Annotated in this window: 90 protein-coding genes and 1 pseudogene; 36 read left to right on the top strand and 55 right to left on the bottom strand. The window is 68.0% G+C overall.

What is annotated here, in order from left to right:
* Nucleotides 1–247: 247 nt before the first annotated feature.
* Nucleotides 248–691 carry a hypothetical protein gene (locus tag ABEA07_RS11075; protein WP_345537830.1) on the top strand — a complete coding sequence of 148 codons (444 nt, stop codon included), beginning with the start codon at nt 248–250 and terminating at the stop codon, nt 689–691.
* A 22-nt stretch (nt 692–713) separates the two neighbouring features.
* Here ABEA07_RS11075 and trmB read toward each other — a convergent pair whose 3' ends face one another.
* Genes trmB through ABEA07_RS11055 form a run of 4 tightly spaced genes read right to left on the bottom strand, consistent with a single transcriptional unit; the run spans nt 714 to nt 4,448 of the window.
* Complete coding sequence (trmB, locus tag ABEA07_RS11070; RefSeq protein ID WP_345537834.1) at nt 714–1,451, bottom strand: tRNA (guanosine(46)-N7)-methyltransferase TrmB; 738 nt, start codon at nt 1,449–1,451, stop codon at nt 714–716.
* A complete protein-coding gene (gene gluQRS, locus ABEA07_RS11065) occupies nt 1,451–2,368 on the bottom strand; it encodes a tRNA glutamyl-Q(34) synthetase GluQRS (RefSeq protein ID WP_345537829.1) in 918 nt (305 codons plus the stop codon). The genes trmB and gluQRS overlap by 1 nt, the downstream gene beginning before the upstream one ends.
* A 1-nt stretch (nt 2,369) precedes the next feature.
* The gene (locus ABEA07_RS11060) at nt 2,370–3,434 is read right to left on the bottom strand and encodes an NAD(P)/FAD-dependent oxidoreductase (RefSeq protein WP_345537828.1); all 1,065 of its coding nucleotides are present in this window, start codon (nt 3,432–3,434) and stop codon (nt 2,370–2,372) included.
* A gap of 60 nt (nt 3,435–3,494) precedes the next feature.
* Complete coding sequence (locus ABEA07_RS11055) at nt 3,495–4,448, bottom strand: LysR family transcriptional regulator (RefSeq protein ID WP_345537826.1); 954 nt, start codon at nt 4,446–4,448, stop codon at nt 3,495–3,497.
* Between the two features lie 150 nt (nt 4,449–4,598).
* Here ABEA07_RS11055 and ABEA07_RS11050 point away from each other — a divergent pair, with 150 nt between their 5' ends.
* The 4 genes from ABEA07_RS11050 to ABEA07_RS11035 all read left to right on the top strand — a co-directional run bounded on the left by ABEA07_RS11050 (nt 4,599) and on the right by ABEA07_RS11035 (nt 7,581).
* On the top strand, nt 4,599–5,300 hold the full coding sequence (locus ABEA07_RS11050) for a pirin family protein (RefSeq protein ID WP_345537832.1): 702 nt from the start codon (nt 4,599–4,601) through the stop codon (nt 5,298–5,300).
* A 257-nt stretch (nt 5,301–5,557) separates the two neighbouring features.
* Nucleotides 5,558–5,998: a DoxX family protein gene (locus ABEA07_RS11045; protein ID WP_345537825.1), complete on the top strand. Its 441-nt coding sequence runs from the start codon at nt 5,558–5,560 to the stop codon at nt 5,996–5,998.
* A gap of 71 nt (nt 5,999–6,069) precedes the next feature.
* Entirely contained in the window at nt 6,070–6,621 is a 552-nt protein-coding gene (locus ABEA07_RS11040; RefSeq protein WP_345537824.1) for a flavodoxin family protein, read from the top strand.
* Nucleotides 6,622–6,663: 42 nt separating this feature from the next.
* On the top strand, nt 6,664–7,581 hold the full coding sequence (locus ABEA07_RS11035; protein WP_345537823.1) for a pirin family protein: 918 nt from the start codon (nt 6,664–6,666) through the stop codon (nt 7,579–7,581).
* A 3-nt stretch (nt 7,582–7,584) separates the two neighbouring features.
* Here the strand turns inward: ABEA07_RS11035 and ABEA07_RS11030 are convergent, their stop codons facing one another.
* Nucleotides 7,585–8,370, bottom strand: coding sequence for a sulfurtransferase (locus ABEA07_RS11030; protein ID WP_345537821.1), 786 nt, complete (start codon nt 8,368–8,370; stop codon nt 7,585–7,587).
* A 63-nt stretch (nt 8,371–8,433) separates the two neighbouring features.
* On the opposite strand from ABEA07_RS11030, the gene dnaE reads away from it, so the two are divergent.
* Both dnaE and ABEA07_RS11020 read left to right on the top strand, forming a co-directional pair.
* Nucleotides 8,434–11,934: a DNA polymerase III subunit alpha gene (gene dnaE, locus ABEA07_RS11025; RefSeq protein WP_345537819.1), complete on the top strand. Its 3,501-nt coding sequence runs from the start codon at nt 8,434–8,436 to the stop codon at nt 11,932–11,934.
* A 140-nt stretch (nt 11,935–12,074) separates the two neighbouring features.
* On the top strand, nt 12,075–13,133 hold the full coding sequence (locus ABEA07_RS11020) for an adenosine deaminase (RefSeq protein ID WP_345537818.1): 1,059 nt from the start codon (nt 12,075–12,077) through the stop codon (nt 13,131–13,133).
* A gap of 83 nt (nt 13,134–13,216) precedes the next feature.
* Here ABEA07_RS11020 and ABEA07_RS11015 read toward each other — a convergent pair.
* Nucleotides 13,217–13,488 (bottom strand): annotated as a pseudogene (locus ABEA07_RS11015) (MFS transporter); the annotation flags it as partial.
* Nucleotides 13,489–13,599: 111 nt separating this feature from the next.
* Nucleotides 13,600–14,760, bottom strand: coding sequence for an MFS transporter (locus tag ABEA07_RS11010; RefSeq protein WP_345537816.1), 1,161 nt, complete (start codon nt 14,758–14,760; stop codon nt 13,600–13,602).
* An 80-nt stretch (nt 14,761–14,840) separates the two neighbouring features.
* Here ABEA07_RS11010 and ABEA07_RS11005 point away from each other — a divergent pair, with 80 nt between their 5' ends.
* A complete protein-coding gene (locus tag ABEA07_RS11005) occupies nt 14,841–15,749 on the top strand; it encodes a LysR substrate-binding domain-containing protein (protein WP_345537814.1) in 909 nt (302 codons plus the stop codon).
* Here ABEA07_RS11005 and ABEA07_RS11000 read toward each other — a convergent pair.
* Nucleotides 15,746–16,150 carry a hypothetical protein gene (locus tag ABEA07_RS11000; protein ID WP_345537813.1) on the bottom strand — a complete coding sequence of 135 codons (405 nt, stop codon included), beginning with the start codon at nt 16,148–16,150 and terminating at the stop codon, nt 15,746–15,748. The genes ABEA07_RS11005 and ABEA07_RS11000 overlap by 4 nt on opposite strands.
* A 186-nt stretch (nt 16,151–16,336) precedes the next feature.
* On the opposite strand from ABEA07_RS11000, the gene ABEA07_RS10995 reads away from it, so the two are divergent.
* Both ABEA07_RS10995 and ABEA07_RS10990 read left to right on the top strand, forming a co-directional pair.
* Nucleotides 16,337–17,173 carry an EamA family transporter gene (locus tag ABEA07_RS10995; RefSeq protein WP_345537811.1) on the top strand — a complete coding sequence of 279 codons (837 nt, stop codon included), beginning with the start codon at nt 16,337–16,339 and terminating at the stop codon, nt 17,171–17,173.
* Nucleotides 17,174–17,256: 83 nt separating this feature from the next.
* Nucleotides 17,257–18,357, top strand: a complete 1,101-nt coding sequence (locus tag ABEA07_RS10990) for a BMP family ABC transporter substrate-binding protein (RefSeq protein ID WP_345537809.1) — start codon at nt 17,257–17,259, stop codon at nt 18,355–18,357.
* Nucleotides 18,358–18,388: 31 nt separating this feature from the next.
* Here the strand turns inward: ABEA07_RS10990 and ABEA07_RS10985 are convergent, their stop codons facing one another.
* Nucleotides 18,389–19,051 carry an acyltransferase gene (locus ABEA07_RS10985; protein ID WP_345537807.1) on the bottom strand — a complete coding sequence of 221 codons (663 nt, stop codon included), beginning with the start codon at nt 19,049–19,051 and terminating at the stop codon, nt 18,389–18,391.
* Nucleotides 19,048–20,193 (bottom strand): glycosyltransferase family 4 protein, encoded by a 1,146-nt coding sequence (locus ABEA07_RS10980; protein ID WP_345537806.1) that lies wholly within the window; start codon nt 20,191–20,193, stop codon nt 19,048–19,050. Before ABEA07_RS10980 ends, ABEA07_RS10985 begins: the two co-directional genes overlap by 4 nt.
* A 185-nt stretch (nt 20,194–20,378) precedes the next feature.
* Between ABEA07_RS10980 and guaD the strand changes: the two genes are divergently transcribed.
* From guaD to ABEA07_RS10955, 5 genes are all read left to right on the top strand, one after another.
* Nucleotides 20,379–21,668 (top strand): guanine deaminase, encoded by a 1,290-nt coding sequence (gene guaD / locus ABEA07_RS10975; RefSeq protein ID WP_345537804.1) that lies wholly within the window; start codon nt 20,379–20,381, stop codon nt 21,666–21,668.
* A gap of 138 nt (nt 21,669–21,806) precedes the next feature.
* Entirely contained in the window at nt 21,807–22,373 is a 567-nt protein-coding gene (gene dcd / locus ABEA07_RS10970; RefSeq protein ID WP_345537803.1) for a dCTP deaminase, read from the top strand.
* 123 nt (nt 22,374–22,496) lie between these two features.
* Entirely contained in the window at nt 22,497–22,763 is a 267-nt protein-coding gene (locus ABEA07_RS10965; RefSeq protein WP_345537802.1) for a hypothetical protein, read from the top strand.
* Between the two features lie 49 nt (nt 22,764–22,812).
* Complete coding sequence (gene ypfJ / locus ABEA07_RS10960) at nt 22,813–23,691, top strand: KPN_02809 family neutral zinc metallopeptidase (protein WP_345537801.1); 879 nt, start codon at nt 22,813–22,815, stop codon at nt 23,689–23,691.
* 93 nt (nt 23,692–23,784) lie between these two features.
* A complete protein-coding gene (locus ABEA07_RS10955; protein WP_345537800.1) occupies nt 23,785–25,248 on the top strand; it encodes a DEAD/DEAH box helicase in 1,464 nt (487 codons plus the stop codon).
* Between the two features lie 6 nt (nt 25,249–25,254).
* On the opposite strand, the gene ABEA07_RS10950 is transcribed toward ABEA07_RS10955, so the two are convergent.
* Nucleotides 25,255–26,097, bottom strand: a complete 843-nt coding sequence (locus tag ABEA07_RS10950) for a symmetrical bis(5'-nucleosyl)-tetraphosphatase (RefSeq protein WP_345537799.1) — start codon at nt 26,095–26,097, stop codon at nt 25,255–25,257.
* A 23-nt stretch (nt 26,098–26,120) separates the two neighbouring features.
* Here ABEA07_RS10950 and ABEA07_RS10945 point away from each other — a divergent pair, with 23 nt between their 5' ends.
* Nucleotides 26,121–27,437 carry a hemolysin family protein gene (locus ABEA07_RS10945; RefSeq protein WP_345537797.1) on the top strand — a complete coding sequence of 439 codons (1,317 nt, stop codon included), beginning with the start codon at nt 26,121–26,123 and terminating at the stop codon, nt 27,435–27,437.
* 50 nt (nt 27,438–27,487) lie between these two features.
* On the opposite strand, the gene ABEA07_RS10940 is transcribed toward ABEA07_RS10945, so the two are convergent.
* Nucleotides 27,488–27,976 carry a thermonuclease family protein gene (locus ABEA07_RS10940; RefSeq protein ID WP_345537795.1) on the bottom strand — a complete coding sequence of 163 codons (489 nt, stop codon included), beginning with the start codon at nt 27,974–27,976 and terminating at the stop codon, nt 27,488–27,490.
* A 227-nt stretch (nt 27,977–28,203) separates the two neighbouring features.
* Between ABEA07_RS10940 and ABEA07_RS10935 the strand changes: the two genes are divergently transcribed.
* Nucleotides 28,204–28,848 (top strand): hypothetical protein, encoded by a 645-nt coding sequence (locus ABEA07_RS10935; protein ID WP_345537794.1) that lies wholly within the window; start codon nt 28,204–28,206, stop codon nt 28,846–28,848.
* 38 nt (nt 28,849–28,886) lie between these two features.
* Here ABEA07_RS10935 and ABEA07_RS10930 read toward each other — a convergent pair whose 3' ends face one another.
* From ABEA07_RS10930 to ABEA07_RS10905, 6 genes are all read right to left on the bottom strand, one after another.
* A complete protein-coding gene (locus tag ABEA07_RS10930) occupies nt 28,887–29,303 on the bottom strand; it encodes a hypothetical protein (RefSeq protein WP_345537793.1) in 417 nt (138 codons plus the stop codon).
* Between the two features lie 255 nt (nt 29,304–29,558).
* Nucleotides 29,559–29,735, bottom strand: coding sequence for a hypothetical protein (locus ABEA07_RS10925; protein ID WP_345537792.1), 177 nt, complete (start codon nt 29,733–29,735; stop codon nt 29,559–29,561).
* A 107-nt stretch (nt 29,736–29,842) separates the two neighbouring features.
* A complete protein-coding gene (locus ABEA07_RS10920) occupies nt 29,843–30,649 on the bottom strand; it encodes a PPK2 family polyphosphate kinase (RefSeq protein WP_345537790.1) in 807 nt (268 codons plus the stop codon).
* A 43-nt stretch (nt 30,650–30,692) separates the two neighbouring features.
* On the bottom strand, nt 30,693–31,124 hold the full coding sequence (locus ABEA07_RS10915) for an RNA-binding S4 domain-containing protein (RefSeq protein WP_345537788.1): 432 nt from the start codon (nt 31,122–31,124) through the stop codon (nt 30,693–30,695).
* 18 nt (nt 31,125–31,142) lie between these two features.
* Entirely contained in the window at nt 31,143–32,558 is a 1,416-nt protein-coding gene (locus ABEA07_RS10910) for a sensor histidine kinase (protein ID WP_345537787.1), read from the bottom strand.
* Between the two features lie 46 nt (nt 32,559–32,604).
* The gene (locus ABEA07_RS10905) at nt 32,605–33,285 is read right to left on the bottom strand and encodes a response regulator (RefSeq protein WP_345537785.1); all 681 of its coding nucleotides are present in this window, start codon (nt 33,283–33,285) and stop codon (nt 32,605–32,607) included.
* Between the two features lie 106 nt (nt 33,286–33,391).
* On the opposite strand from ABEA07_RS10905, the gene ABEA07_RS10900 reads away from it, so the two are divergent.
* From ABEA07_RS10900 to ABEA07_RS10890, 3 genes are all read left to right on the top strand, one after another.
* A complete protein-coding gene (locus tag ABEA07_RS10900) occupies nt 33,392–34,351 on the top strand; it encodes a Bug family tripartite tricarboxylate transporter substrate binding protein (RefSeq protein ID WP_345537783.1) in 960 nt (319 codons plus the stop codon).
* A gap of 124 nt (nt 34,352–34,475) precedes the next feature.
* Nucleotides 34,476–35,033: a tripartite tricarboxylate transporter TctB family protein gene (locus ABEA07_RS10895; protein ID WP_345537781.1), complete on the top strand. Its 558-nt coding sequence runs from the start codon at nt 34,476–34,478 to the stop codon at nt 35,031–35,033.
* Nucleotides 35,034–35,049: 16 nt separating this feature from the next.
* Nucleotides 35,050–36,567, top strand: coding sequence for a tripartite tricarboxylate transporter permease (locus ABEA07_RS10890; protein ID WP_345537780.1), 1,518 nt, complete (start codon nt 35,050–35,052; stop codon nt 36,565–36,567).
* A gap of 28 nt (nt 36,568–36,595) precedes the next feature.
* On the opposite strand, the gene ABEA07_RS10885 is transcribed toward ABEA07_RS10890, so the two are convergent.
* Nucleotides 36,596–37,051, bottom strand: a complete 456-nt coding sequence (locus tag ABEA07_RS10885; RefSeq protein WP_345537779.1) for a hypothetical protein — start codon at nt 37,049–37,051, stop codon at nt 36,596–36,598.
* Nucleotides 37,052–37,312: 261 nt separating this feature from the next.
* On the opposite strand from ABEA07_RS10885, the gene ABEA07_RS10880 reads away from it, so the two are divergent.
* Nucleotides 37,313–37,621 carry an acylphosphatase gene (locus tag ABEA07_RS10880; RefSeq protein ID WP_345537778.1) on the top strand — a complete coding sequence of 103 codons (309 nt, stop codon included), beginning with the start codon at nt 37,313–37,315 and terminating at the stop codon, nt 37,619–37,621.
* 13 nt (nt 37,622–37,634) lie between these two features.
* Here the strand turns inward: ABEA07_RS10880 and ABEA07_RS10875 are convergent, their stop codons facing one another.
* The 9 genes from ABEA07_RS10875 to ABEA07_RS10835 all read right to left on the bottom strand — a co-directional run bounded on the left by ABEA07_RS10875 (nt 37,635) and on the right by ABEA07_RS10835 (nt 49,041).
* The gene (locus tag ABEA07_RS10875; protein WP_345537776.1) at nt 37,635–39,086 is read right to left on the bottom strand and encodes a flavin-containing monooxygenase; all 1,452 of its coding nucleotides are present in this window, start codon (nt 39,084–39,086) and stop codon (nt 37,635–37,637) included.
* Nucleotides 39,087–39,109: 23 nt separating this feature from the next.
* Complete coding sequence (locus tag ABEA07_RS10870; protein ID WP_345537774.1) at nt 39,110–40,141, bottom strand: methionine synthase; 1,032 nt, start codon at nt 40,139–40,141, stop codon at nt 39,110–39,112.
* Between the two features lie 98 nt (nt 40,142–40,239).
* Entirely contained in the window at nt 40,240–40,689 is a 450-nt protein-coding gene (locus ABEA07_RS10865) for a type III secretion system chaperone family protein (protein WP_345537773.1), read from the bottom strand.
* Between the two features lie 13 nt (nt 40,690–40,702).
* Nucleotides 40,703–42,457, bottom strand: coding sequence for a hypothetical protein (locus tag ABEA07_RS10860; RefSeq protein ID WP_345537772.1), 1,755 nt, complete (start codon nt 42,455–42,457; stop codon nt 40,703–40,705).
* A gap of 197 nt (nt 42,458–42,654) precedes the next feature.
* Nucleotides 42,655–44,121 (bottom strand): hypothetical protein, encoded by a 1,467-nt coding sequence (locus ABEA07_RS10855; protein WP_345537771.1) that lies wholly within the window; start codon nt 44,119–44,121, stop codon nt 42,655–42,657.
* Between the two features lie 228 nt (nt 44,122–44,349).
* Nucleotides 44,350–45,585 (bottom strand): M20 family metallopeptidase, encoded by a 1,236-nt coding sequence (locus ABEA07_RS10850; RefSeq protein WP_345537770.1) that lies wholly within the window; start codon nt 45,583–45,585, stop codon nt 44,350–44,352.
* A gap of 1 nt (nt 45,586) precedes the next feature.
* Nucleotides 45,587–47,389 carry a 2-oxo-4-hydroxy-4-carboxy-5-ureidoimidazoline decarboxylase gene (gene uraD, locus ABEA07_RS10845; RefSeq protein ID WP_345537769.1) on the bottom strand — a complete coding sequence of 601 codons (1,803 nt, stop codon included), beginning with the start codon at nt 47,387–47,389 and terminating at the stop codon, nt 45,587–45,589.
* Nucleotide 47,390: 1 nt separating this feature from the next.
* The gene (puuE, locus tag ABEA07_RS10840; RefSeq protein ID WP_345537767.1) at nt 47,391–48,344 is read right to left on the bottom strand and encodes an allantoinase PuuE; all 954 of its coding nucleotides are present in this window, start codon (nt 48,342–48,344) and stop codon (nt 47,391–47,393) included.
* Nucleotides 48,345–48,363: 19 nt separating this feature from the next.
* The gene (locus ABEA07_RS10835) at nt 48,364–49,041 is read right to left on the bottom strand and encodes a GntR family transcriptional regulator (RefSeq protein WP_345537765.1); all 678 of its coding nucleotides are present in this window, start codon (nt 49,039–49,041) and stop codon (nt 48,364–48,366) included.
* A 78-nt stretch (nt 49,042–49,119) separates the two neighbouring features.
* Between ABEA07_RS10835 and uraH the strand changes: the two genes are divergently transcribed.
* Entirely contained in the window at nt 49,120–49,482 is a 363-nt protein-coding gene (gene uraH, locus ABEA07_RS10830; protein WP_345537764.1) for a hydroxyisourate hydrolase, read from the top strand.
* Between the two features lie 17 nt (nt 49,483–49,499).
* Here uraH and ABEA07_RS10825 read toward each other — a convergent pair whose 3' ends face one another.
* A complete protein-coding gene (locus tag ABEA07_RS10825) occupies nt 49,500–50,012 on the bottom strand; it encodes a hypothetical protein (RefSeq protein ID WP_345537763.1) in 513 nt (170 codons plus the stop codon).
* Nucleotides 50,013–50,065: 53 nt separating this feature from the next.
* Here ABEA07_RS10825 and xdhC point away from each other — a divergent pair, with 53 nt between their 5' ends.
* The 5 genes from xdhC (at nt 50,066) to ABEA07_RS10800 (ending at nt 55,666) form a co-directional block, all read left to right on the top strand.
* On the top strand, nt 50,066–50,893 hold the full coding sequence (gene xdhC / locus ABEA07_RS10820) for a xanthine dehydrogenase accessory protein XdhC (RefSeq protein ID WP_345537762.1): 828 nt from the start codon (nt 50,066–50,068) through the stop codon (nt 50,891–50,893).
* A gap of 179 nt (nt 50,894–51,072) precedes the next feature.
* A complete protein-coding gene (locus tag ABEA07_RS10815; RefSeq protein WP_345537761.1) occupies nt 51,073–52,281 on the top strand; it encodes a urate hydroxylase PuuD in 1,209 nt (402 codons plus the stop codon).
* Between the two features lie 56 nt (nt 52,282–52,337).
* Entirely contained in the window at nt 52,338–53,666 is a 1,329-nt protein-coding gene (locus tag ABEA07_RS10810) for a glycerate kinase type-2 family protein (RefSeq protein WP_345537760.1), read from the top strand.
* A 122-nt stretch (nt 53,667–53,788) separates the two neighbouring features.
* The gene (locus tag ABEA07_RS10805) at nt 53,789–54,781 is read left to right on the top strand and encodes a substrate-binding domain-containing protein (RefSeq protein ID WP_345537759.1); all 993 of its coding nucleotides are present in this window, start codon (nt 53,789–53,791) and stop codon (nt 54,779–54,781) included.
* A gap of 111 nt (nt 54,782–54,892) precedes the next feature.
* The gene (locus ABEA07_RS10800; RefSeq protein ID WP_345537758.1) at nt 54,893–55,666 is read left to right on the top strand and encodes an SDR family oxidoreductase; all 774 of its coding nucleotides are present in this window, start codon (nt 54,893–54,895) and stop codon (nt 55,664–55,666) included.
* 127 nt (nt 55,667–55,793) lie between these two features.
* Here ABEA07_RS10800 and ABEA07_RS10795 read toward each other — a convergent pair whose 3' ends face one another.
* On the bottom strand, nt 55,794–56,714 hold the full coding sequence (locus ABEA07_RS10795) for an NAD-dependent epimerase/dehydratase family protein (protein WP_345537757.1): 921 nt from the start codon (nt 56,712–56,714) through the stop codon (nt 55,794–55,796).
* Nucleotides 56,715–56,832: 118 nt separating this feature from the next.
* On the opposite strand from ABEA07_RS10795, the gene ABEA07_RS10790 reads away from it, so the two are divergent.
* Nucleotides 56,833–57,927 carry a PA0069 family radical SAM protein gene (locus ABEA07_RS10790; RefSeq protein WP_345537756.1) on the top strand — a complete coding sequence of 365 codons (1,095 nt, stop codon included), beginning with the start codon at nt 56,833–56,835 and terminating at the stop codon, nt 57,925–57,927.
* On the opposite strand, the gene ABEA07_RS10785 is transcribed toward ABEA07_RS10790, so the two are convergent.
* Genes ABEA07_RS10785 through ABEA07_RS10775 form a run of 3 tightly spaced genes read right to left on the bottom strand, consistent with a single transcriptional unit; the run spans nt 57,878 to nt 63,787 of the window.
* Nucleotides 57,878–59,356, bottom strand: coding sequence for an efflux transporter outer membrane subunit (locus ABEA07_RS10785; RefSeq protein WP_345537831.1), 1,479 nt, complete (start codon nt 59,354–59,356; stop codon nt 57,878–57,880). The two genes, ABEA07_RS10790 and ABEA07_RS10785, sit on opposite strands and share 50 nt — an antisense overlap.
* A gap of 2 nt (nt 59,357–59,358) precedes the next feature.
* Nucleotides 59,359–60,564 carry an efflux RND transporter periplasmic adaptor subunit gene (locus tag ABEA07_RS10780; protein WP_345537755.1) on the bottom strand — a complete coding sequence of 402 codons (1,206 nt, stop codon included), beginning with the start codon at nt 60,562–60,564 and terminating at the stop codon, nt 59,359–59,361.
* A gap of 4 nt (nt 60,565–60,568) precedes the next feature.
* Entirely contained in the window at nt 60,569–63,787 is a 3,219-nt protein-coding gene (locus tag ABEA07_RS10775) for an efflux RND transporter permease subunit (RefSeq protein ID WP_345537754.1), read from the bottom strand.
* A 59-nt stretch (nt 63,788–63,846) separates the two neighbouring features.
* Here ABEA07_RS10775 and ABEA07_RS10770 point away from each other — a divergent pair, with 59 nt between their 5' ends.
* Nucleotides 63,847–64,392, top strand: a complete 546-nt coding sequence (locus ABEA07_RS10770; protein ID WP_345537752.1) for a gluconokinase — start codon at nt 63,847–63,849, stop codon at nt 64,390–64,392.
* 110 nt (nt 64,393–64,502) lie between these two features.
* On the opposite strand, the gene fghA is transcribed toward ABEA07_RS10770, so the two are convergent.
* From fghA to ABEA07_RS10755, 3 genes are read right to left on the bottom strand one after another with little or no spacing between them, the layout of a single operon-like run.
* A complete protein-coding gene (fghA, locus tag ABEA07_RS10765; protein WP_345537751.1) occupies nt 64,503–65,360 on the bottom strand; it encodes an S-formylglutathione hydrolase in 858 nt (285 codons plus the stop codon).
* Nucleotides 65,357–65,509, bottom strand: a complete 153-nt coding sequence (locus ABEA07_RS10760; protein ID WP_345537749.1) for a hypothetical protein — start codon at nt 65,507–65,509, stop codon at nt 65,357–65,359. Before ABEA07_RS10760 ends, fghA begins: the two co-directional genes overlap by 4 nt.
* Nucleotides 65,510–65,532: 23 nt before the next feature.
* A complete protein-coding gene (locus ABEA07_RS10755; protein ID WP_345537748.1) occupies nt 65,533–66,639 on the bottom strand; it encodes an S-(hydroxymethyl)glutathione dehydrogenase/class III alcohol dehydrogenase in 1,107 nt (368 codons plus the stop codon).
* 130 nt (nt 66,640–66,769) lie between these two features.
* On the opposite strand from ABEA07_RS10755, the gene aroQ reads away from it, so the two are divergent.
* Both aroQ and ABEA07_RS10745 read left to right on the top strand, forming a co-directional pair.
* Nucleotides 66,770–67,225 (top strand): type II 3-dehydroquinate dehydratase, encoded by a 456-nt coding sequence (gene aroQ, locus ABEA07_RS10750; RefSeq protein ID WP_345537747.1) that lies wholly within the window; start codon nt 66,770–66,772, stop codon nt 67,223–67,225.
* A complete protein-coding gene (locus tag ABEA07_RS10745; RefSeq protein WP_345537746.1) occupies nt 67,222–67,887 on the top strand; it encodes a DNA-3-methyladenine glycosylase I in 666 nt (221 codons plus the stop codon). Before aroQ ends, ABEA07_RS10745 begins: the two co-directional genes overlap by 4 nt.
* Here the strand turns inward: ABEA07_RS10745 and ABEA07_RS10740 are convergent.
* From ABEA07_RS10740 to ABEA07_RS10660, 17 genes are all read right to left on the bottom strand, one after another.
* Nucleotides 67,865–69,250, bottom strand: a complete 1,386-nt coding sequence (locus ABEA07_RS10740) for an oxidoreductase (RefSeq protein ID WP_345537745.1) — start codon at nt 69,248–69,250, stop codon at nt 67,865–67,867. The two genes, ABEA07_RS10745 and ABEA07_RS10740, sit on opposite strands and share 23 nt — an antisense overlap.
* Nucleotides 69,243–72,314, bottom strand: a complete 3,072-nt coding sequence (locus ABEA07_RS10735; protein WP_345537744.1) for an ATP-binding protein — start codon at nt 72,312–72,314, stop codon at nt 69,243–69,245. Before ABEA07_RS10735 ends, ABEA07_RS10740 begins: the two co-directional genes overlap by 8 nt.
* Nucleotides 72,315–72,470: 156 nt before the next feature.
* Nucleotides 72,471–74,099 (bottom strand): SpoVR family protein, encoded by a 1,629-nt coding sequence (locus ABEA07_RS10730; protein ID WP_425584116.1) that lies wholly within the window; start codon nt 74,097–74,099, stop codon nt 72,471–72,473.
* On the bottom strand, nt 73,985–75,271 hold the full coding sequence (locus ABEA07_RS10725) for a YeaH/YhbH family protein (RefSeq protein WP_425584115.1): 1,287 nt from the start codon (nt 75,269–75,271) through the stop codon (nt 73,985–73,987). The genes ABEA07_RS10730 and ABEA07_RS10725 overlap by 115 nt, the downstream gene beginning before the upstream one ends.
* Nucleotides 75,272–75,302: 31 nt before the next feature.
* The gene (locus ABEA07_RS10720) at nt 75,303–77,225 is read right to left on the bottom strand and encodes a PrkA family serine protein kinase (RefSeq protein ID WP_345537741.1); all 1,923 of its coding nucleotides are present in this window, start codon (nt 77,223–77,225) and stop codon (nt 75,303–75,305) included.
* A 709-nt stretch (nt 77,226–77,934) separates the two neighbouring features.
* Entirely contained in the window at nt 77,935–79,065 is a 1,131-nt protein-coding gene (gene dnaJ, locus ABEA07_RS10715; protein ID WP_345537740.1) for a molecular chaperone DnaJ, read from the bottom strand.
* A gap of 115 nt (nt 79,066–79,180) precedes the next feature.
* Entirely contained in the window at nt 79,181–81,127 is a 1,947-nt protein-coding gene (gene dnaK / locus ABEA07_RS10710) for a molecular chaperone DnaK (RefSeq protein WP_345537739.1), read from the bottom strand.
* Nucleotides 81,128–81,237: 110 nt separating this feature from the next.
* A complete protein-coding gene (gene grpE, locus ABEA07_RS10705) occupies nt 81,238–81,801 on the bottom strand; it encodes a nucleotide exchange factor GrpE (RefSeq protein WP_345537738.1) in 564 nt (187 codons plus the stop codon).
* Nucleotides 81,802–81,951: 150 nt separating this feature from the next.
* Nucleotides 81,952–82,302, bottom strand: a complete 351-nt coding sequence (locus tag ABEA07_RS10700) for an FKBP-type peptidyl-prolyl cis-trans isomerase (RefSeq protein ID WP_345537737.1) — start codon at nt 82,300–82,302, stop codon at nt 81,952–81,954.
* 99 nt (nt 82,303–82,401) lie between these two features.
* Complete coding sequence (locus ABEA07_RS10695; RefSeq protein WP_345537735.1) at nt 82,402–82,782, bottom strand: winged helix-turn-helix transcriptional regulator; 381 nt, start codon at nt 82,780–82,782, stop codon at nt 82,402–82,404.
* Nucleotides 82,783–82,965: 183 nt separating this feature from the next.
* Nucleotides 82,966–83,817 (bottom strand): archaetidylserine decarboxylase, encoded by an 852-nt coding sequence (asd, locus tag ABEA07_RS10690; RefSeq protein ID WP_345537734.1) that lies wholly within the window; start codon nt 83,815–83,817, stop codon nt 82,966–82,968.
* 67 nt (nt 83,818–83,884) lie between these two features.
* Nucleotides 83,885–84,877, bottom strand: coding sequence for a Bug family tripartite tricarboxylate transporter substrate binding protein (locus ABEA07_RS10685; RefSeq protein ID WP_345537733.1), 993 nt, complete (start codon nt 84,875–84,877; stop codon nt 83,885–83,887).
* Nucleotides 84,878–84,917: 40 nt separating this feature from the next.
* Nucleotides 84,918–86,216: a TRAP transporter large permease gene (locus ABEA07_RS10680; protein ID WP_345537732.1), complete on the bottom strand. Its 1,299-nt coding sequence runs from the start codon at nt 86,214–86,216 to the stop codon at nt 84,918–84,920.
* Nucleotides 86,207–86,746, bottom strand: a complete 540-nt coding sequence (locus ABEA07_RS10675; RefSeq protein WP_345537730.1) for a TRAP transporter small permease — start codon at nt 86,744–86,746, stop codon at nt 86,207–86,209. Before ABEA07_RS10675 ends, ABEA07_RS10680 begins: the two co-directional genes overlap by 10 nt.
* Nucleotides 86,743–87,711, bottom strand: coding sequence for a TRAP transporter substrate-binding protein (locus ABEA07_RS10670; RefSeq protein WP_345537728.1), 969 nt, complete (start codon nt 87,709–87,711; stop codon nt 86,743–86,745). Before ABEA07_RS10670 ends, ABEA07_RS10675 begins: the two co-directional genes overlap by 4 nt.
* Nucleotides 87,712–87,767: 56 nt before the next feature.
* Nucleotides 87,768–88,667, bottom strand: a complete 900-nt coding sequence (locus tag ABEA07_RS10665) for an SMP-30/gluconolactonase/LRE family protein (RefSeq protein ID WP_345537727.1) — start codon at nt 88,665–88,667, stop codon at nt 87,768–87,770.
* Between the two features lie 29 nt (nt 88,668–88,696).
* Nucleotides 88,697–89,521 carry an NAD-dependent epimerase/dehydratase family protein gene (locus ABEA07_RS10660; protein WP_345537726.1) on the bottom strand — a complete coding sequence of 275 codons (825 nt, stop codon included), beginning with the start codon at nt 89,519–89,521 and terminating at the stop codon, nt 88,697–88,699.
* Nucleotides 89,522–89,609: 88 nt separating this feature from the next.
* Between ABEA07_RS10660 and ABEA07_RS10655 the strand changes: the two genes are divergently transcribed.
* The 4 genes from ABEA07_RS10655 (at nt 89,610) to ABEA07_RS10640 (ending at nt 94,061) form a co-directional block, all read left to right on the top strand.
* Complete coding sequence (locus ABEA07_RS10655) at nt 89,610–90,425, top strand: FadR/GntR family transcriptional regulator (protein ID WP_345537725.1); 816 nt, start codon at nt 89,610–89,612, stop codon at nt 90,423–90,425.
* A 133-nt stretch (nt 90,426–90,558) separates the two neighbouring features.
* The gene (locus ABEA07_RS10650; RefSeq protein ID WP_345537724.1) at nt 90,559–91,533 is read left to right on the top strand and encodes a Bug family tripartite tricarboxylate transporter substrate binding protein; all 975 of its coding nucleotides are present in this window, start codon (nt 90,559–90,561) and stop codon (nt 91,531–91,533) included.
* Between the two features lie 74 nt (nt 91,534–91,607).
* A complete protein-coding gene (kdgD, locus tag ABEA07_RS10645; protein ID WP_345537723.1) occupies nt 91,608–92,519 on the top strand; it encodes a 5-dehydro-4-deoxyglucarate dehydratase in 912 nt (303 codons plus the stop codon).
* Between the two features lie 105 nt (nt 92,520–92,624).
* Nucleotides 92,625–94,061, top strand: a complete 1,437-nt coding sequence (locus ABEA07_RS10640; protein ID WP_345537722.1) for an aldehyde dehydrogenase family protein — start codon at nt 92,625–92,627, stop codon at nt 94,059–94,061.
* Here the strand turns inward: ABEA07_RS10640 and ABEA07_RS10635 are convergent.
* Both ABEA07_RS10635 and ABEA07_RS10630 read right to left on the bottom strand, forming a co-directional pair.
* Nucleotides 94,046–95,695: an alpha-amylase family glycosyl hydrolase gene (locus ABEA07_RS10635; RefSeq protein WP_345537721.1), complete on the bottom strand. Its 1,650-nt coding sequence runs from the start codon at nt 95,693–95,695 to the stop codon at nt 94,046–94,048. The two genes, ABEA07_RS10640 and ABEA07_RS10635, sit on opposite strands and share 16 nt — an antisense overlap.
* A 19-nt stretch (nt 95,696–95,714) precedes the next feature.
* Nucleotides 95,715–97,859 carry a glycoside hydrolase family 3 N-terminal domain-containing protein gene (locus ABEA07_RS10630; RefSeq protein ID WP_345537720.1) on the bottom strand — a complete coding sequence of 715 codons (2,145 nt, stop codon included), beginning with the start codon at nt 97,857–97,859 and terminating at the stop codon, nt 95,715–95,717.
* Nucleotides 97,860–97,987: 128 nt separating this feature from the next.
* Between ABEA07_RS10630 and ABEA07_RS10625 the strand changes: the two genes are divergently transcribed.
* Nucleotides 97,988–99,274: a glucoamylase family protein gene (locus ABEA07_RS10625; RefSeq protein WP_345537718.1), complete on the top strand. Its 1,287-nt coding sequence runs from the start codon at nt 97,988–97,990 to the stop codon at nt 99,272–99,274.
* Nucleotides 99,275–99,512 lie beyond the last annotated feature (238 nt).

Below are 99,512 nucleotides of genomic sequence, written 5' to 3'. Positions count from 1 at the left end.
CCTTGGCATATGCAACCCCTGGTGAAGGATCGCCACAAGATGCCATACGAGGCCAAACTTATCAAGACTATACGTGGCCGTATTTATGAAGCTGCCTACTAAGTCACGGTGCCAACGTGGGGCGTGGTGCCGTTGCATCGTCAACTGTTAACTTTTGTTTTTGGATTGTGGTTTTTTGCACAGGGAGATTTCTTCGCCCGATGGCACCATTTGCGCTGAACTCCGGTTCGCCCTCGCGGCGATCGACATGAACAAAAAGCCCTCCGATCACAGCCTTCTGGAAAGTGCCCTCTCGACCATCGAGCAGGTGCTCGCCCATGCCGACCAAGAGATGCGCGGCGAGCCCTACCTGGGCCCCACGCTCAACGTGCCGCTGGAGGCGCTGTCGGGGACGGACGCCGACGAGCAGCGCTTGCGCATCAGCGCCGCACAGTCGGCCATCAATCTCTGCCTGGGCTCGGCCGCCGCGCTGATCGACGTGAGCCAGGCGCTGATGAACCGCAGCGTGGACCGTTCACCGGAGACGCTGGAACGCGAGTGGCATGCGATCGTCGCCCACACCAAGATCGCGAGCCGTTCGGCCTATCGCGCGGCGCTCATCATGGCGGCGCAGAAGAACGTGCTCGCGGCCCAGGGTGAGCCGCAGTCCGAGGACGTCTACGGCGGGCTCACGCACGGGCTGACCCACTGACCCACCGACGGCGCGATGCGCGTCAGAGGCGCCGGAACACGAGGTCCCACACGCCGTGGCCGAGCTTCAGGCCCCGGTTCTCGAACTTGGTGAGCGGGCGGTAGTCCGGCCGGGGCGCATAGTCTGCGGCGGTGTTGCGCAGCAGCGGCTCGCCTTGCAGCACTTCCAGCATCTGCTCGGCATAGGGCTGCCAGTCGGTGGCGCAGTGCAGGTAGCCGTCGGGCGCGAGGCGCTGCGCCAGCTTGTGGACGAAGGGCGGCTGGATCAGCCTGCGCTTGTTGTGCCGCTTCTTGTGCCAGGGGTCGGGAAAGAAGATGTGGATGCCGGCCAGCGTGCCGGGCGGCAGCATGTGGTCGATGACGTCGACCGCGTCGTGCGCGCAGATGCGGATGTTGGCGAGTTGCTGTTCGCCGATGCGCTTGAGAAGCGCGCCGACGCCGGGCTCGTGCACCTCGCAGCACAGGAAGTTGTTCTCGGGCATCAGCGCTGCGATGTGCGCGGTGGCTTCGCCCATGCCGAAGCCGATCTCGAGGACGGTGGGCGCCTGGCGACCGAAGGCCGCCTCGATGTCCAGCGGCTCGGTGCGGTAGGGCAGCAGGAACAGCGGTCCCAGCTCAGCGAAGGCGCGGGCCTGTCCCTCGGTGGTGCGGCCGGCGCGGCGCACGAAGCTCTTGAGCCGGCGATGCAGGGGATGGGGCGAGGTCTCGTCGGCGGAAGGCTCCCCGTCGTCGTGCGCGGGGTTGTTGGCAGGCAGGGTCATCACGGGCGCGGATTGTAGAGAGCGCGCCAGGCCTCGATCCATCCGGGCAGGGCCTCGGCGGGCCTCGCGGCCTGAGACAGGGGCAGGCCCAGCACGCGTGCGGCGGCATTCAGTGCCGCGAGCGCGGCAGCCGGTGTGCGGGTGTCGATGGGGGCGGCGCCGTTCTGCTTCGACAGCTTTTCGCCGTCGGCGCCCAGCACCAGGGGTGTGTGCAGGTAGCGCAGCGTGGGCAGGCCCAGTGCGCGCTGCAGCAGGATCTGGCGCGCGGTGTTGTCGACCAGGTCGGCGCCGCGCACCACGTCGGTCACGCCCTGGTCGGCATCGTCGACCACCACCGCGAGCTGGTAGGCCCAGGGGCCGTCGGCGCGCTGGAGCACGAAATCGCCGACCTCGTGGGCGACGTCCTGGTACTGGCAGCCCAGGCGCCGATCGGTCCAGCACAGCCGCCTGGACGTGCGCGCCGCCTCGTACTGCTCGGTCGCGAAGCGCCAGGCGCGGGGTGTCCTGCCGTGCAGGCCCTCGCGGCAGGTGCCCGGGTAGACGCGTTCGCCGCCTCGCTGATGCAGCACGCCGCGCTCGGCCAGCAGTTCGTCGATCTCCTTGCGCGAGCAGGCGCAGGGGTAGGCCAGGTGCAGGGCCTTGAGGTGTTCCAGGGCCCGGGCATAGAGCGCGCCACGGCGGCTCTGCCACACCGGCGTCGCATCGGGCAGCAGGGCGCAGTCGGCGAGCTGGGAGAGGATGTGCTCGCCCATGCCGGGCAGGCAGCGTTCGGTGTCCGTGTCCTCGATGCGCACCAGCCAGCGTGCCTGCGGGCCGCGTGCGCGCACATCCAGCCAGCTCGCCAGCGCGGCGACCAGGGAGCCGGCATGCAACGGGCCGGTGGGCGACGGTGCGAAGCGGCCGGTGGGTGTCGTCATGTCAGGCGAGCTTCAGCGCCAGCGTGAGACCGGAGAGGAAGGCGTCCTCCACCCGGTGCCCGGTGCACCAGTCGCCAGCCACGCCGATGCGGGCCTTGGCGTCCCACAGGTGCGGCGCGCCCGCCGGCTGCTCGGTCTTGGCCTCCTGCCAGCAGCGCGTCTGCACGTGCGAGGGCGTGGCGCGGATGCCGGTGATCTCCGAAAAGGCGCGCAGCAGCTTGGCCTGGATGCGCGCGGGCTCGTCGCGCAGGTGCTCCTGCGACCAGTCCGCGCTGGCCTGTATGGTCCAGCGTTCGATGCGTTCGCGCCCCGGCTTGGAGGATTCGCGCGCCAGCCAGGCCACGCGGTGGTGGTTGCTGCGCGCGGCGTTCCATTGCGGGCCGAGGTAGGAGAGCTCGGGCTGATTGGCCTGCGGGAAGGCGATCATGAGCGTCCAGCAGGGCGCGATGCGCACGCCGTCGATTTGCTGACGCACCGGCGGCGACACGCCGTCGAGCAGGGCGCGCGCCGGGCCGGGCGGCACGGCCAGCAGCACGGCGTCGAATCCCGAATACACGTGCTGGGCATCGTCCTCGCCGGTGGTGCGCAGCTGCCAGCGCCTGGCATCGAGCGCATCGGGCTGGATGGCCGTGACGCGGGTGCGGGTGAGCAGCGCATCGCCCAGCGGTGCCGCCCAGTGCGCGACCAGGGCATCCATGCCCGGCTGCGCCACCCAGTGCTGCTCGCGCCCGGGCAGGGCGGCCTCGGCCACGCGGCCGAGCGGGTCGAGCACCCGCACCAGGTTGGCGCTCCAGGGGCGGCAGATGGCGGGCGCGGTTTCCAGGGCGCGCGCGAAGCGGGGATCGCGCACCGTGAAGTACTGGGTGCCGCTGTCGAAGCGGCCGAAGGGCGTCGCCTCGCTGGCCATGCGTCCCCCTGGCGCCGCTTCGCGTTCGAACACGCTCACGCGGTGGCCGGCCTGGGCCAGCGTACGGGCGCAGGCCACGCCGGCGATGCCCGCGCCGACGATGGCATAGTGGCGCGGGGCTTGGGTTCGGTGGCGGTCGGCAGGCGGGCGAAGGGTCATGGTGCTGTCTCGCAGTCGATGATGGGACGGGCTGGTCGGACTCTAACCCGGCGCGCGCCTTCAACGGCCGCGGTGACGTTCGAGCAGCGCGCGGCGCGTGCCCGCGTGCTCGAACTGCGCCAGCCACCACGTGAGGGCGCGCCCCGGTTGACCCGCCGTGGGTTCGCGCCAGGCGCAGTGCATGGTGGCCAGCGGCGGCGCCCGCTCGGTCGCGCGCTCGACCAGGTGGCCGGCTTCGATGTAGGGCCGGGCCATCGGCTCCGGCAGGAAGCCGCCGCCCAGGCCGTGCAGCTGGGCGGCGAGCTTGGCCTGCATGGTGGGGACGGTCAACACGTCCTGTCCGCTGACCAGGTTGACCGTCATGCTCGGGCCGGCGCGCGAGGAGTCGGCCGCCGCCACGGCGCGGTGCTGACGCAGCACGGCATCGGACAGCGGCCCCTCGATGCGCGCAAGCGGATGGTGCGGCGCGACCGCGTAGACGAAGCGCAGTTGCCCCAGCGGACGGCTGCGGATGCCGGTGGCGCCGAAGGCCAGGCTGGAGGCATCGAGCACCGCGCCGACGGCGAGGTCGGCTTCGCCGGTGCGCAGTGCCTCGATGGTGCCGAGCAGGGTCTCGTCGCGCAGCTTGAGGCGGGTGGGCGGCTCGAGCGCGAAGAAGGCGGTGGCGAGGTCGAGCATCGGGTCGCGCGCGATGACGCTGTCGATGGCGATGGTGAGCATCGGCTCCCAGCCGGTGGCGACGCGCTTGACGCGGTTGGCGACCGCGTCGATCTCGCTCAGCAGCCAGGCCGCCTCGCGCAGCAGTTCCGCGCCGGCCTCGGTCAGGCGGGCCTGGCGGGCGCTGCGATCGAACAGCAGCACGTCCAGCGCGTCTTCGATCTGGCGCACGCGATAGCTCAGGGCACTGGGCACCAGGTCCAACCGGCGCGCCGCGGCGGCGAAGCTGCCGGTGTCGGCCACGGTCTGGAGCATGGCCAGGGCATCGGGCGTGAGGACGTCGCGGGGGCTGGGCATGGCCGATCAGCATTCAAATAAATTGAATGATGCCATCAAATCCGAGCGCTTTCGATTCAAGGGTCACAGCCTAAAGTCAGGGTCATCCGCTGCGCATGCGGCGCGGCATACCAAGGCTCCCGGGCGAATGCCGGAGCAGGAGATTCGATGATGTTGAAGGTTCGCAAGTCCCAGGAACGCGGTTACGCCGATCACGGCTGGCTGCGCTCGTTTCACAGCTTTTCCTTCGCGGGCTACTACGACCCGGCCCACATGGGCTGGGGCAACTTGCGGGTGATCAACGAAGACCGCGTGGCGGCCGGTGCCGGTTTCGGCACGCATGGCCACAAGGACATGGAGATCATCAGCTACGTGCTCTCGGGCGAGCTGGCGCACAAGGACAGCATGGGCAACGTGGAATCCATTCCGCCGGGCGACGTGCAGCGCATGAGCGCCGGCCGCGGCGTGATGCACAGCGAGTTCAACCACAAGCCCGACCAGACCACGCACTTCCTGCAGATCTGGATCGAGCCGAACGTGCGCGGCATCGCGCCGAGCTACGAGCAGAAGAGCTTTACCGAGGCCGACAAGCGCGGCCGCCTGCGCCTGGTGGCCTCGCCAGACGGCGCCGACGGCTCGGTGCGGGTGCATGCCGATGCGCGCCTGTATGCCGGCCTGCTGGACGGGCAGGAGCAGGCCGAGCTTGCGCTGGACCCGGCGCGCAAAAGCTACGTGCACCTGGTCAAGGGCGAGCTCGAGGTCAATGGCACGCGCCTTGCAACCGGCGACGCGGCCCTGATCGAGGGCGAGTCGCAGCTCAAGCTGGCCGACGGCAAGTCTGCCGAGGTCCTGGTGTTCGATCTCGCAGCCTGACTGTTGCTCTCCCCCAGGCTCTCCCACTTGGTGGGGTCCGCCAACCCCCTCACCGGGGGCAACACCAGCGGCCCGGCAAAGCCGGTTCTGCGAAAAATGTTGCTCTCCCCCAGGCTCCCCCACTTCGTGTGGTCCGCCAACCCCCTCACCGGGGGCAACACCAGCGGCCCGGCAAAGCCGGTTCCGCGGTGTTCCCTGAATGAGGGGTCTGCTTTGTTGCTTTGCTGATTTTTTCGTCAACCATAGGAGTTCGTTTCATGTCCACCACTACCGCGTCGGCCTACGCCGCCCCCGCAAACGCCAGCGCTTCGCAGGATGTCCTGGCTCTCGTCGGCCGCGTGCTGATCGCATTGCTGTTCGTGCCCGCCGGCTTCGGCAAGCTCACCGGCTTCGCCGGCACCGTCGGCTACATCGGCTCGGTCGGGCTGCCGCTGCCGGAAGTCGGCGCCGCGATCGCGATCATCGTGGAGCTGGGCCTCGGCCTGGCCCTCCTGGTCGGCTACAAGACGCGCATCGCGGCCATCGCGCTGGCGGTGTTCACCGTCGCGGCCAGCGTGTTCTTCCACAACTATTGGGCGCTGCCGGCCGACAAGGCCTTCGTGAACCAGCTGATGTTCTTCAAGAACATCGCGGTGGCGGGCGGCCTGCTGGCCATCGCCGCCTTCGGCGCCGGCCGCTTCAGCATCGATCGCCGCTGAGCCGGATCGAAGAGAATGAGCGCCGCCGGGCCCGTGCCCGCGCGGCGCTTTTTTCTTGCGCAGGAGACTCCATGACCGACATCGTCGTCGTCTTTCATTCGGGCTACGGCCACACCCAGCGCGTCGCCCAGTCGGTGGCCGACGGCGCCGATGCCCCCTTGCTGCAGATCGACGCGGACGGCAACCTGCCCTCCGGCGGCTGGGAGTTACTCGCCGCGGCCGACGCCATCATCATGGGCTCGCCCACCTACATGGGCGGCGTGAGCTGGCAGTTCAAGAAATTCGCCGATGCGTCCTCCAAGGTCTGGTTCGTGCAGGGCTGGCGTGGCAAGCTGTTCGCGGGCTTCACCAACAGTTCGGGCATGAACGGCGACAAGGACGCGACGCTCACCTACCTGTGGCACTTCGCGAGCCAGCATGGCGGTCTGTGGGTGCCGCTGGGCATCCCGCCCAGCCACGACAAGGCCGCGCGCCGCGATTCGCTCAATTACGTCGGCGGCTATGCCGGCCTTCTCACCACCTCGCCCACCGATGCCAGCCCGGCCGAGATGGCCAAGGGCGACCTCGAGACGGCCTTCGCCTTCGGCGAGGAGGTGGCCCGGGTCGCAGCCCTGCGCCGCTGACCGGGTACGTCGGCGCCTCGAACTTTCCCACGGAGATCCACCATGAACGAACCCTCGTTGCAGCTTCAGCCGCACGACAAAGACCTGGGCGGCGGCTTCAAGGTCCGGCGCCTGCTGCCCGCCGCCAGGCGCCGCTCGGTCGGCCCCTTCGTGTTCTTCGACCATTTCGGCCCGGCCACCGAGACGCCGGGCAACGGGCATGACGTGCGGCCCCATCCGCACATCGGCCTGGCCACGGTGACCTACTTGTTCGAGGGCGCGATGATGCACCGTGACAGCCTGGGCGTGGTGCAGGAGATCCGCCCCGGCGCGATCAACTGGATGACGGCGGGCCGCGGCATCGTGCACTCCGAGCGCAAGCCGGAGCACCTGCTGGATGCGACCTACGTCAACCATGGCCTGCAGCTGTGGGCGGCGCTGCCGGTGGCGCACGAGGAGGTCGAGCCCAGCTTCACGCATACCGCGGCGGAAGAGATTCCGTCCGTCGAGCGCGAGGGCGCGGCGGTGCGGGTGCTGGTGGGCGAAGCCTTCGGCGCGCGCTCGCCGGTCAAGACCTTCTCGAACACGCTCTACCTCGACCTGGCCTTGCCGGCCGGCGCGCGCTTCGAGCTGCCGGCGCTGGCCGAGGAGATGGCGCTCTATTCGGTCGACGGCGCGCTGCGGCTCGACGGCGTGCCGGTGGCGCAGCACACGATGGCGACGCTGCCCGCGGGTCGGGGCGGCGTGATCGGAACCGACGGCGCCGTGCGCGCGGTGGTCATCGGCGGCGAGCCCCTGGACGGGCCGCGCTACATCACCTGGAACTTCGTCTCCAGCCGGCGCGAGCGCATCCTGCAGGCCGGCGAGGACTGGGCCGCGCAGCGCATGGGACATGTGCCAGGCGAGACCGAGTTCATCCCGCTGCCGGGCCATCCCTTCCAGGTGCAGGTGCCGCCCGATACCGGCAGCACGCCGAAGTGATCCTTAGCGCTTGATTGCGAGGTCGGGGTCTTCCGCGGCCCGGGCGCTGATGCCGTTGGCGCGCGGGCGCAGGTCCGGTGCCAGCGTCTCGCGGCCGTCGAACACGAAGCACTCACCGCGGTAGTGGGCGCCGCCGACTTCCTCGAAGTACTTGAGGATGCCGCCTTCGAGCTGCAGCACGTCGGCGATGCCTTCTTCGCGCATCAGGATGGCAGCCTTCTCGCAACGGATGCCGCCGGTGCAGAAGCTCACCACCGTCTTGCCGGCCAGCTGAGCGCGGTGCGCCCGCAGCGCCTGCGGGAACTCGGTGAATTTCCTGATGCGCCAGTCGATCGCGTTCTCGAAGCTGCCGTGGTCGACCTCGAAGGCGTTGCGGGTGTCGAGCAGCACGACGGGTTGCCCGCCGTCGTCATGGCCCTGATCCAGCCAGCGCTTGAGCGTGGGCGCGTCGACGCTGGGGGCGCGGCCGGCCGCCGGCTGGATGGCGGGGTGGTCCATGCGGATGATCTCGCGCTTGAGCTTGACCAGCATGCGGCGGAAGGGCTGGGCCTCGGACCAGCTTTCCTTGGCTTCGAGCGCGGCGAAGCGCGCGTCGGCGCGCAGCTCTTCGAGGAAGGTCCGCACGGTGGCCTCGGCGCCGGCGACGAACAGGTTGATGCCCTCCGGCGCGAGAAGGATGGTGCCCCTCAATGCCAGGGCATGCGAGCGTGCGCGCAGCGTCTCGCGCAGGGCCGGTCCGTCCTCGATGGGCACGAACCGGTAGGCCGCGATATTCAGAATCTCTTGCACGGGGGCGGATTGTAGGGATCCCCAACTCACAGGGTGGAAGGGCGGCTTCCTACAATCGAGCCCATGTTCGTTCACCTGCGCCTGCACACCGAGTTTTCCGTCGTCGACGGCACCAACCGCATCGACGAAGTCGTCAAGGCCGCCGCCGCCGACAAGCAGCCCGCGCTGGCGATCACCGACCTCAACAACATCTTCGGCGGCGTCAAGTTCTACAAGGAGGCGCGGGGCAAGGGCGTGAAGCCGGTGTTGGGCGCGGAGGTGTTCGTGGACGGCCTGGGCAGCGAACCCGGCGTGTTCACCCGCATCGTGCTGCTGGTGCAGAACTTCCAGGGCTACCTGAACCTGTCCGAGCTGCTCGCGCGTGCCTGGACCCAGAACGTGGGCCGCGGCCAGGCCCAGGCCGCGTGCAAGCTGGCCTGGCTCGAAGAACTGCAGGGCGGGCTGATCGCGCTCTCCGGCGCGCAGGCCGGCCCGTTGGGCGCGCCGCTGCTGCAGGGCCAGGCCGAGCGCGCGGCCGAACTCGCGCTGCAACTGGCGGGGCTGTTCCCGCATCGCTTCTACATCGAGCTGCAGCGGGCCGGGCGCCCCGAGGACGAGCCGCACGTGGTCGCCGCGGTGCAGCTGGCCGCGCGGCTGAACCTTCCGGTGGTGGCGACCCATCCGGTGCAGTTCCCTGCCGCCGACGACTTCGAGGCGCACGAGGCGCGCGTGTGCATCGCCGAGGGCGAGATCCTCGGCAACCCGCGCCGGGTGCGCCGCTTCACGCGGGAGCAGTACTTCAAGTCCTCGGCCGAGATGGAGCAGCTCTTCGCCGATGTGCCGAGCGCGATCGCCAACACGGTGGAGATCGCCAAGCGCTGCAACCTCACGCTGACGCTGGGCAAGCCGCAACTGCCGAATTTCCCGACGCCCAACGGCATGCCGATGGAGGAGTACTTCCGCCATGCCTCCTTCGAGGGCCTGGAAGAGCGGCTCGCGCATCTGTACCCCGACCCCGCGAAGCGCGATGCCGAGCGGCCACGCTACGTCGAGCGGCTGGAGTTCGAGATCAACACCATCCTCAAGATGGGCTTCCCCGGCTACTTCCTGATCGTGGGCGACTTCATCAACTGGGCCAAGAAGAACGGCTGCCCGGTGGGCCCGGGCCGGGGCTCGGGGGCCGGCTCGCTGGTGGCCTACGCGCTGAAGATCACCGACCTGGACCCGCTCGAATACAAGCTGCTCTTCGAACGTTTCCTGAACCCGGAGCGGGTGTCGATGCCCGACTTCGACATCGACTTCTGCCAGGGCAACCGCGATCGCGTGATCGACTACGTCAAGCAGAAGTACGGCCGCGAGGCGGTGAGCCAGATCGCGACCTTCGGCACCATGGCGGCGCGCGCCGCCATCCGCGACGTGGGCCGCGTGCTGGACATGAGCTACACCTTCTGCGACGGCATCAGCAAGCTGATCCCGAACAAACCGGGCATGTCGGTGACGCTGCAGTACCCGCCGGTGCCGAAGGTCGAGGGCGACAAGAACAATTACGCGATCGAGATGGAGCCGCAGCTGGCGGCGCGCATCGAGAAGGAGGAGGAGGTCCGGACGGTCGTCGAGCTGGCGCAGAAGCTCGAGGGCATGACGCGCAACATCGGCATGCATGCCGGCGGCGTGCTGATCGCGCCGGGCAAGCTCACCGACTTCTGCCCGCTTTACCAGCAGCCGGGCAGCGACTCGGCGGTGAGCCAGTACGACAAGGACGACGTCGAGGCCATCGGCCTGGTGAAGTTCGACTTTCTGGGCCTGGCGACGCTGACCATCCTGGAGATCGCCAAGGAGTTCATCGTCAAGCGCCACAAGGGCCAGGAGAACTTCGCCTTCGAGAACATCCGGCTGGATGACGCCGCGACCTACCGGCTCTTCGCCGACGGCAAGACGGAGGCGGTGTTCCAGTTCGAATCGCGCGGCATGCAGGGCATGCTGAAGGACGCGCGGCCGACCCGGCTGGAGGACCTGATCGCCCTGAACGCGCTGTACCGCCCGGGCCCGATGGACCTGATCCCCAGCTTCGTGGCGCGCAAGCACGGCCGCGAACCGGTGGAGTACCCGCACCCGATGGTGGAGGAGATGCTCTCCGAGACCTACGGGATCATGGTCTACCAGGAGCAGGTGATGCAGACCGCCCAGATCCTGGGCGGCTACTCGCTCGGCGGCGCCGACCTGCTGCGCCGGGCGATGGGCAAGAAGAAGGCCGAGGAGATGGCCGAGCACCGCAAGATCTTCCGTGCGGGCGCGGCCAAGAACGGCATCAGCGAGGAGAAGGCCGACGAGATCTTCGACTTGATGGAGAAGTTCGCGGGCTACGGCTTCAACAAGTCGCACGCGGCGGCCTACTCGCTGCTGGCCTACCACACGGGCTGGCTCAAGGTCCACTACACGGCCGAGTTCTTCTGCGCCAACATGACGGTGGAAATGGACGACACCGACAAGCTCAAGGTGTTGTTCGAGGACGCGCAGAAAAACTTCGGCATGACCTTCGAGCCGCCGGACGTGAACCGCGGCAACTACCGCTTCGAGCCGGTGACCGACAAGGTAATCCGCTACGGGCTGGGCGCGGTCAAGGGCACCGGCCAACTGGCGGTGGAGGCGGTGGTGCGTGCGCGGGAGGAGGGCGGCCCGTTCAAGAGCCTGTTCGACTTCTGCGTGCGGGTGGACCGGCAGCGCATCAACAAGCGCACGGTCGAGGCGCTGATCAAGGCCGGAGCCTTCGATTCGCTGCAGCAGAACCGTGCCGCGCTGGTGGCCTCCATCGACCGCGCCTTCGAGTTCGCCAGCGCCACCGAGGCCAATGCGGCGCAGGCCGACATCTTCGGCGACTGCGAACACGGTTCGGCCACGCAGGAGCCCGACCTGGTCGACGCCACGCCCTGGGGCGTGAAGGAGCGGCTGACGCTGGAGAAGACGGCGATCGGCTTCTATCTCTCAGGCCACCTGTTCGACGAGGTGGAGCACGAGGTGCGGCGCTTCTGCAAGCGCGAGATCGCCGATTTGATCGACAGCCGCGAGCAGCAGGTGATCGCCGGCATCGTGAGCGACATGCGCGTGATCAACGGCCAGCGCGGCCGGCTCGCGATCTTCAAGCTCGACGACAAGTCCGCCTCGATCGAGGCCACGGCCGACGAGGCCCTGATCAACAACAACCGCAACACGCTGAAGGACGACGAACTGGTCATCGTCAGCGGCCGCCTTCAGCCCGCCCGCGGCGGCTTCGAGGCACGCTTCCAGGTTCAGCAGGTGTGGGACCTGGCGACCGCGCGCTGCCGCTTCGGCAAGTTCCTGCGGGTGGCAGTCAACGGCAAGGCGCCCGACATCGCACGCATGGTGCGGGAGTTTCCGCCGCGTACCGAACAGAGTGAGCATGGTGAGCTGCTGCAGGGTCTCGGCGTGCGGCTGTCGATGGCGCGCAATGGGGCGCAGGTGGAACTGCAGCTGGGTGAGCGGGCCAGGTTTTTCCCTAGCGATGCGGCGCTGGCCAGCTGGATGGCGCAGGCGGAGGCGGGGAAGGCGACTGTCGTGTACGAATAGGGCTCTTCGATGCGGACCTCGGGGTCTGCGCTCGTCGGGCCGGCGCGCCGCGGGATGCGGTCGGTCTTCAAGCATCGCATCAGTGGCCGAGCCGTTCGGCAGCGCTTATCCTGTGCGCGAACTCCACCGACGACCGCCCCATGACCGACCTCAGCTCCATGCAACACGACATTCCCGCCGACCGCCTGCCCGCGTTGCTCGCCGCCATGCCCAAGGCCGAGCTCCACATGCACATCGAGGGCTCGCTGGAGCCCGAGCTGATCTTCGCCCTGGCGCAGCGCAACGGCGTGAGCATTCCCTACGCCAGCGTGGAAGAACTGCGCCGTGCCTACGCCTTCACCAATCTGCAGAGCTTTCTGGACATCTACTACGCCGGCGCCAGCGTGCTGCTGAAGGAGCAGGATTTCTACGACATGGCCTGGGCGTACCTCGAGCGCGCGGCCGCCGACAACGTGGTCCACACCGAGATGTTCTTCGACCCGCAGACCCACACCGCGCGCGGCGTCGCGATGCAGACGGTGATCGACGGGCTGCACCGCGCCTGTATCGATGCGCAAGCCAGGCTGGGGGTGAGCGCCGCGCTGATCCTGTGCTTCCTGCGCCACCTGAGCGAAGAGGATGCCTTCGCGACGCTGGAGCAGGCACTGCCGTTGCGCGACAAGTTCATCGGCATCGGCCTCGACTCCAGCGAGCTCGGCCATCCGCCCGAGAAGTTCGCGCGCGTCTTCGCACGCTGCCGCGAACTGGGTTTCCACCTCGTGGCCCACGCGGGCGAGGAGGGGCCTCCGGCGTACGTGTGGAGCGCGCTCGACGTGCTGAAGGTGGAGCGCATCGACCATGGTGTGCAGAGCACCAAGGACGCGGAGCTGATGAAGCGCCTGGCGCAGGAGCGCATTCCACTGACCGTGTGCCCGCTGTCCAACCTCAAGCTCTGCGTCTTCCCCGAACTCGCGCAGCACAACCTGGGACAACTGCTCGACGCGGGGCTGTGCGCCACCGTGAACTCGGACGACCCGGCCTATTTCGGCGGCTATATGAACGAGAACTTCCTTCAGACCTTCGCGGCGACGGGGCTGACGGCGAAGCAGGCCTGGCAGCTGGCAGCGAACAGCTTCGAGGGCAGCTTCGTCGACGCGGCGACCAAGGCGCGCTGGATGGAGCGGTTGAACGAATGCTTCGCCCAGTTCGGGAAGGCTTGACGCTGCTCACTGGCAGTGTGGACCCAATGAAGTTCGTTCTTGTTGGGTAACTTCGGAGATGGCTGCGAGCGGCGTGGTCGTGCCACGCAGGAGCAGCCCACGCCCAAGCCGATGCCAGGTCGTAGGCCAGGTGGATCCCGCCCAGGCTCTGCGCCTGCCCGGCCAGGCTCAGGCCCAGGGCCAGGGCCACCAGCAGCATTCCGCCAATGGCCAGCGGGCGGGCGCCCCAGCGGTCCGCCAGCGGGCCACTTGCGATGCCGAGTCCGAAATACAGGCAACCTGCCAGCGAGAACACCGGCGACACCGAACCGCGCGAGGCACCGAAATCCTGCTGCAGCGGTTCGAAGAAGGCGCTGAGAAGGGGCGCGAAGGCGCGGAGGCTGCCGCCGGACCGCGGGGTGGGCTCATGGTGTCCCCAGGTCGACGCCCATTCAGCCGGCGGCCCTCATGCGGGCGGCCGTGTCCATCAATGCGCGCGCGTCGCCGCCGTCGGGGCGGGCGGGGTGTGTGTCCGGGCACAGGCCATCGCCGCCAGCGCCAGCAGCAGGGCCGGCACCCCGTAGAGCCACGTCGTGGGTGCCACCGGTAGCAGCAGGCCCGCCAGCAGCGGCCCGGTGCCCGCGCCGATGTCGCGCCACACGGCGCGGGCCGCCAGGGCCTGCACGCGCCCCGGGCCCGGGGTGCGCTGCATCACGATCGGGGCCAGCAGCGGCAACTGCAGCGCGCGCAGCACCACGATCAATGCCGCGCAGGACCACAGCCAGCCCGCGCCGAAGCCGATCAGCGCCAGTGCCGTCAGCAGCGACAGCAGCAGTAGCAGGCGCACGGGGCCGAGCTTCTCGGCCATGCGGCCGCCGGCCGGACTCAGGAGGATCTCGGCCAGGTAGCGCAGCGCCATCAGCAGGCCGGCCACCACCACCGCGCCGCCCGGGAGCAGATCGCGACCGAGGTACGACAGGCCGACGATGAACAGCCCATCAAGCGTGAGTCCTTCCATGAAGGACCACGCATCGAGGCTGGTGGGCCGCTGGAAGCGGCGCATGGATGCCGTCACCGGATGCGGCAGCGCCGGCAACTTGCGCGCGACAGCCAGGCCCGGCAGCGCGACTGCGGCCAGCACGAGGAAGATGGGCCGCGGCCCAGCCCATTGCGCGAGCAGCGCGCCCAGCGGCAGCGCGAGCACCGGCCCCATCGCGATGAAGGCGCGCGAGCGGCCGCTGCGGTGCGATGCGCCGATCGGGTCGGCGGTGGCGAGCGCCTGCGTCGACAGATTGAGCGCCGCGAAGCACAGGCCCCACAGCAGCCGCAGCGGCAGCAGCGCCCAGAAGCCGGACAGCGTGGCGTAGCCCAGCGCGCAGACCGCGGCCATCGCCACCGCGAGCAGGTTGGTGGGACGGTCGCCACGGCGGGCATAGAAGCGCGCCACCTGGCCGTAGCCCGCGATGCGCACCAGCCGGTTGGCGGCGAGCAGCATCCCGGCTTCCGCCAGCGTGATGCCGAACTGGTCGGCATACATCGGCAGCAGCAGGTAGAGCAGCGTGTCTGCGGGCAGGGCCAGGGCCAGGACAATGGCGGCGCGGCGGGAGTCGCGGTCGGTGGTGACAGTGGGGCAGGGGTTGGGCGGCATCGGTAGCCCCATGGTGCGCTGGCCATCTTGCCTTCGACAAGCGACATTCCTGCGCCGGCATGCGTGAGAAAATCGCACGCATGCCGTCCCGCGAGCCGCCCCTGAATGCTGTCCGTGTCTTCGTGGCGGCGGGCCGGCAACTGAGCTTCACGCGGGCCGCGGCCGAACTGCACGTCACGCACGGCGCGGTGAGCCGGCAGATCCGCTCGCTCGAGAAATTTCTCGGCGTGGCCCTGTTCGAGCGGCGCATCCGGCAAGTCGCATTGACGGCCGAGGGGCAACAGTTCTATGCCGAGGTCGAACCGGCGCTCGCGCAGATCAACGCCGCAGCACGCGCCCTGGCCCGGCCGGCCGCGGGACGGGCGGCGGTGCGCATCAACGTGCGGCCTTCCTTCGCGCTGCGCTGGTTGATCCCGCGCCTGCCGGATTTCGTCGAGCGCTACCCGGACATCGAACCGCAGGTCGTCACCAGCACCCGCCCGCCCGGGCAGGAGGCCGAGGGCTTCGACGTCGCTGTGCGTCGCGGCCTGGAGGGCTGGCACCCGGCGATGCAGGTGCATCCCTTCCTGGAGGACGAGGTGCTGGTGGTCGGTGCCCCCGCGCTCTTCGCAATGCAGCCGCTGGAGGACGTGCGTGGGCTCGCGTCCCATGTGCTGCTCTCCGCGAAGACGCGCAAAAGCGACTGGGACGACTGGCGCCGGCACTTCGGCGCGCCGCGTGCCCGGCCAGCCGGTCGGCTGCAGTTCGACCACCTGCATTTCGTGATGCAGGCGGCGGTGGACGGGCTGGGTCTGGCGTTGGCGCCGGCTTCGCTGCTGGCACACGACCTGGAGTCGAAGCGGCTTCAAGCGGGACTGCCGGAGATGCGCATGCCGCTCACGCGCTACTACTACGGCCTGGCGCCGGGCGCGTCGCCGGAAGCGCGCTGCGTGACCGAGTGGTTCGAGGAAATGCGGCGGGCGCAGCGACGAGCCGGGTCAGTGGACTAGCGCCGTTGTTGTGTACGCCCGGTACGCACCACCTTGCGGGTTTTCTGGAGCTCTCTCAGTTGTGCCAGTTGATTCGGGCAGTCCGCGTTGCTGGCCACCAGCACGAAGGGGCTGCGCCGCAGTGCCTCGACGGTCTTCTCGACCTCGGCTGGCGGGCGGTTCTTGTTGACGAGCCCGGCCGCGACGGCTGCGCGGGATTCCTTGTAGAAGCCTTTTTCGAAGGCCGGGGTGCCGCAGCGCGCCGCGATCACGCGCCAGTCGGCCTCCTGCTGCTCTGCCACGGTCGGCGGGGCCGAAGACTGCCTCGTCTGCGCCTCCGCCGGCACGCAGATGCCGATGACGGATGCCGACAACAGTGCTCCCAATTCGATACGCGCTTTCATGACCTGCCCGAATTCCAACGAACGCCGATGGACGTTGCGAAATTCGATCCTACTGCGGCGCCCTTGCGCACGCATGCCGGGCCGTGAACTATTGCACCGGGGGCAGCGCGAAGTTGCGGATTCGCATCGCCGTGTGGCGATTGCGCTGCACGGTCGCAGGCAGGGGCTGCAACAGCGTCGATGCGTTGCCCCTATGCTGGCGCCATGGACAACCTGCTGGTCGGTGCGGCACTGCTGAGCGCCGTGTTGCACGCGGCCTGGAATGCGGCGGTGAAGGCCAGCCCGCATCCGGCGCAGGCGATGCTGGGCCAGATGCTGGTGTCGGCGGTGCTCGCCTTGCCCTTGCTCGCGTGGGCGGGGCTGCCGCCCCCGGCTGCCTGGCCCTGGCTCGCGGCGTCGTTGCTGCTGAACGTGGGGGCGGTCGCCGCGTTGCTGCGTGGCTATGTGCATGCGGGCTTGGGCATCGTCTATCCGATGGCGCGCGCCTCCTCGGTGCTGCTGGTGCTGCCGCTGGCCGCGGCCGTGGCGGGTGAGCGGCCTGCGCCGCTGGGGATGCTCGGCATTGCACTGGTCAGCACGGCGATGCTGATCCTCGCGTTGGGCACAGGCCGTGAAGGCAAGCTGAAAGGGCCGGCCCTGGGCTGGATCCTGGCGGCTGGCGTCTTCGGGGCGGGCTATGCGGTCTGCGATGCGCAGGGCGTGCGGCAGTCGCAGTCGCCGCTGGCCTACGGCGCGGCCCTGACCATCGTCAACGCGGCAACCTGGGCCTGGCTGCAGCAGCGTGCGGGCGTGTCGATGGCCGGCGTGGCGGCCCAGTGGCGGCGCGCGCTGCCGGCCGGCGTGGCGGCGATGCTTTCCTATCTGCTGATCCTGTGGGCGTTCCAGCACGGCCCCATCGCCCTGGGCGCCGCGCTGCGCGACACCAGCGCGGTCTTCGCCGCCCTGATCGCGGTGACGATCCTGAAGGAGCCGCTGGACCGCCGCGTGCCGCTCGCGGTGCTGCTTGCGACAGTGGGGTCGATGCTGATCCGCCTGGGTTGACCTTCACGCGCCGACTAAAATACCGCCGGCGCTGCTGCCCCGCAGCGCCAATTTTTTTATCAGGGGCCATGTAGAGGAACACCATGTACAAAAACCTCGCTGCCGCGATCGCGGCCGCCTGCTTTTTCGTCTCGCCTTCTTTTTCCCAACCTGCCAAAGCTGCGCCTGCCGCCGATCCGCTGAAGATCGGCTTCGTGTATGTCGCACCCATCACCGATGCCGGCTGGGTGCGCCAGCACGAGGAGGGCCGCAAGGCCGTCGAGGCCGCGCTCGGCGACAAGGTAAAGACCACCTTCGTCGAGAACGTGCCCGAGGGCGCCGATGCCGAGCGCGTGATCCGTGACCTCGCGCAGCAGGGCAACAGGCTCATCTTCACGCCCAGCTTCGGCTACATGGAGCCCACGCTCAAGGTGGCGCGCGACTTCCCCGACGTGAAGTTCGAGTCCATCACCGGCTACAAGAACGCGCCCAACGTCGCGACCGCGAACGCGCGCTACTACCAGGGGCGCTACCTGGCGGGCATCGCGGCCGGGCGCATGACCAAGACCAACGTGGCCGGTTTCGTCGCGGGCTTTCCCATTCCCGAGGTGCTGCAGGGCATCAACGCGTTCGCCCTGGGCATGCGTTCGGTGAACCCGAAGGCGCAGGTCAAGGTGGTGTGGCTGGACGCCTGGTTCGATCCGCCGAAGGAGCGCGATGCGGCCATGACCTTGTTCAACCAGGACGTGGACGTGATCGCCTTTCACACGGGCTCGACCGCCGTGATGACCGCCGCGCAGGAGCGCGGCAAGATGGCCATCGCCTACCACTCCGACATGCGCAAGGCCGCGCCCGATGCCCAGATCGTCGCCGTGACGCACCAGTGGGGCGGCTACTACACGCAGCGCGCGAAGGCGGTGCTGGGCGGGAACTGGAAGCCCACCAGCGTCTGGGGCGGCGTCAAGGAGGGCATGATCCGCGTCGGCGATTTCGGCCCCAAGGTGCCCAAGGCCGTGCAGGAGGAAGTGCTGGCGCGCCAGCAGGACATCGCCAGCGGCAAGCTGATGGTCTTCCGCGCCGCCGACCAGGACGTGCACGACAACGAGGGCCGTGTGGTCATCGCCAAGGGCCTGAGCCTCGCCGACGACCAGATCCTCTCGATGAACTGGCTGGCCGAGGGCGTGCAGGGCCGCATCCCCCGCTGATCGCCGAAAGGCTTCGCAGCAGCAGGCCTGTTCAGTGCACGAAGCCGCGATCGCGGTGGAAGTAGGCGGCCTCGGGATCGATCTGCTTCACGGCCACCGCCGGAGAGCCGGCATACACCCGGTGCTCTTCGACGTGCGCCTTGTTCAGCACCGAGCCCGCTCCCAGCATCGAGCGGTCGGGCAACGCGGCCCCGCCGAGCACGGTGACGCGGGTGCCCACCAGGCAGTAGGCCCCGATGCGGATCGGCTTGCAGTCCTGCCGGTTGTCCACCACGTTGATGCCGTGCGTGATGATCTGCGAGTGGTAGCCGGCAATGGTGGTGAAGGCGCCGATGTCCACGCGGTCGGTGCAATCGATGATGTGCTGCTTGGTGACGGCCGCATGCTCGCCCAGTGAGAGGGTGGGGTCGCGGTCCTTGCGGTGCGTGAAGTGCGCGCCGGCCGGTGGATGGCCGGTGATCCAGTTCGAGCGGTCGATCACCGAGTGCGCACCGCACTCGAGCCGGCCCAGGTGGATGGCGACGTTGAAGTGGCCGATGTAGGCCCCTTGGCCCATCACCAGGTGCCCGGGGAACACATAGGACAGGCCGATGCGCGCGCCGTCCGCGATCTCGTAGCCCCAGAAGCGCCGCAGCACGGCGCGCTTCAGGGACCACGGCAGCAGCACCACCAGGAGGCCCAGCAGCCGCTTCACCGGGCAGCCTTTCGCTCTTCGAGCACGCGGCGGTAGGTCGCCACGTAGTTCGATGCCATGCGGTGCGCCGTGTAGTGCGAGGCGTTCTCCAGCCCGAGGCGCCGCATCTCGGCGAAGCGGGGCGTGGCCTGTTCGATGGCGGCGGCGATGGCCTCGGGATCGTTCGGGTCGATGTAGACCGCCCCTTCGCCGCCGATCTCGTTCATCGGCGCCAGGTCGGAGGTGAAGACCGGGCAGCCGCAGGCCTGGGCTTCGATCACCGGCCAGCCGAAGCCTTCCTGCAGCGAGGGAAAGAGCAGGGCGGTCGCGCACGCGTACACCGCGCGCAGTTCCTCGTGGGAGACGCCTTGCACCGTCTTGACGCGGTCGGCCACGCCGTGCTGTTGTGCCAGCTCGGCCATTTCCGGCACCAGTTCCGGCCCGACGAAGAGCAACTGGTCGACTGGTGCGGGAGTGCCGCTTCTGGCCGCGCGCGCCTGCAGGGCGATGAAAGCTTCGAGCACCGTGCGGCGGTTCTTGCGGGCCAGGTCCCAGCCCACGTGCATCAGGTATCTGTCCTGCGGCGAGATGCCCAGGCGCTCGATCAGGGGATGCGCTTCCTCCGGCGGCACCGGCCGGAAGTCGTCATTCAGGCCGTTGAGCACCACCGTGACCCGCGATTCGTCGGCCAGGCCGAGCTTGAGCAGTTCGCGGCGGGTCAGGTGCGAGACGCAGGCGACCAGGTCGGCTGCCCGAAGCCCCTTGGCGATCAAGCGCTGGAACAGCCGGCCGGTCCAGCCGACGTTCCAGCCGTCGACCATGCCCTTGGCGGCCTGGACCGCGATCACGTCGTGGCAGGTGATGACGTTGGGCTTGCTCTTGACCCACGGGATGTACATGCCATTGGAGTGGTCGGCCACGTGCACGACATCGGCCCAGCGCAGCTCGCGCGCGAGGGTGGGCAGGAAAAGGATGAACTTGTCGACGTAGCCCAGCCACTTCCAGAGGCGCGAGCTGGTCGGAACCCGGAGCACGCGCCGCGGCGGCGTGAGCACGCGCAGCTCACAGCCCTCGTGGGGCAGTTCGCGTTCCAGGATGCGCTTGAAGGCCAGCATGCTGGTCTGGCCGTCGGGGACGTAGTTCCCGATGAGAAGCACTTTCATGTTGGACGGGGCGCTGCGGTTGGCGTCTCGGAAGACATCTTTGTAGGTATTGGCGTAAAAAGGAATTATGTTCGACCGGCAGGTCCGTCCCGCGTAGGCGAAGGGCGGGACGCCGGCTTCGTCATATAGCGTCCATACGCGCGCGCACATTCCATACCTGCCGCGCGGCCTTACCCTCCCAGCCCATGCAAGCCTACCGTGCCTCCCTTTTGCGTTTCGATGAGGCCGGCCAGCCGGTGTTCGACGAAGACGGCCTGCTCGTGGTCGGCGCCGACGCCGCCGGCCGGCAGCGGGTGGTCGACGCAGGTGCCCATGGCGCCGTGGCGGCCCGCCATCCGGGACTGGCCGTGACCCACTGGCCGGGGCGCATCATCGCACCCGGCTTCGTTGACATGCACATCCATTTCCCGCAGACCGACATCATCGGTGCCCCTTCGGAAGGCCTGTTGCCCTGGCTCGAAAACTACACCTTCCCGGCGGAGAGCCGCTTCGCCGAGCCGGGGCATGCGGCCGAGGTGGCCGAGGTCTTCCTCGACGAGTTGATGCGCAACGGCGTCACCACCGCCCTGACCTTCGCGACCTCGCATCCCCAGTCGGTGCAGGCCTTTTTCGAGACGGCGCAGCGCCGCGGCCTGCGCATGATCACCGGCAAGGTCCTGCAGGACCGCCATTCGCCCGACGGTGTACGCGACCAAACTGAACAGAGCCTGATCGACACCGAGGCGCTGATCCGCCGCTGGCACAACGTGGACCGGCTGGGCTATGCGATCACCCCGCGCTTCGCGCCCACCAGCACCGACGCGCAGCTGCGTGGCGCCGGTGAGCTGGCGGCCAAATACCCGGACACCTGGATCCATTCGCACGTGGCGGAGAACAAGGACGAGGTGAAATGGGCGCGCGAGCTGTTCCCGGCCGCCCGCTCCTACCTCGATGTCTACACCGGCTTCGGCCTGATGCGCGAGCGGGCCGTCTACGCGCACTGCATCCACTTCGACGACGCCGACCGCCGCCTGATGCGCGAGACCGGCACCGCCGCGGCCGTCAGTCCGACCAGCAACCTGTTCCTGGGCAGCGGCTTCTTCGACTTCGAGGGGGCGAACCGCATCGGCTGCGCCTACGGTCTGGCCAGCGACGTGGGCGGCGGCACCAGCTTCAGTCCCTTCTCGACCATGCTCGCGGCCTACTACGTGGGCCGCGAGGGCCAGACCAAGCCGGGCCTGAGCATTGCGCCCTCGCAGCTGTGGTGGCGCCACACGGGCGGTGCGGCGCGGGCGTTGGGGCTGGACGGCGTGATCGGCAACCTGCAGCCGGGCTGCGAGGCCGACTTCCTGGTGCTGAACCCGGAGGCCACGCCGCTGCTGGCGCGCAAGACGGCGCGTGCGAACAGCCTGGAGGAACTGCTCTTCTCGATGATCGTGCTGGGCGACGACCGGCTGGTCGAACGGACGGTCATCTCACAGGCCCAGGCCGCCTGACCGGTGAAGGGGGGGCAGGATGGGCTGCCTAGAATAGCGGCCCCAAGGAAGGACCCCCCGTATGACACCCCCACGCTTATCACTTCGTGTATCGCTGCCCCCCAAGGGGGCTTCAGCGCCCGTCGGGCGGGCGCTGACATGAGCATCAAGAGCGACAAGTGGATCCGGCGCATGGCCGAGAAGAACGGCATGATCGAGCCCTTCGAGCCGGGCCAGATCCGCGAGCGGGACGGGCACCGCATCATCAGCTACGGCACCTCCAGCTACGGCTACGACATCCGCTGCGCGCCCGAGTTCAAGGTCTTCACCAACATCCACAGCACGGTGGTGGACCCGAAGGCCTTCGACGAGAAGAGCTTCGTCGACTTCCACGGGGACTACTGCATCATCCCGCCCAACAGCTTCGCGCTGGCGCGCACGGTGGAGTACTTCCGCATCCCGCGCAACGTGCTGACCATCTGCCTGGGCAAGAGCACTTACGCGCGCTGCGGCATCATCGTCAACGTCACGCCCTTCGAGCCCGAATGGGAAGGCTACGTGACCCTCGAATTCAGCAACACCACCCCGCTGCCCGCGAAGATCTACGCCGGCGAAGGCTGCGCTCAGGTGCTCTTCTTCGAAAGCGACGAGGTCTGCGAGACCAGCTACAAGGACCGCGGCGGCAAGTACCAGGGCCAGCGCGGAGTGACACTGCCGAAGACCTGATCCCGCATTCCGGCGCGATCCTACACGCGCTCGGGACGGCGCCGCCTGCCGCTTCGCGGAGAGGGCGGCACGCTTCGTTACACCTGCGGCGCATGTCGCTGCCGCGGCTTTCGGGAGCGGAGCATGTCCATCATTCAATCGGTGCGCGAGACGCATCCCTATCGTTTGCTTCTCATGGGCACACTGATCGCGGTCGTGCTGGTGCAAATGGTCGCGCTGGCGTGGATCGTCCGGGGACAGGTCCGCCAGGCCGAGCTGCGGGAACTACAGGCACGCTCGGCGGCCCATGCGACGACGGCGACGGCCTCCTCCCGCGCCGTGCCGGCGAGCCAGGGGCAGGGCGGCCGGCGCGACGGGCTCGTTCAGGCCGTGTACGTGCGCCATCCTTGAGGGCGTACCATCAGATCACAGCCGTCACGCGAGTCGGCAGGAGCGAGTCATGAGATGGGAAGGCAACGAACAATCGGACAACGTCGAAGACCGTCGCGCCGGCGGCGGCGGCTTTGGCGGCTTGCCCATCGGCGGGCGCGGCATCGGGCTGGGCACCATCGCGGTGGCGCTCGTCGCGGGCTGGATCTTCGGCATCAACCCGCTCACCTTGCTCGGCATTCTCAGCGGCGGTGGCGAGCCGACGGCGCAGGTGCAACAGGCGCCGGCGCAACGGCCTCCGGCCGACGACCGCGAGGCCGCCTTCGTCTCGACCGTGCTGCGCAATACCGAAGTGGTGTGGGGCCAGGTCTTCCAGCAGAACGGCAGCAGCTACCGGCCCACCCGCCTGGTGCTCTTCCGCGGCGCCACGCCCACCGCCTGCGGAACGGGCCAGTCGGCGATGGGCCCCTTTTACTGCCCCGGCGACAAGAAGGTCTACATCGACCTCGGTTTCTACGACACCCTTTCGCGCCAGCTCGGGGCGCCCGGCGAGTTCGCGCGGGCCTATGTGATCGCCCACGAGGTGGGCCACCATGTGCAGGACGAGCTGGGCATCACGGGCAAGGTCGACCAGATGCGCGGGCGGCTCAGCGAATCGCAGAACAACGCGCTGAGCGTGCGCGTGGAGTTGCAGGCCGACTGCTTCGCGGGCGTCTGGGCGCACCATTCGCAGGAATCCAAGAAGTGGCTGGACCCGGGCGACATCGAGGCGGCCATGAATGCCGCCGCCAAAATCGGCGACGACGCCCTGCAGCGCTCGGCCGGTCGGGCGGTGGTGCCGGACAGCTTCACCCATGGCTCCAGCGCGCAGCGCCAGCGCTGGTTCGGCGCAGGCTACAAGAGCGGGAAGATCCAGGACTGCGATACCTTCGCCGCGCGAAGCCTGTGAGGGGGTGTTCGGGTGCTATTGAAAAAATAGCGAAACATCCAGTCACCGCACTGTCATCCTCGAATTTTGCGGCGGTGCGACAATAGAAGGTTCATGACCAGTTCCTTCTCCAATCTTTCTCTGGCCGAGCCCCTGGCGCGTGCCGTGGCCGACATGGGCTACGAGAGCATGACGCCGATCCAGGCGCAGGCCATCCCGGTGGTGCTCGCAGGCCAGGACGTGATGGGCGCGGCGCAGACCGGCACCGGCAAGACGGCGGCCTTCTCGCTGCCCCTGCTGCAGCGCATGCTCAAGCACGAGAACAGCTCGACCTCGCCCGCCCGACACCCGGTGCGCGCGCTGGTGCTGCTGCCCACGCGCGAGCTGGCGGACCAGGTGGCACAGCAGATCAAGCTTTACGCAAAGTACACGCAGCTGCGCAGCGCCGTGGTGTTCGGCGGCATCGACATGAAGCCGCAGACGCTGGAACTGAAGAAGGGCGTCGAGGTGCTGGTGGCCACGCCGGGCCGGCTGCTGGACCACATCGAGGCCAAGAACGCGGTGCTCAACCAGGTCGAGTACGTGGTGCTCGACGAGGCCGACCGCATGCTGGACATCGGCTTCTTGCCCGATCTGCAGCGCATCCTGTCGTACCTGCCCAAACAACGCACGACGCTGCTCTTCTCCGCCACCTTCTCGCCGGAAATCAGGCGCCTGGCCAACAGCTACCTGCAGAACCCGGTGACGGTCGAGGTGGCCCGGCCCAACGAGACGGCCTCCACGGTCGAGCAGCATTTCTACAGCGTGAGCGACGACGACAAGCGCCGCGCGCTCAGGCAGATCGTCCGCCAGCGCGGCATCACCCAGGCCTTCGTCTTCGTCAACAGCAAGCTGGGCTGCGCCCGGCTGGCGCGCTCGCTGGAGCGCGAGGGCCTGAAGACCACCGCCCTTCACGGCGACAAGAGCCAGGACGAGCGCCTCAAGGCCCTCGCGGCCTTCAAAGCCGGCGAGGTGGACCTGCTGGTGGCCACCGACGTCGCGGCCCGCGGCCTGGACATCAAGGACGTGCCGGCGGTCTTCAACTTCGACATCCCCTTCAACGCCGAAGACTACGTGCACCGCATCGGCCGCACCGGCCGCGCCGGCGCCTCCGGCCTGGCCGTGAGCTTCGCCAGCGGCGGCAACGACGTGCGGCTGGTGGCCGACATCGAGAAGCTGATCAAGAAAAAAATCGAGCTGGAACCGGTGGAGTTCGACGAGGACCGCCCGCGCGGCCGCATCAACGACGGGCGCCGCCACTGGCGCGACGAGGGCGAGGCAGGCGATGCACGCGATGTGCTCGACCAGCCGCGCGAGCGTGGGGGCGAGGCCCGCTTCGGCCGCGGCAGCCGGCCCCACCGTGCGCCGGCGGCGCCGCGCGATCCCTTCTTCGAGAAGCCCTACGAGGCACCTGAGCGCGAAGCCGCGCCCGCCTGGGAAGCAACGCCCAAGACCGCGTCGCGCAGCATTTCCAGCAACATCAAGAGCAAGCGCAAGGTGCCGGCCCTCTTCAAGGCCGCGGCTCCAGCCACCAACTGAGCGGCTTCAGACGGGCTTCTGCGCCTGCCTGCAGCGCACCTGGATTCGTTCGCGCGCATGGGCCGTGGCCCCCAGGCGAACCGCGCTGAGGCAGCCACCCCAGACGCAGCCCGTGTCGGTCGAGATCAGATCCGGCCGCGAGACCCACCCCAGTGTCGACCAGTGCCCGCAGGCGACCGTGACGTTCGCGCTGCGCCGGCCCGGCACGTCGAACCAGGGCATGTAGCCCTCGGGCGCGGCGGCGGACCCGTCCTTGGTTTCGAACTCCATCTCGCCCTCCGCGCTGCAGAAGCGCAGGCGAGTGAGGGCATTGACGATCACGCGCAGCCGCGCCGTGCCCTTGAGCGCATCGTCCCAGCGTGCCGGCTCGTTGCCGTACATCTCCTGCAGGAACCCGCTCCAGGCCGGGCCGCGCAGCACTGATTCGAGTTCGGCCGCCAGCGCCAGCGTGTCGGACAGCGTCCACTGCGGCAGCACGCCCGCATGCACCATCAGCAGGTCGCTGTCGCCCAGGCGGCGGTGCAGCGCCATCGGCTGCCCGCGCAGCCAGTCGAGCAGGGCTTCGCGGTCCGGGGCGGTGAGGATGTCTGTCAGCGTATCATTGCGCCCGAGCCTGCGGGCGCCCTGCGAAACGCCCAGCAGGTGCAGGTCGTGGTTGCCCAGCACCGTCTGCGCCGCGCCGTCGAGGCGTTGGACGCGCCGCAGCACACCCAATGAATCGGGGCCGCGGTTGACCAGGTCGCCCAGGAGCACCAGGTGGTCGCGGCTGGGGGAAAAAGCGATGTCGTCGAGCAGGCGCGCCAGGGCCTCGTCGCAGCCCTGCACGTCACCGATCAGGTAGAGTGCCATGGTTCTCATTCTCCCCTGCGTACATGGATGTTTTCCTGCTGGCCTTGCTGACCACGCTCAACGCGGCGTTCGCAATGTCCGAAATGGCCCTCTCCACCAGCCGCCGCGCCCGCCTGGCGGCGCTGGCCGAAACGGGAGACGCGGGGGCCGCCGCGGCGCTGGCGCTGATGGAGTCGCCCACGCAGTTCCTGTCCACCGTGCAGATCGGCATCACCTCCATCGGCATGCTCAGCGGCATCGTCGGCGAGGCTGCCTTCGCCGCGCCGCTGGCCGCGTGGATGGAGCACCGGGGCATGGGCGAGGGCACGGCCAGCTTCGCGTCCACGGCGGTGGTGGTGACCTGCATCACCTTCTTCACCATCATCTTCGGCGAGCTGGTTCCCAAGCGCATCGGGCAGCTCTATCCCGAGCCGGTGGCGCGCTACGTCTCGCGCCCCATGCACATGCTGGCCGCGGCCGCCAAGCCCTTTGTGCTGCTGCTTTCGGGCGCCACGGCGGCCGCGCTCAAGCTGCTGCGCATCGACATGAATGCGGCGCGCATGGTGACCGAGGAGGAAATCTCCGCCAGCCTGGAAGAGGGCGTGGACGCCGGCGTGATCGAGATGCACGAGCACCAGATGGTGCGCAACGTGTTCCACCTGGACGACCGTCGCCTGAGTTCGCTGATGGTGCCGCGCGCCGACATCGACTGGCTGGAGGCGTCGGACAGTGTGGCGCAGGCGTTGCAGCGCGTGTCCGCCGATGCGGCCAGCGAGCAGATCCACTCCTGGTACCCGGTCTGCCGCCAGTCCCTCGACGACGTGGTGGGCATGATCAGCGTGGCCCGCCTGCTGGCGCTGGGCGCCGGGCACGGCGGGCGCCTCGAGGACGAGGTGCAGCCCGCCGTCTTCGTGCCCGAGACGCTGACCGGCATGGAGCTGCTGGAGCAGTTCCGCGCGCGCGCCACGCGCATGGTTTTCGTGGTCGACGAATATGGCGTGGTGCAGGGCCTGATGACGCCGGGCGACCTGCTCGAAGCCATCACCGGCGAACTGCAGACCGCCACCCAGGCCGATGCCTGGGCCCACAAGCGGGCCGATGGCCACTGGGACATCGATGGCCTGATGCCGGTGGCCGAGCTGCGCGCGCGCCTGGGCATCCGCGAGTTGCCGGAGGAGGAGCGCGGGCGCTACAACACGGTGGCCGGCCTCTTGATCTTCGTGGCGGGCCACCTGCCGGAAGTGGGCGAGGAGATCGACTGCGCCGGCTGGCACTTCGAGGTGGTGGCGCTGGACGGCAAGCGCATCGACCGGGTGGTGGCGCGCGCCGTCGCCGCCACGGCGCAGGACAGGCCGGCCTGATCCCGAAAGGCCGGCGAGGGGGCCCGGGCCCGGCAACGCCGGCACGCGGTTCAGCGCGGGTGCGGATGCTCGGCGCGCCAGCGCCACGGCGGCACCGGGGCGCGGTCCGCCCACAGCCCGGCGCGCTTGCCCTTGGCTTCGTGCTCGGCGAAGGCGTACTGGCTGCGCTCGCCGGGCGGTTGCTCGTCCGCATAGCCGCGCGCCCACCAGGCCAGGCCCAGTGTGAGCATGCCCAGGCCCGCATCCAGCGTCTTGGGGCAGCGCGCCTCGGCACAGCCCTCCGGTGCCACGCGAACACGGCAGACGAGGCGCTGATACCGATCGACCTCGCCGCAGTCCAGCCGCGCCTCCTTCCGATAGGCGATGCGCGACAGCGCCTGCTTCGCGCGGCGGCCCCAGGGCTGGTTCAGCTCCGGCGCGTCGACCGCATGCAGACGCACGGTGAGCTGGCGGAAGGCGCCGGGCTCGCCACACCGGACCTTGAGGGTGTCCCCGTCGCTGATGGCGACGACCAGGCAGATGAGGGCAGCAGAAAGCATCGGAGCAAAGCCCTTGATCCTAGTCCACCTGAAACGCTGAAATCGGCTGGTGCTGTCCACCCGATACGGGCGCGCTGCGGCCCAGCTCAAGAACGCCTGGCGCAAGGTCCGGACCCGAACGTCGGGGTCCCGCTCTGCCGCGGGGGGCGAGGCAAAAGTCGCTTGGGAAAGTAACCATTTGTGTGATTCAATCGGCGGCGGAGTTAGAGGACTGCCGAGGACATCCCATGAATAGACTGCTGAGCTTCGTCTGCATTGCCACCCTCCTGGCCGGCTGCGCGACCCGCCCCAACCACGGCCCCGGATCCGGTTCCGGCGCGGACTACGTCCCGGTCGTTCAAGCGCCCACCAACGACCCGGCCGCCTACGATGCCGACCTCGCCCGCTGCCGCGCCTCGGCAGCCAGCATTCCTTTCCGCGCAAGCCAGCATGACGACGCGCTCTTCGTGCTGGACACCGGCGTCGTCGGCGCCGGGTGGATGGCCGGCATCCCCACGATCAGCGGCGTGGCCGTGGTCGGTGGGTTGTATGCCTTCCAGCGCGCCGTCTACACCCCCGAACGCCGCGCCTGGCACGCGAAGCAGGAAAGCGCCATGGTCAACTGCCTGGCCCAGCGTGGCTACGTCAACCAGGACCCGAGCGTCCGCGTGACCTGGGTGCCCCCAGGGCAGCGCAGGGCCGAGACAGCGCTGCGCGTGACCGGTGTGGACACCTACAACGCCGAGCAGTTCGCCAAGGCCCGCCGCTGCAGCGCACTGCCCATGGCCACCCTGATCGAGAAGGGGCCGGGCTACGAGCGCCACAGCATTCCCTGCAGCAATGGCCAGGCCCTGGCCGTGCGTTGCGAGTTCGGGAACTGCCGGGCCGGGTAGGGCCCGCAGTCAGAAGCACTGCCTGCCTCCCGAGGCTCTCACGTGCTGCCCGGCCAGCGCCCGAAGCGCTCGTGAATCGCTTCCTTCAGTTTCCTGATTTCCATCAGCGCATCGAGCTTCGGCGCCTCCTTGCCCGCCAGCAGCGCGACCACGTGGCCTGCCACGTCGCGGCAGGACTGCGCGTCGCGGGCGCATTGCGCCAGGTTCTGCTGGCGTTCCCGCAGGTCGAGTTGGGAGTCGTCGCGCATCATCGATTCGGCCAGGCGCAATGAGGCGGCGGCTGCGGCGAGGCTCATCTGAATGGCGGCTCGCACACGGTTGCCGTAGTCGTTCTCTTCCTTGATGCGCGATTCGCTCAACTGCTTCGCGGGGGTCAGGTCGGCGATGTCCGTGGGGGCGAAGTAGGGGACGGAGACGGCCAGATGGCTGCGATAGGCGATCAGTTCCTCGATCACTGCGCGCACTCTCTCCACCGTCTCGAGATCCGGCGATTCCATTTGATTCCTCCACCCAGCCAATGTGTGTTGATCTGACCAAGTGTCGTTGCTGCAGGCAAAGCCGATGTCAGACAGCGCCGACAAACTCATTGGCGCTGTTAAATCTTCGACGCTTCGACGGGGCGCTTGCGCAACGGAGGAGATGGCCGGCGGATCGGGTTTGTACTTTCGACTTCGGCGCCATCGTGGGCTGCACCGCTGTGGATCGACGGATCAGCGAGTGTGCCGGTCTTCGCAGGCGTGGATCGCGGCGATGGAGCGCTCCACGCGCAGTGCGATCTCGTCGTGCAGCGCCTTGGGTGCCCGGCTGGTGGCCAGCATGAACAGCAGGCCCGTGCCGATGATCGCCAGCATGCCGGTCATGAGTTCGGAGACGATCAAGACGTCCATCAGCATTCCTTCGAGATGAGGAGACGGTGCGTCTCGCTTGGCGCAAAGTCTCCCACCGGCTTCCGGGACCTCCAATACGCCATATGGTGGACAGACGAAGGTGCAGGCTACTTGACGACCAGGCCCTTCAGCGAGGGATCGGCCGGCGGCAGCGCAAGCTTCATGTCGCGCAGCGTGCTCACCAGGAGTTGCGCGATCATCAGGTTGCGATGGCGCTTGCTGTCGGCCGGGATCACATGCCACGGCGCGTGGCTGCTGGAAGTGCTGCACAGGGCCTGCTCGTAGGCACGCTGGTAGGCGTCCCACTTCTCGCGGACCTGGAGATCGTCCATCTGGAACTTCCAGCGCTTGTCGGGCTCGTCGATGCGTGCCTGCAGGCGTTCGCGCTGCTCCTTCTTGCTGATGTGCAACATGCACTTGACGACCGTCGTCCCCGTTTCGACCAACAGCCGCTCGAAATCCTGGATCTGCGCATAACGTCGCCGGACTTCGTCCTCGTCGATCCAACCCTCGACCCAGGGCACCAGCACGTCCTCGTAATGGCTGCGGTTCCACACCATGATCTCGCCGCTGCGCGGCACGACGGCATGGCAGCGCCACAGGTAGTCGTGGGCGCGCTCGTTGTCGTTCGGCGCCTTGAAGGCGTTGACCCGCACGCCCAGGGGCGAGGTGCGCGAGAACACCCAGCGGATGGTGCCGTCCTTGCCGCTGGTGTCCATGCCCTGCAGCACCAGCAGCAGCTTGCGCCGGCCTTCGGCGTGCAGCAGGTTCTGCAGTTCATCGAGTTCTTCGGCCAGCGCGTCGAGTTGCGCGCCTTGCGACGCCTCGTCGCCTTCGAGGAAAGGGGATTCGCCGGGATCGACGTCCGCCAGCTTGAACTTCTTGCCGACGCGGTACTTCTTGAAGCTGGGCATGCAGTGCTCCTGGCTGATGGCACAGCGAAGAGGGTACGCGAGTTCAGTCGGTGTCGTTGTCGTCGAGCGACGCGCTCCAGCGGTCGCCCCAGTCGGAGCGCCGGGCCTGGTCCAGGTCGCGGCGGTCGCGCTTGGTGGGCCGGCCCTGCTCGATGCTCAGGGCCGGCTCGCTGCCCATGCGGCGCCGCTCGCGCGCGGCGGCCTGCGCGGCCAGGCTTTCGGGTGTCTCTTCATAGAGCTGCTGCGCCAGCGGGGCGGGCCCTCGCTGGGCGCTCAGGCCACGCACGTTGACGATGCGCTCCAGCCCGCCCCCGAGGCGGATCGCGACCCGGTCGCCGGCCTTCACCTCGCGCGAGGCCTTGGCCACCTCGCCGTTGATCTGGATGCGGTTCTTGCCGATCTCCTCCGCGGCCAGCGTGCGCGTCTTGTAGAAGCGCGCGGCCCAGAGCCATTTGTCGATGCGCAGTCGGTCCATGGAAGCTTGTTCAGTCGATCAGCGATTGTCCTTCGCCAGCGGCAGGTGCACCACGGCATCGAGCCCTTGCCTTCGTCCGCCGGCTTCCCGGTTGTCGAGCGCGATGCGGCCGCCCAGGGCGAGCACGATCTCGCGGCAGATGGCCAGCCCCAGGCCGGAGCCGCTGCCGGGGTCGCCGGCGGCAAAGGGGGCGAACAGGCGCTGGCGCAGTTCTTCCGAGATGCCGGGCCCGTCGTCGCTGACGACGAAGAGGGCCTGGCCGTCTTCGACCACCACGCGCACTGCCAGCGCGCCGCCCTGCGGGCTGTGCTTGATGGCGTTGTGCAGCAGGTTGCGTGCGAGCTCCTGGAGCATCCATTGATGCGCGCGCACCGGGACCGGCACGCCCGCCACCGAGAGCTCCACGTCCAGCGCCTTGTCCGCCATCAGCGGGGACAGGTCGAGCGCGATGCGGCGCACCGCCTCGCCCAGGTCCAGCGTCTGCGATTCGGGCTGCTGCCGCAACTGCTCGACCTTGGCCAGCGACAGCATCTGGTTGGCGAGCGTGGTGGCCCGTTCCACCGTGGCGCTGATCTCCGTGAGCGCCTCCTCGTGCGGCACGTCGCCGCGGCGCGCGGATTGCACCTGGGCTTTGAGCACCGCCAGCGGCGTGCGCAGCTGGTGGGCGCTGTCGCGCACGAAGCGCTTCTGGTGGTCCAGCAGGCGCTGCAGCCGGCCCATGACGCGGGTGGTGGCATCGACCAGCGGGCGCAGCTCGCGGGGTGCGTCCGGCGCGTCGATGGGAGAGAGGTCGTCGGCCGCGCGCCCCTCGATCAGCTCGCCCAGCCGGCGCACCGGCTGGGTCGCACGCTGCACCACGAACACCGTGACGCCGCCGATCACGCCCAGCAGCACCAGTTGCCGCCAGAGCATGTCCACGAGCAGCTTGCGCACCAGCGTCTCGCGCAGCTCCAGGGTCTCGGCCACCTGCACCACCGCCATGCCGCGCCCGCGTGCACTGGCGACCGGCTGCAGCAATACAGCCACCCGCACCGGCTCCCCGCGGAAGCGGGCGTCGTAGAAATCGACCAGCGCGGCGTAGGGCGGCCGGTCGGGCAGCTTGCCGCGCCAGAAGGGCAGCTCGGCGAAGCCGGAGATCATCTCCCCGTCGAGCGCCGAGACGCGGTAGTAGATGCGGCTCTGGTTGTCGGCCTCGAAAGCCTCCAGCGCGGAGTAAGGCACGATCGCGCGCAGCGTGGCCAGCTCGTCGTAGCCTTCCACGTCGAGCTGTTCACCGATGGTCTTGGCCGAGGCCAGCAGGGTGCGGTCGTAGGCCGTGGTCGCCGCCGACAGGCTCTGGCGGTACAGGCTCACGCTGTTGATCACGATGAACAGCGCGACCGGCGCGAGGATGCCGACCAGCAGCCGGGCCCGCAACGAGGCGGCACGGATCATCGGCCACCTTCGCCAGCGCTCGTGCACCGCGCAGCGGCCTCGCGGATCATGCTTCCTCGCGCAGCAGATAGCCCAGGCCGCGCAGCGTCATCAGTGCCGCGCCGGTGCCGGCGAGCTTCTTGCGCAGCCGGTACACCACCACTTCGATCGCCTCGTACTGCACCTCGGTCTCGCCGGGAAAGACCAGCTCGAACAAACGCTCCTTGGCCACCGCGTGGCCGGGCTTCATCATCAGCGCCTTCAGCAGCGCGAGCTCGCGCGGCGTGAGCTCCATCACCTCGCTGCGGTGGTAGATGGCGCCGCTGTGGGGCTCGTAGCGCAGGCCACCCACCTGCTGCGGGCTGTGGGCCGACTCCGGAGCCGCGTTCTGGTTGCGGCGGTGCAGGGCGCGGATGCGCGCCTCCAGTTCGTCCAGGTCGAAGGGCTTGGGCAGGTAGTCGTCGGCGCCGGTGTTGAGGCCGATCACGCGGTCGCCGACCGTGCCGCGCGCGGTCAGCAGCAGCACCGGCGTGCGCAGGCCTTCGGCGCGCGCGCGGGCCAGCACCTGCAGACCGTCCAGGTTCGGCAGGCTGAGGTCGAGCGCCACCACGTCGGGTTCGAGAGCGCGCCACAGCGCCAGCGCCTCGGCCCCGTCGCCGCACAGGCGCACGTCGATCATGCGGCGGCCCAGGGTGCGTTGCAGGGTGGTTTGCATGGAGGGGTCGTCTTCGACCAGCAACAGCTTCATCGCCGGAATTTCGGTGTTTACCCCAGTGTGCCGGACAGCCAACTGACAGCGGGGCGGCGCATCATAGCGGCGTTCCGCTTCCAATGATCCCCAAAAGGAGACACGCATGCGTCGAGATACCTTCCTGAAGTCCATGGCCGCGCTGGCCGCTACCGGTGCCCTGCCGCTGTCGGCCTGGGCGGCCCCCAACATCAAGATGATGATCCCGGCCAACCCGGGCGGAGGCTGGGACACCACCGGGCGGGCGCTGGGCAAGGCCATGACCGACGGCAAGCTCGCCGACACCGTGACCTACGACAACAAGGGCGGCGCCGCCGGCGCGCTGGGCCTGGCGCAGTTCGTCAACGGTTCCAAGGGCGACCCCAACGCGATGATGGTGATGGGCGCCGTGATGCTGGGCGGCATCATCACCGGCAAGCCGCCGGTGGACCTGTCCAAGGCCACGCCCCTGGCGCGCCTGACCAGCGAGTACAACGTCTTCGTGCTGCCGGCGAGCTCGCCCCTGAAGAGCATGGCCGACGTGGTCGAGCAGCTCAAGAAGGACCCGGGCAGCGTCAAGTGGGGCGGCGGCTCGCGCGGCTCCACCGAGCACATCGCCGCGGCCATGATCGCGCAGAAGGTCGGCGTCGATCCCTCCAAGATCAACTACGTCGCCTTCCGCGGAGGCGGCGAGGCCACGGCGGCCATCCTGGGCGGCAACGTCACGGTCGGCGGCAGCGGCTACAGCGAGTTCGCCGAGTACATCAAGACCGGCAAGATGAAGGCCATCGCCGTCACCTCGGCGCAGCGTCTGCCCGGCATCGACGTGCCCACGCTCAAGGAGCAGAAGATCGACGTCGAGATCGGCAACTGGCGCGGCGTGTACGGCGCGCCCGGCATCACGCCCGAGCAGCGCAAGGCGCTGATCGACCTGGTCCTGGCCGCCATCAAGACCCCGGCGTGGACAGAGGCCATGAAGAAGAACGACTGGACGCCCGCCGTGCTGTCGGGCGATGCCTTCTCCAAGTTCGTCGACGAGGAATTCGCGAGCCTGCGCGCGACCATGCACAAGTCCGGCATGGTCTGACCGGGGCACGACACGCCGGAGCGGCGGTGCGCCGGGATGAGGCGCGCGCCGTTCCTTTCGCCAACCATCACGTCCACGCGCCTCCCCGTGCCTGGACATGCGAGCACACGCGAGGTCCAGAACAATGACCAACACCGACCCCACGCAGAGTGGGTTTGCGCAACTCGATCCCGAGCCGCTCAAGGCCGCCGTGTGGCCGCAGACGCTGGTGGGCGTCGGCGTGCTGTTCACCGGGCTGGCGCTGGCCTATGGCGCGACCTTCATCTCCTCCGAGGCCGGCTACGGCGGCGTCGGCCCCAACTTCCTGCCCTGGGTGGTCTCGATCGCGCTGACCATCTGCGGCGCCTGGATCATCTGGGAATCCCGCACCGGGGGCTTTCGAGAAATGGAAGCCTCCGATGGCGAACCCTGCTATTGGAGCGGCTTCGTGTGGGTTTCGGCCGGGCTGCTGCTCAATGCGGCGCTGATCACCATCATCGGCTTCATCCTCAGCTGCACCCTGTGCTACCTGCTCGCGGTGCAGGGCCTGCGGCGCTCCAAGGGGCAGGCCGGCGTCAATGCGCCGCGCACCTGGGTGACGGACATCATCACCGGCTTGCTGATCTCGGCGCCCGTGTACTGGATGTTCACCAAGTTCCTGGCCATCAACCTGCCGGGCCTCACCGGCTCCGGATGGATCTGAAGCAGGAGCGAGTGACATGGAAATTTTTCAAGCATTGATCCAGGGCTTCGCGGCGGCCATCACGCCTGCGAACCTGATGTGGTGCCTGGTGGGCTGCGCCCTTGGCACGGCGGTGGGCGTGCTGCCCGGTATCGGACCGGCGGTTGCGGTGGCGATGCTGCTGCCCATCACCGGCAAGGTGGACATCACTGCCTCGATGATCTTCTTTTCCGGCATCTACTACGGTGCGATGTACGGCGGCTCCACCACCTCCATCCTGCTGAACACGCCGGGCGAGACGGCCAGCATGGTGACGGCGATGGAAGGCAACAAGATGGCCAAGAGCGGGCGCGCCGGCGCCGCGCTGGCCACCGCGGCGATCGGCTCCTTCGTTGCCGGCAGCATCGCCACCGTGGTCGTCACGCTGTTCGCGCCTTTCGTCGCCGACTTCGCCGTCAAGCTGGGGCCGCCGGAGTACTTCCTGCTGATGCTGCTGGCCTTCACGACCGTGAGCGCGGTGCTCGGCAAGAGCACCCTGCGCGGGCTGACGGCGCTGTTCATCGGCCTGGCGGTCGGTTGCATCGGGCTGGACCAGATCTCGGGCCAGGGCCGCTACACCGGCGGCATCTCGGAACTGCTCGACGGCATCGAGATCGTGTTGGTCGCGGTCGGCCTGTTCGCCGTGTCGGAGGTGCTTTACGCGGTGTTGTATGAGGGCCGCGTGGTCGAAACACAGAACAAGCTCAGCCGCGTGCACATGACGGCGCGCGACTGGAGGCGCTCCATCCCCGCCTGGTTGCGCGGCACGGCCATCGGCACGCCCTTCGGCTGCATCCCGGCCGGCGGCACCGAGATCCCCACTTTCCTGAGCTACGCCATGGAAAAGAAGCTGGTCAAGGAGCCGGCCGAACGGGCCGAGTTCGGCACCAAGGGCGCGATCGAGGGCGTGGCGGGTCCGGAGGCGGCCAACAACGCCACCGTCACCGCCGCGCTGATCCCGCTGCTGACACTGGGCATCCCGACCTCCAACACCACCGCCATCCTGCTGGGCGCCTTCCAGAACTACGGCATCCAGCCGGGGCCGCAGTTGTTCACCACCTCGGCCGCGCTGGTCTGGGCGCTGATCGCTTCGCTGTACATCGGCAATGTCATGCTGCTGGTGCTCAACCTGCCGATGGTGGGCCTGTGGGTCAAGCTGCTGAAGATCCCGAAGCCGCAGCTCTATGCCGGCATCCTGATCTTCTCCACCGTGGGCGCCTACGGCATGCGCCAGAGTTCCTTCGACCTGGTGCTGCTCTACGTGATCGGCGTGCTGGGCGTGATCATGCGCCGCTTCGACTTCCCCACCGCACCGGTGGTGGTGGGCATGATCCTGGGGCCGCTGGCCGAGGCGCAACTGCGCAACGCGATGTCGATCGGCGAGGGCAGCGCGGCGGTGTTCTTCCAGCGGCCGATGTCGGTGGTGCTCATCCTCGTCGTGCTGGCGGTGTTGGTGCTGCCGCGCCTGGCCAGGCGCATGAGCGAGCGGAAGCTGCGCGCTGCCGCGGCGGGTTGAGCCTTCCGCGGCGGCGGCGCCTGCATCCTCATTCGCTGGCCGGCGTGCCCGACATGCTCGCCGTGTGCGCGGCCTCGCGGCCGCCGCGTTCGATGCGCGCGACTTCCGCCGGGTACTCCGGCCCGTTGCGCATGCGCTGGTACATCGCCATCCGTGCGCGGTTGTCGGCGCGCATCGGGTCATAGCCTTCGCGATACGCGGTCTGTCCGAGGCCGGCGCGCAGCCACAGGTTCAGGTCGGCCAGCGTCTCGGCGCGGCTCACCGCTCCGGTCGGCGCATCGGCCGGGCCGACGCGCAGTTCCTGCGGCGTCCTGGCGTTCATTGCGGCCGACGCCACGTAGCCGGCCATCACGTCGGAGCGGCTGGCCATGCCGGCGGTGGTGGGAAGCGGTGCGCCGACCCAGGCTTCCGCGGGCACCGTCTGGGCCGATGCGAAGCCGGCCCATGCGACCAGCGAGACAGCAAGAACTTGCTTGGCATTCATGATGATTTCTCCTGAGCGGGTGGTGTCGTCGTGGGCACTGCGAGGATTGCCGTTCCCACGGATGCCAATGTCTCGCAAGCAGTGCCGCGAGGCTGTGCGTTTGCGCACGCCTTTCCCCAAGAGGCGCAAGTCGAGGGCGTTGGCGACCCGGGCGCTCAGAGTTCGACCGTGGTCATCGCCGTGCCTTTCGCGCACCTTCGGTACGACGCAGGACAGGCGGCGGACGCACGTATGGCACCCCGCTTGATCAACAATCGCGCCATGGACGACAGCAACGACAACGCCGCCCCGGAGGCCCGCCTCGTGCGGGCGCACGGCCGGGTGCAAGGCGTGGGCTTTCGCGAGAACTGCGTGCGCTACGCGCGCCGCAACGGCGTCGCGGGCTGGGTGCGCAATCGCCATGACGGCTCGGTCGAGGCGCTGCTGCAGGGGTCGGTGCTGCAACTCGAGCGGATGTGCGTCTGGCTGCGCAGCGGCGTGCCGGGCGCGCGGGTCGATGCGCTGGAGGTGGAGGCGGCGGCGGTGCCGTCGCCGCAGCTGGAAGGCTTCGAGCGGCTGCCGACGATGTAGGCGACGCAGTGCCTCAGGCCGAAAAGTGCATCACCCCGTCTTCCAGCGCCCCGAAGCGAAGGCTCAGCAAGTCGGCCACGTAGTTCTGGTTCAGCTTCCAGGGCTTGTGCAGGCCCTGCCTGGGCAGCATGTCCAGCGCCCGCTGTAAATACCCGGAGGAAAAATCGGTCCAGGCCGCCGTGGGCATGGACGGATCGCTCGCCTGCGGCACGCAGCGGCGTGCGCCGGTGCGCCGCATGTGCCGCAGCAGGCGGCAAACGAAGACGGCGGCCAGGTCCGCCTTCAGGGTCCAGGAGGCATTGGTATAGCCGAAGATCGACACCAGGTTCGGAACGCCTGCGTACATCAGGCCCTTGTAGCTGATCAATTGGCCCGAGACCAGGCGGCGGCCGTCGACGCGGACCTCGAGCGAATCCATCGACTTCAGCTTCAGGCCGGTGGCGGTGACCACCAGGTCCGCCGGCAGTGCCGTGCCGCCCGCCAGCTTCAGGCCCTTCTCGGTGAAGCGCTCGATCCGGTCGGTCACGATGCTGACGCGCCCCGCGCGGATGGCCTTGAAGAGGTCGCCGTCGGGCACCAGGCACAGGCGCTGCTCCCAGGGGTCATAGCGCGGCGTGAAGTGCGTGGCGACGTCGTAGCCGGGGCCGAGCTGGCGCTGCACCATGCGCGTGATCATCGAGCGTGCAAACTTCGGACGGCGCCGGCATAGGCGGAAGACGAACATGGCGAGCAGCACGTTCTTCCAGCGGGCCATCGCATGGCCCGCGCGGCTGCCCGCCACGCGCTGCAGCCAGCGCGCGAGCGTATCCGTAGTTGGGCTGGACACCATGTAGCTCGGAGAGCGCTGCAGCATGGTGACGTGCGCGGCCCGCTCGGCCAGCGCAGGCACCAGCGTCACGGCAGTGGCCCCACTGCCGATCACGACCACTCGCTTGCCGGCGTAGTCGATGTCTTCATCCCAGTGCTGCGGATGCACGATCCGGCCTTGAAAGTCGGCGCGGCCCACGAATTCGGGCGTATAGCCCTCGGCATCGTCGTAGTAGCCGACGCACATCAGCAGAAAAGTGCAGCGCATGCGCAGCGGGTCCTGGGCTTCGCGCTCGATTTCCACCGTCCATGCGGCCTCCTCGGAAGACCAGTCCGCGCGGCGCAGGCGGTGCCCGTAACGAATCAGCTTGTCGATGCCATGCTCGCGCGCGGTGTCGCGGAGGTACTGGAGGATGGTGGGGCCAGCGGCCACGGATTTCTCGTCGGTCCAGGGGCGGAAGGAATAGCCCAGCGTGTACATGTCCGAATCGGAGCGCACGCCGGGGTAGCGGAACAGGTTCCAGGTGCCGCCGAGCGACTGGCGTGCCTCGACGATGGCGAAGCTGCGATCCGGGCACCGCCGTTTCAGATGGCAGGCGGCGCCGATGCCGGACAGGCCGGCGCCCACGATCAGCACGTCGACGAACTCTTCGTTCATTCGCTGTCTCCCTGCCGCCGCGCCTAGCGGTAGCGCTCGCGTGCGAGGCGCGCGCCTTCAGCCAGCGCCTGCAGCTTCTTCAGCGCAAGCTCGCGGTCCATCGGCGCCAGTCCGCAGTTGGTGCAGGGCAGGAGCCGGTCCTTGGGCACGTAGCGCAGCGCTTCGCCGATGGTGTCGGCGATCTGCTCGGGCGTTTCCACCACGTCGCTGGCGACATCGATCACGCCGACCATGACGTCCTTGCCCTCCAGCAAGGCCATCAACTGCGCCGGCACGTGCGAGTGGAAGCATTCGAGGCTGACTTGGTCGATGCGGCTCTTGGCGAGGGCCGGGAACACGGCTTCGTACTGCCGCCACTCCTCGCCGAGCGACGCCTTCCAGTCGATGTTGGCCTGGATGCCGTAGCCGTAGCAGATGTGGACCGCGGTGGTGCAGCGAAGCCCTTGCGCGGCGCGCTCCAGCGCGCGCACGCCCCAGTCGGCCGCGTCCTTCATGTAGACGTTGAAGGCCGGCTCGTCGAACTGGATGACGTCGATGCCGTCGCTCTCGAGCGCCAGCGCCTCCTGGTTCAGCAGTTCGGCGAAGGCCATGGCGAGGGTGACGCGTTCGCCGTAGTGCTGGTCGGCCACCGTATCCACGATGGTCATCGGCCCAGGCAATGTGAACTTGGTGCGGCGCTGCGTGTGGGCGCGCAGCAGGCGCGCCTCGGCCTCGTGCACCCGCCCCTTGAGTCGCAGCGGCCCGACGACCTGCGGCACCATCGCGTCGTAGCGGTTGTCGCGGATGCCCATCCTCACCCGGTGCTCGAAGTCGATGCCCTCGACCTGTTCCAGGAAGCCGTGAACGAAATGCTGGCGCGACTGCTCGCCGTCGCCGATCACGTCGAGGCCGGCATCTTCCTGGGCCTTGATCCACAGCAGGGTCGCATCGGCCTTCGCCTGCGCGAGGTCGGCGCCTTCGGCCTTCCAGGCCGGCCAGAGCTTGCGGGTTTCGGCGAGCCATGCGGGCTTCGGAAGGCTGCCGGCGATGGCGGTGCTGAAGAGGGGAGCGGACATGGAAGAACCTCGCGGGGATGAGGTCGCGAGGGTAAGCCATTTCCGGATGTGCGGCATCGGGAGGCCGATGGCACGGGAAAGTCGCAAGGTGCGTGGCCTCAGGCCAGTTCGTGTATGGAAACGTCGGGCTCGGCGTCTTCAGCCATCGCCGCCTTCATCAGCCCGAGGGCAGCCTGTGCCCGTTGCGCGTGTTCGCGCAACGCATGCGCCACGGCGCGTGCCGGACTGCGGTTCGGCTCGAAGAAATGGACGGCGTACATCAGCCGGGCAGTCGCGGGGTCCAGCGCGAAGACACCCGTGGTCTTGCTGCCGCTGAGCAGGTTCAGGTGCATCAGGCCCAGCAGCGCGAGGAGCGGCTCGTCCTCGGGCAGCGCGCCCATGTCGAAATGCAGGATCAGGCGATTGGGGTCGCGTTGCGCATCGTGGATGAAGCTCACGGGCACATCGTCGATCACCGTGTGGCGCAGGTCGGCGAGCAGATACTCGTCGGTGTGGCCCAACTCGGCGGCGATGGCGACCAGCAGGGTGCGGAGTTCGAATTCGTTCATGGGCGGCGCCGATTCACAGCCTATCTTCCGAAGGGTGGTGGGCCGAGCCTGGCGATGCCGATCTCACCCGCGCTCTCAGTTCACGCAAGAGGACTTCGCGCAGTTCCGCCAGGATGCCGGCTTCGCCCGTCTCCATGTACTGGGTCGTCGCCAATCGCTGCAGCAGGTCGTTCGCAAGAAGCAATCGACGATGGAGGGGGATGGCGTGGTCCGCCAGGGCGCTCTCGATCAGCGGCATCACGATCTTCAAGTCCCGGTAGAAGGCCTTGTGGCCATTGGGCCGAAAGGGCATGAAGAGAATGTCGACGATCTTGAGCTTGTCGTCCGCCTCCAACTGGCTGAAGGCCGAAAGGAGCCAGCTTGCGCGAATCCGGGACATGTCCAGGCGTGCGGTGCTCATACCGGCGTGGAGGCGCTGTGCATTGAGTGCTCGCATGTACCGGACCAGCAATCGCTCGAGCCTGATGCTCGGATTCTCGAATGGCATCTCGACCTGGGGGGGCTGCAGGCTGCGTTGCAGCCCCTCCAGCAGATCGACGTTCGACGGCCACAAGAGTGAGTCGCTGCCTTCCAGGCGGGACACCACCGCCTCGACCAGTTCGGGCGATGCCGTTTCGGGAGCGTTCAGAAAGGCTGCGGCTTGGTTCACGAAAGGCAGAAAGTCTTCGAGCTTGGCATCCTGGCGCGTCATCTCGTCCAGGGCTTTCAACGCGGCGACCTGTAGCTCAGAGCTGGTCGGAAAGCCTATCGCCAGTTCTGCCCAGAACGAGGCGCGCAGTCGCGTCGGCAGGGACTCGACCGAATCGAGTGCCGAGATGAGTTGCCTGATGAATGGGGGGATGTGGTTGTCGGTGAATCCGAAGCGGCGAATGATGGCGCTCAGTGCAGACAACGCAATGTAGTGAGGATCGATGAACATCCCATGGTGGGAGTCCAGCGTTTGCCCCTTGGTGAGCTTGAACAGCTCCCTGACCATGGTCATGAATTTGTCTGTGCCAGTGCTCCAGAACAGGCGTTGAATGAGAAGGTCCGTGCGCGCCTTCTGTGCAAGGGGCCAGCACTGCAGCCTGACGTCCGAGGGGCCATGGACCAGCGCCGTGAGGGCACCGGGATCCCACGTGTCGCGAAGCTGATTGCCCAGGCAATTCAGGTTGCGCAACCATCTGATCGAGGCTGCGCTCGCGACATAGGCGGGATGGTCGCGCATTCGGCCCTGCAGCGCCATGCTGGCGCACGTCAGACCGAAGCACCGGCGAGCGGCTTCACTGAGCGTCTTGTCGTCTTGCCTGGCCTCTGGACTGACCGGCGATCTGACGAGGCGATCGATGATCAGGTTGCCGACGTCATGGCAGAGCAACTGCTCGAAGGGAGCGTGGGTCTGTCCCTGGGCAACGGCGATGATCTGGCCGCTTCTCAATGGGGGGGGTCTGTCGTTGATGAGGATGATCTGCTGCCCGGGGCGGTCAGGAATATTGCTCGCATTCGGTTGCGACGCGGGTCCTGACAGGCTCGTGCCGTCAGGCACTGTCGGCATTTCGACGTCGCTGTCGGTCGTGCCGGCGGCGACCCGCGAAGCAGTTGCATCCGTAGAGTGCAAGGGGGGCGTCGGCGCCAGGAGCGGGGTGGGCAAGGGTGTATCCAGCCGACGCTCTGGCGCGTCGGGAAGCTGAGCATCTTGGCCGGCGGTCCTGGGCTTTTTGGAAGTGCTCTCGGTATCGGAACGTGTGAATCGCTTGCCAGGGAGGCGCGCTGAGGTGGTGAACTGCATGTTGGACGACGTCTCTGACGGATTTGTGCAGCACTGGGTAACTCCGTCAGGACCCTGGTTCCTTCATGCGGGTGTGCCGACTCAGAGCTGTTGCAGGGGTCAGCCACAGATCGCAGGAGGCGAGCGTGTCACGGATCTCATCGCCGACGTGATTGCGCGTTCGCAGCCATCTGATTGAGGCTCTTCGGAGGGTCGGTTCATCGAACCGGACCGAAGTCATTGGCTGCATTCGGTTCGCCGGAAAGACTCGCGTGCAATACATGAAGCTCGTAGGTCTCCAGTGCCTTCTCGTTCGATGTCTCTTTCAATCGATCCAGAAGCTTCCTTGCAAGTGCCAATCGCATCTGGAGAGGCAAGGCATTGTCCGTCAGGGCGCTCCTGATCATGGGCAGGAAGGTTTGCACGTCCAGGTAGAAGAAGTCCTCGCCGTCTTCATCGGAGGTGTCCACGGGGACGTCGACGATCTTGAGCTTGTCATCCATGTCCAGTTGGCTGAATGGCAGCAGGAGAAGGCGGACGGGAATTCGGCGCATCTGTTCGCGCGCTTTGTGCAACAGACGGGTGTGCAGCGCATTGAAGGCTTGCATGTACTGCGACAGCAATGGTTGAAGCCGAGTGCGCTGAACCTCGGACAGCCCTTGGCCTTCACGCGCATGGACGAGCCCGGCGAGCGCGACCAGCAGCTCGACGCTCAAGGGGCTCAATGGTGTGCCGCTTTCCAGCAGATAAGTGATCATCGCTTCTCTGTGTTCATGCGGTGCCTCCTGTGGCTTCATCAAAAAGGCCATCGCTTGCTCGAAGAACTCCCCGAAGTGGGAGAGCTCGGCGTGCTCGTCGATCAACTTGCGAAGAACGTTCGACGCGTCCTGCCGTCGCCGAGGTTCACGGTGGCTGACTGTCAGTTCTGCCCAGAACTTCGCGCGGTGCCGAGGTGATGGCGAGAAGAGTGAATCGAACTCCTCGACGATCCGATCGATGATCTGGAAGGTGGGCAGACTGGCGAATCCGAGGGGGCGCACGATGGTGCCGAGCGCAGACGATGCGATGCACCGAGGATCGATGAACATGCGCGCGTTGGTGTCCGGTGTGTCGCCGCCGCTCAGCTTGAACAACTCGCTCAGCAAGGTCTTGAATTCGTCTGCGCTGGCGTGGTGGTAGAGCCGCTCAACAAGCATGGCGGTGCGCGTCTCCGGTGCGCTGGGCCAGTCCCGCAGCCTCACGTCGAAATGCGCGTGGATCAGCCTCCCGAGGGCGCTGGCACGATGTTCCGGGTCGCGGATCCGAGCGGCGATGTGATTCAGCGCACGCAGCCATTGGATCGAGGCATGGTGCGGATGAACGAGCACTTTCCCGCGCAGCGCCCGGCTGACGCACGCCAAAGAGGCGTACAGGCGAGCAGCCCGGTCGAGGGGTGCATCATCATGGGAACACACGGGATGGAGCGCCCCTGCAGCGTGATCCATGATCCGGCTGGCGACGTCATGGCTCAGCAGATCTTCCAGGGACTTCGTCCGCGGCAGGGCCGCGGCGACCGGCGGAATGTCCAATGGAAGAGATGACGCGTCCGGATGTTCGGCGCCTTTGTCGGCGGTCCTGGGCTTCTTGGTCGGTGGCTCGACAGCAGATCTCGTGAACGGGTGAAAGCTCGCTGCGGTGGGCTGCATGTGGGACGAAGTCTCTGGCGAATTTGCGCCGCTTTGTGTAACTCCGTCAGTTCCCAGGTTCCACCGCCGCGAAGTGCGACCTCAGCCCCGGCTCTTCGACGCCGGCCAGGCCTGCTGACAGAACAGGCATTCCGTCCGCAGCCCTTGTGCAGCAAGGCCTGCCGGGCTTGTTCAGGCAGTTGTCCACAAGCTTGTCCCCCTTTGCCGGGGACAGTTTGCAGGCCCGCATCAACTCAGCAGGTCATGCAGCGTGCGCGCCACCACCTTGGTCGCACGGCGCAGGTCTTCCAGCACCACGCGCTCGTCGCTGCGCTTGGCATGCGATTCGAGCACGGTGCGCGGCCCGGCGCCGTAGATCACGCCGGGGATGCCGGCCTCGACGTACAGCCGCACGTCGGTGTAGAGCGGCGTGCCCATGGCCCTGATCGGCTCGCCGAAGATCTGCTGGCCATGCTTCTGGATCGCGTCGACCAGCGGCTTGTTGCCGGGCAGCGGCCTCATCGAGTTGGCCAGCAGGATGCGGCGGATCTCGACCGAGATGCCTGGGCATTGCTCGGCCGCATCGGTGATCACCTTTCGGATGGTGGCCTCGACCTCGGCCGGGTTCTCCTCCGGGATCATGCGGCGGTCGAGCTTGAAGCTGACCTTGCCGGGCACGACGTTGGTGTTGGTGCCGCCCTCGATGCGGCCGACGTTCAGGTAAGGGTGCGTGATGCCCTCGACCTTGGACCTGACCTGCTGGTAGAGCGTGTTCTGCGCGTAGAGCGCATTGAGGATGTGCACCGCGCCCTGCAGCGCATCGACGCCGGTGCTGGGCACGGCGGCATGGGCCATCTTGCCGTGCACCGTCACTTCCATCTGCAGGCAGCCGTTGTGGGCCGTCACGACCTCGTAGCTGAAGCCGGCGGCGATCATGAGGTCGGGCTTCGTCAGCCCGTTCTTCAGCAGCCAGCCCGGGCCCAGGATGCCGCCGAACTCCTCGTCGTAGGTGAAGTGCAGCTCGATGCCGCCCCGGGTCGGCCTCGCCACTTCTTCCAATGCGCGCAGGGCGAAGGTGAAGGTCGCGAAGTCACTCTTGCTGACCGCGGCGGCGCGGCCGTAGAGGCGGCCGTCCTCGATCTCGCCGCCGTAGGGATCGTGCGTCCAGCCCTCGCCCGGGGGCACCACGTCGCCGTGCGCGTTCAGCGCGACGGTGCGGCCGCCGTCGCCGTACTTGCGGCGCACGATCAGGTTGGTGATCGACTCCAGGCCGTAGTCCTTCACTTCCTGCGCGGGCACGGCGTGTTTCTCGGCCTCGAAGCCGAAGGCTTCCAGCAGCTCGGCCGTGCGCTCGGCGTGGGGCGCGTTGTTGCCGGGCGGCGTGTCGGTGGGCACGCGAACCAACTGCTGGAGGAAGCGCACCTCCTCGTCGAAGTGGGCATCGATCCAGGCGTCGATCCGGTCGTAGTCGGTGCTCGTGGTCATGTCAGTGCGCCTTCTCGTTGGCCAGGTTGTCGAGCAGCAGTTGAAGGGCTTCCACCGCCAGCTGCATGTCGTTGTTGGTGCTCGATTCGAGCGGGTTGTGGCTGATGCCGGAATTGATGCCGCGCACGAAGAGCATGGCCTGCGGCATCACCTCGTGCAGCTTCATCGCGTCGTGGCCGGCGCCGCTGGGCATGCGCAAGAGCGGCACGCCCAACGCGTCGACCGCTTTCTCCCAGCGCTGCTGCCAGTCGGGCGCGCTCGGCGCGGCCGAGGCGCGCATGCTTTCCTCCAGCGTGTAGCGCAGGCCGCGCCGCTCGCAGATGGCCTTGAGCTCGGCGATCACGTCGGCGGCCAGCGCGTCGCGCTGCGGGTTGTCGGGGGCACGCAGGTCCAGGCTGAACTTGCACAGGCCGGGGACGACGTTGATGGAGCCGCTCGGCACTTCGAGCATGCCCACCGTGCCGACGGAGTCGCCGTCCTTCGCCGCGCGCTTTTCGACGAAGAGGATCAGCTCGGCCACGGCCGCGGCGGCGTCGCGCCGGCGGTCCATCGGGGTGGTGCCGGCGTGGCTGGCCATGCCGATCACCTCGCCGACGTAGCGCACGCCGCCGTTGATGGAGGTGACGATGCCCAGCGGGAGGTCGAGTTCGTTGAGCACCGGGCCCTGCTCGATGTGGACCTCGACGAAGCCCAGGTACTTCGACGGGTCGCGCTGCAGTTTGGGAATGTCCTCTTCCTTGAGGCCGGCGGCGGCGCGCGCCTCGCGCATGGTGATGCCGTCGGCGTCCTTCTGGTCCAGCCACTTCGGGTCGAAGTGGCCGGTCAGCGCGCCCGAACCCAGGAAGGTGGCCTTGTAGCGCTGGCCTTCCTCCTCGGCGAAGCCCACCACCTCGAAGGCGTAGGGCAGGCGGCGGTTCTGGCGCTTGAGTTCGCGCACGCAGGCGATGGGCACGAAGATGCCCAGGCGCCCGTCGTACTTGCCGCCGTTGCGCACGGTGTCGTAGTGCGAGCCGGTCAGCAGGGTCTTCGCATCGGGCCTGGCGCCCTTGCCGGGCAAGAAGCCTTCGGCCTCGTAGCGGCCGACCACGTTGCCCACCGCATCGATCTCGACGCTGTCGAAGCCGGCCTCGCGCATCCAGTTGGCGATCATCTGCGCGCAGGCGCGGTGCGCATCGGTCAGGTAGGTCACGGTGAGCTGGCCCTTCTCGGCATAGCCGGGGTCGGTGTGCGTCGCGAGCTGCTCCTGCCAGTCCCACACGTCGTTGCCCAGCTTGGGCGTGAGGCCGAACTTGTCGTCCAGCCGGATCTCGGCGATGCGGTGGATGTTGCGCAGCGCCTCGGCGCGCTCAAAGACCGGATGGTGCTGCACCCGGCGCTCGAAGGTGTCGATGATCTCGCGCTTGGACAGGCCCGTGCCGCGCGGCCCGCGCACCGCGAGGATGAAGGGGAATCCGAACTTCGCGTTGTAGTCGGCGTTGAGCTGCTGGATGCGGGCGAACTCCTCGGGCGTGCAGTCGGTCAGGCCGGCCTTGCCTTGCTCGTTGGTGGACTCCGCTGTCAGCGTCTTGCTGACCATGGCCTTGCCGGCGAGTTCGGGGTGGGCGCGGATCAGGCCCAGCTGTTCCTCGGCCGAGGCCTGCGCCACGGTCCGCACCAGCACGTGCTTGAGATGCGCCAGCGTGCGGAAGGGGCGCGCGGCGGCGGCGCGCTGCGCGATCCAGGGCGAGTGCTCATAGGTGCCGTCGAGCAGGGTGGCGACCTCGTCGGCCGAGGCTGCGTTCAGTTCTTCGATGCTGAGTGGCATGTCAGGCTCCCTTCGTCTCGGAGTAAGGATGGACTGCTTTCCAGTGGCGCGCGATGTCGAGCCGGCGGCAGACCCACACGCGGTCGTGCCTGGCGATGTGGTCCAGGAAGCGCTGCAGCGCCGTGATGCGGCCGGGGCGCCCGAGCAGGCGGCAGTGCATGCCGATGCTCATCATCTTGGGCGCCTCGTCGCCCTCGGCATAGAGCGCGTCGAAGCTGTCCTTCATGTACTGGAAGAAGGGGTCGGCATGCGAGTAGCCCTGGGGCAGGGCGAAGCGCATGTCGTTGCAGTCCAGCGTGTAGGGCACGATGAGCTGGGGTACCACGCTGCCGTCGGTCTTTTGCACTTTCATCCAGAAGGGCAGGTCGTCGCCGTAGTAGTCGCTGTCGTACTCGAAGCCGCCGTAATCAGCCACCAGGCGGCGGGTGCGGGGGCTGTCGCGGCCGGTGTACCAGCCCAGCGCGCGTTCGCCGGTGAGCTTCTCGATGGCTTCCATGCCCAGGCGCATGTGCTCGCGCTCGGCCGCTTCGTCCATGTTCTGGTAGTGAATCCAGCGCCAGCCGTGGCAGGCGATTTCGTGGCCCAGTTCCTTGAAGGCGGCGGTCAGCTCGGGATGGCGCTCCAGCGCCATGCCCACGCCGAAGACGGTGAGCGGCAGGCCGCGCTTCTCGAACTCCCGCAGGATGCGCCAGACGCCGGCGCGCGAGCCGTATTCGTAGATGCCCTCCATGCTGATGTGCCGCTCGGGGTAGCTCGCCGGATTGAACATCTCGGAGAGGAACTGCTCGGAGCCCGCGTCGCCGTGCAGCACGCAGTTCTCGCCGCCTTCCTCGTAATTGAGGACGAACTGCACCGCGATGCGAGCGCGGCCGGGCCATTGGGCATGGGGAGGGTTGCGCCCATAGCCGACCAGGTCGCGCGGATAGGGCTGGGTGGAGTCGTAGATGGTGCTCATGGAAGGATGGGGTTCAGGGTCAGGCGGCCAGTGCGACCGAGATGTCGTGCGTGGGAACCTTGCGGTCGAAAACGAGGTTGGCTTCGACGTTGAGCAGGTGTTGCGTCATCAGCTTCACCGCGCGCTCCTCGTCCTTGGCGGCCAGGGCCTTGACGATGTCGGCATGCTCGTCGTTGGAGTGCTCCGCGGCGCTGGCGCTCTGGTACATCAGGGTGATCAGCGCGCAGCGCGAGATGAGCTCGCCGAGGATCTGCGCCAGCACCTTGTTGCCCATCAGCTCGGCCATGCGGACGTGGAAGTCGCCCAGCAGCTCGGTGCGGTCGGAGACGTCTTCGCCCGAGACCGCGGCCTTCTCCAGCGCCACGTGCTCCTTGAGCGCCTTGATCTTGGCGGGCGTGACGGTGCGGACGAATTCGCGCGTCATCTCCGCCTCCAGCATGCGGCGCACCGCGAAGACCTGCTTGGCCTCGTCCACCGCCGGCGCCGCGACGAAGGCGCCGCGGGCGGGCTCCAGGCGGATCAGCTTGTTCTGCGAGAGCTGGAACAGCGCCTGCCGCACCAGCGTGCGCGAGACCCCGAAGTGATCGGCCAGCTTCTGCTCGGCCAGCTTGCTGCCAGGCTGGAGCCGGTGCTCGACGATGGCCTTGGTGAGTGCGTCCACGATGGCGCGGGTGGTGGTCGAATCCATGGTTTCCATGATAGACCCAAAGCCAGGAAGTGTATACACTTTTGTCGACCGGAATTTCCCCATTGCCTTGATCGAAGGAGCAACACCATGGGCTTGAGCACCCACGTCCTGGACACCATGCACGGCGGCCCCGCGGCCGGAATGGAGGTCGCGCTTTACACCACCGACGGCACCGGCGAGGACGCGCGCGCCACGCTGGTGAAGCGTTTCGCCCTCAACGCCGACGGCCGCAGCGACGGCCCGCTCTACAGCGACGGCCTGCTGAAGGCCGGCACCTATCGCCTCGTGTTCGACGTGGCGGGTTATTTCAAGTCACGCGGCGTGAAGCTGCCGGAGCCGAATTTCCTCAACCGCGTGTCGCTGGACTTCGGCGTGGCGAATGCCGACCAGCACTACCACGTGCCGCTGCTGGTCAGCCCCTGGAGCTATTCGACCTACCGCGGGTCCTGAATCTGCCAGGGCGGGCCCTAGAACTGTCCCTCGCTCAGCGTGTCCAGCTGGAAATGCCCGCCCTTGTCCCACAGCCAGGTCTCGGTCCAGGTCAGCTTGCCGATGCGGGTGGCGGCCGGATAGGGCGCGGCGTTGAGCACGGTGCGCTCGATCTCGGCGATCACCTCGGGTGCATGCTTCGGCGCGCGCATCCAGTGCATGGCGGTCACGCGGCCTTGCGCATCGAGCTCGACCTGCAGCGTGCCGATCGCGTAGAGCAGCGGCGGGAGCTTGCCGGCATAGATGCGCTGCGCGTTGCGCGCGTAGATGTGGCGCGCGGCGTCCTGCCTGTATTCGCGCGGGGTGCCGGCGGCCGAGGGCCGCGGCGTGGCTTGCGCGCTCTGCCCCGGCTCGACCGTGGCGCTGCTCAACTGGCCGGGCACGTGGCCCTTCTGTCCGCCCGGGCCGACCGCGACGCAGCCGGCAAGCCCGAGGGCCGTGGTCAGGATGGCCGCCAGGGCGCGGCGCAGGGTCGTCAGCGTGAATGTCATGCCGGGATTTATACCGTGGGCCCATGGCCCTCGCACCATGGAAGGTATCGCCGATGAATGGTCTGGTCGATGAACTGCTCGCGCACCTGGCGCGCGGCGATGAAGGCGTGCTGGTGCGGGTCGAGAGCACGCAGGGCTCCGCCCCGCGCGAAGCCGGCACCTGGATGGCCGTGTGGCAGGACGGCCTCACGGCCACCATCGGTGGCGGGCAGCTGGAGTTCCAGGCGATCGCCGAGGCGCGCGACTTTCTCGCGGGCCACGCGCAGATCGAAGGCGTGCGCCGCTACCCGCTCGGCCCCAGCCTCGGCCAATGCTGCGGCGGCGTGGTCTTCCTCTCGTACCGGCGCATCGGACCGGCGGATGCCAAGGCGCTGCAGGCGGAGCTGCTGGCGCACCTGGAGCCGGTGGCGCTGTTCGGCGGTGGCCACGTGGGCGCGGCGCTGGCGCGCCTGCTCTCCACGCTGCCCTTCAAGGTGCGCTGGGTCGACAGCCGCGACGGCGTGTTCCCCGACGCGCTGCCCGCGCAGATCGAGACCGAGCATTCCGACCCGGTGCAGGACGCGGTGGCCCAGCTTGCCCCCGGTTCGCGCGTGTTGATCATGAGCTTCAGCCATGCCGAGGATCTGGACATCGTGATCGCCTGCCTCAAGCGCCTGCGCGCGCGCGGCGACCTGCCCTACGTGGGCCTGATCGGCAGCAAGACCAAGTGGGCCACCTTCAGCCACCGGCTGGAGGCGCGCGGTTTCACCGCCGAGGAACTGACGCGCGTCACCTGCCCGATCGGCGTGCCCGGCATCACCGGCAAGGAGCCGGAGGTGATCGCCGTGGCGGTGGCGGCACAGCTGTTGCAGGGCCTCTACCGGGACGCGAGCGCCGGGTGAGCGAAGCCAGGGTTTTCCAGCACGCGCCGCACGAAAAAACTTTCGAACTCGAAGCGAAAAGTGTATACACTTCAGTCCACAGCCGCAGCGGAGCGAGGCACCCACGACAGCCTGCGTTCGCGGCCATTTCCCTGCTTACAGCGCCCGCGGTGGTGAGCAGTCCAAACCAGGGTTAGCACATGGAAAGCTACTACCTCGACTGGGCCAATCTGCTGCTGCGCTGGGTCCACGTCATCACGGCCATCGCGTGGATCGGCGCCTCCTTCTACTTCGTGATGCTGGACAACAGCCTCGAGAAGCCCCAGGACCAGGAATCGCTGGACAAGGGCGTCGGCGGCGAGCAGTGGGCGGTGCACGGCGGCGGCTTCTACAACATGCAGAAGTACGCGCTGGCGCCCAAGAAGATTCCGGACCACCTGCACTGGTCCTTCTGGGAAAGCTACTCCACCTGGATCAGCGGCTTCGCGCTGTTCACGATGTCCTACCTGTGGAACGCGAGCACCTACCTGATCGACAAGTCCAAGATGGACTGGCAGCCCGGCGCGGCGATCGGCGTGGCGCTGGCCTTTTTCGTCGTGTTCTGGATGGTGTACGACGCCATCTGCCAGATCTTCGGCCGCCGCAAGAACGGCGACACCATCGTCGGCGTGCTCGTCGCCGTCTTCATCGCCTTCGCGACCTGGCTGGCCTGCCAGTGGTTCGCCGGCCGCGCCGCCTTCCTGCTGGTGGGCGCGATGATGGCCACCACGATGAGCGCGAACGTGTTCTTCTGGATCATCCCGGGCCAGCGCAAGAGCGTGAAGGCACTGCGCGAGGGCAGGCCGGTCGACCCGATCCACGGCCAGCGCGGCAAGCAGCGCAGCGTGCACAACACCTACTTCACGCTGCCGGTGCTGTTCGCGATGCTGAGCAACCACTACAGCTTCACCTACACGCACAAGTACAACTGGATCGTGCTGCTGCTGATCATGCTCGGCGGCGCGGCGATCCGGCAGTTCTTCGTGGTGCGGCACCGCTTCAAGCTGGGCAATGCGGGCAACCCGCTGCCCTATGCGATGGTCGGCGTGGTCGTGCTGGGCCTGTCGATCGTCTGGATGCGCCCCGAGCCGGCGGCTGCCCCGGTGGCCAGCGCGGCCGCCGCGCAGAAGGTGGCCTTCGGCGACGTCAAGAAGGTGCTGGAGCAGCGCTGCTACATGTGCCACGGCGCGCAGGTGCAGATGAAGAACGTGCGGCTGGACACGCCCGAGCAGGTGGCTGCGCACGCGCAAGCCGTCTACCAGCAGGCGGTGGTCACGAAGATCATGCCGATGAACAACTCGACCGGCATGACGGATGCCGAGCGGGCGCTGCTCTCGAAGTGGTTCCAAGAGGGCGCCAAGACCAACTAGCGGGACCGGCGGCACGCGGCGCGTGGACAATCGGGCCCCCCGGAGACTGAAAGCACATGAACGCATCCCAAGTCCTGCCCGATCCGCGCACCGCACCCCGCGACTTCCTTCGGTATCTGTATGGCGTCGCCGTCGAACGCGCGCTGCCCCTGGCCAGCATGGGGCCGCACCTGCCCGAACCGCCCAAGGGCCGCACGCTGGTGCTGGGTGCCGGCAAGGCTGGCGGCTCGATGGCGCAGGCGCTCGAAGCCCTGTGGCCGGCCGACGCGCCGCTGTCGGGCCTGGTGGTCACGCGCTACGACCACATCCCGCCGCGGCCCGAGGGCCTGGCGAAGCGCATCGAGATCGTGGAAGCCGCCCACCCGGTGCCGGACGCAGCGGGCCTGAAGGCCGCCGAGCGCATCCTCGCACTCACGCAAGGCCTGACAGCGGACGACCTGGTGCTGTGCCTGATCTCCGGCGGCGGCTCGGCGCTGCTCACGCTGCCCGCGGAAGGCCTGACGCTGGCCGACAAGCAGCGCATCAACAAGCAACTGCTCGAATCGGGCGCGCACATCGGGGAGATGAACTGCGTGCGCAAGCACCTGTCGCGCATCAAGGGCGGCCGGCTTGCGGCCGCCTGCGGGCCCGCGAAGGTGGTGACGCTGACCATCAGCGACGTGCCGGGCGACGACCCCGCCGTGATCGCCAGCGGCCCCACGGTGCCCGATGCGAGCACCTGCGCCGATGCGCTGGCGATCCTCGACCGCTACGGCATCGAGGTGCCGGCGCCGGTGCGCGCAGGCCTGGAGAACGGCGCGCTGGAAACACCCAAGCCCGAAGACCCGGTGTTCAAGGGCCACGAGGTGCATCTCATCGCCACGCCGCAGCAGTCGCTCGAGGCCGCGGCCGCGGCCGCGCGCGCGTCGGGCATCGAGGCCCATGTTCTGAGCGACGAGATGGAAGGCGAGTCGCGCGAAGTGGGCAAGGTCCACGGCGCGCTGGCCCGTGCGGTCGCGCTGCGCGGTGCGCCCTTCGCGAAGCCCTGCGTGATTCTTTCGGGCGGCGAGACCACCGTCACCATCCGCCCGCGGCAGCCCGGCCAGGCCAAGGGGCGGGGCGGGCGCGCCGGTGAATTCTGCCTGGGGCTGGCCGGTGCGCTGGCCGGGCAGGCCAAGGTGTGGGCGCTCGCGGCCGACACCGACGGCATCGACGGCGTGGAAGACAACGCGGGCGCCTTCGTCACGCCCGACACTCTGGCGCGGGCAGAGGCGGCGGGACGCAAGCTGGCTGATCACCTGGATCGCAATGATGCGTATGGCTACTTCGATGCGATCGGGGATCTTTGCGTGACCGGCCCGACGCACACCAACGTCAACGATTTCAGGGCGCTGCTGGTGCTGTAGCTGCGGCCTTGTCTCTCCATCCCGCGGCGGCGGGGGGTGCGTAGCTCGATGCTCCATTGGCATGGAGAACCATGAATCGGTGGAATAGACTTCGGCGCCTTCAACCATGGGAGAGATCAACGATGCGAATACTCCATCGCGCCGGCCTGGCGCTGGCATTCATGGCGGCCGCCGCTGCCGCGCCCGCGCAACAACAACAGACCATCGTCACGATCGTCAAGGTCAGCGGCATCCCCTGGTTCGAGCGAATGGAGGAGGGCGTCAAGGCCTTCGAAGAATCCTCGCCGGGCGTGAGCACCCGCCAGGTGGGACCGGCGGAAGCTGTGGCAGCGCCACAAGTCAAGCTGATCGAGGAAGTGATGGCGCGCCGGGCCGATGCCATCGCCATCGTGCCGACGGATCCGGCGGCCATCGAAGAAGTCGCCGGGCGCGCCCTGCGCAGCGGCATCGTCGTGGTGACCCACGAGGCTGACAACCAGAAAAACACCTTGGCCGACATCGAGGCTTTCGACAACGCCGCCTTCGGTGCCAGCTTGAACGAACGCATGGCCCAGTGCATGGGCCGCACGGGCAAATGGACGTCCTTCGTGGGTACGCGCGGCAGCCGGACCCACGTGCAGTGGGCCGAGGGCGGCGCCGCCAATGCCCGCAAGCACGCCGGCATGGTGCTGGTGGATGCCCTGAACGAATCCCACGACGACGCGGACAAGGCCTATGAAAGGGCCAAGGCCGTCCTGAAGAAGCACCCCGACATCAAGGGCTTCCAGGGCTCGGCGTCGAGCGACGTCATCGGTATCGGCCGCGCCATCGAAGAGGCCGGGCTGCAGGGAAAGACCTGCGTCTACGGCACGGGCCTGCCCAGCCGCACCGCCAAGCTGCTCGAATCCGGCGCCGTGAAGGGGATCGGTTTCTGGGACCCGAAGAACGCCGGCCTGGCGATGAACAGGGTCGCGAAGCTGCTGCTGGACAAGAAGCCCATCACCGACGGGATGGATCTCGGCGTGCCGGGCTACGGCAAGGTGACCGTCACGAAAGGCGCCGGCCTTGGCGTGGTGATCACCGGCAAGGCCGATGTGATCGCCGACAAGGCCACCTACAGGGCCTATCCCTTCTGAGAAGAATTTCGTCGTCGCTGTCACATCCGGCGTTCACGGTACGTCTTCAAGGTGATGGGCAGCCGGGTGAAGATGCCGCTGTCCTCGATCCCAACGAACCAAAGGACCGTCATGAAAGTCGTGATCATCGGGGGCAGCGGCCTCATCGGAAAAAAGTTGTCGGCCCTGCTCCGGCTGGCCGGCCATGAAGTGGTATCGGCCTCGCCATCGTCCGGCGTCAATGCCGTGACGGGGGAGGGCCTGGACCAGGCGCTGGCGGGGGCGCAGGTGGTGGTCGACGTCAGCAACTCGCCTTCCTTCGAGGACGAGGCGGTGATGCGCTTCTTCCAGGACTCGACCCGCAACCTGCTGGCTTCAGCCGCCCGGGCCGGCGTGGGTCACCTGGTGGCGCTGTCGGTCGTGGGCGCCGACCGGCATCCGGACAACGGCTACCTGAGCGCCAAGGCCGCGCAGGAATCGCTGATCCGGGGCGGCGGCGTGCCCTACACGCTGCTGCGGGCGACGCAGTTCTTCGAGTTCCTGCTGCCCATCGCCGATGCGGGCACCCGCGGGTCGACCGTGCGCGTGTCTTCGGCCGTGTTCCAGCCCGTGGCGGCCGACGACGTCGCGGCGGCGCTCGCCGACATCGTGGGGCAGGCGCCGCTGAATGGCACGTGCGAAGTGGGCGGCCCTGAGCGCGCCGGGCTGGACGTGCTGGTGCGGCGGGTGCTCCAGGCCCGCAAGGATGCGCGGACGGTGGAAGGCGATGCCGACGAACCCTATTTCGGCTCGCGGATCGGCGACGATTCGCTGGCGGCGGGCGACAAGGCCAGGATCGGCCGCATCTCCCTCGGCAGTTGGCTGGCGGCGCAGGCGGTGGGGGACACGATGGCGATCGGCGAATAGCGTTGCCGATGAACATCAAGGCCCACGAGCTGCCCGCGATGCAGGGATGATCGCGGCGGCGAAGCTGGAGCCCGACGAGATCGACCGGCTCGACGCGGAGTTCTGAAGCGCTGCCGAGGGTCGGCGCTCAGAGCTCGGCGGCGAAGTCGCGCAACTCGCGCGGCGGCCGGCCCAGCCACGCGGCCAGCGGCGCGCTGTCCGCGACGTTGTCCTGCTCCAGCATGACGCGGGTGTCGGTGCACCAGGGCAGGCCGGGAGCGAAGTCGCCGATGCGTGCGCTCAGCACGCCCATCCACGCTGGCAGGCGCAGCAGGCGTGCCGGGTGCGCACCGCTTGAGCGGCCCGCGCGGCGCGCGTTGCGCAGCGTGGCGATCAGTTCGGCCAGCGTCATCGCGCGTGCGCCGCCGAATTCGATGACGCCACGGTAGGGCGAGGCCGGATCGGCCAGCGCCGCCACGGCACGGGCCAGGTCCTCGACGTACACCGGCTGAAGCCGGGCGTCGAGGGCCGAGCCCGGCATCGCCAGGACCGGCAGCATGGCCAGGGTGCGGAACAACCGGGCCGCGTCGCCGCCCGCGCCCAGCACCACCGACGGCCGCAGCGCGATCCAGGAAGGGCCGTCGGCGGGCAGCGCCTGCAGCACGGCCTCGGCGGCGCGCTTGGTGCGCGCGTACTGCGTGGGGTTGTCCTGCTCGCTGCGGCCGATGCCCAGGGCCGAAATCTGCACGATGCGGCGCACGCCAACCTGGGCGCAGGCCTGGAAGAGCGCGGCCGGCGTCGCGGTGTGCACGGCCTCCATCGGTCGGCGTGCGCTGTCGCGCAGCACGCCGACCGCGTTGACGACCACGTCGACGCCAGTCAGCCGCGGTGCCCAGGCCGCGACGTCGGTGTCGCGCGAGAAGTCGATGGGCACGTGGGGGAGGTCGGTTCGCAGCCGCTTGGCGCTGCCACAGCTCACGCGGTAGCCGGCCATCAGCAGGGCGGCGGCGATGCGGCTGCCGATGAAGCCGTTGGCGCCGCAGACCAGGGCGTGCAGGGGCGTGCTCATGGGTCGTCTGCCCTTCTCGATGTTTCACGGTCACTTTCCCCCTGGAGTATGGGAGTCCGTGCAGACTTTGGCGATCGGTGAAATACTGTATATTCATACAGATGCAAGAGGCGCGCCCATGACCGATGCCTTCATTCCCCTCCACGTCATCAAGGGCCGCGGCGCGGCCACGCGGCTCGCGCACCGCTTCGAGCGCGAAGTGCGCGACGCCTACGACGACGGCTGGGGCACGCTCGAAGAAGGCGTTGCCGAGGCCGAAGGCCTGCAGCCGCTGCAGACCGAGGTCCGCTTCGAGGACGTCAAGTCGGTGCTCGGCGGCAACGAGTCGCCCGACATCTACTTCGATCGCTCCATCAACCCCTACCGCGGCTGCGAGCATGGCTGCATCTACTGCTTCGCGCGGCCCACGCACAGCTACCTCAACCTCTCGCCTGGGCTGGACTTCGAGACCAGGCTCATCGCCAAGCGCAACATCGTCGAGGTGCTGCGCGCGGAACTCGGGCGCCGCAACTACCGGCCCAACCAGATCGCGATCGGCACCGCGACCGACTGCTACCAGCCGATCGAACGCGAGCTGCGCCTCACCCGCTCGGTGATCGAGCTGCTGAGCGAGGTGCGACACCCCTTCGGCCTGGTCACCAAGTCCAGCGCCGTGGAGCGCGACCTGGACCTGATCGCGCCCATGGCAGCCGCGAAGCTGGCCGCGGTGTACGTGACCATCACCACGCTCGATGGCGAACTCGCGCGCAAGCTGGAGCCGCGCGCCGCCGCGCCGCATCGGCGGCTGCGTACGGTGCGCACGCTGGCGGAGGCGGGCGTGCCGGTGGGCGTCAGCGTGGCGCCGCAGATCCCCTTCGTCACGGAAGACATGGAGCAGGTGCTCGAAGCCGCCTGGGAGGCCGGCGCGCGCAGCGCCTTCTACACCGTGATCCGCCTGCCCTGGGAAGTGGCGCCGCTCTTCAAGCAGTGGCTGGCGCTGCATTACCCGCAGCGGGCCGACCGGATCATGGCGCGCATTCGCGAGATGCGCGGCGGCAAGGACTACGACGCCGACTTCGGCACGCGCATGACCGGCACCGGCCTGTGGGCCGAGCTGATCCGCCAGCGCTTCGAGAAGGCGACGCGGCGCATCGGCTTCAACCGCGAGCGCATCGCGCTCGACCTCAGCGCATTCCGGCCACCCGGCGCAGCGGGGCAGGGCAGTCTGTTCTGACGTCCGCGCCGGCGCTTCGGGATTCGACGCCGCACCAGTCCCCGCCCAGCGCCTTGACCAGGAACACCGCGACCAGCAGGCGCTGGCCCTGCAACTGCGCGGCCTGGCGCTCGACCGTGAGCAGCGACTGCTGGGCGCTGATCACGTCCAGGTAGGTCGAGGCGCCGCCCTCGTAGCGCGCGGTCGCCATGTCGAGCACGCGGCGGGCCGAGGCGACGGCGGCCTGCGACTGGGACACCGCCCGGTCCAATGCGGCCAGGCCGCTGATGCCGTCCTCGGCCTCCTGCATGGCAGTGAGCACCACGCGGCGGTAGCTGGCCACCGAGGCGGCGTGGCCGGCCTGCGCGAAATCCACGTTGGCGCGGATGCGACCGCCGTCGAACAGGACCTGCGTGGCCGACACGCCGACGGACCACAGCAGGCTGGGCGCATCGAACAGGCTCTCGATCATGCGGCTGTCGACGCCGATGACGGGCGCCAGCATGACGCTGGGGTAAAAAGCCGCGCGTGCCACGCCGATCTGCGCGTTGGCCGCGGCCATGGCGCGCTCGGCGGCCGCGACGTCGGGGCGCCGCTCCAGCACCTCGGACGGCACGCCCAGCGGAATCGGCGGTGGCGTGATCGGCCGCAGATCCGGCGCCAGCGTGAAGCTGGGCGCGGGGGTGCCGGTGAGCGTGGCGATCGCATGCTCGTATTGCGCGCGCTGCCGTCGCACCACGTCGACTTGTGCCAGGGTGCTGTCCAGCAGCGCCTGCTGCTGCGCAACGTCCAGGCCGGAGACGGCGCCGAGCTCGTGGCGCGCGCTCACCAGTTCCAGCGCACGGCGCTGCAGCGCGATGGAGCGCGACAGGACGTCCAGCTCGGTATCCGTGGCGCGCAGGTTGAAGTAGGCCGAGGCCAGGTCGGCCGTCAGCAACAGCCGCGTGTTCTCCAGGTCGGCCGCCGCCTGTGCGGCGCTGGCGGTCGCGCCTTCGACCGAGCGCTGCACGCGGCCCGCGAGATCGATCTCGTAGCTGGCGTTGAGCGAAAGCGCGAAGTCGTTCTGAACCGTCGAGAAGTTCTGCGCCGCGTAGTTGGTGAGCGGGCGGTTGGCGGAGATCTTCAGCCGCGAGGCGCGCGCCCCCAGCCCGAGCTGCGGATAGCGGGCGGCATCGGCCGCGGCCAGCGTAGCGCGCGCCTGGGCGAGCCGCGCACCGGCCAGTTCGAGCGTGGGGCTGTTGGCGAGGGCCTGCTGCTGCAGCCGGTCGAGCCCCGCGTCGCCGAAGCGCCGCCACCACGGGCCCTTGGCCTCGGCATCGGCGGGGGTGGCCTCGCGCCAGGGTTGTTCGACCTGCCAGCTCACCGGCACGTCGACCGTCGGCTTCTGGTAGTCGGGGCCGGCCGCGCAGGCTGCGAGCAACAGCAGCGCGGCAGCTGCCGCGCCACGCATGCTCACGCGGGCTCCTTGGCGACCGACACGATGTCGCCCTCGGCCAGCGAGTCCGAGGGATTGAGCACCAGCCGGTCGGTGGGCCCGATGCCCTCGAGCACCTCCACGGTCTCACCGTAGTTGCGCCCCAAGCGCACCGTGCGCAGCCGCACGCGGCCCTCGGCGTCCACCATCGCCACCCGGGTGCCGTCGCCGCGGAACAGCAGTGCATTGGCCGGGATGCTCAGCGCGCCGGTGGCCGCCAGGGGCAGCGAGACCTGCACGTAGGCGCCCGGCAGCAGCAGGCCCTCGCGGTTCGGCAGGGTCACCTCGACCTGCATCATCCGCGTCGCGGTGTCGATGGCGCCCGAGGTGCGCGCCACCTCGCCGCTGAAGCGCTGGCCGCGCAGCTCGGCCTGCGTGACCACCACCGGCTGCCCGGCCTTGACCAGCTGCGCATAGGCCTGCGGCACGTTGATGTACACGCGCAGAGGATCCGTCTGCGCGAGCAGGAAGAGGGGGCGGCTGCCGCCGGCGTCGATCAGGTCGCCCACGTCCACGTTGCGCCGGGTGATCACGCCGTCGAAGGGCGCGACGATGCGCTTGAAGCCCTCGGTCTGGCGCAGCCGCTGCACGTTGGCATCGGCCGCCGCCAGGTTGGCGGTGGCCTGGGCCAGGCTGCTGCGGCGCTCGTCCAGGTCCTGCTGCGACACCACGTCCTTCTTGCGCAGGTTCTCCCAGCGCGCCACCGTGCTCTTCGCCAGCTCCAGGCTGGATGCCGTCTGCTGGCGCGCGGCGATGGCCTGCGAGAGCTGCTGGTCGATTTCCGGCGTTTCGATCTCGGCCAGCAGTTCTCCCTTCTTGACCCGGCTGCCGATGTCGCGGGTCCAGCGCTTGAGGTAGCCGCTGGCGCGCGCCGAGATCGGCGCCTGCACGAAGCCCTGCAGCGTGCCCGGCAGCGCCAGCGTCTGGCCGGCAGCCGCCGCCTGGGGCAGGGCGGTCTTCACGTACTGTCTGGCGAGTTCGGTCGACGAGGCCTGGAGCTCCCGCGCATTGGCCATGCGCACGGCCACCGTGCGTGCCGCACCCACGGCCAGCAGCACGGCGACCACGATCACGCCGATGCGCGCGCGGCGCACGATCTGGCGCCGCCGCAGCAGCTCGTGGTGCTCGCCGCCTTCGTCCTCGATCGGGTGGATGGCCAGTCCCGCGTGGCGTTGTTCCGTCATGTCGTCAACTCTCCTGCGGCGCGGCGCCTCCCGGCGGGGAGGGCGGCACCGGCGATGCGGTGGCGCGCGCGGCCCTGCGATGGGCCAGGCGGCCGTGGATGCCGGCATACACGGCCGGCACGAAGAACAGGGTGGACACGGTCGCGAACAGCAGCCCGCCGATGACCGCGCGGCCCAGCGGCGCGTTCTGCTCGGCGCCTTCGCCCAGGCCCAGCGCCATCGGGATCATGCCGATGATCATCGCCAGGGCCGTCATGAGCACCGGCCGGATGCGGGTGGCCCCGGCTTCCAGCGCGGCAGACAACGGCGGCACGCCGGCCGCCAGCCGCTCGCGCGCGAAGGCGACCAGCAGGATGCTGTTGGCGGTGGCCACGCCCATCGTCATGATCGCGCCGGTGAGCGCCGGCACGCTGAGCGTGGTGCCGGTGAGGAACAGCATCCAGGCGATGCCGGCCAGCGCCGCCGGCAGGGCGGTGATGATGATCGCGGCGTCCAGCCAGGACTGGAAGGTCACCACGATCAGCAGGTAGACCAGCACGATCGCCATCGCCAGCCCCACGCCGAGACCGACGAAGGAGGTCTGCATGGTCTCCACCTGGCCGCGGATGGCGACCTGGCTGCCGCGCGAGAGCTTGGGCCGCATCTCGTCCACCAGGGTCTTCACCTTCGCCGCCACGCTGGCGAGGTCGGTGCCCTGCACGCTGACGTACACGTCGATCACCGGCGCGATGTTGTAGCGCGAGAACACCGCCGGCGCGCGCCCGGGCTGCGCCTCCACCAGGTTGCCCAGAAGCTGCGGCGGCGCGGCCGCGGGGCCGGGTGCGCCGACCGGGATGTTGAGCAGCGAATCCAGCGAATCGACCTTGTACTGCGGTGTCTGCACCGCGACGTTGTAAACCACCCCGTTCTGTGGGTTCAGCCAGAAGGCCGGCTGGGTCTGCGAACTGCCCGACAGCGCGATGAGCACGTTCTGCCCCACGTTCTGTGCGGTGAGGCCGACCTGCTGCAGCCGCGTGCGGTCCATCTGCAGGTTGAGGCCGGGGCCGTCCAGGCGCTGGTGCACGTGCGCATCGACCGCACCCGGGATCTTGCGGATTTCCTTGACCAGCTCGGCCGCCCGCGCCGCGTTGCCCGCCACGTCGTTGCCGCTGAACTGCACGTCGATGGCGGCGGGCAGGCCGAAGTTCAGGATCTGGGTGACGATGTCCGCCGGCTGGAAAAAGAACTCGACGCCGGGGAAGCGCCTGGGCAGCTCGGCGCGCAGCAGCGAGACGAATTCCTCGGTCGGGCGGTGGCCATCGCGCAGCGACAGCAGGATCTCGCCGTCCAGCGTGCCGATGGTGCCGGCGTTGCTGTACGACAGGTTGATGCCGCTGTTGGGCACGCCCAGGTTGTCGAGGATGGTCTCCAGCTGGTCCTTGGGGATCAGGGTGCGGATGGCGGCCTCCACCTCGTCGGCCAGCCGCGCCGTCTCCTCGATGCGGGTGCCGGTGGGGGCGCGCATGTGCAGGCGGATCTGGCCCGCGTCCACGGTCGGGAAGAAGTCGCGGCCCAGCGCGGGGTAAAGCAGGCAGGACAGCAGACAGAAGCCGAGGAACATGGCGATGAAGCCCGCGCGCTTGGACAGCAGGGCCGACAGGACCAGCGTGTAGGCGCGGCGCACGCGTTCGAAGCGGCGGTCGAAGGCGCGGTACAGCCGCTGAAGCGGGCTGGGCCGGGCCTCGGCCGCGGCGGCGTTCGCGTGCGCCCCGCCCATCAGCAGCATCACCAGGGTCGGCACCAGCGTGCGCGACAGGATGTAGGAGGCCAGCATCGCGAACACCACCGCCTCGGCCAGCGGCACGAAGAGGAAGCGCGCCACGCCGGACAGGAAGAACATGGGCACGAACACGATGCAGATGCACAGCGTCGAGACGAAGGCGGCGGGGCCGATCTCACCGGCGCCGACGAGGATGGCGTCTTCGTGCGGCGTGCCCATGTGCAGGTGGCGCTCGATGTTCTCGATGGTGACGATCGCCTGGTCGACCAGGATGCCGACCGAGAGGGCCAGGCCGCCCAGCGTCATCAGGTTGAGCGTCTCGCCCAGCGCGTAGAGGGCCAGGATGGAAGCGAGGATCGACAGCGGGATGGTCAGCCCGATGATCAGCGTGCTGCGCCAGTTGCCCAGGAAGAGCAGCACCATCGCCGCGGTGAGCGCGGCCGCGATCACCGCCTCGGCCACCACCCCCTGCACGGCCGCCTTGACGAACAGCGACTGGTCGAACAGCGGGGTGACCTTGATGTCCGCCGGCATGCCCTGCTGCGCCACCGGCAGCAGGTTGCGCAGGTTGTCCACGATGTCCAGCGTGGAGGCGCCGCCGTTCTTGATCACCGACAGCAGCACGCCGCGCACGCCGTCCTGCCGCACGATGTTGGTCTGGGGCTGAAACCCGTCGCGCACGTAGGCCACGTCGCGCAGGTAGGTGGTGGCGCCGCCCGCGGTGCGCACCGGCAGGTCGTTCAGGCCGGCCAGCACCTCGGGCGAGCCGTTCATGCGCACGCTGTACTCGGTGGCGCCGAACTTGGCGGTGCCCGAGGGCAGGATCAGGTTCTGCGCATTGACCGCGTTCACCACGTCCGCCGGCGTGAGGCCGCGCGCCTGCAGCGCCTGGGTGTCGAGGTCGACCGAGATCACCCGGTTCTTCCCGCCGTAGGGGAAGGGGATGGCCACGCCGGGAATGGTGATCAGCTGCGGCCGCAACTGGTTGATGGCCGAGTCGAACAGCGAATTCTCCGGCCGCTCGGTGCTCGACAGCGCCAGCTGGATGACGGGGATGCTGGAGGCCGAGTACTTGATCACCAGCGGCGGCGTGATGCCCGGCGGCAGCTGCCGCACCTGGGTCTGCACCGAGGCCACGGTCTGGGCGATCGCGGTCTCGATGTTGGCGTTGGGCTGGAAGAAGATCTTGATCACGCTCACCCCGGCCAGCGACTGCGACTCGATGTGCTCGATGTCGCTGACCGTGGTGGTCAGGCCCCGCTCGGTCTGGCCGGCGATGCGCTGGCCCATCTCCTGGGCCGGCAGGCCGCCGTAGTTCCAGATGATGCTGAGCACCGGGATGTCGATCTCCGGGAAGATGTCGGTGGCCATGCGCTTGAGCACCAGGGGCGTCGCCAGCACGATCAGCATCGCCATCACGATGAAGGTGTAGGGGCGGCGCAGCGCGAGGGAGACCATGGACACGGCTTGTTACTTCCCGGGGAGGGGCCATCATAAAGAGCAAAGGCTAGACAATAGTTTCAATGCAGGAGATTTACCTTTCTTCACCGAAGCCCGGCCCTTGGCGGCTGGTGGTCATGGGCGTCTCGGGTTGCGGCAAGTCCAGCATGGGGGCGGCGCTGGCCCGGGCGCTGGGCCTGCCGCTGGTCGAAGGCGACGACTTTCATTCGCCCGAGAGCGTGAGCAAGATGCGCGCCGGCACGCCCTTGACCGACGCCGACCGGGCCGGCTGGCTGGACCGGCTGGGGCAGGAACTGGCCGCCCACGCCGGCGACGGAGTGGTGCTGAGCTGCTCCGCACTCAAGCGCGATTACCGCGACCGGTTGCGCGTGGCGGCACCGGGGCTGCGCTTCATCTTCATGGAGCTCACGCGCGAGGAGGCCGAGCGCCGCGTGGCCGGGCGCTCCGCGCACTTCTTCGCGACCAGCCTGGTCGAGAACCAGTTCGCCACCCTCGAATCGCCGGTCGGCGAGCCGGGCGTGCTGGCGGTCGATGCGACTGCGCCCATCGAGCCACTGGTGGCGCAGGTCCAGGCCTGGCTGAACGCCGAGACGCCGGCCGGCCGGTAGCGACTTCAAGGCCGGCCACTTCTTCCTCGATTCGATGCCGACGCCCGCGCCCTGAGCTTGGCCTCGCAGCTCGGCAAGCACAGGAAGGCAGGCGCAGCGGGCCTGCGCGTTCAGCGTTGCAGGATCGCGGCGTGGTGCGCTACGTGGTCCGCCATGAAGGTCTGGATGAAGTAGTAGCCGTGGTTGTAGCCCTTGTGGCGGCGCAGCGTCAGCGGCTGGCCCGCTGCGCGGCAGGCGGCTTCGAGCCGGTGCGGGTGCAATTGTTCGGCCAGGAAGTTGTCGGCCAGCCCCTGGTCCACCAGGATGCCCTCGGGGTAGGGCGGGGCGGTCTGCGACTGCATCAGCGCGCTGGCGTCGTGGGCCAGCCAAGCGGCACGGTCCGGGCCGAGGTAGCCGCCGAAGGCCTTCTCGCCCCACGGACATTCGGTGGGCGCGCAGATGGGTGCGAAGGCCGACAGCGATCGGAAGCGGCCCGGATGACGCAGCGCCAGCGTGAGCGCGCCGTGGCCCCCCATCGAGTGGCCGAAGATGCCCACCCGATGCAGGTCGATGGGGAAGTGATGGCCCAGCAGGGGCAGCAGCTCGTTGACGATCCAGCTTTCCATGCGCCAGTGCGTGGCCCAGGGCGATTGCGTGGCATCGAGGTAGAAGCCGGCACCGACGCCGAAGTCCCAGTTGTCGCTCTCGCCCGGCACCCGTGCGTCGCGCGGGCTGGTGTCGGGCGCGATCAGCGCCAGGCCACGCTCGGCCGCCAGCCGCTGGGCACCGGCCTTGACCATGAAGGTCTCCTCGTTGCAGGTGAGGCCTGCGAGGTACACCAGGGCCGGGACCGGACCCTGCACGGCCTGCGGCGGGAGGTAGACCGAGAAGCGCATCGGCAGCCCGATCTCGCGCGATGCATGTTCGAAGAAGCCTTGGGTGCCGCCGAAGCAGCGGTGGTCGGACAGGGTCTTGATGTCGGAGCTCATGTTCGGGAAAGTGGCGCCAGTTCGAGTACGGCCTCGGCGAAAGCCTGCGGCTTGTCCTGGGGCAGATTGTGGCCGGCGCCGGCCACCAGGGCGTCAACGTGGTAGCCGATGTCCAGCACACCGGCGTGCACCTGGCGCAGCGGCGTCATGGTCGGCGCCACGGCTCGCGTCCTCAGTAGATGACCACGCCGCGGATCGACTCGCCGCGCTTCATCAGCTCGAAGCCCTCGTTGATCTTCTCCAGCGGCATGGTGTGGGTGATCAGGTCGTCGATGTTGATCTTGTTCTCCATGTACCAGTCGACGATCCTGGGCACGTCGGTGCGCCCGCGCGCGCCGCCGAAGGCCGAGCCTTCCCACTTGCGGCCCGTCACCAGCTGGAAGGGGCGCGTGCTGATCTCGGCGCCGGCCTCGGCCACGCCGATGATGATGCTGCGGCCCCAGCCCTTGTGCGTGCATTCGAGGGCCTGGCGCATCACCTGCGTGTTGCCGATGCACTCGAAGCTGTAGTCGGCGCCTCCGTCCGTGAGCTGCACGATGGCGTCGACGATGTTGGCGTGCTCCTTGGGGTTGAGGAAGTGTGTCATGCCGAACTTGCGCGCCATGGCCTCGCGCGCCGGGTTGATGTCCACCCCGATGATCTTGTCGGCGCCCACCATCTTCGCGCCCTGGATCACGTTCAGCCCGATGCCGCCCAGGCCGAACACGACCACGTTGGCGCCAGCCTCCACCTTGGCGGTGAAGATCACCGCGCCGATGCCGGTGGTTACGCCGCAGCCGATGTAGCAGACCTTGTCGAAGGGCGCGTCCTCGCGGATCTTGGCCATCGAGATCTCGGGCGCCACCGTGTAGTTGCTGAAGGTGGAGGTGCCCATGTAGTGGAAGATGGGCGCACCACGAAGGCTGAAGCGGCTGGTGGCGTCGGGCATCAGGCCCTTGCCCTGGGTGCCGCGGATCAGCTGGCACAGGTTGGTCTTGCGCGAGAGGCAGAACTTGCACTGGCGGCACTCGGGCGTGTAGAGCGGGATGACGTGGTCGCCCTTCTTGAGCGAGGTGACGCCCGGCCCGACGTCGACCACGATGCCGGCGCCCTCGTGGCCCAGGATCGCGGGGAAGATACCTTCGGGGTCCGCGCCCGAGAGGGTGTAGTAGTCGGTATGGCAGATGCCGGTGGCCTTGATCTCCACCAGCACCTCGCCGTGCTTCGGACCTTCGAGGTCGACGGTTTCGATGGTGAGCGGTTGGCCTGCTTTCCAGGCGACGGCGGCTTTGGTTTTCATGTCGGCAGAAGTGAGTGGACGCGGGGGGTGGGTCCGCACATGACTTTATGCCATAGAAGTCGGGGCCTTCCGCGCCACCGGCGGCTTGCATGAGCTCCCCGAGGGCTGCCGCACCTGCTACAAACGCGTCATGAAAAAGATCCTTGTCCTCAACGGCCCCAATCTCAACCTGCTCGGCACCCGCGAGCCCGCGCAATACGGGCACGAGACGCTCGCCGACGTCGAGCGCCTGTGCGGGGAGGCCGGCACCCGGCTGGGCGTGGCCATCGAATGCCGGCAGTCGAACCACGAAGGCCATCTGATCGACTGGATCCACGAAGCCGGCCGCGAAGTGGCCGCCGGCCGCATGCTGGGGGTGGTGATGAACCCGGGCGCCTACACCCATACCTCCATTGCCCTGCACGACGCCATCAAGGGCGCGAGCGTGCCGCTGGTGGAACTGCACATCTCGAACGTCCACGCGCGCGAGGAGTTCCGCCACCACTCGTACATCTCGCCGGCGGCGCGCGGCATCATCGTCGGCTTCGGCGTCAAGGGCTACGCGCTGGCGATCGAGGCGCTGGTGCGCGTGAGCGAGAGCGCGTGAGCGGCGTCGATGAGGCGGGGCTGTTCGCCGGCGCGGACGGCGTGCTGCGCTGCCGCTGGTGCAAGGCGTCGAAGGTCTACCAGCACTACCACGACCACGAATGGGGCTTTCCGGTCACGGATGAACAGCGCCTTTTCGAAAAGCTGTGCCTGGAAGGCTTTCAGGCCGGTTTGAACTGGCTCACCATCCTCAACAAGCGCGAGGCCTTCCGGCGTGCCTTTGCGGACTTCGATGCGCAGCAGCTGGTGCGCTTCGGGCCGAAGGACGTGGAACGCCTGCTGGCGGATGCCAGCATCGTGCGCCACCGCGGCAAGATCGAATCGGTCATCCACAACGCGCACCGGATGCTGGCGCTGCGCGAGGAATTCGGCTCGCTGACGGCCTATGTCTGGCGTTTCGAGCCCGACGCGGCTTCGCGGCCTCGGCGGCTGACCGACAAAGTTCTGCAGACCCTGACCACCTCGCCCGAGTCGATCGCGATGTCAAGGGATCTGAAGAAGCGGGGGTGGAGCTTCGTCGGGCCGACGACCATCTACTCCTTCATGCAGGCCATGGGCCTGGTGAACGACCATGTCGAGAACTGCCATGCGCGCGCACTGGCACTCGAGGCGCGCGCCAGGCTGGGCTGCCCGACCCGGGTCAAGCGCCGTCAGACCGATTGAAGCGGAAGATCTCGTCGAGCATGTCCTGCGGACTGTCGAAGCGGTCGGGCTCGTAGCAGCCGAGCGGACTCGTCGTGGTCCGGCCGACGCAGCGGTTGCATTGCGTGCACTGCTTCTTCTCCGGCGGATCGGTCCTGTTGCGAAAGTATCGAGGCAGCAGGTCGGTGGTGGCGATGAGCGCGCGCGCCATCGAAACGCCCTCGCACGCGCCTGTCGCGAGGGCGTCGTGGATATCCGCGTACTTCTGGAAGCCGCCGTTCGCGATGACGGGGACCCTGACTGCCGATCGGATCTGCCTGGCCAGTTCGAGATTCACGGGCTTGCATCTCACGAAGGGTGCCGACAACAGGCGCCCGACAAGCGGCGCGGGTATGGCATGTGCAACCGCCGCCCGCACGGCGGCTTTGCCGCTGAGGTGCCGCACCGAATCGAAGAACATGCGGATCTCCGGCACCGGAAATTCGCCCGGCACGTCGTGCGGATTGGGAAAGCCGTAGCCCGAGGTCACGTGGAAGTAGCCGGCGCCGAGCCTTTCCAGCTGCTGGGCGTAGTCGCGCATGCGTTCGATGCCGTTGCCCACACGGACCTCGCGTGACACGACGACAGGCGGCCACCGCAGCAGGGCGAGCGCCAGAGGACTGGTGTTGTAGTCGGTGCCCGAGAGGCGGATACCGACGAGGAAATCATCACCGACCGCCTGGCGCACGGCGCGCATGATCTCTTCGAGGAAGCGAAAGCGCTTCTGCGCATCTCCACCCCAGTCGTCGTCGCGCCGGTTGATCGCCGGGTTGAGGAACTGGTGGATCAGGTAGCCCTTGGCGATGGTGATCTCGATGCCGTCGACGCCGGCCTCGCGCGCGCGCCGGGCCGCCTCGGCGTGTTCGGCGATGGAGCGCCTGATCTGGGTCTCGGTCATGGCACGCCGGCGATTCCCGTAGCCGAACGCGAAGTCGAAGCCATCCGAGGAGCTGAGCGAATCGTCCGGCTCCGGCAGCAAGCTGCTGTAGGTGGCGTAGCCCGGATCGCCGATCTGCATGATGTAGCGGGCGCCGCTCTCCTGGATCTGGGCGATGTACTTGCGAAGCAAGGGCACGTAGCGGTCCTGTGCGATGGAGGGGTACTGCAAGGGCGAGAGCCGCTGCGCATTGACGTGGAAGGTGGTGGAGATGATGGCGCCCACGCCGCCATCGGCGAAGCGCTTCTCGAAGTTCTTCCACACGTCCGTGACGCTGCCGTCGTAGTTGCAGGTGCGCCCGCCGATGGACGAGCGAAGAACGCGGTTGCGCAACGCGATGCCATGAAGGCGCAGGGGCTGGAAGATGGCGTCGGATGCCGCGGGCGGGGCGGCATGTACCTCAGGCATGGCGAACCTCCGGCTTCGGCTCCCGCAAGCTGTCGGCGGCGTGGGGCACGGTCAGGCTCACCCCGCGCGCCTGCGCGATGCGTCCGGCGCAGGCCAGGGCCTCGGCCGCCTCCTGCGCCGCGCCGCTTTCGCCCAGCAGGACCGCTTTCGCGAGCCAGATCTGGATTTCCCACTGCCGCTCGCCGTCTCGCGCCATGGCCGCGAGCGCCTCGTCGATCGCCGCGAGCGCGCGATCGCGGTCGCCCGCTGCCGCGTGCCCGCGCGCGAGGATCGACAGGGTCCATGGCAACCCGAGGTGGGCCCGCTGCTGCTCGAATTCGCGCAGCGCGCACGCCACCATCGCGACGCCGGCGCGCGGATCGCCGGCGTCGATGAGTTGATGCCCGCGCAGCACCTTCGCGCAACTGGCGAAGTAGCCGAGGCGGTGCTCGTCGGTCACCGCGAACAGTTCGTCCAGCGGCGCGGCCAGTGCGGAGGTATCGCCGGCGCTCGCCGCGCAAGCGCAGCTGTAGAAAAGCGCCATGGCCAGCGCGAGCGGCTGCGACAGATGGCGCGCGTCGGCGAGCGCGCGGGCGGCGGTGGCCCGGGCCTGCTCGGGACGGCCGAGCAGCCACAGATTCCATGCCATGTGCGAGCGCGCGTTGACCGCCGGGTCGATCTGCGATCCGAGCGTGGTCGCCTGGTGGCCGCCCGCTTCGTACAACGCGACAGCGCGTTCGAGATCGCGCTGCGCCGCGACGTAGTCGCCTTTCCAGAACGACAGGACCCCCAGCATCCAGGCGCCGATCATCCGGATGCCTTCGTGGCCGGTGGCCTCCGCCAACTGCGCAATCCGGTGCGCGTGGCCCTCGGCCTGCAACAGTTCGCCGCGCGAGTAATGGAAGGCGTAGAGGCCGCGATGCGCATCCAGCAGGCACACCGGGTCGCCCAGTCGGTTGCAGATCGACAGCGCGGCGGCGAAGCTGGCCCGCACCTTGTCCGAGGCGAAGCCTTCGACCGCCCGGAACGCCGTGCCCTGCAGGATGGCGAGCGCGAGCTCGGCGCGGTCGCGGGCATCGCCTTCGGGCAACTCCGCGGCTTGCGCGAGGCCCCAGCTTGCATGCTGGAGCGCCTCCTGGTTGGCCGAGCGCTCGAGCGCACGTTGCGCCGCGACCGCTGCATGTCCGGCAGCGCGCAGCGGTTCTCCGGCGAGGGCGTAGTGGTGCGCCAGCACTTCAGGCTCTGCCGTCGGCCGCTCTGTCGCGCTGCGCTCCAGATGTGCCGCGATGCGCCCGTGCAGATCCTGGCGGCGGCTGCGCAGCAGGCTGTCGTAGGCCGCTTCCTGCAGAAGCGCATGGCGGAACACGAAGGAGTCGCCGCCGCTCTCCTCGCTGCGCACCAGCACGCCGCAGGCAGTCAGCTCGTCCGTGGCGGCGCCCACCACTTCCGATTCGATGCCCGCCAGCGCGTCGAGCAGGCGGCGCGGGATCTCGCGCCCGACGACGGCGGCGACCTGCGCCACCTGCTTGGCCGGACCGAGCCGGTCGAGCCGCTCCATGAGCGAATCCCGCAGCGTCAGCGGAATGCGTCCGCTGAATGCGCCTCGCAGGCGCGCGTCCGGCCAGGCCCCGGTGCCGGGGTCGATGGTCTTGGCGAACTCTTCCAGATACAGCGGGACGCCGTCGGTGATGCGCACGATCTCCTCGATCACCGGCGCCGGCGGCGGATGGCCGGGGAACAGGCTTTCGACCATGCGAATGGCATCGGCTTGCGGCAAGCGTGCCAGCGCCAGATGCAGGGCGTGCGGCCGCGCCTGCAGCGCGGGCAATGGCTCGCGGCTCGTGACGACCAGGTGCATCAGGGAGCGTGGTGCCGGCGCGGCCAGCGCGTCGATCAGCTCCATGGAGCTGGGGTCGGCCCAGTGCGCGTCCTCGAAGATGAGCAGCAGCGGCGAACGCGCGGCACGGTGGCGCAGGTAGCGCTCCAAGGCGCCGAGCGTGCGCATGCGCCGCTGCAGCGGTGTCAGCGCGCCCCAGTCGTCGCTCGTGGGCAAACCCAGCAGGTCGCGCAGTGCCTGTTCGTCGACACGCGGCCGCCTTGTGCGTGCCAGCCAATCCTCGAGCCGCCGCCGCGAACCGGCGCCATCGTCGCCCGGCGCGATGCCGGCGCTGCGCTGCAGCAAGCGGACGAACGGAAAAAGCGCGCTGCTGGTGTGAAATGGCGAACACTGGCAGCGCAGCACGTGATGCGAGCTGCCGGCCGACCCCCGGGCCAATTCTTCGGCCAGGCGGGATTTTCCGATGCCCGCGTCGCCGACGATCGTCGCCACGCACGGCACGCCGACCCCCACTTCGCGCCATTGCGCAAAGAGCCTCTCGCGCTCGCGCTCCCGGCCGACGAAGGGGGCGACCCCGTGCTGAGCGAACGCGACGAAGCGCGTCTCGGTCGTCAGCGCGCGCAGGGGACGCCAGGCCGTCACGTCCTCGTCGAACCCTTTCACGCGCTGCGGCGGAAGTGCTTCGAACACGAAGCAGGGCGCGGCCAGCTCGTGCGTGCGCTCGCTGACGAGCACGCTGCCGGCCTCGGCGGCGGCCTGCAGGCGCGCGGCGAGATGGACGGCTTCGCCGACGGCGGCGATCTCGCGTGACTCGGCCTCACCGATCAGATCCCCCACCACCACGATGCCTGTCGCGATGCCGGCGCGGATCTGCGGCGCCCGCACGCCGACGGTTGCGAGCGAGGGCATCACGCCGAGGATGTCCAGTGCGGCATGGATGGCCCGGACTGGATCGTCCTCGTGTGCCAACGGAAAGCCGAAGTAGGCCAGCACGCCGTCGCCCATGTAGCGTGCCACTCGGCCGCCGAAACGCTCCACGCTCGCGCGCACCGCCTCCTGGAAGCGCAGCATCAGTCGCCGCAGGTCTTCCGGGTCGAGTTCGCGCGACAGGACGGTCGATCCCACCATGTCGCAGAACAGGATGGTGAGTTGGCGACGCTCGGCGCGCCCCTCGACTTCGAACAGGCCGGTCCGGCCGTGCGGCGTGCCATCGGCCGGCGAGGAGGGCGGGTTGACAGGGAACGCCATCGGTCTTGGCCTTTCGCTGCACGCGGTTGCGTCGCCGCATCCTAGCGCGCACACCTGTGGATGGCGACCCCCGGTCGATGGGTGTGTCTCACGCCCGGCGACAAGGCCCGCGCAGCAACCCCCGCCGATGCGGGCGGCTCGGGTTGCTTCGGTGGACTAGCCTGCCTGCGGTCCCGGCACCTTGCGATGGGTGATGCGGCCCTGGCTGTCGATGCTCTCGAGGTGCACGTCGAAGCCCCACAACCGGGCGACGTGCTTGAGCACCTCCTGCGCGTCGTCGTGCAGTGGGCGGTTGTTGTGCTGCGTGTGGCGCAGCGTCAAGGCCCGGTCGCCGCGCAGGTTGACGCTCCACACCTGGATATTGGGCTCGCGGTGGTTGAGGTCGTACTGGCGCGACAGCGACTCGCGCAGCTGCCGATAGCCACTGTCGTCATGGATGGCCGAGACCTCGAGTTCGGGCTCGCTTTCCTTGTCGCTGATGGCGAAGAAACGGAAGTCCCGCATCAGCTTGGGCGAGAGGAACTGGCCGATGAAGCTCTCGTCCTTGAAGTTGCGCATCGCATAGTCGAGGGTGGTCAGCCACGGCGATCCAGCCAGGTCGGGGAACCAGCGGCGGTCTTCCTCGGTCGGGTTCTCGCAGATGCGCCGCAGGTCGGTGTACATCGCGAAACCGAGCGCATAGGGGTTGATGCCGCTGTAGGCGCGGTGGCCGATCGGCGGCTGAAACACCACGTTGGTGTGCGACTGCAGCCACTCCATCATGAAGCCGTCGGCAAGCAGGCCCTCGTCGTACATGGTGTTGAGCAGGGTGTAGTGCCAGAAAGTGGCCCAGCCCTCGTTCATCACCTGCGTCTGGCGCTGCGGATAGAAGTACTGCCCGATCTTGCGCACGATGCGCACCACTTCGCGCTGCCAGGGTTCCAACAATGGTGCGTTCTTCTCGATGAAGTACAGCAGGTTCTCCTGCGGCTCCGGCGGAAAGCGCTTGGCGGCTTCTTCCTCTTCCTGCGTGCGGCCGGCCCGGCGGGGCAGGGTGCGCCACAGGTCGTTGACCTGCTGTTGCAGATGGTGCTCGCGCTCCTCGCGCCGCGCCTGCTCCTGGCTCAGGGACAGGCGCTGCGGCCGGCGGTAGCGATCCACGCCGTGGTTCATCAGGGCGTGGCAGGAGTCGAGCAGGTCCTCGACCGCAGAGACGCCGTGGCGCTCCTCGCATTCGCTGATGTAGTTCCGGGCGTAGACCAGGTAGTCGATGATGGACGAGGCGTCCGTCCACATCTTGAACAGGTAGTTGCCTTTGAAGAAGCTGTTGTGGCCGTAGGCGGCATGGGCGATCACCAGGGCCTGCATGGCCATGGTGTTCTCTTCCATCAGGTAGGCGATGCAGGGATCGGAATTGATGACGATCTCGTACGCCAGCCCCATGTGGCCGCGGCGGTAGTTCTTCTCGGTGCTGATGAACTGCTTGCCGTAGGACCAGTGGCGGTAAATCACCGGCATGCCCACCGAGGCGTAGGCATCCATCATCTGCTCGGCGGTGATGATCTCCAGCTGGTTGGCGTAGGTGTCCAGCTTGTAGCTGCGCGCGACGCGGGCGATCTCGCTGTGGTAGCGCTCGATGAGCTCGAAGGTCCAGTCGGAAGGGCTGGGAAGAGGTTCTCGTTTCCTGGCGTTCACACCGTCCCCCTCTCCTTCTTGAACAGGTCGCGGAAGACCGGGTAGATGTCCGATGCATCGGCCACCTTGCGCATCGCGAAGTTCTTGTGGGACTCCACCAGCTGGGTGTATTCCTCCCACATGTTCTGCTCTGCTTCCGCCACCTGCACGTAGGCGTAATAGCGCACCAGGGGCAGGATGTGGTCGGCCAGCAATTCGCGGCAGCGGCCGCTGTCCTGGTGCCAGTTGTCGCCGTCGCTGGCCTGGGCGCCGTAGATGTTCCACTCGTTGCTGGGAAAGCGCGCGCGGATGATCTCCTGCATCAACGTGAGCGCGCTGGACACCACGGTGCCGCCGGTCTCGGTGGCGTGGAAGAACTCTTCTTCGCTCACTTCGCTCGCCTGCGTGTGGTGGCGGATGAAGACCAGCTCGATCTTCTCGTAGTGCCGGGTCAGGAACAGGTACAGCAGCATGAAAAAGCGCTTGGACATGTCCTTGCGCGCTTCGTCCATGGAACCCGACACGTCCATCAGGCAGAACATCACCGCCTTGGCCGAGGGGATCGGCACCCGCACCCGGTTGCGGTAGCGCAGGTCGATCGGGTCGAGGTAGGGGATGTGCTTGGCCTTGGCCTTCAGCTCCTCGATGCGGGCCTCGGTGTCGCGGATCTCGCGCTGCACCAGGGCGTCGTCGACGCGCGGGCTGCGCCTGAGGTGCAGCAGGTGCGCTTCGAGTTCGCGGATCTCGCGTCGCGAGTCGCCGCCCAGCGCAATGCGCCGGGCCAGCGCGCCGCGCATGGAGCGCACCACGTGCAGGTTGGTGGGCATGCCGTCCTGCGTGAAGCCGGCACGGTGGCTCTTCCACTCCGGCACTTCGGCCAGCTGGGTGCGGATCAGGTGGGGCAGTGCGAGGTCCTCGAAGAAGACCCGCATGAACTCTTCCTTGGTGAGACGGAAGACGAAGTCGTCCTCGCCGCCTTCGCCGTCCCCGGCCTGCGAGCCGCTGCCGGAACCGCCGCCGCCGCCCTGCGGCCGCTCGATGCGGTCGCCCTTGACGTACTCGCGGTTGCCAGGATGCACGTACTCGCGGTTGCCGCCGGATCCGTGTCCGAACACGGGTTCGGATACATCGCGCCGCGGCAGCGTGATGTCCTCGCCCTGCTCGAGATCGCGGATATTGCGGCCGCTGACGGCACGGCGCACCGCCTCGCCGATCTGCTCGCGATAGCGCCGCAGGAAACGCTCGCGGTTGCCGATGGACTTGTTCTTCCCCGACAGACGGCGGTCGATGATCTGCTGCAGCATGGCCACGGCCGAAACTCCTAACTTCAGTGCGTCATGAACTCTTGCGCACGCGCAGGTACCACTCGCAGAGCAGGCGGACCTGCTTGGCGGTGTAGCCCTTCTGCACCATGCGGTTGACGAAGTCCTCGTGCTTCTTCATCTCGTCGGCGCTGCTCTTGGCATTGAAGCTGATCACCGGCAGCAGCTCCTCGGTGTTCGAGAACATCTTCTTCTCGATCACCGTGCGCAGCTTTTCATAACTGGTCCACACCGGGTTCTTGCCGGCGTTGCCGGCCCGCGCGCGCAGCACGAAGTTCACGATCTCGTTGCGGAAGTCCTTCGGGTTGCTGATGCCCGCGGGCTTCTCGATCTTCTCCAGCTCGGCGTTGAGCGAGCCGCGGTCGAAGACCTCGCCGGTGTCCTGGTCGCGGTACTCCTGGTCCTGGATCCAGTAGTCGGCGTAGGTGACGTAGCGGTCGAAGATGTTCTGCCCGTACTCGGAATAGCTTTCGAGGTAGGCGGTCTGGATTTCCTTGCCGATGAATTCCGCATAGCGCGGCGCCATCAGCTCCTTGATGTAGGAGAGGTACTTCTGCTCCGTCTCGGGCGCGAACTGCTCGCGCTCGATCTGCTGTTCGAGCACGTACATCAGGTGCACCGGATTGGCGGCGACCTCGCTGCTGTCGAAGTTGAAGACCTTCGAGATGATCTTGAAGGCGAAGCGGGTCGAGGTGCCGGACATGCCCTCGTCGACGCCGGCATAGTCGCGGTATTCCTGGATCGACTTCGCCTTCGGGTCGGTGTCCTTGAGGTTCTCGCCGTCGTAGACCTGCATCTTGCTGAAGATGCTGGAGTTCTCCGGCTCCTTCAGCCGTGTCAGCACCGAGAACTGGGCCATCATGCGCAGCGTGCCGGGGGCGCAGGGCGCCAGCGCCAGCGAAGAGTTGCGCACCAGCTTCTCGTAGATCTTGATTTCTTCCGAGACGCGCAGGCAGTAGGGCACCTTGACGATGTAGATCCGGTCGAGGAAAGCCTCGTTGTTCTTGTTGTTGCGGAAGGCCTTCCACTCGCTCTCGTTGCTGTGCGCCAGCACGATGCCGTCGAAGGGGATGGCGCCGAAGCCCTCGGTGCCCTTGAAGTTGCCTTCCTGCGTGGCGGTCAGGAGCGGGTGCAGCACCTTGATCGGCGCCTTGAACATCTCGACGAACTCGAGCAGGCCCTGGTTGGCCAGGCAGAGGCCGCCGGAGTAGGCATAGGCGTCGGGATCGTCCTGCGCGTAGGTCTCCAGCTTGCGGATGTCGATCTTGCCGACCAGCGAGGAGATGTCCTGGTTGTTCTCGTCGCCCGGCTCGGTCTTGGCGACCGCGATCTGGCGCAGAACGGACGGGTAGCGCTTGACCACCTGGAACTGGCGGATGTCGCCGCCGTACTCCTCCAGTCGCTTCACCGCCCAGGGCGAGAGCACGCGCTGCAGGTAACGGTTGGGGATGCCGTATTCCTTCTCGAGGATCTCGCCGTCCTCGGCCGCATTGAAGAGGCCCAGCGGTGATTCGTTCACCGGCGAACCCTTGATTGCGTAGAAGGGTACCTGTTCCATCAGCTGCTTCAGGCGTTCGGCGATCGAGCTCTTGCCGCCGCCGACCGGGCCGAGCAGGTAGAGGATCTGCTTCTTCTCTTCCAGGCCCTGGGCCGCGTGGCGGAAGTAGGAGACGACCTGTTCGATCGCATCTTCCATGCCGTAGAACTCGCGGAAGGCCGGGTAGATCTTGATGACCTTGTTGGCGAAGATGCGTGACAGGCGCGGGTCGTTGCGCGTGTCGATGAGTTCGGGTTCCCCGATGGCCTTGAGCATCCGCTCCGCCGCGGTCGAATAGGCCGCAGGGTCCCGTTTGCAGATATCGAGGTACTCCTGCAGGGACAGGACCTCTTCGCGAGTCCGCTCGTAACGGGCGGCGAAGTTGCTGATGACATCCATAAACACCTCCATCGAGTCAGCGGGGCGCTGCCCGGAGTCTCCGTGCTGCACACGTCGCATCGTTCGCAGGAATGGTGCCAGGTGAGTTGAGCACGCTTAGGAAAAACTCCTCGAGCAGTAACTTGGCTCAAAGCATAGAACAAACGACGCGCCCCGCAAATCGGTTTCGAAAAATAAGAACGATGCGAACAGTTAAAAGTTCCAGAGCGAAAGACCAGGCTGGCGACCACGAACGATGTTCATCATGCAGCGTCTCGAGCGCCAGGCATAGCGCTTTCGGCACTTGCACCACAAAGTCGATGTAGGACGGCATCCCCCAATGGTGAGGGGCGCATCGACGACCGATGGAGCAAAGATATTCCCCGCACAACGCGCGGGTCGGATGGCTCGGCGACATGCAAATAAAAAACCGCTCGAGGCGGCTTTATCAATGCACCGAATGCGCGGCATGCACCGCTGCGGGCCAGCGTCCGGCGCGCACCTGCGCGTGGCTGATTGCCGCAATGCAACAACTGTTGGAGCATCCCGCTCGCCGCGGGCTGCATATATATATAAGGAGGCGGCGCAGGAACGGGAGGCGGTCGTCGGCGCGGCTGTAGCCTCGGGGCGGCCGGGTGCGAATGCCCGGGCGGGCCCCCCGACGGGAACGGAGTAGCCCGAGGGGGAGGAGGGCGTCGGCCCCGGGCTTCGAGCGGAGGGCGGCCTCCGCTCAGCTGAAAAACTCCTTCGCCTTGTCGAACCAGCCCTTGTCGGTCGGGCTGTGCTTGTCCCCGCCCTTCTTCAGGGATTCGTCCAGCTCCTTCAGCAGCTTGCGCTGGTGCTCGGTGAGCTTGACGGGGGTTTCCACGCGGATGTGGCAGTACAGGTCGCCGGGATAGCTGGAGCGCACGCCCTTGATCCCCTTGCCGCGCAGCCGGAACTGCTTGCCGCTCTGGGTGCCCTCCGGGATGTCGATGGCGGCCGGCCCCTTGAGCGTCGGCACGCTGATCTCGCCGCCCAGTGCGGCAGTGGCGATGCTGACCGGCACCACGCAGTGCAGGTCGTCGCCATCGCGCTCGAACTGCTCGTGCTTCTTGAGCCGGATCTCGATGTAAAGGTCGCCGGGTGGCCCCCCATTGGTGCCTGGCTCGCCGTTGCCGGTGCTGCGGATACGCATGCCGTCGTCGATGCCGGCCGGAATCTTGACCTCCAGGGTCTTGGTGCTCTTGATCTTGCCCTGGCCATGGCAGGCGGTGCAGGGCTCGGGAATGATCTTGCCGCTGCCGTGGCAGGTGGGGCAGGTCTGCTGCACGCTGAAGAAGCCCTGGCGGATCTGCACCACGCCGTTGCCGTGGCAGGTGGTGCAGCTGATGGCCTTGGTGCCCGGCTTGGCGCCCGAACCCTTGCAGGTGCCGCAGTCGTCCCAGCTCGGGATGCGGATCTGCGCTTCCTTGCCCTCGGCCGCTTCCTCCAGCGTGACCTCCATCGCGTAGCTCAGGTCGCTGCCGCGGAAGACCTGGCGGCCGCCGCCGCGGCCGCCGCGCGCGCCGAAGACGTCGCCGAAGATGTCGCCGAAGGCTTCCGCGAAGCCGCCGAAGCCCTCGGGGCCCGGGCCGCGCATGTTCGGGTCCACCCCCGCATGGCCGTACTGGTCGTACGCGGCGCGCTTCTGCGCATCCGACAGCATCTCGTACGCTTCCTTGACCTCCTTGAACTTGGCTTCGGCTTCCTTGCTGGTATCGCCATGGTTTCGGTCAGGGTGGTGCTTCATCGCGAGCTTGCGATAAGCCTTCTTGATTTCATCCTCGCTGGCGTTCTTGGGAACGCCGAGGGTTTCGTAATAGTCGCGTTTGGTGGCCATGTCGATGCGCGGGTAGGGTCAGAGACGGAAAAAGGCCGGACCCCTCCACAGGTGGTCCAGCCTTGCCAGGACCGGCTACCGCTTGATAGCGTCAGCAGGCCCCGGGGTCGGAAAATCAACCCTTCTTGACTTCCTTGACCTCGGCGTCGACCACGTTGTCGTCCGCCGGCGCGCTGCTTGCAGCTTCCGGACCAGCGCCCGTCGCCGCGCCGGCAGCACCGGCCGTCCCGGCTGCAGCCTGGGCGTCGGCGTACATCTTCTCGCCGAGCTTCTGGCTGACGGTCATCAGCGCGTTGGTCTTTTCCTCGATCCGGGCCTTGTCCTCGCCCTTGAGCACTTCTTCGAGCTCCTTGATGGCGGCCTCGATCTTTTCCTTCTCGCCGGCCTCCAGGCTGGCGCCATGCTCGCCGAGCGACTTGCGGACACTGTGCGCCATCGCCTCGCCCTGGTTGCGGGCCTGGGCCAGCTCGACCTTCTTCTTGTCTTCGGCGGCGTTGAGCTCGGCGTCCTTCACCATCTTCTGGATCTCGTCTTCCGACAGGCCCGAATTGGCCTTGATGGTGATCTTGTTCTCCTTGCCGGTGCCCTTGTCCTTGGCGCCGACGTGCAGGATGCCGTTGGCGTCGATGTCGAAGCTCACCTCGATCTGGGGCGTGCCGCGCGCGGCCGGCGGAATGCCTTCCAGGTTGAACTCGCCCAGCAGCTTGTTGCCCGCGGCGACTTCGCGCTCGCCCTGGAAGACCTTGATGGTCACGGCCGGCTGGTTGTCCTCGGCGGTCGAGAAGGTCTGCGCGAACTTGGTCGGGATCGTGGTGTTCTTCGTGATCATCTTGGTCATCACGCCACCCATGGTCTCGATGCCCAGCGACAGCGGGGTCACGTCGAGCAGCAGGACGTCCTTGCGGTCGCCGGAGAGCACCTGGCCCTGGATCGCGGCGCCCACGGCCACCGCTTCGTCGGGGTTCACGTCCTTGCGCGGCTCGCGGCCGAAGAATTCCTTGACCTTCTCCTGCACCTTGGGCATGCGGGTCATGCCGCCGACCAGGATCACGTCGTGGATGTCGGTGACCGACACGCCGGCGTCCTTGATGGCGGTACGGCAGGGCGCGATGGTGCGCTCGATCAGCTCGTCCACCAGCGATTCCAGCTTGGCGCGGGTCAGCTTGATGTTCAGGTGCTTCGGACCCGAGGCGTCGGCCGTGATGTAAGGCAGGTTGACGTCGGTCTGCGCGCTGTTGGACAGCTCGATCTTGGCCTTCTCCGCGGCTTCCTTCAGGCGCTGCAGGGCGAGCACGTCCTTGCTCAGGTCCACGCCCTGGTCCTTCTTAAACTCGCCGATGATGTAGTCGATCACGCGCTGGTCGAAGTCCTCGCCGCCGAGGAAGGTGTCGCCGTTGGTCGACAGAACCTCGAACTGCTTCTCGCCGTCCACGTCCGCGATCTCGATGATGGAGATGTCGAAGGTGCCGCCGCCGAGGTCATACACGGCGATCTTGCGGTCGGCGCGGTCTTGCTTGTCCAGGCCGAAGGCCAGCGCGGCCGCGGTCGGCTCGTTGATGATGCGCTTGACGTCCAGGCCGGCGATGCGGCCGGCGTCCTTGGTGGCCTGGCGCTGGCTGTCGTTGAAGTAGGCCGGCACGGTGATCACGGCCTCGGTCACGGCCTCGCCCAGGTAGTCCTCGGCGGTCTTCTTCATCTTGCGCAGGATCTCGGCGCTCACTTGCGGCGGCGCGAGCTTCTTGCCGCGCACTTCGACCCAGGCGTCGCCGTTGTCGGCCTTGACGATGCTGTAGGGCATCAGGTCGATGTCCTTCTGGACTTCCTTTTCCTCGAACTTGCGGCCGATCAGGCGCTTGACGGCGTAGATGGTGTTCTTGGGGTTGGTGACCGCCTGCCGCTTGGCCGAGGCGCCGACGAGGACTTCGCCGTCCTCCTGGTACGCGACGATCGAGGGCGTGGTGCGCGCGCCTTCCGAATTCTCGATCACCCGCGTGGTGTTGCCTTCCATGATCGACACGCACGAGTTGGTGGTGCCGAGGTCGATGCCGATGATTTTGGCCATGTTGTGAGCTCCTGAACGCGAAATAAATGTTGTTGTGAACTTGTGGATAACCCGTCTCGATTCAAGGGAGGAAACGGGGATTTCCTGTGGGATTCGTGGGGATCGGTGGATCAGTTGGCTGGGCTGACGGTCACCAGCGCGGGGCGCAGCACGCGCTCGGCGATGGTGTAGCCCTTCTGCAGCACACCGACGATGGTGTTGGGCTCCTGGCCCTCGGCCGGCACCACGGAAATGGCCTGGTGCTGGTGCGGGTCGAACTTGCTGCCGGCGGCCGGGGCGATTTCGACCACCTTGTTGCGCTCCAGCGCGCTCTTGAGCTGACGCAGCGTGGCTTCGGCGCCCTCGCGGATCTGCTCCGGCGTACCGCCCTCGTGGTTCAGGCCGGCTTCCAGGCTGTCCAGCACCGGCAACAGGCTCTCGGCGAAAGACTCGATCGCGAACTTGCGGCCCTTGCTCACTTCCTCGTCGGCGCGGCGGCGCGCGTTCTGCACGTCGGCCTGGGCGCGCAGGAACTGGTCGGCCAACTCGGCGTTCTTGGCCTTGAGCTCGGCGATTTCCGCCGTCGCGGCGGCCAGCGCATCCGCCTCGTTGGCGGCTTGCGCGGCCTCCAGCTCTTCCGGGCTCGGGTCGCCTTGCAGGGTTTCTGGATGGGTAGGTTGTTGCGGGTCAGACATGCTCGAAAAGCCGGCTGCCATGCCGGGACACAATAAAAAACAAAGGGAACGCGGCGCAACTGGGGCTGCTGCAGCCGATTTCAAGAAAAAAAAGCGCCTCGCAAGGCGCATTTCGCGGAGGCGGCGCCAGGGCGGGCGCCGCGGCGGTGCTCAGTGGGTGTCGAGCAGCTCGACGTCGAACTTCAGGGTCGCGTTGGGCGGGATCACGCCGCCGGCGCCGCGAGCGCCATAGCCCAGGGCGGGGGGAATGATCAGGGTGCGCTGGCCGCCGATCTTCATGCCGGCGACGCCTTCGTCCCAGCCCTTGATCACCTGACCGGCACCCAGCGAGAAGGCGAAGGGGTCGTTGCGGTCGCGGCTGGAATCGAACTTGGCGCCCTGCACGCCGTCGTTGTAGAGCCAGCCGGTGTAGTGCACGTGCACGTGGTGGCCGGCCTTGGCTTCGGCGCCATCGCCGACGACGGTGTCTTCGTACTGCAGGCCGGAGGGGGTGGTGGGCATCGCGGGTCCTTGGGTTGAGAGAAAGCCCCGCAGTGTAGCGAACGGCCAAGGCCCGCCGGGGCATGGCTAGGCGAACGGCCAAGGCCCGCCGGGGCATGGCTAGGTCGACGGGGCGGGTTCCGGCGGAACGTCCGGCGCCGACGCGTCCGCTGCGCCGGGCCGGGGTGGCGGCGTGCTCTTGCGAGCCTGGTTCAGCTGCCATTTCACCGCGAACGCCTGCAGGTCGGACAGCCGCTTGAGCAGGTCCTGGCCGCTGGGCGTGAGGCTGTAGCCCTCGCCGCCGTGGCCCACCAGGCCGGCCTCGCGCAGTTCCTTGATGCGTGTGTTCAGGGTGTTCGGCGTGATCTGGCCCACGCTGTCCTGCAGGAGCCGGAAGGTCTGGGCATGGCCATCGCGCAGCGCCCAGAGCACGCGCAGGGCGTAGCGGCCTTCGAGGAGCGCGAGCAATTGGCCGATCGCCGCGATTTCCTTGCTGCTCATGGGACAGGGTCTCCTCTTCGCGAAAGCGGCTGCCGCATCCCCCGGCTGCCTTCGTCCTGGGTCGTTCTTGTGCGGGGACCGGCCAAGCGGCCGAGCCTGGGACTATATCCCAGAAGCATGCGGCGCTACAAGTTTTATAGCTGAGTGCCGAAGCCGGACGCGGGCTGCGGACCGGGGCGAGGCTCAGGAGGTGGGGTATTGCGCCATGGCTTCGCCGAGCCGGATCGTGCGTCCCGGCGCCCAGGCCGGGTTGAATCGCAGCGCCGGCTTGGGGAACAGCATGACGACCGTGGAGCCCAGCAGGAAGCGGCCCATCTCCTCGCCCTTGGCCAGCGTCACCTGGCCGTCGGCGTAGCGCCACTCGCGCAACTCGCCCGTGCGCGGCGGATTGATCACGCCGTGCCAGACGGTGGCCATGCTCCCGACGATGGTCGCGCCGACCAGCGCCAGCACGAAGGGCCCGCGCGCCGATTCGAAGATGCACACCACGCGCTCGTTGCGGGCGAACAGGCCCGGCACGCCGCGCGCCGTGACCGGGTTGACCGAGAACAGCTCGCCCGGCACGTGGATCATGCGCGTCAGCCGCCCTTCGCAGGGCATGTGGATGCGGTGGTAGTCCCGGGGGCTGAGGTAGAGGGTGGCGAAGCTGCCGTGTTCGAACTGGGCGGCGAGGGCGGCGTCGCCACCCACCAGCGCGGTGGTGCTGTAGCGGTGGCCCTTGGCCTGGATGATCTGGTCGCCCTCGATGGGGCCGAACTGGCTGATGGCGCCGTCGACCGGACAGACCAGGTCGGCCTGCGCGATCGGCCGCACGCCGGGGCGCAGCGCGCGGGTGAAGAAGTCGTTGAAGCTGCGATAGCTCGCGATGTCGCTGTCCAGCGCCTCCGTCATGTCGACGCCGTACTTGGCGACGAAGCGCCGGACGATCCAGGTCGTGAGCGCTCCCCGCTCGCGGCCCGCCACCCAGCCGGCGAAATGGGTCAGCGCCTGCTTGGGAATCAGGTACTGGGGCAGGACGGCAAGGCGGTCGGACAAATCGGCGGCTTCCGGAAAAGGAAGGCGATTCTAGCCATCGCCTCCCCGGCGGATTGCAAGACGGCGCCTACTCGGCCTTGATGTTCGCCGCCTTGATCAACTGGGCCCATTTCTCGACTTCGGCCTTCTGGAAGGCTGCGATCTGCGCCGTCGTCAGGTCGGCCGGCTGCATGCCGAAGCCCTTGAGCTTGTCCTGCATGTCCGGCTCGGCCAGGATCTTGCGGATCTCGGTGTGCAGCCGCTCGATGATGGGCGCCGGCGTGCCGGCCGGCACGAAGATCGCCTGCCAGGACAGCACCTCGAAGTCATTCAAGCCGGGCAGGCCCGACTCGGCCACCGTGGGCACGTCCGGCATGGACGCCAGCCGCCTGGACGAGCTCACCGCGATCGCGCGCAGCTTGCCGCTCTGGATGTGCGGGCCGGCGACCACCGTGGTGTCGAACATCATGTCGACCTGGCCGCCGATCACGTCCTGGATCGCGGGGCCGCTGCCCTTGTAGGGCACGTGCGTGAACTTCACGCCCGAGCGGTAGGCCAGCAACTCCAGCGTCAGGTGCTGCGAGGTGCCGGTGCCGGCCGAGGCCGAGGACAGCCCGCCAGCCCTGGCGCGGCTGGCGTCCAGCACGTCCTTCAGCGTTTTGTAGGGGCTGGCCTGGTTCACCACCAGCACGACGGGGTTGGTGCCGATCAGCGTCACCGGCGAGAAGGACCTCAGAGGGTCGTAGCCGATCTTCGGGTAGAGGCTCACGTTGATCGCGTGCGAGCTGATGGTGCCGCCCAGCATCGTGAAGCCGTCGGGGGCCGCCCGGGACGCGATTTCCGAGCCCACGCTGCCGCCGGCGCCGCCCTTGTTGTCGATGACCACGCTGGTGCCCAGTGCCGGCCCGAGCTTCTGCCCGATCAGGCGGCCCAGCACGTCGGTGGTTCCGCCGGCGGGGAAAGGCACCAGGTAGGTGATGGCCTTGCCCGTGGGCCAGGTGCCCTGGGCCAAGGCCGGCAGGGCGGGGAGCCCGGCGGCCAGCGAGGCCATCGCGGCCTGGATCAGGGTGCGGCGTTGCATGTGTGTGTCTCCTTGGGGTTCGGGTCTGGAAATGGATTGCTCATTTGGGGGTGTTGAAGATCTCCGGCAACCACAGCGAAAAGGCCGGCACATAGGTCACCAGCATCAGGCACACCAGCAGCGCGCCGTAAAAAGGCCAGATCGAGCGCATGACCTGCCCGACCGACACGCCCCCGATCGCGCAGCCGATGAACTGCGTGGTCCCCACCGGCGGCGTGTTCAGCCCCAGTGCGCAATTGATCAGCATCACGATGCCGAACTGCACCGGGCTCATGCCGAACTGCATCGCGATCGGCAGGAAGATCGGCGTGCAGATCAGGATGGTGGCCGCCATGTCGAGGAAGGTGCCCAGCAGGAACAGCAGCACGTTGATCACCAGGAAGATGACCCAGGGGCTGCTGGACACCGAGGTCATCAGCTCGCCGGTCTTCTGCGGCACCTCGTACAGCGCCATGAAGTAGCCGAAGGCCGAGGAGATGCCGATCAGCAGCAGCACGACGCCGGTGGTCTTGCAGGCCTTGGCGCAGGCTTTCAGGAAGTCCTTCCAGCTCAGCGAGCGGTAGACCAGTACCGTCACCGCGAGCGCCCACAGCACGGCGGTCGCGGCGGACTCGGTCGCGGTGAACACCCCCGACAGGATGCCGACCAGGATGATCACCACGATCAGCAGCCCCGGCAGCGCGCCGATGAAGGCCGCCAGCACCTCGCCCCAGCCGGGGAAAGCGCCGCGCACCGGGTAGCCGCGCTTGATCGCGACGTAGTAGGCCGCCGCCAGGTTGCACAGCGTCAGGATCACCGCCGGAATGAGCCCCGCCAGGATCAGGCTGAGCACGCTGACCGAGGCGATGCCGGTGGTGGCGAGCGTGAAGATGATCAGGTTGTGCGAGGTCGGCATCAGCGCGCCGACCAGCGCTGCGTGGGTGGTGACGTTGACCGCGTAGTCCGGGTCGTAGCCCTCGCGCTTCATCAGCGGGATCATCACCGAGCCCATCGCCGACACGTCGGCCACCGGCGAGCCCGCCACGCCGCCGAACAGCGTGCAGCCCACCACGTTGCTCATGCCCAGCCCGCCGCGCACGTGGCCCACCAGGCTGTTGGCGAAGCGCACGATGCGCTGGGCGATCCCGCCGTACAGCATCAGCTCGCCGGCGAACACGAAGAAAGGGATGGCCAGGAAAGAGAAGATCTGCATCCCGCCGACCATCTTCTGGAACACCACCGCCACCGGCAGGCCGGCGTAGGTCACGGTGGCGATGGAGGCCAGGCCGATCGAGAACGCGACCGGCACGCCGATCACCAGCAGCAAGAGAAAACTCAGCGTCAGAACCGTCAGTTCCATGAAGGCACCACTTCCTCATGACGCAGCAACGCCACGATGTGTTCGACTGAAAACAGCACGATCAGCACGCCGGCCACCACCAGCGCCAGGTAGTCCGCACCTACAGGAATGCCCAGCATGGGCTTCATGTCGGTCCACTTGAGCCGGGTCCAGAGCCAACCGCTCGAGACCATGACGGCGCCGAACAGCGCCACCAGCGCGTGGATCAGGACTTCGACTTTCAGGCGCATCGAGTCCGGCAGCAGGGACACCAGCGAATCCAGGCCGATGTGCCCCGCATCCCGCACCCCGACGGCCACGCCCAGCGCGGTGACGTACAGCACCAGCTGCAGCGCCAGACCCTCGGCCCAGACCGGCGTGTCGTTGAACAGATAGCGCCCCACCACCTGGTATTGCACGCAGACGATGATCGCGATCAGCAGCACCACGGCCAGCATCAGGCTGGCCTTGGACAAAAGCGCGCACAGGCGCGTGTACGCGTGGCGCCAGGGCGCCCGCGCGGCCGCGGGCTCGACGCGCGTGTCGATCATTTGTTGTCCTGGATGGACTTGACCAGGCGCTGCAGGTCCGGCGTGGCGATGAACTTCGCGTACACCGGCGCCATGGCGGCGCGGAAGGAGGCCTTGTCCACGTCGCTCACGATCGTGGCGCCGCCTTTTGTCACGACCTCGAGCGACTTGGCTTCCTGCTCGTCCCACTTCTTGCGCTGGAAGCTGACCGATTCCTTGGCCGCGGCGCGGAACAGGTCCTGGTCGGCCTTGGGCAGCTTGTCGTAGACCGCTTTGGACATCACCAGCATCTCCGGCGCCATCGAATGCTCGGTGCGCGAGTAGAACTTGACCGCCTCGTAGTGCTTGAATCCCTCGTAGGAGGGGACGTTGTTCTCCGCGGCGTCGATCAACCCGGTCTTCAGCCCGGTGTAGACCTCGCCGATGGGCACCGGCGTGGCGTTGGCGCCCATCGCGTTGATCAACGACACCCACAGGTCCGACTGCTGCACGCGGATCTTCATGCCCTTGGCATCAGCCAGCGTCTTGACCGGCTTCTTGGCGTAGATCGAGCGCGCGCCGCTGTCGTAGAAGGCCAGGCCGACCAGGTCTTCGGGCTCGCAGCTCTTCAGGATCTCTTCGCCCACCGGGCCGTCGAGCGACTTGCGCATGTGCTCGATCGACTCGAACAGGAAAGGCATGGTCGGCACCAGCGTCTTGGCGCACAGCGAGTTCAGCGGGCTGATGTTGACGCGCGTCATCTCCAGCGCGCCGATCTTCACCTGGTCGATGGTCTCCTTCTCGGTGCCCAGGGCCCCCTTGTTGAACACCTTGATCCTGTATTTGCCGTTGCTGCGCTTGTCCAGCAGCTCGCTCATGTGCTTGACGGCGGCCACGGTGGGGTAGTCGTCGCTGTTGTGCACGTCGGCGGAGCGGAACTCGACCGCGTGCGCGGTCAGGGCACAGGCGCTCGCGGCGAGCGCGATCAGGTGGCGGGCGTATGTCATTTGTCTTCCTCTTCGGTGGTGGCTGGGGGGTCGAAATCTGCGGTCGGAAGCGCCGGTCAGAACCGGCACTCGGGCTCCGGCAGGCCCTGCACGCCCGGGCGCAGGGCGAACACGCCGCCGGCCAGCGGCTGGTCCGACAAATCGCCTGCGGGACGAATCGATGTCACGAACAGCGTGTCGAGCCCGCTGCCGCCGAAGGCGCACATGGCGGGCTTCTTCACCGGCACGGGCAGCGAGCGGTCGAGTTGTCCGTCCGGCGTGAAGCGGTGCACGAGGCCGGCGTCGTTGCCGCAGATCCAGTAGCAGCCTTCGGCGTCCACCGCGGCGCCGTCGGGGCGGCCGGGCAGGGGCTTCATGTCGACGAACAGTCGCCGGTGGTGCGGCGTGCCGGTGTCGACGTCGTAGTCGAAGGCCCAGATCGCCTGCACCTGCGGGTGCGAGTCCGACAGGTACATGGTGCGGCCATCGGGGCTGAAGGCCATGCCGTTGGGCACGATCATCCGCTCGATGCGCGCATGCAGCGCGGCCTCGGCATTGACGTCGCTCTGATAGCGGTACACGCGCCCCACCTCGCGCGCCGCCGCCATGTCCATCAGCATGGTCCCGGCCCAGAAGCGGCCCTGGCGGTCGCAGCGGCCGTCGTTGAAGCGCATGCCGGGCTCTTCGTGCACGGCGTGGGCCAGCCGCGTGCTGGTCAGGCTCCCGTTCTCGCGCGCGGCGATGGCGAACAGGCCGCTTTCCATGCCGGCGATCCACTGGCCCGGATGGCCGGCGCGCGGCGCGATGCAGGCGAGCATCTCCTCGCCGGTCCAGCTCCGGTGGGCGCCGGTGGCCGGGTCGAGACGATGAAGCTGGCGGGCGGGGATGTCCACCCAGTAGAGGGCTTGCTCCCGCACGCTCCAGACCGGGCTCTCGCCAGTGCCGCAGCGTGCGTCGAGGATGAGTTCCGCTTGCATGCGAAGAAACGCGGGGTTGAGCGCGTCGGTCAGTCGCCGAAGGGCCCTTGGGCGGTGAAGGCGCCGCCCTGGTAAATGGCGTTGGGATCGTCGGGCGCCACCGGCGGTTGCGCCTCGATCTTGGCGCGGAACACTTCGGAGCTGTCCTGCGGCACGAAGCCCAGGTGCGCGGCGGCACTGTTGTCCCACCACAGGTCGCGGTTGGCGGAGGCGCCGTAGACGATGGTGTGCTTCACGCCGGGCGTGAACAGCGACTTCTCGACCAGCTGCGTCAGGTCGCGGTAGCTCAGCCAGGTACTCATCATCCGGCGATTGGCCGGCTCGGGAAAGGAGGAGCCGATACGGATGCTCACGGTCTCGATGCCCCAGCGGTCCCAATAGAACTGGGCCATGTCCTCGCCGAAGGACTTCGACAGCCCGTAGTAGCCGTCCGGCCGGCGCGCCGCATGCGCATCCAGGGTCTGGCTCTGCCTGTAGAAGCCGATCACGTGGTTGGAGCTGGCGAAGACCACGCGCTGGACGCCGTGGCGGCGCGCCGCTTCGTACACATGGAAGATGCCCTTGATGTTGGCCTCGAGGACCTCCTCGAAAGGCCGCTCGACCGAGACGCCGCCCAAGTGGACGATCGCGTCGCAGCCGGCCACCAGCGCATCGACGGCCTTCTTGTCGGCCAGGTCGCAGGGCATTACTTCCTCGCTCGCATCGGGCGCGGGCGCGAGCGAGGCGATATCGGACACGCGCAGGACGCGGGCGAAAGGACGCAGGCGTTCGCGCAGGACCTTGCCCAGGCCGCCGGCGGCGCCGGTGAGCAGAAGTCGGTTCAGCCGGGGCGTCGCGGGGGCGGATGTACTCATGTCTCTCTATCGAGTGGATCTGAAGATCGGTTGGCGATGTCGTAAGTTATCTGTTGTCGTACAACGCTCGGTTGATTATCATCACCGCATGTCGAGCGTGTCAACGGGGTCAACCTCAGCCGCCGAAGGCCTGGCGCCGGCGGCGGCGCCGCGCCGGCGTGCCCGCGGTTTGGCCCACGGCCTGGTGGACGACCTGGGCGAGAAGATCCGCAACCAGCAACTGCGGCCTGGCGACAAGCTGCCCACCGAGTCGGCCATCATGCAGGCGTACGGCGTGAGTCGCACCGTGGTGCGCGAGGCGCTGTCCAAGCTGCAGGCCGGAGGGTTGGTCGAGACGCGCCACGGCATCGGCACCTTCGTGCTGCCGCCGCGCGCGGCGGGCATGTTCAGGCTGGAGGCCTCCGACCTCGCGACCTCGGTCGACGTGCTGGCCGTGCTGGAACTGCGCATCAGCCTGGAGACCGAGTCCGCCGGCCTGGCCGCCGGCCGGCGCACCGAGGCGCAGCTCGCGGCATTGCGCGAGGCGCTCGACGATTTCGAGCGCAACGTGGCGGAGGCGGGGGACACGGTGGCGCCGGACTTCCGCTTCCACATGCAGATTGCCCAGGCCACCGGCAACCCGTACTTCGCGGACATCATGAGCCACCTGGGTACCAACATCATCCCGCGCACGCGCATCCCGGCCATCCGCAACCACGACCCGCGCGGCGAATACCTCAGTCGCGTCAACCGGGAGCACGAGGAGATCTATGCGGCCATCGCGCGGCGCGATCCGGAATCGGCCCGCGCGGCGATGCGCATCCATCTGACCAACAGCCGCGAGCGGCTGCGGCTGGCGCAGGAGGCGGCGCAGCGCGAAGCATCGACGCCGCCGGCGGAAGACGGCGCGTCCGCGGCGGCCTGAAAGCGCCGACGTTTTCTGCTGGACATGCGCCGCAGTCAGTTGTACGATGACTGATAACTTGGGAGCAGCAAGGCTTCCGATCTCTTGCCGGGTCCGGCATCCCTTTCCATCCCCTTTCCGGAGACACAGCAACATGAGCCTCAATCGACGTGACCTCGTGCTCGGCACCCTCGGCGCGGGCCTGCTCGCCGCCGCACCCGTCCGGGCTGCCGACGTCTGGCCCGCCAAGCCGATCCGCATCGTGGTGCCGTACCCGCCGGGCGGCTCCTCCGACATCATTGCCCGTGCCATCAGCCTGCCGTTGTCGGAGGCGCTGAAGCAGTCGGTGATCGTGGAGAACCGTGCCGGCGCCAACGGCAATCTCGGCGCCGAGCTGGTCTCGCGCGCACCCGGCGACGGCTACACGCTGCTGCTGTGCGACGTGGGCGCGCTGGCCATCAGCCCCTCGGTCTACAAGAAGCTGTCCTTCGACCCGTCGAAGGACCTGCGCGGCGTGACCATGCTGGCCTACTCGCCGCACCTGCTGGTCGTGCATCCCTCGGTGCAGGCCAACAATCTCAAGGAGCTGATCGCGCTGTCGAAGAAGTCCGACCTGAACTTCGCCGTCACCGCCACCGGCAGTGCGCCCCACCTCGCCGGCGTGGCCCTGGAGCGCGCCAGCGGCGCCCGCTGGCAGTACGTGCCTTACAAGGGCGGCGTGCAGGCCATCCAGGACACGGTCGGCGGCCAGACCCAGGTGCTGATGAACGGCATGCTGGCCACGCTGCCCCATGTGCAGAGCGGCAAGCTCAAGGTGCTGGGCGTCTCCAAGCCGAGCCGCATGCCGCTGATCGGCGACGTGCCGACCATTGCGGAGCAGGGCGTGCCCGGCTTCGATTCGGGCACCTGGCAGGGCATCCTGGCGCCGCGCGGCACACCCGATGCGGTGATCCAGCGCCTCAACAAGGAACTGGTCGCCATCATCCGCTCGGCCGACATCCGCTCGCGCATGGCGGGGCAGGGCGCCGAGGTCGTGACCATGACGCCTTCCGAGCAGGAGCAGTTCTTCAACAAGGAGCGTGCGCGCTGGGCCAAGGTGGTCGACGCCGCGCAAATCAAGCTGGATTGACCGGCTCACCCCAGGCTCGCTCACTTCGTGTCGCTCTCGCACCCCCCTTTCCCGACTCTTTCAGAGATGTTTCGATGAATCCGCAAGAACTCAAATCCATCATGGGCTCCGGCCTGCTGTCCTTCCCGCTGACGGACTTCGACGCCCAGGGCAATTTCGACCTGAAGGGCTACATCGCGCGCCTCGAATGGCTGGCTCCTTACGGCGCGAGCGCGCTGTTCGCGGCCGGCGGCACGGGCGAGTTCTTCTCGCTCACCGGCGACGAGTATCCCGGCATCATTGAAACGGCGGTCGAGACCTGCCGCGGCAAGGTGCCGATCATCGCCGGCGCGGGCGGCCCCACGCGCTTCGCGATCCAGTGTGCGCAGGCGGCCGAGAAGGCCGGCGCGCACGGCATCCTGCTGCTGCCGCACTACCTCACCGAGGCCGGCCAGGAAGGCCTGGCCGCGCACGTCGAAGCGGTGTGCAAGAGCGTGAAGTTCGGCGTCATCGTCTACAACCGCGGGCAGAGCAAGCTGTACCCCGACACGCTCGCGAAGCTGGCCGAGCGCTGCCCCAACCTGGTGGGCTTCAAGGACGGCATCGGCGACATCGAGCTCATGAGCTCGATCTACCTCAAGATGGGCGACCGCTTCGCCTACCTGGGCGGCCTGCCCACCGCCGAGGTCTACGCCGCGGCCTACAAGGCGCTGGGCACGCCGGTGTATTCGTCGGCCGTCTTCAACTTCATCCCGAAGACCGCGATGCAGTTCTACGAGGCCGTGCGCACCGACGACACCGCCACGCAGCACCGCCTGCTGAAGGACTTCTTCATGCCCTACCTGGCCATCCGCAACAAGGGCCAGGGCTACGCAGTGAGCATCGTGAAGGCGGGCGCGAAGATCGTCGGCCACGGCGCCGGGCCGGTGCGCGCACCGCTCACCGAGCTCAAGCCCGACGAGTACGAGGCGCTGGCCCGGCTCATCGAGACACTGGGGCCGCAGTAAGGCATGGGTTGGGCGTAAAGTCCAACCCCTGTCATCCCGTTCGGGGGCCGCTCGGCACAGCGGCCCTTGTTCTTTCGTTTCATCCATTGCCCCGAGGACCAGGCCATGCAGAACTTCGACAACCTGATCAATGGCGAGTGGCGCAGCGGCGCGAGCTACAGCCCCAACATCAACCCGAGCAACCTGCAGGACGTGCTGGGCCACTACGCCCAGGGCGACGCCGTCCAGGTCGACGAGGCCGTGGCCGCCGCCACCGCCGCCTTCCCCGCCTGGGCCACCGGCAGCGTGCAGGCGCGCTCCGATGCGCTGGACAAGATCGGCAACGAGATCCTCGCGCGCAAAGACGAGCTGGGCACCCTGCTGGCCCGCGAGGAAGGCAAGACCCGGGCCGAGGGCATCGGCGAGGCCACCCGCGCCGGCCACATCTTCAAGTTCTTCGCCGGTGAATGCCTGCGCCTGTCGGGCGAGGTCCTGCCCTCCGTGCGGCCGGGAATCGGCGTCGAGATCACGCGCGAGCCGGTGGGCGTGGTGGGGCTGATCACGCCCTGGAACTTCCCCATCGCCATCCCGGCCTGGAAGATCGCGCCCGCGCTGGCCTTCGGCAACTGCGTGGTGCTCAAGCCCGCCGATCTGGTGCCCGGCTGTGCCTGGGCCCTGGCCGAGATCATCAGCCGCTCGGGCATCCCGGCCGGCGTGTTCAACCTGGTGATGGGCCGCGGCAGCGTCATCGGCAATGCGCTGGTCGATCATCCGGGCGTCCATGCGATCAGCTTCACCGGCTCGGTGGGCGTGGGCCGCGGCATCGCCGTGCAGTGCGCGACCCAGGGCAAGAAGGTGCAGCTGGAGATGGGCGGCAAGAACCCGCAGGTCGTGCTGGACGACGCTGATCTGAACCAGGCGGTGGAGCTGTGCGTGCAGAGCGCCTTCTATTCCACCGGCCAGCGCTGCACGGCCTCGAGCCGGCTGATCGTGACCGAGGGCATCTACCCCAAGTTCATCGAGGCGATGAAGGCGCGCATGGCGAGGATCAAGGTCGGCGATGCGCTGGCGCAGGGCACCGACATCGGGCCGGTGTCGAGCGAAAGCCAGCTGCGCCAGGACCTGGACTACATCGACATCGGACAGAGCGAAGGCGCGACGCTGGCGGCCGGCGGCGAGCGCCTCAGGCTGGACACCGAGGGCTTCTACATGTCGCCGGCGCTGTTCAGCGAATCGGTGGCGGCGATGCGCATCAACAAGGAAGAGATCTTCGGGCCGGTGGCCAGCGTCATCAAGGTCAAGAACTACGAGGAAGCGCTCGCCACCGCCAACGACACCGAGTTCGGCCTGTCCTCCGGCATCGCGACCACCAGCCTGAAGTACGCGACGCACTTCAAGCGCCACAGCCAGGCCGGCATGGTGATGGTGAACCTGCCCACCGCCGGCGTGGACTACCACGTGCCCTTCGGTGGGCGCAAGGGCTCGAGCTACGGGCCGCGCGAGCAGGGCCGCTATGCGCAGGAGTTCTTCACGACCGTGAAGACGGCTTACACGCTGGCTTGAGACGACGGGTCTGAAACGAGGCGGGGGCCGATGACGACGCCTTCGCAGGGCGCCAGCATCGGCGTCCCTCCGCCTGTCGATTCGCCGCGCGCCGGGTCCGTCGACAACAGCACGACCGACCCGGCCGCCCACGGCTCGGGCGACACCGCGACCGCATCGGTGCCGAAGTTCAACAGCACCACCAGCCGCTGCCCTTCGAACTCGCGCGCGTACGCCAGCACGTCCGGCGCGCTCTGCAGCGCCTCGTAACGGCCCCGGTTCAGCGCCGGCCGCGCGCGACGCAGTGCGATCAGCCGCCGATACAGCATCAGCATGGAGGCCGGGTCGCGCGCCTGCGATTCGACGTTGCGCCGCGCCCAGTCGTCCGCCAGACGCAGCCACGGCCTGCCGGTGGTGAAGCCGGCCTGCGGCGCGCCGCTCCACGGCATGGGCGTGCGCTCCGGATCGCGGCCCCGGCCTTCGCCCGGCGCGCTTTTCTCGATCGGGTCCTGCACTTCCTCCGGAGGAATGGCGACGTCGGTCATGCCGATCTCATCGCCGTAGTAGAGCGTGGGCGTGCCGCGCAGGGTGAGCAGCAGCATGGCCGCCAGCCGCGCCATCTGCGGACCGACGCGGCTCGCGATGCGGGGCTTGTCATGGTTGCCGAGCACCCAGTTCGGCGCGGCGCCCGGGGGCAGGGCGGCTTCGTAGTCGCGCACCAACTGGCCGATGTGCCTAGCCTGCCAGGGCGCGCCGATGAGCTGGAAGTTGAACGGCAGCTGGACGCCTTCGAGCACGCCGTCGGCATTCATCCCGTAGAAGGCGACCAGTCGCGCGAGCGGCAGGTAGAGCTCGCCGATCAGCACGCGCGATGCGCTGGGATCGTTGAAGGCGTCGACCACCTGGCGCATCTGCGCCATCACCTCCTGCATCTCCGGCTGGTCCGTGTTGTGCAGCAGCAGCCAGGGCCGCGCCGGCTCCTGGCCTTCGATGTAGTCCGGGTTCGGCGGGTTGTCCCTGAACTGGGCGTCCTTGACCAGGTCGGAGAGCACGTCCACGCGAAAGCCGTCCACGCCGCGCCGCAGCCAGAAGCGCAGCACCTCGTGCATCGCGGCGCGCACCTCGGGGTTGCGCCAGTTGAGGTCGGGCTGCTCCTTCAGGAAGGAATGGCAGTAGTACTGCCCGGTGGCCGGATCGAAGGTCCAGGCCGGGCCGCCGAAATTGCTGAGCCAGTTGTTGGGCGGGCCGCCGTCCGGCGCCGGGTCGCGCCAGAGGTACCAGTCGCGCCGTGGATCGTCGCGCCCGCTGCGGCTCTGCAGGAACCACGGGTGCCGGTCGGAGGTGTGGTTGGGCACGAAGTCCAGCACCAGCCTGAGGCCCCGCGCATGGACCTCGGCCACCAGGGCATCGAAGTCCGCCAGCGTGCCGAAGCACGGGTCCACGTCGCAATGGTCCGTGATGTCGTAGCCGAAATCCGCCATCGGCGAGGGGTAGATCGGCGAGATCCAGACGGCGTCGATGCCCAGCGCGACCAGGTGGTCGAGCCGCTGGCGGATGCCGTTCAGGTCGCCGATGCCGTCGCCGTTGCTGTCCTGGAAGGACCGCGGGTAGATTTGGTAGAAGATCCCGTGCCGCCACCAGTCGTCCGCCGACATCCGCCGCATCCTTCTCGCTTCAGTTCAACGTGATGGTCTGGCGCAGCAGGCCCGTGGGCTCGGCGCTCGGCCCGACAGCGATCTCGACCTCGCCCGCTTCGAACAGGGGCTGCAGGTCCGGCCCGAGGTGGCGCAGCTCGGCCGCCGGCAGTTCCAGCGTCACCGCGCCGCTTTCGCCGGGCTTCAATCGCAGCTTTGCATAGCCCTTGAGCTCCAGCAGCGGCCGGGTGATGCTGCTGAGCTTGTGGCGCACGAAGAGGAAGACCGTCTCCTCGGCCTCGTGTGCGCCCACGTTGCTCAGCGTCGCGCTCACCGTCAGCAGGTCCGGCTCGCGCAGGCGCAGTGGTTCGACCTGCAGCGCGTCGTAGCGGAAGCGCCCGTAGGTGAGGCCGTGCCCGAAGTCGTAGAGCGGCGTGTTGGCCACGTCCAGGTACTTGCTGGTGTAGTGGTCGGCGGGGTTCATCGGCCGGCCGCTGGGGCGCTGGCCGTAGAAGATCGGCACCTGCCCGAGCACGCGCGGCCAGCTCATCGTCGTGCGGCCGCTGGGCGACTCGCGGCCGGTGAGCAGATCGGCGATCGCATGGCCGGCTTCGACCCCCAGGAACCATGCCAACAGCAGCGCATCGGCCTGTTCCGCCAGCCAGGGCACGATGAGCGGGCGGCCCGAGAACAGCACCGCGGTGACCGGAATGCCCAGCGCACGGGCGCGGGCCATCACCGCCTCGGCCAGCGCCTTCTGCCACCCCGGCAGAACGGGCGTGGCGCGGCTCGCCGCTTCCCCGCTCATCGAGGCGCGTTCCCCCAGGCACAGGATGACCGCGTCGGCGCCCTCGCACAGTGCCACGGCGGCATCGATGCCGCTGTCGTCGCCGCCCTCGATGGCCACGCCTGCGGCATGGCGGATGTCGGCCTGCGGCAGCGCGGCACGCAGCCCGGCCAGCACGCTCACCGCCGGCTCGTGTTCGCCGGCGCCCCACCAGCAGCCCTTCATCTCGGTCGGCGCGTCGGCCAGCGGGCCGAGAACGCACAGCGTCTTCGCCGCGGCCGGCAAGGGCAAGGTGTCGCGCTCGTTCTTCATCAGCACCGCAGCCTTGCGTCCGACCTCGCGCGACAGCGCACGCCGCTGCGCGATCACCTCCGGCGCCTCGGCCGTCGAGCCGCGGCGGTAAGGATCGTCGAACAGGCCGAGCTGCTCCTTGAGGCGCAGCACGCGGCGCACGCTCGCGTCGATCTCCTCCATCGTCACCCGGCCCTGCTCGAGCGCGACCGGCAGGCCCTTGCGGTAGGCGTCGGCCATCATGTCGATGTCGACGCCGGCCTTCAGCGCCAGCACCGCGGCATCCGCGAGGTCGGCGGCCACGCCGTGCTTGATCAGTTCACCGATCGCGTTGTAGTCGCTGACGATGACGCCGTCCCAGCCCATCTCGCCGCGCAGCCAGTCGCGCAGCAGGGGCACATGCGCCGTCATCGGCACGCCGTTCAGGTCGGTGAAGGCCGGCATCAGCGTCGCGACGCCGGCGCGCACCGCGGCCTCGAAGCCCGGCAGGTGCACTTCGCGCAGTGTGCGCTCGGAGATGTCCACCGCTGCGTACTCGCGCCCCGCGTTCACCCCGCCGTAGGCCACGAAATGCTTCGCACACGCCGCCAGCGATTCGGCCGAGGCCAGGTCGGCCCCCTGGAAGCCACGCACCTTGGCGTGCGCGATGCGTGCGTTGAGCCAGGCGTCCTCGCCGGGGCCTTCCGCGGTGCGGCCCCAGCGCGGATCGCGCGAGACGTCGAGCATCGGGGCGAAGGTCATCGCCAGGCCATCGGCCGCACCTTCGCGTGCGGCCTCGCGTGCCGTGCGCTCCCACAGGTTTTCGTCGAAGATGCCGGCCTCCGCGAGCGGGATGGGGAAGAGCGTGCGATGGCCGTGGATGATGTCCAGGCCGATCAGCAGCGGAATGCCCAGGCGGGACTGTTCGACGGCCAGCCGCTGCATCTCGTGCGTGGGCCCGGGGCCCACCATGTTGAGCAGGTTGCCGACCGTGCCGTCGATGATGGACTGCGTGGAGTCCCCGGCAAGGACCGGCCCGGTGACCGTGTAGCTGGACGCGACCATGGTCAACTGGCCCAGTTTTTCGGCCAGCGTCATCTTGGCCATGAGGGTATCGATGCGACTCATCGGCGATTTCGGATGGAACCCAAGGGGGTCTAATGATGGCATGCTGCGAAGGGCTGCCGGCCGCGAGCTGTCGGCGGTCCCATGAAACCAAAGGTGACATCACAGGATGAGAGCGAAAGGAGCCGTTCGTGTTGAAGGATGACAGAACCCCGGGAGCCCTGGCGGCCCTGCCCGACGACGCCTTGATCGAGGCCGTGCAGCGCCAGACCTTCCGCTACTTCTGGGATGGCGCGGATGCCGCCAGCGGCCTGGCGCTCGACCGGCGCACGCTGGTCGAGGCCACGGGCGAAGACCTCGCCGACCCCCGCGTCGCGATCGGCGGCTCGGGCTTCGGCATCATGGCCATGATCGTCGCGGTGGAGCGCGGCTGGATCACGCGCGAAGCCGCGCTCGAGCGCCTGGGCCGCATGCGGGACGCCCTGTTCCGCGCACGGCGCTACCACGGCACCTTCCCGCACTTCATGGACGGGGCGAGCGGCGAGACCTTCCCCATGAGTCCGAAGGACGACGCGGGCGACCTCGTCGAGACCTCCTTCCTCATGATGGGCCTGCTGTGCGCGCGCCAGTATTTCAGCGGGGACACGGCCGCGGAGCGCCAATTGCGCGCCGACTTCGACACGCTGTGGCGCGAGGTCGAATGGGACTGGTTCACCCAGGGCGGGCAGGACGTGCTGTACTGGCACTGGAGCCCGACACACGGCTGGGCGATGAACCACCAGATCCACGGCTGGAACGAGTGCCTCATCACCTACTTCCTGGCCGCGGCCGCACCGCGCCATGCGATAGCCCCGCAGGTCTACCACCGCGGCTATGCATCCGGGCGCGACTTCGTCAACGGAAAGACGTACTACGGCATCGACATGCCGCTCGGTTCGGCCTACGGCGGCCCGCTGTTCTTCACGCACTACTCCTTCCTCGGCCTGGACCCGCATGGGCTGAAGGACCGTTACGCGGACTACTGGGATCTCAACACCCGCCACGTGCGCATCCACCGAGCGCACTGCATCGCCAACCCGAAGGGCTTTGCGGGCTACGGCGAAGCGTGCTGGGGGCTGACGGCCAGCGACGACCCCGACGGCTACCTCGCGCACGACCCCTCGAACGACAACGGCACCATTTCGCCCACGGCTGCGCTGTCCAGCCTGCCGTATGCGCCAACCGAGGTCATGAAGATGGTGCGGCACTTGCTCACCGCGCATGGCACGCGCGTATGGAAGGACTACGGCTTCGTCGACGCGTTCTGCGAAGCGCGCAACTGGTTCGCCGAGACTTATCTCGCCATCGACCAGGGGCCGATCGTGGTGATGATGGAGAACCATCGCACGGGGCTGCTGTGGAAGCTCTTCATGAGCGTGCCGGAGGTGCAGGCCGGGCTGCGCCGGCTGGACTTCAGCAGCCCGTATCTGGACGCATGAGACATCCTTTTACTGCCTTGGATGTCTTGCTCCGTGTCTCTCTGGGATACGCTGGGGGGGAGGGCACCGGGCCTTTGTTTTGGCCTTGCTTGTTGGGTGGCGCAGGAGCCGGGAATTCGCTCCTGCAGCCTTTGTTTTGGCCTTGCTTGTTGTTTGGCGCAGGAGCCGGGAATTCGCCCCGGCGGGCGAGTCACTTTCTTTGTCTCGCCAAAGAAAGTAACCAAAGAAAGGCGACCCC

This window comes from Variovorax defluvii (assembly GCF_039541515.1).
In the GTDB taxonomy this organism is placed as follows: domain Bacteria; phylum Pseudomonadota; class Gammaproteobacteria; order Burkholderiales; family Burkholderiaceae_C; genus Variovorax; species Variovorax defluvii.
The sequence above is the reverse complement of the archived record's forward strand: the minus strand, read 5'-3'. Positions and strand labels throughout refer to the sequence as shown.

Coding starts and splice junctions, on each gene's coding strand:
- ABEA07_RS11075 (WP_345537830.1), top strand. CDS start 248: ATGAACAAAAAGCCCTCCGATCACAGCCTTCTGGAAAGTGCCCTCTCG.
- trmB (WP_345537834.1), bottom strand. CDS start 1,451: ATGACCCTGCCTGCCAACAACCCCGCGCACGACGACGGGGAGCCTTCC.
- gluQRS (WP_345537829.1), bottom strand. CDS start 2,368: ATGACGACACCCACCGGCCGCTTCGCACCGTCGCCCACCGGCCCGTTG.
- ABEA07_RS11060 (WP_345537828.1), bottom strand. CDS start 3,434: ATGACCCTTCGCCCGCCTGCCGACCGCCACCGAACCCAAGCCCCGCGC.
- ABEA07_RS11055 (WP_345537826.1), bottom strand. CDS start 4,448: ATGCCCAGCCCCCGCGACGTCCTCACGCCCGATGCCCTGGCCATGCTC.
- ABEA07_RS11050 (WP_345537832.1), top strand. CDS start 4,599: ATGTTGAAGGTTCGCAAGTCCCAGGAACGCGGTTACGCCGATCACGGC.
- ABEA07_RS11045 (WP_345537825.1), top strand. CDS start 5,558: ATGTCCACCACTACCGCGTCGGCCTACGCCGCCCCCGCAAACGCCAGC.
- ABEA07_RS11040 (WP_345537824.1), top strand. CDS start 6,070: ATGACCGACATCGTCGTCGTCTTTCATTCGGGCTACGGCCACACCCAG.
- ABEA07_RS11035 (WP_345537823.1), top strand. CDS start 6,664: ATGAACGAACCCTCGTTGCAGCTTCAGCCGCACGACAAAGACCTGGGC.
- dnaE (WP_345537819.1), top strand. CDS start 8,434: ATGTTCGTTCACCTGCGCCTGCACACCGAGTTTTCCGTCGTCGACGGC.
- ABEA07_RS11020 (WP_345537818.1), top strand. CDS start 12,075: ATGACCGACCTCAGCTCCATGCAACACGACATTCCCGCCGACCGCCTG.
- ABEA07_RS11010 (WP_345537816.1), bottom strand. CDS start 14,760: ATGCCGCCCAACCCCTGCCCCACTGTCACCACCGACCGCGACTCCCGC.
- ABEA07_RS11005 (WP_345537814.1), top strand. CDS start 14,841: ATGCCGTCCCGCGAGCCGCCCCTGAATGCTGTCCGTGTCTTCGTGGCG.
- ABEA07_RS10995 (WP_345537811.1), top strand. CDS start 16,337: ATGGACAACCTGCTGGTCGGTGCGGCACTGCTGAGCGCCGTGTTGCAC.
- ABEA07_RS10990 (WP_345537809.1), top strand. CDS start 17,257: ATGTACAAAAACCTCGCTGCCGCGATCGCGGCCGCCTGCTTTTTCGTC.
- ABEA07_RS10980 (WP_345537806.1), bottom strand. CDS start 20,193: ATGAAAGTGCTTCTCATCGGGAACTACGTCCCCGACGGCCAGACCAGC.
- guaD (WP_345537804.1), top strand. CDS start 20,379: ATGCAAGCCTACCGTGCCTCCCTTTTGCGTTTCGATGAGGCCGGCCAG.
- dcd (WP_345537803.1), top strand. CDS start 21,807: ATGAGCATCAAGAGCGACAAGTGGATCCGGCGCATGGCCGAGAAGAAC.
- ABEA07_RS10965 (WP_345537802.1), top strand. CDS start 22,497: ATGTCCATCATTCAATCGGTGCGCGAGACGCATCCCTATCGTTTGCTT.
- ypfJ (WP_345537801.1), top strand. CDS start 22,813: ATGAGATGGGAAGGCAACGAACAATCGGACAACGTCGAAGACCGTCGC.
- ABEA07_RS10955 (WP_345537800.1), top strand. CDS start 23,785: ATGACCAGTTCCTTCTCCAATCTTTCTCTGGCCGAGCCCCTGGCGCGT.
- ABEA07_RS10950 (WP_345537799.1), bottom strand. CDS start 26,097: ATGGCACTCTACCTGATCGGTGACGTGCAGGGCTGCGACGAGGCCCTG.
- ABEA07_RS10945 (WP_345537797.1), top strand. CDS start 26,121: ATGGATGTTTTCCTGCTGGCCTTGCTGACCACGCTCAACGCGGCGTTC.
- ABEA07_RS10940 (WP_345537795.1), bottom strand. CDS start 27,976: ATGCTTTCTGCTGCCCTCATCTGCCTGGTCGTCGCCATCAGCGACGGG.
- ABEA07_RS10935 (WP_345537794.1), top strand. CDS start 28,204: ATGAATAGACTGCTGAGCTTCGTCTGCATTGCCACCCTCCTGGCCGGC.
- ABEA07_RS10925 (WP_345537792.1), bottom strand. CDS start 29,735: ATGGACGTCTTGATCGTCTCCGAACTCATGACCGGCATGCTGGCGATC.
- ABEA07_RS10920 (WP_345537790.1), bottom strand. CDS start 30,649: ATGCCCAGCTTCAAGAAGTACCGCGTCGGCAAGAAGTTCAAGCTGGCG.
- ABEA07_RS10915 (WP_345537788.1), bottom strand. CDS start 31,124: ATGGACCGACTGCGCATCGACAAATGGCTCTGGGCCGCGCGCTTCTAC.
- ABEA07_RS10910 (WP_345537787.1), bottom strand. CDS start 32,558: ATGATCCGTGCCGCCTCGTTGCGGGCCCGGCTGCTGGTCGGCATCCTC.
- ABEA07_RS10905 (WP_345537785.1), bottom strand. CDS start 33,285: ATGAAGCTGTTGCTGGTCGAAGACGACCCCTCCATGCAAACCACCCTG.
- ABEA07_RS10900 (WP_345537783.1), top strand. CDS start 33,392: ATGCGTCGAGATACCTTCCTGAAGTCCATGGCCGCGCTGGCCGCTACC.
- ABEA07_RS10895 (WP_345537781.1), top strand. CDS start 34,476: ATGACCAACACCGACCCCACGCAGAGTGGGTTTGCGCAACTCGATCCC.
- ABEA07_RS10890 (WP_345537780.1), top strand. CDS start 35,050: ATGGAAATTTTTCAAGCATTGATCCAGGGCTTCGCGGCGGCCATCACG.
- ABEA07_RS10885 (WP_345537779.1), bottom strand. CDS start 37,051: ATGAATGCCAAGCAAGTTCTTGCTGTCTCGCTGGTCGCATGGGCCGGC.
- ABEA07_RS10880 (WP_345537778.1), top strand. CDS start 37,313: ATGGACGACAGCAACGACAACGCCGCCCCGGAGGCCCGCCTCGTGCGG.
- ABEA07_RS10875 (WP_345537776.1), bottom strand. CDS start 39,086: ATGAACGAAGAGTTCGTCGACGTGCTGATCGTGGGCGCCGGCCTGTCC.
- ABEA07_RS10870 (WP_345537774.1), bottom strand. CDS start 40,141: ATGTCCGCTCCCCTCTTCAGCACCGCCATCGCCGGCAGCCTTCCGAAG.
- ABEA07_RS10865 (WP_345537773.1), bottom strand. CDS start 40,689: ATGAACGAATTCGAACTCCGCACCCTGCTGGTCGCCATCGCCGCCGAG.
- ABEA07_RS10860 (WP_345537772.1), bottom strand. CDS start 42,457: ATGCAGTTCACCACCTCAGCGCGCCTCCCTGGCAAGCGATTCACACGT.
- ABEA07_RS10855 (WP_345537771.1), bottom strand. CDS start 44,121: ATGCAGCCCACCGCAGCGAGCTTTCACCCGTTCACGAGATCTGCTGTC.
- ABEA07_RS10850 (WP_345537770.1), bottom strand. CDS start 45,585: ATGACCACGAGCACCGACTACGACCGGATCGACGCCTGGATCGATGCC.
- uraD (WP_345537769.1), bottom strand. CDS start 47,389: ATGCCACTCAGCATCGAAGAACTGAACGCAGCCTCGGCCGACGAGGTC.
- puuE (WP_345537767.1), bottom strand. CDS start 48,344: ATGAGCACCATCTACGACTCCACCCAGCCCTATCCGCGCGACCTGGTC.
- ABEA07_RS10835 (WP_345537765.1), bottom strand. CDS start 49,041: ATGGAAACCATGGATTCGACCACCACCCGCGCCATCGTGGACGCACTC.
- uraH (WP_345537764.1), top strand. CDS start 49,120: ATGGGCTTGAGCACCCACGTCCTGGACACCATGCACGGCGGCCCCGCG.
- ABEA07_RS10825 (WP_345537763.1), bottom strand. CDS start 50,012: ATGACATTCACGCTGACGACCCTGCGCCGCGCCCTGGCGGCCATCCTG.
- xdhC (WP_345537762.1), top strand. CDS start 50,066: ATGAATGGTCTGGTCGATGAACTGCTCGCGCACCTGGCGCGCGGCGAT.
- ABEA07_RS10815 (WP_345537761.1), top strand. CDS start 51,073: ATGGAAAGCTACTACCTCGACTGGGCCAATCTGCTGCTGCGCTGGGTC.
- ABEA07_RS10810 (WP_345537760.1), top strand. CDS start 52,338: ATGAACGCATCCCAAGTCCTGCCCGATCCGCGCACCGCACCCCGCGAC.
- ABEA07_RS10805 (WP_345537759.1), top strand. CDS start 53,789: ATGCGAATACTCCATCGCGCCGGCCTGGCGCTGGCATTCATGGCGGCC.
- ABEA07_RS10800 (WP_345537758.1), top strand. CDS start 54,893: ATGAAAGTCGTGATCATCGGGGGCAGCGGCCTCATCGGAAAAAAGTTG.
- ABEA07_RS10795 (WP_345537757.1), bottom strand. CDS start 56,714: ATGAGCACGCCCCTGCACGCCCTGGTCTGCGGCGCCAACGGCTTCATC.
- ABEA07_RS10790 (WP_345537756.1), top strand. CDS start 56,833: ATGACCGATGCCTTCATTCCCCTCCACGTCATCAAGGGCCGCGGCGCG.
- ABEA07_RS10785 (WP_345537831.1), bottom strand. CDS start 59,356: ATGCGTGGCGCGGCAGCTGCCGCGCTGCTGTTGCTCGCAGCCTGCGCG.
- ABEA07_RS10780 (WP_345537755.1), bottom strand. CDS start 60,564: ATGACGGAACAACGCCACGCGGGACTGGCCATCCACCCGATCGAGGAC.
- ABEA07_RS10770 (WP_345537752.1), top strand. CDS start 63,847: ATGCAGGAGATTTACCTTTCTTCACCGAAGCCCGGCCCTTGGCGGCTG.
- fghA (WP_345537751.1), bottom strand. CDS start 65,360: ATGAGCTCCGACATCAAGACCCTGTCCGACCACCGCTGCTTCGGCGGC.
- ABEA07_RS10760 (WP_345537749.1), bottom strand. CDS start 65,509: ATGACGCCGCTGCGCCAGGTGCACGCCGGTGTGCTGGACATCGGCTAC.
- ABEA07_RS10755 (WP_345537748.1), bottom strand. CDS start 66,639: ATGAAAACCAAAGCCGCCGTCGCCTGGAAAGCAGGCCAACCGCTCACC.
- aroQ (WP_345537747.1), top strand. CDS start 66,770: ATGAAAAAGATCCTTGTCCTCAACGGCCCCAATCTCAACCTGCTCGGC.
- ABEA07_RS10740 (WP_345537745.1), bottom strand. CDS start 69,250: ATGCCTGAGGTACATGCCGCCCCGCCCGCGGCATCCGACGCCATCTTC.
- ABEA07_RS10735 (WP_345537744.1), bottom strand. CDS start 72,314: ATGGCGTTCCCTGTCAACCCGCCCTCCTCGCCGGCCGATGGCACGCCG.
- ABEA07_RS10725 (WP_425584115.1), bottom strand. CDS start 75,271: ATGCTGCAGCAGATCATCGACCGCCGTCTGTCGGGGAAGAACAAGTCC.
- ABEA07_RS10720 (WP_345537741.1), bottom strand. CDS start 77,225: ATGGATGTCATCAGCAACTTCGCCGCCCGTTACGAGCGGACTCGCGAA.
- dnaJ (WP_345537740.1), bottom strand. CDS start 79,065: ATGGCCACCAAACGCGACTATTACGAAACCCTCGGCGTTCCCAAGAAC.
- dnaK (WP_345537739.1), bottom strand. CDS start 81,127: ATGGCCAAAATCATCGGCATCGACCTCGGCACCACCAACTCGTGCGTG.
- grpE (WP_345537738.1), bottom strand. CDS start 81,801: ATGTCTGACCCGCAACAACCTACCCATCCAGAAACCCTGCAAGGCGAC.
- ABEA07_RS10700 (WP_345537737.1), bottom strand. CDS start 82,302: ATGCCCACCACCCCCTCCGGCCTGCAGTACGAAGACACCGTCGTCGGC.
- ABEA07_RS10695 (WP_345537735.1), bottom strand. CDS start 82,782: ATGAGCAGCAAGGAAATCGCGGCGATCGGCCAATTGCTCGCGCTCCTC.
- ABEA07_RS10685 (WP_345537733.1), bottom strand. CDS start 84,877: ATGCAACGCCGCACCCTGATCCAGGCCGCGATGGCCTCGCTGGCCGCC.
- ABEA07_RS10680 (WP_345537732.1), bottom strand. CDS start 86,216: ATGGAACTGACGGTTCTGACGCTGAGTTTTCTCTTGCTGCTGGTGATC.
- ABEA07_RS10675 (WP_345537730.1), bottom strand. CDS start 86,746: ATGATCGACACGCGCGTCGAGCCCGCGGCCGCGCGGGCGCCCTGGCGC.
- ABEA07_RS10670 (WP_345537728.1), bottom strand. CDS start 87,711: ATGACATACGCCCGCCACCTGATCGCGCTCGCCGCGAGCGCCTGTGCC.
- ABEA07_RS10665 (WP_345537727.1), bottom strand. CDS start 88,667: ATGCAAGCGGAACTCATCCTCGACGCACGCTGCGGCACTGGCGAGAGC.
- ABEA07_RS10660 (WP_345537726.1), bottom strand. CDS start 89,521: ATGAGTACATCCGCCCCCGCGACGCCCCGGCTGAACCGACTTCTGCTC.
- ABEA07_RS10655 (WP_345537725.1), top strand. CDS start 89,610: ATGTCGAGCGTGTCAACGGGGTCAACCTCAGCCGCCGAAGGCCTGGCG.
- ABEA07_RS10650 (WP_345537724.1), top strand. CDS start 90,559: ATGAGCCTCAATCGACGTGACCTCGTGCTCGGCACCCTCGGCGCGGGC.
- kdgD (WP_345537723.1), top strand. CDS start 91,608: ATGAATCCGCAAGAACTCAAATCCATCATGGGCTCCGGCCTGCTGTCC.
- ABEA07_RS10640 (WP_345537722.1), top strand. CDS start 92,625: ATGCAGAACTTCGACAACCTGATCAATGGCGAGTGGCGCAGCGGCGCG.
- ABEA07_RS10635 (WP_345537721.1), bottom strand. CDS start 95,695: ATGTCGGCGGACGACTGGTGGCGGCACGGGATCTTCTACCAAATCTAC.
- ABEA07_RS10630 (WP_345537720.1), bottom strand. CDS start 97,859: ATGAGTCGCATCGATACCCTCATGGCCAAGATGACGCTGGCCGAAAAA.